At 58.9% G+C, this 95,808-nt stretch carries 93 protein-coding genes, 1 tRNA gene and 1 other RNA gene; 42 read left to right on the top strand and 53 right to left on the bottom strand.

Features of this window, described 5'->3' with window-relative positions; genetic code table 11:
• Positions 1 to 107: 107 nt before the first annotated feature.
• A complete protein-coding gene (locus GHO42_RS01315; protein ID WP_095000681.1) occupies positions 108 to 572 on the bottom strand; it encodes a TIGR02444 family protein in 465 nt (154 codons plus the stop codon).
• 50 nt (positions 573 to 622) lie between these two features.
• Between GHO42_RS01315 and GHO42_RS01320 the strand changes: the two genes are divergently transcribed.
• From GHO42_RS01320 to GHO42_RS01340, 5 genes are all read left to right on the top strand, one after another.
• Positions 623 to 2,533, top strand: coding sequence for an ATP-binding cassette domain-containing protein (locus tag GHO42_RS01320; RefSeq protein WP_095000682.1), 1,911 nt, complete (start codon positions 623 to 625; stop codon positions 2,531 to 2,533).
• Entirely contained in the window at positions 2,533 to 3,090 is a 558-nt protein-coding gene (locus GHO42_RS01325; protein WP_095000683.1) for a mechanosensitive ion channel family protein, read from the top strand. The genes GHO42_RS01320 and GHO42_RS01325 overlap by 1 nt, the downstream gene beginning before the upstream one ends.
• 100 nt (positions 3,091 to 3,190) lie before the next feature.
• Positions 3,191 to 3,823: a LysE family transporter gene (locus GHO42_RS01330; protein WP_095000684.1), complete on the top strand. Its 633-nt coding sequence runs from the start codon at positions 3,191 to 3,193 to the stop codon at positions 3,821 to 3,823.
• Positions 3,824 to 3,944: 121 nt separating this feature from the next.
• The gene (locus GHO42_RS01335) at positions 3,945 to 4,634 is read left to right on the top strand and encodes a cysteine hydrolase family protein (RefSeq protein ID WP_232527664.1); all 690 of its coding nucleotides are present in this window, start codon (positions 3,945 to 3,947) and stop codon (positions 4,632 to 4,634) included.
• 10 nt (positions 4,635 to 4,644) lie between these two features.
• Entirely contained in the window at positions 4,645 to 5,529 is an 885-nt protein-coding gene (locus tag GHO42_RS01340; protein WP_095038700.1) for a LysR family transcriptional regulator, read from the top strand.
• A 38-nt stretch (positions 5,530 to 5,567) separates the two neighbouring features.
• On the opposite strand, the gene GHO42_RS01345 is transcribed toward GHO42_RS01340, so the two are convergent.
• Genes GHO42_RS01345 through GHO42_RS01360 form a run of 4 tightly spaced genes read right to left on the bottom strand, consistent with a single transcriptional unit; the run spans position 5,568 to position 8,720 of the window.
• On the bottom strand, positions 5,568 to 6,314 hold the full coding sequence (locus tag GHO42_RS01345) for a penicillin-binding protein activator LpoB (RefSeq protein WP_095038701.1): 747 nt from the start codon (positions 6,312 to 6,314) through the stop codon (positions 5,568 to 5,570).
• A 3-nt stretch (positions 6,315 to 6,317) separates the two neighbouring features.
• Positions 6,318 to 6,905 (bottom strand): penicillin-binding protein activator LpoB, encoded by a 588-nt coding sequence (gene lpoB / locus GHO42_RS01350; RefSeq protein ID WP_153327184.1) that lies wholly within the window; start codon positions 6,903 to 6,905, stop codon positions 6,318 to 6,320.
• Between the two features lie 35 nt (positions 6,906 to 6,940).
• Positions 6,941 to 7,312 (bottom strand): YcfL family protein, encoded by a 372-nt coding sequence (locus tag GHO42_RS01355; protein ID WP_095000688.1) that lies wholly within the window; start codon positions 7,310 to 7,312, stop codon positions 6,941 to 6,943.
• A gap of 10 nt (positions 7,313 to 7,322) precedes the next feature.
• Positions 7,323 to 8,720, bottom strand: a complete 1,398-nt coding sequence (locus GHO42_RS01360) for a COG3014 family protein (protein ID WP_095024229.1) — start codon at positions 8,718 to 8,720, stop codon at positions 7,323 to 7,325.
• Between the two features lie 372 nt (positions 8,721 to 9,092).
• On the opposite strand from GHO42_RS01360, the gene GHO42_RS01365 reads away from it, so the two are divergent.
• Both GHO42_RS01365 and GHO42_RS01370 read left to right on the top strand, forming a co-directional pair.
• Positions 9,093 to 10,991, top strand: coding sequence for a cytochrome c/FTR1 family iron permease (locus GHO42_RS01365; protein WP_095020098.1), 1,899 nt, complete (start codon positions 9,093 to 9,095; stop codon positions 10,989 to 10,991).
• A gap of 53 nt (positions 10,992 to 11,044) precedes the next feature.
• Positions 11,045 to 11,497, top strand: a complete 453-nt coding sequence (locus GHO42_RS01370) for a YaiI/YqxD family protein (RefSeq protein WP_016783011.1) — start codon at positions 11,045 to 11,047, stop codon at positions 11,495 to 11,497.
• Here GHO42_RS01370 and elbB read toward each other — a convergent pair whose 3' ends face one another.
• Positions 11,498 to 12,163: an isoprenoid biosynthesis glyoxalase ElbB gene (elbB, locus tag GHO42_RS01375; protein WP_095017800.1), complete on the bottom strand. Its 666-nt coding sequence runs from the start codon at positions 12,161 to 12,163 to the stop codon at positions 11,498 to 11,500.
• A 108-nt stretch (positions 12,164 to 12,271) separates the two neighbouring features.
• Here elbB and GHO42_RS01380 point away from each other — a divergent pair, with 108 nt between their 5' ends.
• On the top strand, positions 12,272 to 13,510 hold the full coding sequence (locus tag GHO42_RS01380) for a sterol desaturase family protein (RefSeq protein WP_150628911.1): 1,239 nt from the start codon (positions 12,272 to 12,274) through the stop codon (positions 13,508 to 13,510).
• Here the strand turns inward: GHO42_RS01380 and GHO42_RS01385 are convergent.
• Positions 13,488 to 14,108, bottom strand: a complete 621-nt coding sequence (locus GHO42_RS01385; protein ID WP_086799407.1) for a DedA family protein — start codon at positions 14,106 to 14,108, stop codon at positions 13,488 to 13,490. The genes GHO42_RS01380 and GHO42_RS01385 overlap by 23 nt on opposite strands.
• A 454-nt stretch (positions 14,109 to 14,562) precedes the next feature.
• On the opposite strand from GHO42_RS01385, the gene ppk1 reads away from it, so the two are divergent.
• On the top strand, positions 14,563 to 16,800 hold the full coding sequence (ppk1, locus tag GHO42_RS01390; RefSeq protein WP_095000693.1) for a polyphosphate kinase 1: 2,238 nt from the start codon (positions 14,563 to 14,565) through the stop codon (positions 16,798 to 16,800).
• A 61-nt stretch (positions 16,801 to 16,861) separates the two neighbouring features.
• On the opposite strand, the gene ppx is transcribed toward ppk1, so the two are convergent.
• The 5 genes from ppx to GHO42_RS01415 form a co-directional block, all read right to left on the bottom strand.
• Complete coding sequence (gene ppx, locus GHO42_RS01395) at positions 16,862 to 18,364, bottom strand: exopolyphosphatase (protein ID WP_095000694.1); 1,503 nt, start codon at positions 18,362 to 18,364, stop codon at positions 16,862 to 16,864.
• Positions 18,365 to 18,536: 172 nt separating this feature from the next.
• Positions 18,537 to 19,262: an amino acid ABC transporter ATP-binding protein gene (locus tag GHO42_RS01400; RefSeq protein WP_095000695.1), complete on the bottom strand. Its 726-nt coding sequence runs from the start codon at positions 19,260 to 19,262 to the stop codon at positions 18,537 to 18,539.
• Positions 19,249 to 19,899, bottom strand: a complete 651-nt coding sequence (locus GHO42_RS01405) for an amino acid ABC transporter permease (RefSeq protein WP_169916205.1) — start codon at positions 19,897 to 19,899, stop codon at positions 19,249 to 19,251. Before GHO42_RS01405 ends, GHO42_RS01400 begins: the two co-directional genes overlap by 14 nt.
• On the bottom strand, positions 19,896 to 20,561 hold the full coding sequence (locus GHO42_RS01410; RefSeq protein ID WP_095000697.1) for an amino acid ABC transporter permease: 666 nt from the start codon (positions 20,559 to 20,561) through the stop codon (positions 19,896 to 19,898). Before GHO42_RS01410 ends, GHO42_RS01405 begins: the two co-directional genes overlap by 4 nt.
• Before the next feature lie 21 nt (positions 20,562 to 20,582).
• Positions 20,583 to 21,368 carry a transporter substrate-binding domain-containing protein gene (locus GHO42_RS01415; RefSeq protein ID WP_095000698.1) on the bottom strand — a complete coding sequence of 262 codons (786 nt, stop codon included), beginning with the start codon at positions 21,366 to 21,368 and terminating at the stop codon, positions 20,583 to 20,585.
• A gap of 257 nt (positions 21,369 to 21,625) precedes the next feature.
• Here GHO42_RS01415 and GHO42_RS01420 point away from each other — a divergent pair, with 257 nt between their 5' ends.
• The 6 genes from GHO42_RS01420 (at position 21,626) to GHO42_RS01445 (ending at position 28,896) form a co-directional block, all read left to right on the top strand.
• Positions 21,626 to 22,333, top strand: a complete 708-nt coding sequence (locus tag GHO42_RS01420) for a FadR/GntR family transcriptional regulator (RefSeq protein WP_095020102.1) — start codon at positions 21,626 to 21,628, stop codon at positions 22,331 to 22,333.
• Positions 22,334 to 22,453: 120 nt separating this feature from the next.
• Entirely contained in the window at positions 22,454 to 22,783 is a 330-nt protein-coding gene (trxA, locus tag GHO42_RS01425) for a thioredoxin TrxA (protein ID WP_016783018.1), read from the top strand.
• A 233-nt stretch (positions 22,784 to 23,016) separates the two neighbouring features.
• On the top strand, positions 23,017 to 24,276 hold the full coding sequence (rho, locus tag GHO42_RS01430) for a transcription termination factor Rho (RefSeq protein WP_016783019.1): 1,260 nt from the start codon (positions 23,017 to 23,019) through the stop codon (positions 24,274 to 24,276).
• 121 nt (positions 24,277 to 24,397) lie between these two features.
• On the top strand, positions 24,398 to 26,392 hold the full coding sequence (locus GHO42_RS01435; RefSeq protein WP_095025173.1) for an acyltransferase family protein: 1,995 nt from the start codon (positions 24,398 to 24,400) through the stop codon (positions 26,390 to 26,392).
• A gap of 69 nt (positions 26,393 to 26,461) precedes the next feature.
• Positions 26,462 to 27,928 (top strand): 4-hydroxy-3-polyprenylbenzoate decarboxylase, encoded by a 1,467-nt coding sequence (gene ubiD, locus GHO42_RS01440; protein WP_095025174.1) that lies wholly within the window; start codon positions 26,462 to 26,464, stop codon positions 27,926 to 27,928.
• Complete coding sequence (locus GHO42_RS01445; protein WP_153327182.1) at positions 27,928 to 28,896, top strand: CDP-6-deoxy-delta-3,4-glucoseen reductase; 969 nt, start codon at positions 27,928 to 27,930, stop codon at positions 28,894 to 28,896. The genes ubiD and GHO42_RS01445 overlap by 1 nt, the downstream gene beginning before the upstream one ends.
• Here GHO42_RS01445 and GHO42_RS01450 read toward each other — a convergent pair.
• Positions 28,893 to 29,375 carry a sn-glycerol-3-phosphate transporter gene (locus GHO42_RS01450; protein ID WP_095025175.1) on the bottom strand — a complete coding sequence of 161 codons (483 nt, stop codon included), beginning with the start codon at positions 29,373 to 29,375 and terminating at the stop codon, positions 28,893 to 28,895. The genes GHO42_RS01445 and GHO42_RS01450 overlap by 4 nt on opposite strands.
• Positions 29,376 to 29,689: 314 nt before the next feature.
• On the opposite strand from GHO42_RS01450, the gene GHO42_RS01455 reads away from it, so the two are divergent.
• Positions 29,690 to 30,337: a gamma-glutamylcyclotransferase gene (locus GHO42_RS01455; RefSeq protein ID WP_095000704.1), complete on the top strand. Its 648-nt coding sequence runs from the start codon at positions 29,690 to 29,692 to the stop codon at positions 30,335 to 30,337.
• On the opposite strand, the gene glpT is transcribed toward GHO42_RS01455, so the two are convergent.
• Complete coding sequence (gene glpT / locus GHO42_RS01460; RefSeq protein WP_095017794.1) at positions 30,334 to 31,689, bottom strand: glycerol-3-phosphate transporter; 1,356 nt, start codon at positions 31,687 to 31,689, stop codon at positions 30,334 to 30,336. The two genes, GHO42_RS01455 and glpT, sit on opposite strands and share 4 nt — an antisense overlap.
• A gap of 358 nt (positions 31,690 to 32,047) precedes the next feature.
• Between glpT and GHO42_RS01465 the strand changes: the two genes are divergently transcribed.
• Together GHO42_RS01465 and GHO42_RS01470 are read left to right on the top strand one after the other, a co-directional pair.
• On the top strand, positions 32,048 to 32,419 hold the full coding sequence (locus GHO42_RS01465) for a hypothetical protein (RefSeq protein ID WP_153327179.1): 372 nt from the start codon (positions 32,048 to 32,050) through the stop codon (positions 32,417 to 32,419).
• A 62-nt stretch (positions 32,420 to 32,481) separates the two neighbouring features.
• Positions 32,482 to 32,886: a flagellar basal body-associated protein FliL gene (locus GHO42_RS01470; RefSeq protein WP_095000707.1), complete on the top strand. Its 405-nt coding sequence runs from the start codon at positions 32,482 to 32,484 to the stop codon at positions 32,884 to 32,886.
• A gap of 129 nt (positions 32,887 to 33,015) precedes the next feature.
• Here GHO42_RS01470 and GHO42_RS01475 read toward each other — a convergent pair whose 3' ends face one another.
• The 4 genes from GHO42_RS01475 to GHO42_RS01490 form a co-directional block, all read right to left on the bottom strand.
• Positions 33,016 to 34,134 (bottom strand): ABC transporter permease, encoded by a 1,119-nt coding sequence (locus tag GHO42_RS01475; RefSeq protein ID WP_095000708.1) that lies wholly within the window; start codon positions 34,132 to 34,134, stop codon positions 33,016 to 33,018.
• A complete protein-coding gene (rbbA, locus tag GHO42_RS01480; protein ID WP_153327175.1) occupies positions 34,134 to 36,866 on the bottom strand; it encodes a ribosome-associated ATPase/putative transporter RbbA in 2,733 nt (910 codons plus the stop codon). Before rbbA ends, GHO42_RS01475 begins: the two co-directional genes overlap by 1 nt.
• A complete protein-coding gene (locus tag GHO42_RS01485) occupies positions 36,863 to 37,828 on the bottom strand; it encodes an HlyD family secretion protein (RefSeq protein WP_095000710.1) in 966 nt (321 codons plus the stop codon). The genes rbbA and GHO42_RS01485 overlap by 4 nt, the downstream gene beginning before the upstream one ends.
• 246 nt (positions 37,829 to 38,074) lie before the next feature.
• Positions 38,075 to 38,524 (bottom strand): EVE domain-containing protein, encoded by a 450-nt coding sequence (locus tag GHO42_RS01490; RefSeq protein WP_095000711.1) that lies wholly within the window; start codon positions 38,522 to 38,524, stop codon positions 38,075 to 38,077.
• Between the two features lie 196 nt (positions 38,525 to 38,720).
• Between GHO42_RS01490 and GHO42_RS25630 the strand changes: the two genes are divergently transcribed.
• Positions 38,721 to 38,870, top strand: coding sequence for a hypothetical protein (locus GHO42_RS25630; RefSeq protein WP_095000712.1), 150 nt, complete (start codon positions 38,721 to 38,723; stop codon positions 38,868 to 38,870).
• A gap of 43 nt (positions 38,871 to 38,913) precedes the next feature.
• Here GHO42_RS25630 and GHO42_RS01495 read toward each other — a convergent pair whose 3' ends face one another.
• The 4 genes from GHO42_RS01495 to GHO42_RS01510 form a co-directional block, all read right to left on the bottom strand.
• Entirely contained in the window at positions 38,914 to 39,519 is a 606-nt protein-coding gene (locus GHO42_RS01495; protein WP_095017791.1) for a 5-formyltetrahydrofolate cyclo-ligase, read from the bottom strand.
• An 85-nt stretch (positions 39,520 to 39,604) separates the two neighbouring features.
• A non-coding RNA gene (gene ssrS, locus GHO42_RS01500) (6S RNA) lies at positions 39,605 to 39,782 on the bottom strand.
• Positions 39,783 to 39,813: 31 nt separating this feature from the next.
• The gene (locus GHO42_RS01505; RefSeq protein ID WP_095000714.1) at positions 39,814 to 40,131 is read right to left on the bottom strand and encodes a cell division protein ZapA; all 318 of its coding nucleotides are present in this window, start codon (positions 40,129 to 40,131) and stop codon (positions 39,814 to 39,816) included.
• Positions 40,128 to 40,337 carry a TIGR02449 family protein gene (locus tag GHO42_RS01510; RefSeq protein WP_095000715.1) on the bottom strand — a complete coding sequence of 70 codons (210 nt, stop codon included), beginning with the start codon at positions 40,335 to 40,337 and terminating at the stop codon, positions 40,128 to 40,130. Before GHO42_RS01510 ends, GHO42_RS01505 begins: the two co-directional genes overlap by 4 nt.
• Positions 40,338 to 40,471: 134 nt before the next feature.
• Here GHO42_RS01510 and GHO42_RS01515 point away from each other — a divergent pair, with 134 nt between their 5' ends.
• From GHO42_RS01515 to gcvH, 8 genes are all read left to right on the top strand, one after another.
• Positions 40,472 to 41,029, top strand: a complete 558-nt coding sequence (locus GHO42_RS01515; protein WP_095017790.1) for a YecA family protein — start codon at positions 40,472 to 40,474, stop codon at positions 41,027 to 41,029.
• Positions 41,030 to 41,058: 29 nt separating this feature from the next.
• Entirely contained in the window at positions 41,059 to 42,381 is a 1,323-nt protein-coding gene (gene pepP / locus GHO42_RS01520) for a Xaa-Pro aminopeptidase (RefSeq protein WP_153327173.1), read from the top strand.
• Positions 42,378 to 43,565: a 2-octaprenyl-6-methoxyphenyl hydroxylase gene (ubiH, locus tag GHO42_RS01525; protein WP_133143920.1), complete on the top strand. Its 1,188-nt coding sequence runs from the start codon at positions 42,378 to 42,380 to the stop codon at positions 43,563 to 43,565. Before pepP ends, ubiH begins: the two co-directional genes overlap by 4 nt.
• Before the next feature lie 86 nt (positions 43,566 to 43,651).
• Positions 43,652 to 44,869, top strand: a complete 1,218-nt coding sequence (locus GHO42_RS01530) for a 2-octaprenyl-3-methyl-6-methoxy-1,4-benzoquinol hydroxylase (RefSeq protein ID WP_178114875.1) — start codon at positions 43,652 to 43,654, stop codon at positions 44,867 to 44,869.
• Positions 44,870 to 44,963: 94 nt separating this feature from the next.
• Positions 44,964 to 45,965 (top strand): extracellular solute-binding protein, encoded by a 1,002-nt coding sequence (locus GHO42_RS01535; protein ID WP_095024220.1) that lies wholly within the window; start codon positions 44,964 to 44,966, stop codon positions 45,963 to 45,965.
• Between the two features lie 146 nt (positions 45,966 to 46,111).
• Complete coding sequence (locus tag GHO42_RS01540; protein ID WP_095000721.1) at positions 46,112 to 47,728, top strand: iron ABC transporter permease; 1,617 nt, start codon at positions 46,112 to 46,114, stop codon at positions 47,726 to 47,728.
• Between the two features lie 153 nt (positions 47,729 to 47,881).
• Entirely contained in the window at positions 47,882 to 48,964 is a 1,083-nt protein-coding gene (gcvT, locus tag GHO42_RS01545; protein WP_095000722.1) for a glycine cleavage system aminomethyltransferase GcvT, read from the top strand.
• A gap of 62 nt (positions 48,965 to 49,026) precedes the next feature.
• The gene (gcvH, locus tag GHO42_RS01550; RefSeq protein WP_095000723.1) at positions 49,027 to 49,410 is read left to right on the top strand and encodes a glycine cleavage system protein GcvH; all 384 of its coding nucleotides are present in this window, start codon (positions 49,027 to 49,029) and stop codon (positions 49,408 to 49,410) included.
• 78 nt (positions 49,411 to 49,488) lie between these two features.
• Here the strand turns inward: gcvH and GHO42_RS01555 are convergent, their stop codons facing one another.
• The 6 genes from GHO42_RS01555 to GHO42_RS01580 all read right to left on the bottom strand — a co-directional run bounded on the left by GHO42_RS01555 (position 49,489) and on the right by GHO42_RS01580 (position 54,964).
• Positions 49,489 to 50,631 (bottom strand): DegT/DnrJ/EryC1/StrS aminotransferase family protein, encoded by a 1,143-nt coding sequence (locus GHO42_RS01555; RefSeq protein ID WP_153327167.1) that lies wholly within the window; start codon positions 50,629 to 50,631, stop codon positions 49,489 to 49,491.
• Between the two features lie 271 nt (positions 50,632 to 50,902).
• A complete protein-coding gene (locus GHO42_RS01560; RefSeq protein WP_095000725.1) occupies positions 50,903 to 51,217 on the bottom strand; it encodes a DUF2388 domain-containing protein in 315 nt (104 codons plus the stop codon).
• Between the two features lie 66 nt (positions 51,218 to 51,283).
• Positions 51,284 to 51,733, bottom strand: coding sequence for an NfeD family protein (locus GHO42_RS01565; protein ID WP_095017786.1), 450 nt, complete (start codon positions 51,731 to 51,733; stop codon positions 51,284 to 51,286).
• 3 nt (positions 51,734 to 51,736) lie between these two features.
• Positions 51,737 to 52,657 carry an SPFH domain-containing protein gene (locus tag GHO42_RS01570; protein WP_095000727.1) on the bottom strand — a complete coding sequence of 307 codons (921 nt, stop codon included), beginning with the start codon at positions 52,655 to 52,657 and terminating at the stop codon, positions 51,737 to 51,739.
• Positions 52,658 to 52,752: 95 nt separating this feature from the next.
• Positions 52,753 to 54,522 carry a GspE/PulE family protein gene (locus GHO42_RS01575; protein WP_153327165.1) on the bottom strand — a complete coding sequence of 590 codons (1,770 nt, stop codon included), beginning with the start codon at positions 54,520 to 54,522 and terminating at the stop codon, positions 52,753 to 52,755.
• Between the two features lie 106 nt (positions 54,523 to 54,628).
• Positions 54,629 to 54,964, bottom strand: coding sequence for a hypothetical protein (locus GHO42_RS01580; protein ID WP_095000729.1), 336 nt, complete (start codon positions 54,962 to 54,964; stop codon positions 54,629 to 54,631).
• Between the two features lie 127 nt (positions 54,965 to 55,091).
• Here GHO42_RS01580 and GHO42_RS01585 point away from each other — a divergent pair, with 127 nt between their 5' ends.
• Positions 55,092 to 55,556 carry an Lrp/AsnC family transcriptional regulator gene (locus GHO42_RS01585; protein WP_095000730.1) on the top strand — a complete coding sequence of 155 codons (465 nt, stop codon included), beginning with the start codon at positions 55,092 to 55,094 and terminating at the stop codon, positions 55,554 to 55,556.
• A 164-nt stretch (positions 55,557 to 55,720) separates the two neighbouring features.
• On the opposite strand, the gene GHO42_RS01590 is transcribed toward GHO42_RS01585, so the two are convergent.
• The 5 genes from GHO42_RS01590 to GHO42_RS01610 all read right to left on the bottom strand — a co-directional run bounded on the left by GHO42_RS01590 (position 55,721) and on the right by GHO42_RS01610 (position 61,851).
• A complete protein-coding gene (locus tag GHO42_RS01590; protein WP_095000731.1) occupies positions 55,721 to 56,644 on the bottom strand; it encodes a hypothetical protein in 924 nt (307 codons plus the stop codon).
• Between the two features lie 240 nt (positions 56,645 to 56,884).
• Positions 56,885 to 57,358: a glycine zipper domain-containing protein gene (locus tag GHO42_RS01595; protein ID WP_095000732.1), complete on the bottom strand. Its 474-nt coding sequence runs from the start codon at positions 57,356 to 57,358 to the stop codon at positions 56,885 to 56,887.
• Between the two features lie 326 nt (positions 57,359 to 57,684).
• Positions 57,685 to 60,033, bottom strand: coding sequence for an FdhF/YdeP family oxidoreductase (locus GHO42_RS01600; protein ID WP_095031419.1), 2,349 nt, complete (start codon positions 60,031 to 60,033; stop codon positions 57,685 to 57,687).
• On the bottom strand, positions 60,030 to 60,869 hold the full coding sequence (gene fdhD / locus GHO42_RS01605) for a formate dehydrogenase accessory sulfurtransferase FdhD (protein WP_095020114.1): 840 nt from the start codon (positions 60,867 to 60,869) through the stop codon (positions 60,030 to 60,032). The genes GHO42_RS01600 and fdhD overlap by 4 nt, the downstream gene beginning before the upstream one ends.
• 94 nt (positions 60,870 to 60,963) lie before the next feature.
• Positions 60,964 to 61,851 carry a LysR family transcriptional regulator gene (locus GHO42_RS01610; protein WP_095000735.1) on the bottom strand — a complete coding sequence of 296 codons (888 nt, stop codon included), beginning with the start codon at positions 61,849 to 61,851 and terminating at the stop codon, positions 60,964 to 60,966.
• 103 nt (positions 61,852 to 61,954) lie between these two features.
• Here GHO42_RS01610 and lysM point away from each other — a divergent pair, with 103 nt between their 5' ends.
• Complete coding sequence (lysM, locus tag GHO42_RS01615; protein ID WP_095000736.1) at positions 61,955 to 62,395, top strand: peptidoglycan-binding protein LysM; 441 nt, start codon at positions 61,955 to 61,957, stop codon at positions 62,393 to 62,395.
• A 76-nt stretch (positions 62,396 to 62,471) separates the two neighbouring features.
• On the opposite strand, the gene yrfG is transcribed toward lysM, so the two are convergent.
• Positions 62,472 to 63,134 (bottom strand): GMP/IMP nucleotidase, encoded by a 663-nt coding sequence (gene yrfG, locus GHO42_RS01620; RefSeq protein ID WP_095000737.1) that lies wholly within the window; start codon positions 63,132 to 63,134, stop codon positions 62,472 to 62,474.
• An 87-nt stretch (positions 63,135 to 63,221) separates the two neighbouring features.
• Between yrfG and nudE the strand changes: the two genes are divergently transcribed.
• Together nudE and cysQ are read left to right on the top strand one after the other, a co-directional pair.
• Positions 63,222 to 63,788 (top strand): ADP compounds hydrolase NudE, encoded by a 567-nt coding sequence (gene nudE / locus GHO42_RS01625; protein WP_095000738.1) that lies wholly within the window; start codon positions 63,222 to 63,224, stop codon positions 63,786 to 63,788.
• Positions 63,785 to 64,612 (top strand): 3'(2'),5'-bisphosphate nucleotidase CysQ, encoded by an 828-nt coding sequence (cysQ, locus tag GHO42_RS01630; protein ID WP_095000739.1) that lies wholly within the window; start codon positions 63,785 to 63,787, stop codon positions 64,610 to 64,612. Before nudE ends, cysQ begins: the two co-directional genes overlap by 4 nt.
• A 104-nt stretch (positions 64,613 to 64,716) precedes the next feature.
• On the opposite strand, the gene GHO42_RS01635 is transcribed toward cysQ, so the two are convergent.
• The 5 genes from GHO42_RS01635 to rfbB form a co-directional block, all read right to left on the bottom strand.
• Positions 64,717 to 65,172, bottom strand: a complete 456-nt coding sequence (locus GHO42_RS01635) for a thioesterase domain-containing protein (protein ID WP_095020115.1) — start codon at positions 65,170 to 65,172, stop codon at positions 64,717 to 64,719.
• 12 nt (positions 65,173 to 65,184) lie between these two features.
• Positions 65,185 to 66,576: a sigma-54 dependent transcriptional regulator gene (locus tag GHO42_RS01640; protein ID WP_095000741.1), complete on the bottom strand. Its 1,392-nt coding sequence runs from the start codon at positions 66,574 to 66,576 to the stop codon at positions 65,185 to 65,187.
• Complete coding sequence (locus GHO42_RS01645; RefSeq protein ID WP_095017781.1) at positions 66,573 to 68,387, bottom strand: cache domain-containing protein; 1,815 nt, start codon at positions 68,385 to 68,387, stop codon at positions 66,573 to 66,575. Before GHO42_RS01645 ends, GHO42_RS01640 begins: the two co-directional genes overlap by 4 nt.
• 146 nt (positions 68,388 to 68,533) lie before the next feature.
• Positions 68,534 to 69,406, bottom strand: a complete 873-nt coding sequence (rfbD, locus tag GHO42_RS01650) for a dTDP-4-dehydrorhamnose reductase (protein ID WP_153327188.1) — start codon at positions 69,404 to 69,406, stop codon at positions 68,534 to 68,536.
• Between the two features lie 17 nt (positions 69,407 to 69,423).
• Positions 69,424 to 70,506, bottom strand: coding sequence for a dTDP-glucose 4,6-dehydratase (gene rfbB / locus GHO42_RS01655; protein ID WP_095000743.1), 1,083 nt, complete (start codon positions 70,504 to 70,506; stop codon positions 69,424 to 69,426).
• A 284-nt stretch (positions 70,507 to 70,790) separates the two neighbouring features.
• Between rfbB and aguA the strand changes: the two genes are divergently transcribed.
• On the top strand, positions 70,791 to 71,897 hold the full coding sequence (gene aguA, locus GHO42_RS01660) for an agmatine deiminase (RefSeq protein ID WP_130872325.1): 1,107 nt from the start codon (positions 70,791 to 70,793) through the stop codon (positions 71,895 to 71,897).
• 105 nt (positions 71,898 to 72,002) lie between these two features.
• Here aguA and GHO42_RS01665 read toward each other — a convergent pair whose 3' ends face one another.
• Entirely contained in the window at positions 72,003 to 74,081 is a 2,079-nt protein-coding gene (locus tag GHO42_RS01665) for a TonB-dependent siderophore receptor (protein WP_095000745.1), read from the bottom strand.
• 257 nt (positions 74,082 to 74,338) lie between these two features.
• Here GHO42_RS01665 and GHO42_RS01670 point away from each other — a divergent pair, with 257 nt between their 5' ends.
• From GHO42_RS01670 to GHO42_RS01685, 4 genes are all read left to right on the top strand, one after another.
• A complete protein-coding gene (locus GHO42_RS01670) occupies positions 74,339 to 75,034 on the top strand; it encodes a DsbA family protein (protein WP_095000746.1) in 696 nt (231 codons plus the stop codon).
• A 250-nt stretch (positions 75,035 to 75,284) separates the two neighbouring features.
• On the top strand, positions 75,285 to 76,568 hold the full coding sequence (locus GHO42_RS01675) for an OprD family porin (RefSeq protein WP_153384084.1): 1,284 nt from the start codon (positions 75,285 to 75,287) through the stop codon (positions 76,566 to 76,568).
• A 215-nt stretch (positions 76,569 to 76,783) separates the two neighbouring features.
• Complete coding sequence (locus GHO42_RS01680) at positions 76,784 to 77,149, top strand: type II toxin-antitoxin system RelE/ParE family toxin (RefSeq protein ID WP_153327163.1); 366 nt, start codon at positions 76,784 to 76,786, stop codon at positions 77,147 to 77,149.
• Positions 77,142 to 77,450 (top strand): XRE family transcriptional regulator, encoded by a 309-nt coding sequence (locus GHO42_RS01685; RefSeq protein WP_095017778.1) that lies wholly within the window; start codon positions 77,142 to 77,144, stop codon positions 77,448 to 77,450. Before GHO42_RS01680 ends, GHO42_RS01685 begins: the two co-directional genes overlap by 8 nt.
• A gap of 6 nt (positions 77,451 to 77,456) precedes the next feature.
• On the opposite strand, the gene GHO42_RS01690 is transcribed toward GHO42_RS01685, so the two are convergent.
• From GHO42_RS01690 to GHO42_RS01705, 4 genes are read right to left on the bottom strand one after another with little or no spacing between them, the layout of a single operon-like run.
• Positions 77,457 to 77,780, bottom strand: a complete 324-nt coding sequence (locus GHO42_RS01690) for a DUF3325 domain-containing protein (protein WP_095031414.1) — start codon at positions 77,778 to 77,780, stop codon at positions 77,457 to 77,459.
• Complete coding sequence (locus tag GHO42_RS01695) at positions 77,777 to 79,387, bottom strand: PepSY domain-containing protein (protein WP_153327160.1); 1,611 nt, start codon at positions 79,385 to 79,387, stop codon at positions 77,777 to 77,779. Before GHO42_RS01695 ends, GHO42_RS01690 begins: the two co-directional genes overlap by 4 nt.
• Positions 79,384 to 79,686, bottom strand: a complete 303-nt coding sequence (locus GHO42_RS01700; protein ID WP_095000752.1) for a hypothetical protein — start codon at positions 79,684 to 79,686, stop codon at positions 79,384 to 79,386. The genes GHO42_RS01695 and GHO42_RS01700 overlap by 4 nt, the downstream gene beginning before the upstream one ends.
• A 33-nt stretch (positions 79,687 to 79,719) precedes the next feature.
• A complete protein-coding gene (locus GHO42_RS01705) occupies positions 79,720 to 81,822 on the bottom strand; it encodes a TonB-dependent receptor domain-containing protein (protein WP_095020118.1) in 2,103 nt (700 codons plus the stop codon).
• 177 nt (positions 81,823 to 81,999) lie between these two features.
• On the opposite strand from GHO42_RS01705, the gene GHO42_RS01710 reads away from it, so the two are divergent.
• Both GHO42_RS01710 and GHO42_RS01715 read left to right on the top strand, forming a co-directional pair.
• The gene (locus tag GHO42_RS01710; protein WP_095000754.1) at positions 82,000 to 82,692 is read left to right on the top strand and encodes a response regulator transcription factor; all 693 of its coding nucleotides are present in this window, start codon (positions 82,000 to 82,002) and stop codon (positions 82,690 to 82,692) included.
• On the top strand, positions 82,689 to 84,032 hold the full coding sequence (locus tag GHO42_RS01715; protein WP_153327158.1) for a HAMP domain-containing sensor histidine kinase: 1,344 nt from the start codon (positions 82,689 to 82,691) through the stop codon (positions 84,030 to 84,032). Before GHO42_RS01710 ends, GHO42_RS01715 begins: the two co-directional genes overlap by 4 nt.
• Here GHO42_RS01715 and dsdC read toward each other — a convergent pair.
• From dsdC to GHO42_RS01730, 3 genes are all read right to left on the bottom strand, one after another.
• The gene (gene dsdC, locus GHO42_RS01720; protein WP_095000756.1) at positions 83,974 to 84,933 is read right to left on the bottom strand and encodes a DNA-binding transcriptional regulator DsdC; all 960 of its coding nucleotides are present in this window, start codon (positions 84,931 to 84,933) and stop codon (positions 83,974 to 83,976) included. The two genes, GHO42_RS01715 and dsdC, sit on opposite strands and share 59 nt — an antisense overlap.
• A gap of 83 nt (positions 84,934 to 85,016) precedes the next feature.
• Positions 85,017 to 86,363 (bottom strand): D-serine ammonia-lyase, encoded by a 1,347-nt coding sequence (gene dsdA, locus GHO42_RS01725; RefSeq protein ID WP_095031412.1) that lies wholly within the window; start codon positions 86,361 to 86,363, stop codon positions 85,017 to 85,019.
• 42 nt (positions 86,364 to 86,405) lie between these two features.
• Entirely contained in the window at positions 86,406 to 87,746 is a 1,341-nt protein-coding gene (locus GHO42_RS01730; protein WP_095000758.1) for a gluconate:H+ symporter, read from the bottom strand.
• Positions 87,747 to 87,979: 233 nt separating this feature from the next.
• Between GHO42_RS01730 and GHO42_RS01735 the strand changes: the two genes are divergently transcribed.
• Together GHO42_RS01735 and GHO42_RS01740 are read left to right on the top strand one after the other, a co-directional pair.
• Positions 87,980 to 88,159: a type II toxin-antitoxin system HicA family toxin gene (locus GHO42_RS01735; protein ID WP_095001085.1), complete on the top strand. Its 180-nt coding sequence runs from the start codon at positions 87,980 to 87,982 to the stop codon at positions 88,157 to 88,159.
• Between the two features lie 40 nt (positions 88,160 to 88,199).
• Positions 88,200 to 88,607 carry a type II toxin-antitoxin system HicB family antitoxin gene (locus GHO42_RS01740; RefSeq protein ID WP_095000759.1) on the top strand — a complete coding sequence of 136 codons (408 nt, stop codon included), beginning with the start codon at positions 88,200 to 88,202 and terminating at the stop codon, positions 88,605 to 88,607.
• 109 nt (positions 88,608 to 88,716) lie between these two features.
• Here GHO42_RS01740 and GHO42_RS01745 read toward each other — a convergent pair whose 3' ends face one another.
• From GHO42_RS01745 to GHO42_RS01755, 3 genes are all read right to left on the bottom strand, one after another.
• A complete protein-coding gene (locus GHO42_RS01745) occupies positions 88,717 to 91,155 on the bottom strand; it encodes a TonB-dependent siderophore receptor (RefSeq protein ID WP_095031411.1) in 2,439 nt (812 codons plus the stop codon).
• Positions 91,156 to 91,267: 112 nt separating this feature from the next.
• Positions 91,268 to 92,215, bottom strand: a complete 948-nt coding sequence (locus GHO42_RS01750) for a FecR domain-containing protein (RefSeq protein WP_095025193.1) — start codon at positions 92,213 to 92,215, stop codon at positions 91,268 to 91,270.
• Positions 92,215 to 92,715, bottom strand: coding sequence for a sigma-70 family RNA polymerase sigma factor (locus GHO42_RS01755; RefSeq protein WP_095000762.1), 501 nt, complete (start codon positions 92,713 to 92,715; stop codon positions 92,215 to 92,217). Before GHO42_RS01755 ends, GHO42_RS01750 begins: the two co-directional genes overlap by 1 nt.
• Positions 92,716 to 92,958: 243 nt before the next feature.
• Here GHO42_RS01755 and GHO42_RS01760 point away from each other — a divergent pair, with 243 nt between their 5' ends.
• Both GHO42_RS01760 and GHO42_RS01765 read left to right on the top strand, forming a co-directional pair.
• Positions 92,959 to 93,156, top strand: a complete 198-nt coding sequence (locus tag GHO42_RS01760) for a type II toxin-antitoxin system HicA family toxin (RefSeq protein WP_095001086.1) — start codon at positions 92,959 to 92,961, stop codon at positions 93,154 to 93,156.
• Positions 93,153 to 93,563, top strand: coding sequence for a type II toxin-antitoxin system HicB family antitoxin (locus GHO42_RS01765; RefSeq protein WP_153327156.1), 411 nt, complete (start codon positions 93,153 to 93,155; stop codon positions 93,561 to 93,563). The genes GHO42_RS01760 and GHO42_RS01765 overlap by 4 nt, the downstream gene beginning before the upstream one ends.
• Positions 93,564 to 93,662: 99 nt before the next feature.
• Here GHO42_RS01765 and GHO42_RS01770 read toward each other — a convergent pair.
• The 3 genes from GHO42_RS01770 to GHO42_RS01780 form a co-directional block, all read right to left on the bottom strand.
• A tRNA-Thr gene (locus GHO42_RS01770) sits at positions 93,663 to 93,738 on the bottom strand.
• Between the two features lie 186 nt (positions 93,739 to 93,924).
• The gene (locus GHO42_RS01775) at positions 93,925 to 95,289 is read right to left on the bottom strand and encodes a heavy metal sensor histidine kinase (protein ID WP_153327154.1); all 1,365 of its coding nucleotides are present in this window, start codon (positions 95,287 to 95,289) and stop codon (positions 93,925 to 93,927) included.
• Positions 95,282 to 95,808, bottom strand: a 527-nt coding sequence (locus GHO42_RS01780; RefSeq protein WP_153384085.1) for a winged helix-turn-helix domain-containing protein, incomplete at its 5' end; no start/stop codon positions are given. The genes GHO42_RS01780 and GHO42_RS01775, both read right to left, overlap by 8 nt.

The raw sequence follows: 95,808 nt of genomic DNA on the forward strand, positions 1-95,808 counted from the left end.
GCTCCGGCCAAGCCCGCCGTGACGTCCGCCGCCGCGGCACCCGCTACAACCCCGGCGTCAACTCCGGTAACCGCTACAAACTCGGCTACGACCCCAGCCAGCGCTTCTTAAGCGCGATTGATTGCGACGCGCAGCGTATGCAGCGCGTCGCAATCAGGGTGACCGGCATCGACCGTCATCTTCTGCAGCCAGGCGCAGGTATCCTGCGATTGCGTTTTCGACCAGCCCTGAGTCACGGATTCCAGGCGCCGCAACAACATCCGTTCGGCCTCCAGCTCCAATGCCTTGACCTGCACGCGCAGCGTCGCCAGTGCATCGTCGTGCGCGGCTGCTTCGCGCCAGCGTGTTCGCAGTTGTCGCAACGGCTGAACCACTTCGTGCTGCCAGGGTCCGGCACAGGCATTCAGTTGCCCAAGGCGCGCCTTGTCGAAGGCCACGCCGCGCTCCTCAAGCCAGGCTGCACACAGCAGCACACACACATCCACACCCTGGTCCTGCAATTGCAGGCAGGCCTGCTCCACCCCAGGTCGGGCATAGAGGTTCAAACAGTAATTCCACAGGTCAGTCTGCATAGTGCAATTCGCGCCAGTTGAGAGGGAAGCTGGTAGACTCCGCCGCCATTATGATCCGACTTCAGAACCTGACTTTACAGCGTGGCCCGCAACGTCTGCTAGAAGACGCCGAGCTGACCCTGCACGCCGGCCACAAAGCCGGTCTGGTCGGCGCCAATGGCGCCGGTAAATCCACTTTGTTCGCCTTGCTGCTGGGTGAGTTGACGCCTGATTCCGGGGATTGTCTGCTCCCGGCCGACTGGCGGATCGCCCATATGCGCCAGGAAATCGACACCCTCGACCGCATTGCGATCGACTATGTGCTCGATGGCGACCAGCGATTGCGCCAGGTGCAGGCCGATCTGGCCAGGGCCGAAGCTGACGAGGACGGTGCTGCGCAAGCGCGCCTGCACTCCGAGCTGGACAGCGCCGACGGCTACACCGCCGATGCACGGGCGCGCAAAATGCTCGCCGGACTGGGCTTTACCAACGAACAGATGGATCGCCCGGTTGCCGATTTCTCCGGTGGCTGGCGGATGCGCCTGAACCTGGCTCAGGCCCTGATGTGCCCGTCGGATCTTTTGTTGCTCGATGAACCGACCAACCACCTGGATCTCGACGCCATTCTCTGGCTTGAAGACTTCCTCAAGAATTACCCTGGCACCTTGCTGCTGATCTCTCACGATCGGGACTTCCTGGATGCCGTGGTCGACAACATTGCCCACGTCGATCAGCGCAAAATCACCCTGTATCGCGGTGGTTACAGCGCATTTGAGCGTGCCCGTGCCGAACGTCTGGCCCAGCAGCAACAGGCCTACGAAAAGCAACAGGCGCAACGTGCGCACATGGAAAGCTATATCGCCCGCTTCAAGGCCCAGGCCACCAAGGCCCGTCAGGCGCAGAGCCGGATCAAGGCCCTTGAGCGTATGGAAGAGCTGAGCGCGGCCCATGTGGATTCGCCGTTCGACTTCGTGTTCCGCGAAGCGGTCAAGCTCTCCAGCCCGTTGCTCGACTTGTCCGATGCGCGCCTGGGTTATGGCGACAAAACCATCCTCGAGAAGGTCAAGCTGCAACTGGTTCCGGGCGCCCGTATTGGCTTGCTCGGGCCAAACGGCGCGGGTAAGTCGACCCTGATCAAAAACCTCGCAGGCGAGTTGGAGCCACTGTCGGGTCGGTTGGCCCGTGGCGAGAATCTGGTGGTTGGCTATTTTGCCCAACATCAGCTCGACTCACTGGATTCCAAGGCCAGCCCGTTGCTGCATATGCAGCGTCTGGCGCCGACCGAGCGCGAACAGACCCTGCGCGACTTCCTCGGTGGTTTCGACTTCCGGGGTGCGCGGATCGACGAGCCGGTACTGAACTTCTCCGGTGGCGAAAAAGCCCGCCTGGCGCTGGCATTGATAGCCTGGGGCCGCCCGAATCTGTTGTTGCTCGACGAACCGACCAACCACCTCGATCTGGAAATGCGTCTGGCGCTGACCATGGCTCTGCAAGAGTTCAGCGGCGCGGTGCTGGTGGTGTCCCACGATCGCCATCTGCTCAAGAGCACTACGGATGAGTTCCTGCTGGTTGCCGATGGCAAGGTTCAGGAGTTTGACGGCGACCTCGAAGACTACGCGCGCTGGCTGGCCGACTACCGTTTGCGCAATGCGCCGGTCAGCACCACGCTGGTCAACCCTGACAAGACCGATAAAAAGGCTCAACGTCAGGCCGCTGCAGCGTTGCGTCAGCAGCTGGCACCGCATAAACGCGAAGCTGACAAGCTTGAGAGCGAGCTGGGCAAGGTCAACGAAAAGCTGGCGAAAATCGAAACCAGCCTGGGCGACAGTGCCGTTTACGAAGCTGCGCGCAAAGATGAATTGCGTGATCTGCTGGCGGAACAGGCCAAGCTCAAAGTGCTCGAAAGCCAGCTGGAAGAGCGGTGGATGGAAGCGCTGGAATTGCTTGAGTCCATGCAAGCAGAACTGGAAGCCCTGTCCTGATGGAAGCCCTGCACTTGCCAGTGCCCGCCGAACTGATCGCACCGCTGTGGATCGGTGTGCAGATTTTGCTGATTCTGTTGGCGGGTTACTTCTCCCAACGTGTCGTGGCGCGCTTCCTGACGCGGCTGGGCGAGCGTTATCCGTTCCCGCCACAGCTGATGATGCCGCTGCGCGGCGGCTTGCGCTGGTTCATCATGGGCAGCGCAGTGATCGTCGTGCTGGAGCGTCTGGGGGTTTCGGCCACCGTGTTGTGGACGGCGCTGTCGGGCTTTGTGGCGGTGGCGGCGATTGCCTTCTTCGCCATGTGGAGCGTGCTTTCCAATCTGCTGTGTGCAGTGTTGATCTTTACTGTGGGGCCGTTTCGCATTGGCGACGTGGTGGAGTTGCTCGACACGCTGGACAAGCCCGGCGTCAAAGGTCGTGTGGTGGCCATCAATCTGCTTTACACCACGCTGATCGAGCCCGCTGAATCGGGCAGTGGTAGCAGCATGGTGCAAGTCCCCAACAGTCTGTTCTTCCAGCGCTCGGTACGCCGCTGGCGAGAAAGCGACCTGTAACGCTCCCGCAGAGTCAAAACTACCCTCAGAAATTTGTGGTCAATTTTCAACCAACGCATTAGCTTAAGGGACTTGTTACAGATCTTGTCCGAGGTGTGCGATGTCGTTGGAAACGTGGTTGGCCTTTTTTGCTGCCTGTTGGGTGATCAGCCTGTCCCCCGGCGCTGGCGCGATTGCTTCGATGTCGTGCGGTCTGCAGTATGGTTTCTGGCGCGGTTACTGGAATGCCCTGGGCCTGCAACTGGGCCTGGCGTTGCAAATCGCCATTGTCGCAGCCGGTGTCGGCGCCATCCTTGCAGCCTCGTCTACCGCTTTCTATGCCATCAAATGGTTCGGCGTGGCTTACCTTGTTTACCTCGCCGTCAAACAGTGGCGTGCCCTGCCGGCTGATCTGAGCGATGACGCCGCCGTGCGTCCCATCGGCAAGCCGCTGGCTCTCGTATTTCGCGGCTTTCTGGTCAACGTCAGCAACCCCAAGGCGCTGGTGTTCATGCTCGCGGTGCTGCCGCAGTTCGTAAACCCGGCAGCGCCGCTGGTGTCCCAATACCTGACGTTGGGCGTGACCATGATCTGCGTCGACCTGATCGTCATGGCCGGTTACACAGGGTTGGCGTCCAAGGTCCTGCGTCTGCTGCGTACGCCGCAACAACAGCGCCGGATGAACCGCACCTTTGCCGGTCTGTTTGTTGGCGCGGCGGGTTTTCTGGCGACGTTGCATCGCGCTACAAACTGAAATCTGTGCAAAAAGCGCATAAGTCATATGCGCGCCCTGGCGTTGTTGCGAGGTATCGGTCTTTTTAGACTTTTACCCTCCGTTGCATCATTCCAAACCAGAGGTTCATATGACTTTTACAATGCCCAAACTACTGTCCTCATTGCTCGCCTGTCTGAGTCTGGCGGCAACTTCAGCCATCGCGGCTGAGCCTGCCGTCAATCCCAACCCCACTATCCGTGCCATGTCTGGCGCTGTTCCGATTGATCGTCTTGACCCGGCCTCTACGGCTTTACTGGTGATTGATTTTCAGCAGGAGTACTTCACCGGCCGGTTGCCGATCCCGGACGGCCAGAAGGCACTCAACAAGGCTCGCGAGCTTATTGCATTCGCGGACAAGGCCAGGATTCCGGTTTATCAGATTCAGCATATCGCCCCGGCGGGCTCAGCGGTTTTTGCGCTGGACGGCGAAGGTGTGAAATTCCACCCGCAGATGCTGCCTCGCGCGGGTGATACGGTGTTGCAAAAAACCACCGTGAGCGTTTTTGGCAGCACTGAACTGGACCGCCTGCTGAAGGAAAAAGGCATCAAGACGGTAATTATTGCCGGCCTGATGACCCATGCCTGCGTGGCCGGCGGCGCTCGGGACGCTGCGCCGCTGGGGTACCAGGTCGTGGTAGCATCTGATGCTTCCGCTACCCGCAGTATTACCCGGGCAGACGGCTCGAGCATTGATGCAAATAGCCTGCACCGCGCAGCCCTGGCTTCAGTCGAAGACACCTTTGGCGACGTCATGACTACGGCGCAGATCGTTAAATTGCCTCTAAAGTGAAGCTCAATCGATGAATCAGTTGCTGGCCATGCGGGCGTTTTGCTGCATCGTCGAGAATCGTGGATTTTCGGCAGCAGCCGAGCAATGGGAAACCACGTCTTCGACATTGTCCCGGCATTTACAGCATCTGGAGGCACAACTCGGTGTGCGGTTGATCAACCGCACAACCCGGCACTTGAGCCTGACTGAGGCAGGGGAGCGCTATCACGCGGCCTGCCTCGACATTTTGCAGCGGCTCGACCAAGCGGCGTTGGCTGTTGCCGACGATGGCAGCGAACCGTCAGGGACTCTGCGTATCAGCGTGCCTTTGGTGATCGGGACGCTGGAGTTGGGCAATTGGTTGCCCGGGTTCCAGCAACGCTACCCCAAGATCCGGGTAGACCTGTCCTGCGAGGACCGTTTTGTTGATCTGGTGGCTGAGCGCTTCGACCTTGCACTGCGCATCAGCGGCCCCCTGGAAGACTCCTCGCTGGTGGCCAAGAAACTGACCGTATCCGATCTGATTCTGGTGGCTGCACCCGGTTATGTCAGTCGCCAAGGCTTGCCACGCCAGGTCGACGAGCTGGCCACCCATCAGTTACTCGGTTTTACGGGGAGCAATGAGTGGCGGTTGAATTCGGCGCGGGCTGATACCGTGGTGGTGGCGCTCAACGGACGTTTCAAAACCGACACCATTACCTCCCTCCACAGCGCCGCATTGGCCGGTCTGGGCATTGCCGCGTTCACACGGGCGACGGTGCAACAGAACTTGCAAAGCGGCCAGTTGGTACAGATTCTTCCCGACTACAACGCAGGCCAGCGTCATTACTTTGCCCTCTATCCGCACGCCCGCCTTCTGGCCCCCAAAGTGCGTGTTTTTGTCGAGTTCATGGCTCAGCATTACATGTCGGTCTGATCTCGGCTGTTGAGCGACAACTGGCTTGTGCTCAGGGCTCAGCGCAGAATCACCGCAGCTTCATCCTCGGGTAGTCTGTTGAGTGGTGCTGGCGCGCTCTTTGGCGGCTGAGGTGCAATGCCTGTCAGTTGCTCTTGTAGTTGCCGTACCACGTCCTCGCCAAGGGTTGCGGCTACGTCGCGTATAACCTGGGGCCGGTTAAGGGACACTCTGAGATCGTGGCGGTTTGTCAGTTTGATGTCCTCCCCTTTACCCATGGCAGTGAATGCTGAGGTGACCTCAAGGGTACGGGTGTTGATCAGGCTGAAGTCAGCAACCAGCGTCAACCCCAGTATCGCCGAATAACTCCTGGTATTGGCCAGTGCGTTGAGGTCCCGGGTGAAATCAATGTCAGACACCGTGCCAAACAGAACGTAGTCGGCGCCTTTGAAATGACCGGCCTTTATGCGCTTGATGACGTCATAAACATCCGTTTTGTCGCTGGCTTTGTAAGGCTTGGCCTGCACCAGTCGGAACAACCCGGATTTGAGAATCTTTCCTTTGATATCGCCACTGAAATTGCGCAACTCGTTTTGCTGGATGTAGCTGTTGCGGCTCTCGTACGTCTGGTAGCTCGCCGAGCCATTGGCGTGGTACGGGCCGGACTGAAAACGGTTACGTGCAGTGGTTGACTGGACGTATTGCTGTACGCGGGTCTCATAAGCCAGGTCGGTCACGGCTATTTTGGGGGCAGCTTGAACTTCCCAGATACAGAGCAGGCTGATAACGCATATCCAGATACGCATCGCTTAGCGCTCCGTTGTTTTGCGGATTTCTTTTTCGTCCATCCATTCCGCCAGGCCGCTTTCGAGATCGACCAGTTGCAGGTTGAATGTGTAGAAAACATCTTTGAAGTCCTTGCTGCGCTTCACAATCGAGGTGATGGAGCCTTCGAGGCGGTATTTGGCTGCGATCATGTTGCCGGTCTTGCTGATCGTCGTTTTTTTGTACAGGCCGCTTTGGTTTTGCAACTGAAGTTGGTCGACCTGGCTTTGCATGTCGGTGTTGTCGCTCGCAAAACGAACGGTGCCGGTTTTCATCAGTTGGGTTTTTATCGACGTGGTTATCTGGCGGGTATCGATGTACTCGCTGGTTTTGTTTTTCACATCGTAGACCTGTACCACCGGCATTCCCTGAAGAATGCCGGACTGAGCAAGGGAACGTGTCATGCTTTCGGCGATCATCTGCAGGTCAGTCGAGCCAAACTCATTGGTGATCAGTTCCACAGCCTTGGTGTCGCCATAAGTTATGTTTTTGCCGCCGATGACTGGCGAAGTGTTGGAACACCCGCTGATCAGAATCAGCATAAGGGCGAGTAATGAAGTGCGTGCAAGCATGGAATAGCTCTCCAGGTGTGACAAAGGCTACAGGCTCAGGGGGTTTTCACTTCCAAGCGGAAATCCCTGGCTTGAGGCACTGGTGCAATAGCAGGAATAAAAGTGTTTTGTTTGGCGTACAGGGTGATGGTTTTCCAGCCTTCTTCATTGGCAACGGGAAAACCGTCCTTGCCCAGCCAGGTAAATCGGTAATAAACCATTCGGTTGTGGCGGCTGGTGTTGGTCATCTGGGCGTTTACGGTCATGAAGCCATTTACACGCGCTACGCGGATCGCTCCGGCAGAGATATGTTTGAACTTGCCCATGACCGTAATCTTGCTTGCTGCACTGTTGGGTTGTGGAGGTGACGGTGTGGCGCAGCCGATCAGTAAAAACAGCGCCAGAGCGCCCGAGAGCAAATATCGCATCGTGGGTTCCTCAGGGTTTTTGTCGGCTTATGAAAGCCAGCGGGGGGGTGACGGGTGTAGTACTGCCAGCGGCGGCATGGTGGAAAACGCGATTACCGATCGTGCGTATCGTGATGACCTGATAGCCGCGTTCGGCCCTTATGCGTATCGGCGTACTGCCCGGGATGTCGGGCAGACTAATTTGATGCTCACCACGGTTGAGGCGTAAACGCACCACATATGTGTTGTCTGCCAGGGTGCGCCAGGTGCGCGTATCCGCGTCTTCCAGAACAGTCGAAGCAACTCCCAGAAGCAGGCCGGCCAGCGGGTTATCGTCATTGAGTTGTTTTTGTGCGACGCCTCGAGTGACAGCCCGCGCGCTGCTACGCAGGAGGATCCACGGCAGTTCATCGCGCAGGGCGCGACGCGACATGGTCGTGGTGGTGTTAAGCAAGGTGAGGGGATGAAGCTGGCCGTTGACGACGACATGGGTGAGGGGCGTATTGGGGGTGTAAGGCCTGATCACCGGAAATGACAGCGGCGTAATGACGAGGTTGTTGCTGATGGTTAATGGCAGTGGGAGACGTATTGAGTCTCGCGCCGGTGCAAAGCCATTTTGCAGCACTATCAGAACTTCGCTTTCATCGCTGCTGGTCTCTGGTTTGTCCAGGTTCAGCAGGTTTTGCTCGATCAGAGGTGTGTTGGGTCGCAGTTCTGCGGCCTTTCGATAGCCTGGTGCGGCAAGGCTTCGTTCTCCCAAAGCCTCGTAAACAAAGCCCGCCAAATAATGACTAAAGGCGCTCTGATAACTATTTTTCAGCTCCAGTACGTCGGGTGCATCAAGACTTTCCAGCGGGTAGCCACGCAGATCCTTGAGCCGGGCCCGTACTCCCCTGCGTTCTGCTTCCTGCTCACGTTTCAAGTATTCCTTGTCCCGAAGTTCAGTGATCAGGGCTTCGCGTTCATGGGTTTTTTTGATTTCCGTGCGGGCACCTTCGAAATCGTTAAGGTTCAACAGATTCAGAGCCATTTGCGTACTCAACCAGACTTTCTCGTAGTCATGGCCTTCATAGCGGCGGACTTTGTCGTTGACCAGAAAACTGGAGAACTGTGCGAGGTACCTGGCGGTATCGAGCCTGACCGACTCCTCCCAGGCATATATCAATTTGTCAGCGTTGCGCCATGCCTTCTGGCTTGCAGCAAGGTCGCCCTTTGCGCGCAATAACTCGCCTTTTTCCAGGTAGTAGAGAAGGTCTTTGTTCTGGCTGCTGTTGTTTTGTTCGAGCAGGACCAGTGCGCCATCGACATTGCCAGCCGACAACTGCTGGTTGGTGGCTTGCAGTTCGCTGTCATAACTACGAAATACCGAGCATCCAGTCAGTAAGGTGAGCACGCTCAAAATGAGAGCGTTAAGGGCGCGAGCGGTCATGGGTATGAGTGTCCCCGGGCGTATAAACCATAAATACTTGTCGATACCGCAGAGACCGGGCCCGAGTACGGGTGATCAGTTGTGGTGAAGGATCGGTATTTTTAGCAGCGTCGGCGGAGGGGAAATAGCCTTAATCAGGGCGTGATGGCTCTGTTTAATCACTTTGGGAAAATGCCTACATTTGTGGCGATAGTTAACCCACAAGCACTTGCAATAAAGGGGCGATCAATCTCCAAGGCTCGCTATGTTTAGCCAGTTCAATCGCAGAATTGCAATTCGCTGATTTACGGCGCGATCGCATACGAGGGCCTTGAGTCGGCAGCCAGTAACGGTAAACAATATGTTACTTCTCATTTCCATCCGGATTGATCGATGACCTCCCGCTCGCGTTTTTTGGCATGGCTATTGTTGCCCGTGCTCGCGTTGTGCAGCCTTGTTGCCTCTGCCAACACCCCGGAAGGCGCCTCACAAGCGCTGCACCTGATTGACTACATTGGTGCTGACTATCCGCCCACAGTTGAAAACGGCAAGGTTATTGATGAGACCGAATACCGCGAGCAACTCGAGTTTCTGGCCGTGCTCAAAGGCCTGCTCGCGGACTTGCCGCAACGCCCTGAGCGTGAGGAGCTGCTGCAAGGCGTGAACGCCCTGCAAAGCGCCATCGAACAGCGTGTAGACGGCACCGCCGTTGCGCATGAGGCACGTCAGTTGGGTGCCAAACTGGCGGTGGCCTACGAGGTCAGCCAGGCCCCCGCCATTACCCCTGACCCTACCCGTGGCGCACCCTTGTATGCCCAGCATTGCTCGGTGTGCCACGGTGAAACCGGCGCCGGTGACGGCCCTGCCAGTGTCGGTATGACGCCGCCGCCTGCGAACCTGCGTGACGCGCAGCGCCTGGACCGGCTGAGCCTCTACGCGATCTATAACACCCTTGGCCTGGGGGTTGAAGGCACCGATATGCCTTCGTTTGCTGATCAGCTGGACGAGCGTCAGCGCTGGGACCTGGCCACCTACATCGCCGGGCTGAGTGCCGACCCGAGTGCCAGCAAGGCAGACAAAACCTACAACCTGGCGGACCTTGCCCGTCAAACCCCGAATGAAGTGCTGGCGGCTGAAGGCCCCGAGGCGACCGCAACGTTCCGTGCCCAACGGGCGCAGCCGCCGCAAGTCAAACGCGGCCCGGCGCAGCTGCTCGACTACACCAGCGCCACCCTGGATAAAAGCCTTGCGGCTTACCGCACCGGTGACCGTGAGCAAGCCTACGACCTGTCGGTGGCGGCTTATCTGGAAGGTTTTGAACTCGTTGAAAGCTCGCTGGATAACGTTGACGCCAATGTGCGCAAAAACACTGAAAAAGCCCTGATGGCCTATCGGCAATCGCTGCAGGACGGCTTGCCGATCGAGCAGGTCGAGCAGCGACTGGAGGCTGCCAAAGTCTTGCTCAAGGAATCTGCCGGGCTGTTGGGCAGCGATGGCCTGAGCTGGACTTTGAGCTATATCTCCGGCCTGCTGATTTTGCTGCGTGAAGGCCTGGAAGCAATTCTGGTGCTGGCCGCGATTCTGGCTTTCCTGCGCAATACCGGCCAGCAATCGGCGGTGCGCAGTGTCAACGTCGGCTGGGGTCTGGCCCTGGTGGCCGGGCTGGCGACCTGGGCGCTGGCGGCCTATGTGATTGACGTCAGCGGTGCCCAGCGTGAACTGCTGGAAGGTTGTACTGCGCTGTTCGCCAGCGTCATGGTGCTGTGGCTGGGCGTATGGATGCACGACCGTCGTCACGCCGCCGCGTGGCAGGATTACATCAAGAGCAGCCTGGTCAGCGGTGGCGGTCGTTTTGGCTTCGCGATACTGGCGTTCTTTTCGGTGTACCGCGAACTGTTCGAAGTGATCCTGTTCTACGAAACCCTGTGGCTGCAAGCCGGTCCGGCGGGCCACAACGCGGTACTGGCGGGCGGCGCCACGGCACTGGTCTTGCTGATGGGCCTGGCGTGGATCATCCTGCGTGGCTCGGCCAAATTGCCATTGGCGCTGTTTTTCAGCATCAACGCGGCTTTGCTCTGCGCCCTGTCGGTGGTATTCGCCGGGCATGGCGTGAAAGCGCTGCAAGAGGCGGGCATCTTTGGCACGCGGCCTGTCGCGTTCTTCGACTTCGACTGGCTGGGTATTCATGCAGATGCGTACTCGCTGAGTGCGCAGGCCGTAGCCATTTTGGCAATTATCGTGTTGTACGGCCGAAGCAAACTGGCGGAAAAGCGTCGGGTGCAGGCTTCTTAAATCCTTATACACCTCCCCTCAGTGGGAGCGGCAACACTCAGGAGCAATTCTCTATGCGTGTCTGGATCGACGCAGACGCCTGCCCCAAGGCGGCAAAGGATCAGGTCATCAAGTTCGCTCTCAAGCGTCAGTTTGAGGTGGTGCTGGTGGCAGGGCAGAGCCAGATCAAACCGACCTACGCCCTGGTCAAACTGATTGTGGTGCCCAGCGGCCCGGATGCGGCGGATGATTATCTGGTGGAGCACGCCGTGCCCGGCGAACTGGTGATTTGCAGCGATGTGCCGTTGGCCGACCGGCTGGTCAAAAAGGGCGTTGCCGCGCTGGACCCGCGCGGCAAGGAGTTTGACCCGCAAAACATGGGCGAGCGCCTGGCGGTGCGTAATCTGTTTACCGATCTGCGCGAGCAAGGCCAGGTCAGCGGCGGGCAGGGTGCCTATGGCGAACGCGACAAGCAGGCGTTCGCCAATGCCCTGGACCGTATCCTGACCCGGCTGGCACGGGGTTGATCAGTTTTTTTGCGTCAGCTCAAGCACGCGGTCAACCATCTTGTTGATCCCTGACGCTGCTTCGCTGATGGATTTGGCGAGCATATAGGCCGGGGTGCTGACCAGCTTGCGGGCCTTGTCCTCGACAATTTCCGACACTTCACACTCTTGGTGGGTGCCACCCATTTTGGTGACGGCTGCAGCGGTATCTGCGTCGGTGCCGATGGTGCAGATCACGCCTGGGCCATAAATCTTGGCGGCAATGGCAGGTGAGATGCACATCAGGCCAATCGGTTTGCCAGCTTCGGCAAAGGCTTCGGCCAGGCTCAGCACATCAGCCTGAACCGAGCACGCAGCACCATCGGTGGCAAAGCTGGAGAGGTTTTTGGCGGCACCAAACCCGCCCGGTATGATCAGGGCGTCAAAATCCTCGACCTTGGCCTCACGAACATCCTTGATCTCGCCCCGGGCAATCCGCGCTGACTCCACCAGTACGTTGCGTGACTCGGGCATTGGCTCGCCGGTCAGGTGGTTGATGACATGCAGTTGTGCAATGTCGGGGGCAAAGCACTGTACTTTGGCGCCGCGCTGGTCCAGGCGTAGCAGGGTGATCACGCTTTCGTGGATCTCGGCGCCGTCATAGACGCCGCAGCCGGAAAGAATCACGGCAACTTTTTTAGTGGTCATGTCGATCTCCTTGTTCATGGCATTAATGTCGCCTGATTTGGCGCTTGATGCCATAGGGTTTCGCAGCAAGTGCGCCTACGCTTGATGGAATACCGCTCGGGGTGTGCCATGAAGCTGATTCTGTATGCCGTACCGTTTTTCTTTGTGCTGATTGCTGTCGAGCTGCTGGCCGACCGCTGGCGCGCAATGCACACCTATCGCCTGGCTGACACTATCAGCAGCCTGAGCGCCGGTGTGCTGTCGACCACCACCGGTTTGCTGACCAAAGGCGTGGGGCTGATCACCTACGCGCTGGCACTGAAATATCTGGCGCTGCTGCAATTGCCCGAAGACAGCCTGTGGGTGTGGCTGTTTGCGTTTGTCTTCTACGATTTTTGCTACTACTGGCACCACCGCCTGGGGCATGAGCGCAACGTGCTCTGGGCCGCGCATTCGGTGCATCATCAGAGCGAAGACTACAACCTGTCCACCGCCCTGCGCCAAACCAGCACCGGGTTTGTGCTTGGTTGGGTCTTTTACCTGCCAATGGCGGTGCTGGGTGTGCCGCTGCCGGTATTTGTCACCGTGGCCACCGTCAACCTGCTCTATCAGTTCTGGGTCCATACCCGCCATGTGCCCAAGCTGGGCTGGTTCGAGTGGTTGTTTGTGACACCTTCCAATCATCGGGCTCACCATGCGCAGAATGCTCTGTATATGGATCGCAATTACGGTGGAGTGTTCATTGTCTGGGACCGTTTGTTCGGCACTTTTCAGGAAGAAGACGACGCCGAACCGGTGATTTTCGGCGTGACCACGCCGCTGCAAAGCTGGAATCCGCTGTGGGCCAACTGGCAGTTCTATGGCCAGTTGCTGGCTGATGCGCAGCGCACCGAGCGCTGGCGGGACAAGCTGAGGATCTGGTTTATGCCCACGGGCTGGCGTCCGGCGGATGTAGCGGCGAAGTACCCGATAAACAAGCCGGACCTGAGCCGGTTTGTAAAATTCGAGGTGCCACTGGCACGGCGCCAACAGGTGTATATCGCGGCGCAATTTGCAGTTTATCTGGCGCTGGGCAGTTATTTGCTGAATCTGGGCGAGACGTTGTCGCCCCAGGCGCTGATGCTGGGCTGGGGGTATATGGCGTTGGGGCTGTTTGTGCTGGGGGCAGGTCTGGAGAACCGGCCCTGGGCGCTGAAACTTGAGTGGCTGCGCCTGGCGCTCAACCTGCCACTGGTCTGGCTGGCCCCTGTGGCCGGTCTGTGGCCGGCCAGCGCATTGGGCTGGGTCGGCCTGTCCAGTTACACCCTGTTGAGCGTGATGGGGCTCTACGTGTGCAGAAACCGTATCACTCGGCTGGCGGGTTGCTGACTTCGGCGTTGCTCTTGTTTTTCTCTTCAAGAGCGGTCTGTCTGGCCAGGCGTGCATTCTTGAAGCGGCGGCGGGCCCACAGGCACAGGCCGATCAGGAGCAGGGCACCGAGCACCCACAGCTCATATTTCTTGACGTTGCCCAGCAAGCCTTCGAGCACGGCGCCAAAGTGATAGGCGGCGGTAGCCAGGGCAATGGCCCAGATGGCCGCACCAATGCCGTTGAGCAGCAAATAGCGGCCCGGAGGGTAGCCTGACAGGCCGATTGCCACGGGCATGACGGTACGCAGGCCGTAGACGAAGCGGAAACTCAGGACCCAGATATCCGGGTGCCTGCGAATGTGCTCCAGCGCCTTGTCGCCCATAAGTTGCCAGCGCGGTTTGCGCGCCAACAGTTTGCGGCCGTGCTTGCGCCCCAGGAAGTACCACAGCTGATCTCCGGCATAACTGCCGAGGAATGCCACGATCATGACCAGTTTGAGGTCCATGTATCCGCGGAACGCCAAGAAGCCTGCGAGAACCAGAATGGTCTCACCTTCAAAGAACGTCCCTAGAAACAGGGCGAAGTAGCCGAATTCTTGAAGAAATTGTTGGAGCATTGTCTGGATGCTGGCGAAATGAACGCGCAGCCTACGCCTTAAGGGACGTTCGGGAAAGTATCGAAATGTGACTTTGCGTTAACAAGTCCTACAAATCATGTGTATTTGACCTACATCATTAGCGTTGTCATCTAGTGTTCATGGCGAAGCGTTATAACCATGCGCGCAGGTGATTATTGCTTCGAACCTGTGGGAGCTGGCATGACTGCGATGGGGTTGACTCAGTCAATCTGAAACTCTGCGGTGTTTGAATCGCGAGCAAGCCCGCTCCCGCAGTGTCTGCGTCGGTTGCCCAGGAAACAATTTCGACAAATCGGCCTCTAACCAGTCTCTGGCCCGCATAAAGCGCCCGGGAGCGGTTTAAACCCACAGGCGTTGATGGCATTCTGACAACTTGACTGCTGGTGTCGCTTAACTGTTACGAGAGTCAAACCCGCTCTTACAGGAACATTCAATGAATACCGAAGGACTTGCTGAAATCGTTGCCACTGAAGCTCAGCCGATTGTTGAGCCAGTCCCTGAAACCCCGCCTGAACAGCAAGCCCATGCGCCTGCTGCGGCCGAGTCGCACGCGGCGGTGCATCCGGCGATTGCCGTTCCTGGCCTTGATGACAGCAGCCTGTACATCCATCGTGAGTTGTCGCAATTACAGTTCAACATTCGCGTATTGGAACAAGCGCTGGATGAGTCCTATCCGCTGCTTGAACGCTTGAAGTTTCTGCTGATTTTTTCCAGCAACCTGGATGAGTTTTTCGAAATTCGTGTCGCAGGCCTGAAAAAACAAATCACCTTCGCCCGTGAGCAGGCCGGTGCCGATGGCTTGCAGCCGCATCAGGCGCTGGCCCGCATCAGCGAACTGGTCCACGGCCATGTGGATCGCCAGTACGCGATCCTCAACGACATTCTGTTGCCCGAGCTTGAAAAGCATCAGGTGCGCTTTATCCGTCGCCGGCACTGGAACACCAAGATCAAGGCGTGGGTACGCAAGTTCTTCCGCGACGAAATCGCGCCGATCATCACGCCGATTGGCCTGGACCCGACGCACCCGTTCCCGTTGCTGGTGAACAAGAGCCTGAACTTTATCGTCGAGCTGGAAGGCATCGATGCCTTTGGTCGTGATTCAGGCCTGGCGATCATCCCGGCACCGCGTCTGTTGCCACGCGTGATCAAATTGCCTGAAGACGTGGGTGGGGCAGGCGACAACTATGTGTTCCTGTCGTCGATGATTCACGCCCACGCCGATGACCTGTTTCAAGGCATGAAGGTGAAAGGCTGCTACCAGTTCCGCCTGACCCGTAACGCCGATCTGGCGGTTGATACCGAAGATGTTGAAGACCTGGCCCGTGCGCTGCGTGGCGAGTTGTTCTCGCGTCGATACGGCGATGCCGTACGCCTGGAAGTGGCCGACACATGCCCCAAGCACCTATCCGACTACCTGCTCAAGCAGTTCAGCCTGCATGAGACCGAGTTGTATCAGGTCAATGGTCCGGTCAACCTGACACGCCTTTTCAGCATCACCAGCCTCGACAGCCACCCTGAGCTGCAATACACGCCGTTTACCCCGGCGATTCCCAAGCTGTTGCAGAACAGCGAGAACATTTTTAGCGTGGTCAGCAAACAGGACATCTTGCTGCTGCACCCGTTTGAGTCGTTTACTCCGGTCGTCGACTTGCTTCGCCAGGCTGCCAAGGATCCGCATGTGCTGGCCGTACGCCAGACCCTGTACCGCAGCGGCGCCAACTCGGAAATCGTTGATGCGCTGGTTGATGCGGCGCGTAACGGTAAAGAAGTAACCGCGGTGATCGAGCTGCGTGCGCGCTTTGACGAAGAGTCCAACCTGCAACTGGCCAGTCGCCTGCAAGCTGCCGGTGCGGTAGTGATCTATGGCGTAGTCGGTTTCAAGACCCACGCCAAGATGATGCTGATTCTGCGCCGTGAGGCGGGGGAGATCGTGCGTTACGCGCATCTGGGTACCGGCAACTACCACGCCGGCAACGCCAAGCTTTACACCGACTACAGCTTGCTGACCTCCGACGACGCGCTGTGTGAAGACGTCGGCAAGTTGTTCAGCCAGTTGATCGGCATGGGCAAGACGCTGCGCATGAAAAAACTGCTGCATGCGCCTTTCACTTTGAAAAAGGGCATGCTGGACATGATTGCCCGTGAGACCCAGTTCGCTGTTGAAGGCAAACCGGCGCATATCATCGCCAAGTTCAACTCGCTGACCGATCCGAAAATCATCCGTGCGCTGTACAAGGCCAGTCAGTCCGGCGTGCGTATTGATCTGGTGGTACGCGGGATGTGCTGCCTGCGTCCCGGGATTGCCGGCGTTTCGCACAATATTCATGTGCGTTCGATCATCGGGCGCTTCCTGGAGCACACACGGGTGTTCTACTTCCTCAATGGCGGCGAGGAGCAGATGTTCCTGTCGAGTGCCGATTGGATGGAGCGCAATCTCGATAAGCGTGTTGAGACGTGCTTCCCGGTCGAGGGTAAAAAGCTGATTCTGCGGGTCAAGAAGGAGCTTGAGTGCTATCTGACGGACAACACCCACAGCTGGAGCCTTCAGTCGGACGGGCGGTATATCCGCAATACGCCAACGGGCAACCAGAACCCGCGCAGTGCGCAAGCCACGCTGCTTGAGCGTCTGAGCCTGCCGGTACTGGCCGTGAGTACCGGGCCATCGGTATAACGCTGTAACGACTGTGGGAGCGAGCCTGCTCGCTCCCACAGTTGGTTTGAGTTGTGCCCGGTCAGGAAACCGTCAGCACAATTCCGACCCGGGTCAGCCATTGCGCTTCTTGTTCGAAGTCAGCCTGGGTCAGCGGGTTCTGTTCCAGCCAGCCGTCGGGGAAGATGACGTCCAGGTGATCGCCCTCGGCGCGCAGCTTCACCTGCGAGGCTTCCTGGTTGCCACGGATGTGGTAGAACAGGATCGCAAAGCGCAACAGCACGCACAGGCGAATCAGCTTGATGCCGTCTTCGCCAAATTCGGCGAACTTGTCTTTAGGAATGTTGCGACGATGGCCGCGCACCAGCAGCGCGAGCATTTGCTGGTCTTCGCGTGAGAAACCAGCCAGGTCGGAGTGCTCTATCAAGTAGGCGCCGTGCTTGTGGTAATGATAGTGGGCAATGTCCAGCCCGACTTCATGCACCTTGGCCGCCCAGCTCAGCAGTTCACGCCATACACCGTCCTTGAGGCCCCACGACTTGGCCACTTGATCGAAGGCGCGCAGCGCCTTGCGTTCAACCCGTGCCGCTTGCTCGCGATCGACATGGTAACGGTCCATCAGCGAGCTGAGGGTGCGCTCACGCACGTCTTCGTGGTGATGGCGGCCCAGAAGGTCGTACAGCACGCCTTCGCGCAGGGCGCCGTCACAGTGATCCATACGTTGCAGTTCAAGGGCGTCGAAGATTGCTTCAAGAATCGCCAGCCCGGCCGGGAAGATGGCGCGACGGTCGGGCTTGATGCCTTCGAAGTCGATCTTGTCCGCGTCGCCCAGCTTGAACAGCTTGCGCTTGAGCCAGGACAGGCCTTCGGCGTTTACTTCGCCGTTACCATGACCGCCCGCCTTGAGCGCCAGGCCAATGGCCCGAATGGTACCCGAAGAGCCGATGGCCTCATCCCAGGTCAGGCGGTGCAGGGCGTGCTCGATGCTCATGATTTCGAGACGCGCAGCCGTGTAGGCCTGGGCGTAGCGTGCCGGGGTGATCTTGCCGTCGCGGAAATAGCGCTGGGTAAAGCTGACGCAGCCCATTTGCAGGCTTTCGCGTAGCAGGGGCTCAAAACGCTGGCCAATGATGAACTCGGTACTGCCGCCGCCGATGTCGGCCACCAGGCGTTTGCCCGGCGTGTCGGCGAGGGTGTGGGACACACCCAGGTAGATCAGGCGCGCTTCTTCACGACCGGAAATCACTTCAACGGTGTGACCCAGGATCTCTTCGGCACGCACGATAAACTCGTTGCGGTTGCGCGCCTCGCGCAATGCGTTGGTTCCCACAATACGCACGGCACCCAACGGCATACCGTTGATCAGTTGGGCGAAACGCTTGAGGCAATCGAGCCCGCGCTGCATGGATTCTTCGCTGAGCTTGCGTTCTTCGTCGATGCCGGCAGCTAACTGCACCTTGTCACCAAGACGCTCAAGTATGCGGATTTCGCCGTTCTGGGCCTTGGCCACCACCATGTGAAAGCTGTTAGAACCCAGATCAATGGCGGCGATCAGGGACGGATTCCTTGCTTGGGATTGGGGCATGGTTGAGGGGTCTCGGTCGATAACCCGGCCATCGTGCCACGATCAAAGGCTCGCGCCAACGCGTGATATCACCTGCCTTGATGTGGAGCACGAAAGCAATGAGGTTAGCTGTTATCCGAGGCCTCGTGTTTTCAGGCTCTACGATTCCCGTAGCCTCGTACCTCGTCAGTGACTACAACGTTCCGATGAAATTCGCCAGTTCCGGGGTTTGCGGGTTGGCGAACAGCACTTTGGGGTCACCCACTTCATGCACCTTGCCCTGGTGCATAAACACCAGTTTGTCGCCAACTTCACGGGCAAAACGCATCTCGTGGGTGACCATGATCAGCGTCATGCCTTCACGGGCCAGCTGACGCACCACGCTGAGCACTTCATTGACCAGCTCCGGGTCGAGGGCCGAGGTGATCTCATCACACAACAGCACCTTGGGTGACATGGCCAAAGCCCGGGCAATCGCCACCCGCTGCTGTTGACCGCCCGACAGGCGCTCCGGGAAGGCGTCGAACTTGTCGCCCAGCCCCACCCGTTCCAGCATCTGGCGCGCCAGTTCGGCGGCCTTGGCTTTGGGCACCTTTTGCACCACTTGCGGGGCCAGCATGACGTTTTCGCCCACGCTCAGGTGCGGGAACAGATTGAACTGCTGAAACACCATGCCGACCTTCTGGCGCAGGCTTCGCAAGTCTGCGCGGGCGGCATCCAGGTATTCGTCATCGACCTCAATCACCCCGTCGTTAATGGACTCCAGCCCGTTCAGGGTTCTGAGCAAGGTACTCTTGCCCGAGCCGCTGCGGCCAATGATAGCGACCACCTGGCCCTGTTCGACCGTCAGGTCGATGCCTTTGAGCACGTGGTGGTCGCCGTAGTATTTATGCAGGGCGGTAACTCTAAGCAGAGGCATGCAGTCTCCTTTCCAGATAGCGCGCACTGAGCGACAGGGGGTAGCACAAGAGGAAGTAACCCAGAGCCACCAGGCCATAGACCATGAAAGGCTCGAAGGTGGCATTGGCCAGCATGCTGCCGGTCTTGGTCAATTCGGTGAATCCAATAATCGAGGTCACGGCAGTGCCTTTGATGACCTGCACCGAAAAGCCGACGGTCGGCGCGATGGCGACCCGCAAGGCTTGCGGCAGGATCACGTAGCGCAATTGCTCCAGCGGGCTGAGTGCCAGGCTGGCCGAGGCCTCCCACTGGCCGTGGGCAATCGACTCGACGCAGCCGCGCCAGATCTCGGCCAGGTAGGCACTGGTGAACAATGTCAGCGCCAGGGCCGCGGCCATCCACGGCGAAATATCGATGCCCAGCAGGGCAATGCCAAAGAAGATCAAAAACAGCTGCATCAGCAGGGGCGTACCCTGGAACAGCTCTATATAACCGCGCGCCAGAGTGCGGGCGAAGCGGCTTTTGGAAATGCGCATCAGCAACACCAGCAAGCCGATAAAGCCGCCGCCGATAAACGCAACAAGAGACAGGGCGACTGTCCACTGCAAACCCGTCAGCAAGTTACGCACGATGTCCCAGAACGTGAAATCCATCAGCGACTCCTGCTCAGGTAGCGGCGGCCGAACCAGTTCAGTAACTGGCGGATCAACAAGGCCATGCACAGGTAAATCAGAGTGGTCAGGACGTAGGTTTCGAAGCTGCGAAAATTGCGTGACTGAATGAAATTGGCAAAAAAGCTCAGCTCTTCAGTGGCAATTTGCGAGCAGACCGCCGAGCCGAGCATCACGATGATGATCTGGCTGCTCAGGGCTGGCCAAACCTTGGCCAGCGCCGGTTGCAGGACCACATGGCGGAACGCCTCGAATCGGCTCATGGCCAGTGCAGATGCTGCTTCCAGCTGGCCTTTGGGGATCGCCTGAATACCTGCGCGGATAATTTCCGTGGAATAGGCACCCAGGTTGATCACCATCGCCAGCACCGCGGCCTGCCACTCGCTGATATGCACACCCAGGCCCGGCAAGCCGAAAAAGATAAAAAATAGCTGCACCAGAAACGGCGTGTTGCGGATCAACTCGACATACAACCCGAACAACGCAGCGAAAGGTCGAATATTCCACGCCCGGACCACGGCGCCGACAATCCCCAGGCTGACGCCGAATACTGTGCCGATCGCTGTCAGTTCAAGGGTAAACAGGGCGCCGCGTAATAACAGGTCGCTGTTTTGCAGCACCGGTAAAAAGTCGAACTGATAAGCCATGATTGACCCCGTCGCAAAGTGTCAGAGGTCAGCTGGCAGCGGCTCTTTAAGCCATTGCAGCGCGTTTTTTTCCAGGCTGCCGTCAGCCTTGGCCGTGGCCAGAATCTGGTTCACCTTGTCCAGCAACTCGGGCTGGCCCTTGTTCACGCCGACGTAGACCGGTGAATCCTTGAGCTTGAGTTTCATGGCCGGGATGCGCTTGGGGTTGCGTTCGCTGATGGCGACCATCACCACGTTGCCGCTGGCGATCAGGTCCACCTGGCCTGCCAGATACGCGGCGATGGTCGAGTTGTTGTCTTCGAAGCGTTTGATGGTCACGCCGGCTGGCGCCACGTTGGTCAGTTCGATGTCTTCGATGGCGCCACGGGTCACGCTGATGGTTTTACCCTTGAGGTCATCCAGGGTCTTGATCTGCGCGTCTGGCGGGCCAAATACGCCAAGGTAGAACGGCGCATAAGCGTGGGAAAAATCGATGACTTTTTCACGATCCGGGTTTTTGCCCAAGCTGGAAATCACTACATCGACTTTGCCGGTGGTCAGATAGGGCACACGGTTGGTGCTGTTTACGGGCGTCAGTTCAAGTTTGACCTTGAGCTGATCGGCCAGCAATTTGGCGGTGTCGATATCCAGCCCGCGAGGCTGCATGTCCGGGCCGACCGAGCCGAAGGGCGGAAAATCCTGGGGGACTGCGACCTTGAGGGTGCCGCGTGCCATCACCTCATCGAGGTCACTGGCGTGGGCCGGGGCCTGGCTCAGCATCAGGCTGGCGAACAAGGCGCAAATCAAGGCGCTGTAACGCTGGGTCATGGCAATTCTCCGGAAAGGGCGCGCGGTGGTGTGCGCCGTTGAGCCAGAGCACAGGCCATGCCAACAGGGCTTTTATGACCGCCAGGGCTGATTTCAAAAGGCATGCGGCGGTCTGACTGGTCTGAACAGTGATGACGTTTTTTGCACCTCTATCGGGCGTTTCTCACAGGGCTTGAACCGGCTTGGGGCGTGACTTGCCGAGCGTTGGCAATAGCTTTACAACTACGCCTTTCCTGAGCCGATCAAGCCGAGTTGTGATGAATTCAAGCGCACGGGCCGTACCCGAAGTGGCATTGCTGGCCATTCGTAAATTGATCGTCGAAAACGCTTTTGCGCCGGGAGATGCCTTGCCGTCGCAGCGCGAGCTGGCGGTGCAGTTGGGGGTCAGCCGGGCATCGCTGCGCGAGGCGTTATCTTCGCTCAGTGCCCTGGGCGTGATCAGTGTGCAGCCGGGTAAAGGCGTGTATGTGCAGGCCGCGCAAGCAGATGACCCGGTTGTTCCGGTTACGGACTGGCCCTATGCAGCCCAGGCCTGCCCGCAGGATATTTTCCAGCTGCGATACGCACTGGAAGGTTTCGCTGCGGGGCTGGCGGCGGTGCGCTTGACCCGCGACCAACTGGATGTGTTGCAGGACAATGTCGAGGCAATGCGCCATGAGTTACGCGCCGGGGATTTTGAGCGTGCCGCGCAGCTGGACTTCGAGTTCCATCAACTGATCCTGCGTGCCAGTGGCAATCAGGCAATGGCCACTATGCTGATCACCCGTGGCGATATTTTTCTGGAAAGCCAGAAGCTGCCGTTTATCCGCCCGGAGCGGGCCATGGAAACCTGGCAGGAGCACCGCAAAATCCTCCGGGCCCTGGCCCGTCATGCCAGCGGCCCTGCACAAAAGGCCATGAGCGAGCACATTCGCCAGGCTGCCTCGCGAACCGGGATTGCCTTCGTCACCCCCGACGGCTCCTGAAACGGGCGATATCTGCACTCATGCACCACTATAGTGAGAGTCAATCGTCCCTCACCTTCCTGAACGCGGTGATGACAGCTATGATGTGCTACGTTTTTGCTTACAACCACGGAGACTTCCATGAGCAGCGATCTTATTAAACACGTCACCGACGCTAGCTTTGAGGCCGATGTTCTCAAGGCTGAAGGCGCTGTACTGGTCGACTACTGGGCTGAATGGTGTGGCCCTTGCAAAATGATCGCGCCGGTTCTGGACGAGATCGCAGAGACTTACAAAGGCAAGCTGACTGTTGCCAAGCTGAACATTGATGAAAACCAGGAAACCCCGGCCAAGCACGGCGTACGCGGTATTCCTACGCTGATGCTGTTCAAGAACGGCAACGTTGAAGCCACCAAGGTCGGTGCGCTGTCGAAGTCGCAGTTGGCTGCATTCCTCGACGCCAATATCTAAGCGTCGATAAAAGCCCCGCTAAATGCGGGGCTTTTTCATGGCTCAAGGACTAGACGCTATGAAACTCAAGTGGTACATTCGGCCCCGCACTGGTTTCTCCATTGCCCCCTGCAAGCCGTCGCCGACGCACTCCTTATCGAATTAGTACGCGATCCTGTCGCCTTCTCTGCGGCGCGGCCTCATTAAGCCCAAAGCTTAATTTCCCTCCCCATAAATGATTACGTCATTCCTATATGAACCTGACTGAACTCAAGCAAAAGCCGATTACCGAACTGCTCGAATTGGCCGAACAGATGGGCATAGAAAATATGGCCCGTTCGCGCAAGCAGGACGTGATTTTCTCCCTGCTCAAAAAGCACGCGAAAAGCGGCGAGGAAATCTCCGGTGATGGCGTGCTGGAGATTCTCCAGGACGGCTTCGGCTTCCTTCGCTCCGCTGACGCCTCGTACCTGGCAGGCCCTGACGATATCTACGTCTCGCCTAGCCAGATTCGACGCTTCAACTTGCGCACCGGCGACACCATCGTCGGTAAAATCCGCCCGCCAAAAGAAGGCGAGCGTTACTTCGCACTGCTGAAAGTCGACACGATCAACTACGATCGTCCCGAGAACGCGAAAAACAAGATTCTCTTCGAGAACTTGACCCCGTTGTTCCCGACCGTACGCATGAAGATGGAAATCGGTAACGGTTCCACCGAAGATCTGACCGGTCGCGTGATCGACCTCTGTGCTCCGATCGGTAAAGGTCAGCGTGGTCTGATCGTTGCTCCGCCAAAAGCGGGCAAGACCATCATGCTGCAGAACATCGCGTCGAACATTTCGCGTAACAATCCTGAAGTGCACTTGATCGTTCTGTTGATCGACGAGCGCCCTGAAGAAGTAACCGAAATGCAGCGTACCGTTCGCGGCGAAGTGGTTGCTTCCACCTTCGACGAGCCACCAACCCGCCACGTGCAGGTTGCCGAAATGGTGATCGAGAAGGCCAAGCGCCTGGTCGAACACAAAAAGGACGTGGTGATCCTGCTCGACTCCATCACCCGTCTGGCCCGTGCCTACAACACCGTTATCCCGAGCTCCGGCAAGGTACTGACCGGTGGTGTCGATGCTCACGCCCTTGAGAAGCCAAAGCGTTTCTTCGGTGCTGCGCGTAACATCGAAGAAGGCGGCTCGCTGACCATCATCGCTACCGCGCTGGTTGAAACCGGCTCGAAGATGGATGAAGTGATCTACGAAGAGTTCAAAGGCACTGGCAACATGGAACTGCCTCTGGACCGCAAGATCGCTGAAAAACGCGTCTTCCCTGCGATCAACATCAACCGCTCCGGTACCCGCCGTGAAGAGTTGCTGACTGCAGACGACGAGTTGCAACGCATGTGGATCCTGCGCAAGCTGTTGCACCCGATGGACGAAGTGGCAGCCATCGAGTTCCTGGTCGACAAGCTTAAGCAGACCAAGACCAACGATGAGTTCTTCTTGTCGATGAAACGCAAGTAACACGGTTTCTCGCACAAAAATCAGGCGCCCCGCGAGGGCGCCTTTTTTATGCCAAAAAAAAAGGAAGGTTTGTGCTTAACTTCGGTCAATAAAAACAATGTATTAGCGAAATTGAGCGTATATGACTTCTCTTGTTTATCGCAGGGACATTGATGGCCTGCGAGCTGTTGCCGTGATTGCCGTAGTACTGTTCCACTTTGGTGTGCCGGGTTTTTCAGGCGGATTCGTTGGCGTCGATGTGTTCTTCGTCATTTCCGGTTATTTGATTACCTCGATCATCTGGCGCCAGCGTGAGGCGGCACGCTTCAGTTTTGTCGAGTTTTGGGCCCGTCGCGCGCGGCGAATCCTGCCGGCCTTGTTCGTGATGATGGCCGCCGTGCTGGCTGTGGGCTGGTTCCTGATGGCACCCAAGGACTACGAAGAGCTGGGGCGTTCGGTGCGCTACCAGGTGATGTTCGTTTCCAACCTGCTGTTTATGCGCCAGGAGGGCTATTTCGATGCGGCCAGCGATCTAAAACCGCTGCTGCATACCTGGTCGCTGGCGGTTGAGGAACAGTTCTATATTGTCTTTCCCTTGCTGCTGACCCTGCTGTCCAGCCGATTCAAGCACTGGCGGCTGGCTTTGTTCAGCCTGTTGCTGGTGTCGTTCGGGCTCAGCGTCTGGGCCGTGGCCCAGCATCCCGAGAAAGCGTTTTTCCTGTTGCCGATGCGGGCATGGGAACTGCTGGCCGGTGCCATGCTGGCGATTGCGCCTGCCAGCCAGAAGCGCCTGACCCCGGCGGCAGCGCAAGCTATCAGCCTGTTGGGCATGGGGCTGATTCTTGTTGCCGTGTTCGGCTATGACAACAGCACACCGTTCCCGGGTGCCGCGGCGTTGCTGCCCGTGCTGGGCGTGGTGGCCCTGATCTGGGCCAATGAGCATCAGAGCACCTGGGTCGGGCGTGTGTTGAGCACGCGGCTAATGGTCGGGCTCGGGCTGATTTCCTATTCCTGGTATTTGTGGCACTGGCCGGTTTTCGTGTTTGGCAGTTATGCCGGCGCGGAGGAGTTTGGTCCCGTGCTGACGGGCGGGTTGATTGCGCTGACGTTGATCCTCGGCTATCTGTCCTGGCGTTTTGTCGAAACGCCGTTTCGTGAGCGTCGAATATTGGCTGGCCGTCGTCAGATTCTCGTCGCGGCGGGCTTGGGCATTCTGGTGTTGGGTATCGCCGGCCAGGCGCTGCGCTGGACCGATGGCCTGCCGTCGCGTTTGTCCGAGCAGGCGTTGCAATATGCGCGGGCCAGCGAATGGCGACCTGAGCTGATGGCCTGCATCACCGATGACAAGAGCCCGGCCGACACGCCGTTCTGCCGTTACGGACTATCGCCCGCCGCGCCGGCTCAGTTGCTGGTGTGGGGCGACAGCCACGCCACGGCCCTGATCCCGGCACTGGAAGAAAGCGCCCGCCAGCATGGCGTCAATGTGATGCTGGCCAGTTCGGCCGGTTGCCTGCCGCTTGAGGGGCTGGAGCACGGTACGCGGTGCGCCGATTACAACCGTCGTGTCGAGCGCACCCTGGCGACCGAGCCAGTGCGCGACATCCTGTTGGTAGCCCGCTGGAGCCTGTACTTGTATGGCGATGCCAAGGGCGATCACGGCCATGCGTTGCGCGATGGCAATGGCCACTATGACCGCGCGGTCGCCGAACAACGGTTGGCCGATGGCTTGCGGGCGAAGGTCGAGCAATTGCGCAAGGCCGGGTACCGCGTATGGCTGATGAAGGAGGCGCCGTTGCAACCGTTCAATCCGCCGTACCGCCTGAGCCGCCTGGCGATGCTGCACCAGCCAACCGCCGAAGTCGGCATGCCGGTTGAAGACCACCTCAGGCAAAAAGCGTTTATCAACCGGCTGTTTGCCGATATCGCGGCTGCTGATTCCAATGTGCAGGTACTGGACCCGACCCCGCAGTTGTGTGATGCCTCGGGGTTGTGCCGGGCCGAACAGGACGGTCATTCGTTGTATACCGATGACAATCACTTATCCGAAATCGGCGCTCGCCTGGTTCTCCCGGCATTGGCCCCGCTGTTCGATGATCTGGCGTTGCGTGCCCCGGAGCAGGCCAATACCGCCCGCTGAGCAGCGATAAGCTGCCAGCGGCCGGCATAGCAGGTAGGATGTACGCCTATTTTAGGGGTGCCACCGTCAATGAAATTCAAGGATCTTCGGGATTTCGTGCAGCAGCTAGAGCAGCGCGGAGAATTGAAACGCATCCAGATTCCCGTTTCTCCAGTCCTGGAGATGACTGAAATCTGCGACCGCACGCTGCGTGCCAAAGGCCCGGCTTTGCTGTTCGAAAACCCGACTGGCCACACGATTCCGGTGCTCGGCAATTTGTTCGGCACGCCAGAGCGCGTGGCAATGGGCATGGGCGCCGAGTCTGTCAGCGAGCTGCGGGAAATCGGCAAGCTGCTGGCGTTCCTCAAGGAGCCCGAGCCGCCTAAAGGTCTGAAGGATGCGTGGTCCAAGTTGCCGATCTTCCGCAAGATCATTGCCATGGCGCCGAAAGTCGTCAAGGACGCGGTGTGCCAGGAAGTGGTCCTTGAGGGGGATGACGTAGACCTCGCCATGCTGCCGGTGCAGCATTGCTGGCCTGGCGACGTGGCGCCCCTGATTACCTGGGGCCTGACCGTGACCAAAGGCCCTAACAAGGACCGGCAGAATCTCGGTATCTATCGTCAGCAGGTGATTGGCCGCAACAAGGTCATCATGCGCTGGTTGAGCCACCGAGGCGGTGCACTGGACTACCGTGACTGGTGCGAAAAACACCCCGGCCAGCCATTCCCGGTATCCGTGGCCCTGGGCGCAGACCCGGCGACCATTCTTGGCGCCGTGACCCCGGTGCCCGACAGCCTGTCGGAATACGCTTTTGCCGGCTTGCTGCGGGGCAATCGTACCGAACTGGTGAAGTGCCGCGGCAACGACCTGCAAGTGCCGGCCACTGCCGAGATCATCCTTGAAGGCGTGATCCACCCTGGCGAGATGGCGCCCGAAGGCCCGTACGGCGACCACACCGGTTACTACAACGAAGTGGACAGCTTCCCGGTGTTTACTGTCGAGCGCATCACTCATCGGGTCAAACCGATCTATCACAGCACCTACACCGGCCGTCCACCGGATGAGCCGGCAATTTTGGGCGTGGCGCTCAACGAAGTGTTTGTACCGATCCTGCAAAAGCAGTTCCCTGAAATCACCGACTTCTACTTGCCGCCCGAAGGCTGCTCGTACCGCATGGCCATCGTGACCATGAAAAAGCAGTATCCGGGGCACGCCAAGCGCGTAATGCTGGGTGTGTGGTCGTTTTTGCGCCAGTTCATGTACACCAAATTCGTTATCGTGACTGACGACGACATCAATGCCCGCGACTGGAACGACGTCATCTGGGCCATTACCACGCGTATGGACCCCAAGCGCGACACGGTAATGATCGACAACACGCCAATCGACTATCTCGACTTTGCCTCACCGGTTTCCGGCCTGGGTTCGAAGATGGGCCTGGATGCAACCAACAAATGGCCGGGTGAAACCACCCGTGAATGGGGTCGGGTCATCGTCAAGGATGAGGCGGTCACTCGCCGGATCGATGACATCTGGAATCAATTAGGAATAGATTGATGCGTGTAACCTTGCAGCCTTCAGGTGCGGTACTGGAAACCTTGCCTGGCGAGCGAATTCTGGATGCGGCGCAGCGTCTGGGCTATGAATGCCCGCAGAGCTGTCGCAATGGTAATTGCCACGTGTGTGCGGCCTTGCTGGTTGAAGGCCAGGTCGAGCAGGCGGGAGACGTGCGTGATCATGGCGAGTTTTATACCTGCCTGGCGGCCCCGCTTGAAGACTGTGTGGTGTTGTGGGATGGCGTGCTTGCGTTGGGAGAATTACCGGTGCGTAGCCTGGCGTGTCAGTTGACCGAGTGTGTCGATATGGGTGGCGATGTGTGGCGGGTGCGCTTGCGCGCACCTGCGGGCAAGCCGCCGCGTTATCACGCCGGGCAATACGTGATGCTGGAGCGTGAAAACGGTGACAAGTCGGCATTCTCGCTGGCCAGCGCACCGCACTCGGGGCGCGACCTGGAGTTGCATGTACTGGTGCGTGAAGACAGCGCCCGCAAGCTGATCGAGCAGTTGCAGCGCAACAGGATGGTTCGCCTGGAGCTGCCGTTTGGTGACACGCACTTGTCTGAATTGCCGGACGGGCCGTTGGTGCTGATCGCTGCGGGCACCGGCATGGCGCAAATGCACAGCCTGATCGAACATTGCCGTGCCAAGGGTTTCAAGCATCCGGTGCATTTGTACTGGGGCGTGCGTCGCCCGGAAGACTTCTACACCCTGGATGAATGGGCCGAATGGGAGAAAACCCCCAACCTGTTCCTGCATAAGGTAGTGAGTGATATGTGTGGTTGGGAAGGGCGCTGCGGCATGCTGCATGAAGCCGTGTGCGAAGACATCAGCGATCTGGCCAGTGTGCATGTATATGCCAGCGGTTCGCCGGCGATGATCTACGGTACTCTCGACGCGTTGGTAGCTGCCGGCATGGACGCGCACCAGATGCGTGCCGACGTGTTTGCCTACTGCCCACGACCTTAAAACCGCACGCCAGTGGTAATCATGGCGGCATTGAAGCCGAGCAACACCAGCTCGGCGGCTACCGGGCCGTAGTGGGCGCCGACTGAGGGAATGATCACCGGCGCAATGCCGAAGCGATTGAGGGGAATCTTGTTCTTGTACTCGCCGCGGTAACCTTGCAGCAGGCCGCCCGTCAACTTCAAGTAAACAGGATAAGTGTCGCTATCAAAGCGTTTGCCCGCGTAGGTGTAAAACGATCGCTGGCTGAATGAGTTGCGAAAGGTGGCCACTCCATAGACCAGCCCCGAATCTTCATTGCGTTCAATGCCAATCAAGTCCTGATTGTTATTGTGCTTGGAGTCAGGTGAAAAGTGCCGGGTATACACGCTGGTTTGCAGATACCAGAACCCTTTGTCGTCCTGTGTTGTATTGTCTTGCGCCAGGGTTGTGCTGGCGTATGCAAGTATTGGTAAACAGTAGCAGAGAACTTTTTTTCGCATTTTGCACCTTCTGGTGGTTATTTGAAGTGTGCGTAGGGTGCACAGCTATCCAGAGGTACCTATCCTGTTTTAATTGGTGTAGGCAGTACCTAAGCAATGTCATATATGCTTGTAGGAATTTTCTTTTTCTTATTGGGTGTTTGTGCTTATTTGGCGCGTAACCGATTCTCGCCTGGTTTGAGTCGCTGGCTTGATTATCCTGTTTCGCGCCTGTCAGCAGCCTGTCCGGTTGGTCAGATCATTGAGTGTGCAGTGATATAAGATTGGTGGATTAGTTTCTGTTACGTCATGTTTGCAGGATCCATTTCCCCGTTATGACTGTTATTGAATCTGCTGGTTTAAACTCGATCTACCCCCCGCAGCTTGATCTCGGGGCACCGTTGACTCCAGAGCAACTGCTCAACTCCGTGCACAGCACCATGGCGCGCCATCAGGGCGGGCCGGTCTGGTTATTTGCTTATGGTTCATTGATCTGGCGCCCTGAGTGCACGGCGGTCGAGCGCGTGCGTGGGCGGGTGCATGGCTACCATCGCGGGCTGTATCTGTGGTCTCACGAGCATCGCGGCACACCGCAGTGGCCAGGTCTGGTTTTTGGTCTGGATCGAGGGGGGTCGTGCAGTGGCTTTGCCTATCGCTTGCCAGAAGAAAACCTGGACGCCTCACTGCATGCCTTGTGGCTTCGCGAAATGCCGGTGCCCTCGTATCGCCCGCACTGGCTGACGTGCAGACTGGACGATGGCAGTCAGGTGCAGGCCCTGGGCTTTGTGCTGGAGCGGCATTTACCCAGCTATGCGGGCAACCTGCCGGATGACGTGTTGAGCCAGGTGTTGGCCAACGCCAGCGGGCGCTACGGCACTACTCGCGATTATGTCGAGCAGACCGTAAGTGCCCTGCGCAGCCACGCCATGCCAGATCGAAACCTGGAGGCGCGGCTCAAGCGCTGCGTACCGATTGCGCCTTAAGCGGGAGCGGTTACCGCACGTTCTTCGCTGGCCTGGTTCTTGTGGCGCAGCGTCGGGATCATGAATGCGATGGCCAGCAGGCACGCGCTGATCAGCAGCACAAAGCCGCCATCCCAACCGAAGTGGTCAACCAGATAGCCCATGGCCGCACTGGCCGCCACCGAGCCACCCAGGTAGCCGAACAGCCCTGTAAAGCCTGCGGCAGTACCTGCGGCTTTCTTCGGTGCCAGTTCCAGTGCCTGCAAACCGATCAGCATTACCGGCCCGTAAATCAGAAAGCCGATTGAAAACAGCGCGATCATGTCCACGGTCGGGTTGCCTGGCGGGTTAAGCCAGTAAACCAGGGTTGCGACGGTCACCAGCGACATAAAGACAATGCCGGTCAGCCCGCGATTGCCGCGGAAAATCTTGTCCGACATCCAGCCGCACAGCAGCGTGCCCGGAATTCCCGCCCACTCGTAGAAGAAGTAAGCCCACGACGTGGTGTCCACCGTAAAGTGCTTGGCTTCCTTCAGATAGGTCGGCGCCCAGTCCAGCACGCCGTAGCGCAGCAGGTAGACGAACACGTTGGCCAGGGCGATATACCAGAGCATTTTGTTACGCAGCACGTATTTGACGAAGATCTCTTTGGCGCTGAATTCGTCTTCATGGCTGGCATCGTAACCCGCCGGGTAATCATTCTTGTACTGCTCGATCGGCGGCAAACCAACGGACTGTGGGGTGTCGCGCATGGTGACAAACGCAAACAGCGCCACCAGCAGCGCCACCGTGGCAGGTACATAGAAGGCCGCGTGCCAGTCGTTGAACCAGGCCATACCCAGTAAAAACAGCGGGCCGATCAGACCACCGCCCACGTTGTGGGCCACGTTCCACACCGATACCACACCGCCGCGTTCCTTCTGCGACCACCAGTGCACCATGGTACGGCCACTGGGCGGCCAACCCATGCCCTGCGCCCAGCCGTTGATAAACAGCAAAATGAACATCATGGTCACACTGGATGTTGCCCAAGGTGCGAAACCGAAAATGAACATCACTCCCGCTGAGATCATCAAGCCAAAGGGTAAAAAGAAGCGCGGGTTAGAGCGGTCGGACACCAGCCCCATGAGGAACTTGGATAAGCCGTAGGCAATGGCAATCGCTGACATTGCGACACCCAGTTGACCTCGGGTGTAGCCCTCATCGATCAAGTAGGGCATGGCCAGAGAGAAGTTTTTGCGCAGCAGGTAGTAACCCGCATAGCCAAAAAAGATACCGGCAAAGATTTGCCAGCGCAGTCGTCGGTAAGTGCTGTCTATTTTTTCTTCAGGCAGAGGCGCCTGGTGTACGGCAGGTCGGAAAAAAGCAAACATTCAAGAGCTCCAAATTTCTTGTTATATCGGCGGTGCCGAACGTTACATTTTCGTTACTGAAAATGACAGGCCTTGCCCTTTAGAGCTGAAGGAAAAATCCCACATGCGATTTTCGCTTATGAACATGTCGCCTGGGTATAAAACCCCATACAGGCTGGCTTCGCTGCTCGGGTCTATCTGAAAACTATCCACAGGCTCGGCGAACTCAGTAGTAAGGAATGTTTGAGTGGGATTTGAGCGCAGGGTCAATCGGAACTATCCCACACTGGGATCGGAGCTCGTGAGCTGAGCTATTGGCCAGCACCTCAATAGAATTTCCCCTGTGCAGCCATATGGGGTGCGGCGCGGGGGGAAGGCTATGAAGCTTGTGCTGGGGTTTGTGGCGTTTACTGCGTGGGCTGGCGAACCTGCGCCAGATATCAACAGTTTCACCTGCCTGAAGTTAAACCGGGAAATCAGGGGCTATATTCGTCGCGGGGTCGACCTGCCTCTGGCTGAGTTGACGCTGTTCAGGCAAACCCGCAACCGGTTGATTGAAGGGTTTGAGGACGGGCTGTATTCACGCGACCAGCTATCGACTGCCATGTACGAGCTATCGAGGGATGTGGAAAAGGTGGTCAAGACCTGCCGGCGCATAGGCAGTCGTCCATTTGTGGACATGTTGCCCGCGAGCGTTCAGAAACTGCTGATGGCAACCAGAGGCACAAGTAAGTCACCCGCTGGCCGATAACGCTAGATAGGCCCTCAAGCAGCCCCGTATGCTTGCCTCCACACCGAATGAAGGAGCGAATTGTGAAAGCGTGGATCATGTTGATGCTGGCCCTGGCTTTGCCGATGGCGGCGGTCGGGGAAGAGGCGCAGGAAGGTGGCGACAAGGTCAGCTACATCAGTCTTAGCCCGCCATTTGTGGGTAACTACGGTCTGGATGGCAGTTCCAGGCTCAAGGTGTACAAGGCTGATATTTCCTTGCGCGTGACGGGTGCCGATGCAGCCAGGGCGGTCAAAGCCAATGACCCGTTGATTCGTAATCAACTGGTGGGGTTGTTTACCCAGCAGACCAGCGAAACCCTGGGCAGTGTCGAGGCCAAGGAGAAGCTGCGCCAGGAAGCCTTGAAGCAGATCCGGCAGGTGATGAGCGATGAAACCGGCAAGCCGATGGTGGACGATCTGTTGTTCAACAATTTGATCGTTCAGTAAAGGCGCAGCTACGGGCTTGGCTTTTGTGTGGGAGCAGGCCTGCTCGCGATGCAAGCGCCTCGGTACTTCAGATACGTCGAGGTGAAGCTGTCGCGAGCAAGCCCGCTCCCACATAACCCGTGCCCGTGGTTACGACGCCAGACTCTTGCGAAACCGCGCCAGGGCAATGGCGAAGAACACCAGGCCGATGCCGGCCAGGGCCAGCAAGTCCGGCCACACTACGTTCACACCCGCACCGCGAAACAGTATCGCTGCGCTCAGGCTTACAAAGTGGGTCGACGGCGAGCACTGCATCACCCATTGCAACCACACAGGCATGCTGTCCAGCGGCGTACTGCCGCCCGAGAGCAAGAGCATCGGGATGATCACCGGGATGGCCAGCAAACCGAACTGCGGTGTTGAGCGGGCCAGGGTCGCAAGGAATATCCCCAGTGCGGTACTGGCAAACAGGTACAGCGCGGTAACCAGCAAAAACAGGGTCAGCGACCCCGACAGTGGCACGCCCAGCGCCCATTTCACGATGACTTCCAGCGACACCCAGGTGCACAGCACCACCACCAGCATGTTGCTCCAGATTTTTGCCAGCATGATTTCCAGCGCCGTCAGCGGCAGTACCAGCAAATGGTCGAGGGTGCCGTGTTCGCGCTCGCGCAGCAACGCGGTGCCCGTCAGCACAATGGCCAGGATGGTAATGTTGTTAACGATCTGGATCACCGCCAAAAACCATCCGCCTTCCAGATTGGCGTTGAACAATGCCCGGCTGGAGATCAACGCCGGGGCTTTCGCCGCTGCGTCACCCTGGCCGGCATAGTTGAGCAGCTCACGCTGGAAAATCTGCCCGATATACCCTGCGCCCATAAAGGCCTGACTCATGGCGGTGGCATCGACGTTGACCTGCAGGCCGGGTTGGCGGCCTGCCAGCAAGTCGGCCTGGAAGTTGGCCGGTACATTGATCACAAAGGTGTATTGGCCGTTATCCATGGCCTGATCGAGCTGGTCATAAGGCAAGGCTTGTGGGGTTTTGAACTCCGGGGGCAGCAGCGACTCACTGAGCTTGCGTGACAGAGGGCTATGGTCTTCATCAATGATAGCAACGCTGGCGTTGTGCACGCCGATGATCGAGCTCGATGCTGGCATATAAATCGCCACGGTAAAGGCATAGAGCAAGAACATCAGCAGCACGCTGTCATGGCGCAGGCTGGTCAGTTCTTTAAGGCCAAGGCGCAGGATGTGCGAGAACTTGTGCATCAAACCTCCTGCTTCTTGAGCATGATCAGGCTCAACCCGGTAAACGCCACAAAAAAGCCGAACAATGCCAGGCATTGCGGCCACAGTTGGCGCAGGTCGAGCGCTTTGGTGAAGGTGCCTACTGCGATATCAAGGAAATGCCCGGCCGGGAACAGCATGCCCATTACCGCCGAGGCTCCTTCGAGTGAGGAGCGCGGCACCAGCAACCCGGAAAACTGAATGGTCGGCAGGCTGGTGATGATCATGGTGCCCAGGATCGCGGCGATCTGGGTGCGGGTGAAGGCGGAAATCAGCAGGCCCATGCTGGTGGTCGACAGTACATACAGCAGCCCGCCCAGCGCCAGGGTCAAGCCGCTGCCCTTGAACGGTACGCCAAACAGCCAGCGGTTCATGGCCACCAGCAACGCCAGGTTGACCAGGCTCACCGCCAGATAAGGCGCCTGTTTGCCCAGCAGGAATTCAAGGCGTGTCAGGGGTGTGGCGTAGAAGTTGGTGATGGAGCCCAGCTCTTTTTCTCGCACAATGCCCAGCGCGGTCAGCATGGCCGGGATAAACGCCAGGATTAGCGCCATGACGCCGGGGCCGATGGCATTGACGCTGATCACATCCTGGTTGTAGCGAAAACGGGTTTCCAGTTTGACTGAGGCTTGCCGGTTTTGTGCCTGGCTACTCAATGTGGCCAATTGTTCCAGGTTGGCCTGATGCACGGCCTGCACATAACTGCGGCTGGTTTCGGCGCGAAATGGCATGCCGCCATCAAGCCATGCGGCAACCGTAGGCTGGCGCCCGGCATACAAATCCCGGCCAAACCCCGGGGGGATTTCCAGGGCAATTTTTATTTCCGAGCGTTGCAGGCGTTTGTGCAACTCATCTGCACTGCGGATCGGCGTGTGTTCTTCGAAATACCGGGAGCCGCGGAATGCCTCGAGATAGGCGCGGCTTTGCGGGCTCTGATCCTGGTCGTAGACGGCGAAGGCGAGGTTTTCCACGTCCAGCGAAATGCCGTAGCCAAAAATCACCATCATGAACAGCGCGCCCAGCAAGGCAAAGGCCATGCGCACCTTGTCGCGCAGCAACTCTTTGGATTCGCGACTGGCCACGGCAATCAGCCGGGTCAGGCTGAAACCCCTTTTGCTGACCGGTGGCGGCGAATTGACCGCAGGCGTGGCGACAGGCTCGGGAGAAGAGGCCGCGCTGGCGTCCTGGTCGTTCTGGGCCTGTTCCAGGCAGGTGACAAACGCCGCTTCCAGCGTATCGCCGTGGAACTGGTGTTGTAGCGCATCGGGCGTGTCGCAGGCCAGCACCTTGCCGGCGTGCATCAACGAGATACGGTCGCAGCGCTGGGCTTCGTTCATAAAGTGTGTGGACAGGAAGATGGTCACCCCTTGCTCGCGGGACAACTCGATCAGCAAGCGCCAGAAATCATCGCGGGCGGCCGGGTCCACGCCCGAAGTGGGTTCGTCGAGGATCAACACTTCCGGGCGATGCAGCACAGCCACCGCCAGAGACAGGCGCTGGCGCAAACCCAGGGGCAACTCGCCGGACTGTTGTGTGGCCACGTCGCCGAGATCGAAACGCTCGATCAATTCTTCGATACGCGGCTCGCTTTCGGCCTTGGGCAAGTCAAACAGTTGTGCGTGCAGCACCAGGTTTTGGCGCACGCTCAACTCGCCGTACAGCGAGAAGCTTTGCGACATGAAACCCACGCGCTTGCGGGTGGCCAGATCCTTGGCGTTTACCGGGTTGCCCAGCAATTTGGCGCTGCCTTCGGTGGCCGGCATCAACCCGGTGAGGACCTTCATGGTGGTGGTTTTGCCGCAACCGTTAGAGCCCAAAAAGCCAAAAATTTCGCCCCGGCCAATGGCAAAGCTGACGTTGTTCACTGCGGTGAAATCGCCGAATTTCAGGGTCAGGTCGTGGGCTTCAATGGCGATATCACTGTTGTCGCTGGTGCGCGGTGGAATCACCAGTGGCTCGCTGCTGTGGCCGCTGTCACCCTGATAGTGGGTGAAGGCCTCGTCGAGCTTGCCGGTTGTGGTGACTGCCGCCAGTTCCTGGCTCAGACCGGTGGCAATCAACTTGCCGCGATCAAGCATCAGGCAGTGTTCGAACTGCTCGGCCTCTTCCATGTAGGCCGTCGCCACCAGCAGCGTCAGTTGCGGGCGCTGGCGGCGCACATCTTCCACCAGCTCCCAGAAGCGTCGGCGTGACAGCGGGTCGACACCTGTGGTGGGCTCGTCGAGGATCAGCAGGTCGGGCTCGTGAATCAATGCGCAGCACAGCCCAAGTTTTTGTTTCATGCCGCCCGAGAGCTTGCCCGCCGGGCGCTCGGCAAAACGCTCAAGGTCGGTGGCCTTGAGCAGTTCGGCCATGCGTTGCTCGCAGTCGTCTTTCGACAGGCCAAACAGGGTGCCGAAAAAGCGGATGTTTTCGCTGATCGACAGTTCCGGGTAAAGGTTGCCACCCAGGCCCTGGGGCATAAACGCGATCAGCGGGTACAGGGTGTTGCGATGCCGGCGGTTATCAATCGGGCCGCCGAGCACCTCAAGGGTGCCCTCCTGGAGCTTCTTGACCCCGGCAATCAGCCCCAGCAGGCTCGACTTGCCCGCGCCATCAGGGCCGATCAACCCGCAGCGCGTGCCTTTGGGCAGGCTGAACGTGATGTCCAGCAGCGCCTGCTGGCTGCCGTACCTGTGGCTGATGCCACTGGCGTTTAGCGCCAGATCACTCATTGCAGATTAGCCGGCCATGGTACATCGGCGGTTCGCACATAACCGGCACCCGGCATGCCCGGTTTGGCCTGGGGCACGGCACCCGGGTCGGTGAGGCGCAGCTTTACCCGGAATACCAGTTTTTGCCGCTCGTCGCGGGTTTCAACTTCTTTGGGGGTGAACTGGGATTTCGCTGCGACAAAAGTGATTTTGGCCGGCAGCGCCCGGTCGGGCAGGGCGTCGAGCACGATGCGTGCCTCAGAACCCACAGTCAATTTGCCGACCACCGAAGCGGGCATGTACAGGTTCATGTACTGGTCGCCGGGGTCGATCATCATAAATACCCGGCCGCCCGAGCCGAGGACTTCGCCAGGTTCGGCCAGGCGCAGCTGGATCACGCCGTTGATCGGTGCGCGCAGGCTGCTGTCGTCAATTTCGCTGGTCAGCTGTGCGACCTGAGCCTGGGATGAACCAATCGCGGCCTTGGCAGCCGCTACCTGGGCCTGGGCGGCGACTACTGCTGCGTTGCTGGTGTCGAATCGGGCTTGTTGCTGATCCAGTTGCTGACCGCTGGCAAAACCGCGCTGGGACAGTTGGCGAAAGCGCTTGAGTTCCTGGCTGGCCAGCAGTTTTTCGCTCTGGCGCAGTTGCACGTTGGCTTCGTTGGCGGCCAGGGTCTGGCGGGCGCGCAGCACTTCGGCTTCAGCTTGCGCACGACTGGCTTCCAGGGTGCGGGTGTCCATGCGGGCCAGCAGTTGGCCCTGGGTTACCCGGTCGCCTTCGTCAACCAGCACTTCAGCCAGACGCCCGGGGATTTTTGCTGCGATTTGCACTTCTGTGGCTTCGAGGCGGCCGTTGCCCATGCTGATGCCTTCGGGGAGGCGGTCGTGCTGGGATTTCCAATAACCGAACCCGCCTGCTGCGATCAGCAAGACAGCCAAAGGGATAACGAAATAATGGGAAATACGGTGATTGCTAGACATGCCGACATCCTGTGTCACAGAGCGCTCTAGTTTGACGGTTTCAAGCCGATTGCGACTTGATGCCAGTCAAAGGAAGTCCAGAGCGTAGACGCTAAAATCGGATGCTGCTTGTCAGGTGCAGAGCCGGAGTGTTGTAGGAGCGGGCTTGCTCGCGATGGGATCGCTGCGGATCACCTTATAAACCACACCGTCTGAATCGAGAGCAAGCCCGCTCCCACACCAAGCCCTCTCCCACAGCGATTCGCTTTACAGCAACCCCATCACCACAGCCCATTGCTCGCCCGTCACTGGCATCACTGAAAGGCGGCTGCCTTTTTGCACCAGCGGCATTTCGGCCAGAGCGCTTTGCTGTTTGAGGTAGTCGAGTTTGATCACCCGGGGAAAGGTCTGCTCATGGGCGACCTGCAGTGCGCTCCACGGGTTTTTCTCGACGCTGGCCTTGGGGTCGAAGTAATGACTTTCAGGGTCCAGGGCCGTCGGGTCCGGATAAGCGGCCTGGACGATTCGGCCTACTCCGGCAATCCCTGGCTCGGGGCAACTGGAGTGGTAGAAAAAGAACAGGTCACCCACCGCCATGGCTCGCATGAAATTGCGCGCCTGATAGTTGCGCACACCGTCCCAGCGAGCTTCGCCGAGCTTTTGCAAATCCTTGATCGAAAATTCGTCAGGCTCGGATTTCATCAGCCAATAAGCCATCTTCTATACTCCAGAAACATGCTGTGATTATTTTGTCCGGCAACATTTTGCTAAACCGACAGTCGGTTGACGTCAGCGTTTGCTTGCGTGTGCGTGTTGCCGCAAAATGCCCGCCTTTTAAGCTTGACGCTGCTGCACGGCCTATAACAAAAACCGTTGCTGTCATCGTGTTGATTTGCCTGAAGGAGGGCAATCGATGAAACGCAAACCGGATTTACTGTGGATGCTGGTTATTTTGTTCGGTTTGGGTGTGGTTACAACAGGCTACGCGCAAAGTCTCTGGTCAAATTCGACAGACGCGCCGATTGAGCTGGCGCAACAGCAAGTACAACCCTTCAAACGCTAAAAACTGATTCCTGGGCATCGCTTTGTCAGTGATGCCTTGATTGTCAGTGGGCGACGTACCACTGCCTGTCCGAGACCGTGCCCTGCAAAGGGACATCCCAACTGGCCTGGTCCAGGCACGCCACTTTCTGACATTCGTGGGCCAGCCCCAACAGTGTCGGCTTGCGCCAGCTTTGGCGTCTTGCCTGATAGGCCAGGCTGCGGTCATAAAAACCGCCGCCCATGCCCAGCCGTCCCCCCGTCGCATCAAACCCCACCAGTGGTAGTAGCACCAGGTCCAGCGCCCAGACCTTGCGTTGGCGTGCGCGGTTGATGCGGGGTTCAAGAATGCGGAAACGGTTGGGGATCAGCTTTTCGCCGGGGGCGACCCGCTGAAAGACCATTTTAGTTTTCGGCCAGGCACTGAGAACCGGCAGGTAGGTGATTTTGCCCCGACGCTGAGCTTCGCGCAGCAGCAGGCGCGGATCGATTTCACCGTCAGTGGGCAGGTACAGCGAAATGTGTTTGGCGCGGCGAAACAGCGGGTGTTGCGCCAGTTGCCGGTACAGGCCACGGGCTGCCTGGCGTTGCTCGCAGGGCGACAGGTCGCGGCGGGCTTTGCGCAGGATTCGGCGAAGTTGCGGGCGGGAAGGCGGCGCAGGTTCGTTCATATGGCGTGCTGTTCAGGATCGAGACACCGGGTGGTGGCTCGTGCAAGCCAATGCCAGCAGTTGGCTGGCATTGCGCTAGGAAATCAGGCTCCCCGACGTACCGCTGTCGGCTTGGCCCTTGAACCCGAAAGTTCAAGGTGGAAGTTGCAGTAGACCTTAAGGCTTTCCGTCTAGCGGACATGCACACCGGCCCAACGTGCAAGCTCCAGGGTAGTGCGAATCGGCTCAGGGACATCGCTAACTGGCGAATACTCCAGGGAGTGGCGCGAGTATACCCCAAAGTAACGATTTGAATCAGCTTTGGCGTTCGTTCGGATCAGTGGCCAGCACCAGATCAACGCGATCGAGCAGGTCGCGTACCTGTTCTCGGGTAGTGCTGCTGGTCTGAACTTCGGCGACTTCCTGCTTGTGCAGCAGATCATGGGTAATATTCAGTGCAGCCATTACGGCGATACGGTCGGCGCCAATGACTTTGCCGCTGCTGCGAATTTCGCGCATTTTGCCGTCCAGGTAGCGGGCGGCGCTCACCAGGTTGCTGCGTTCTTCCTGGGGGCACATGATCGAATACTCTTTATCGAGGATGTGCACGGTGACGCTACTGCTTGAACTCATGAGTCTTGCTCCAGGGCTTTGAGGCGCGAAATCATCGATTCCACCTTGTTTCTGGCGATTTCGTTTTTTTCAATGAGGTGCGCGCGTTCCTCGCGCCAAGTCTTTTCCTGAGCAGTTAAGAGTGCGTTTTGACGGTTAAGTTGCTCGACTCGGCTAATCAGCAACTCGAGTCTAGCCATCAGTGCATGCAGGTCGGTGTCTTCCATTGTGTCCTACTGTGTATTTTCTGATGGGCGGTGACTGTCAAACGAGTTGACGCCTCGATGGTCTGGCACGGCTGCCGATGCTAGGATACAAGCCCTCCATTCTAGACATAGCGCCGCTTGGCGCCTAGCTGACCATGCCTATTCAGAATTCCCCGTATCAAGCCTTTGTAACCCTGCTGACCGCCAACGGCCACTCCGTCTCGCCTGCCGAACTGCATGGCCACCTGCTGGGTCGCAGCTGTGCCGGTGCCGGTTTCGATGCCGACGCCTGGCTGGTCGAAGCTGCCGAACTGTTGGCTGGTGAGCCACAAGACAACGTACGCAATGCCTTGATCGGATTGCAAGAGATGGTCAAGGGCGAGCTGACCAGTGACGACATGACCGTCGTGCTGTTGCTGCCGACCGACGACGCACCATTGACCGAGCGCGCTGCTGCCCTGGGCCAGTGGTGCCAGGGTTTCCTGTCCGGTTTCGGTCTGACCCGCCGCGCCTATTCGCTGAGCGATGAAGCCAACGAAGTGCTGCGCGACCTGGCCGCCATCGCTCAGGTGCAAGATGCCCTGGAAGAGTCTGAAGACGGCGAAAGCGACTATATGGAAGTGATGGAATACCTGCGCGTCGCGCCGCTGTTGCTGTTCACCGAAACCAAAAAAACTGCTGACGCCGCGCCAGCCAAGCCTTCGTTGCACTGATTGATCGACAAGAGGGAAACCGTCTGCCCATGATCCATATCCCGAAATCGGAATACGCACGTCGCCGCAAGGCACTCATGGCGCAGATGGAGCCCAACAGCATTGCGATCCTGCCCGCTGCGGCGGTGGCCATTCGCAATCGCGATGTCGAACATGTTTACCGCCAGGACAGCAATTTCCAGTACCTGAGCGGCTTTCCCGAGCCTGCGGCCGTGATCGTCCTGATTCCGGGCCGGGCACATGGCGAGTACGTGCTGTTTTGTCGCGAGCGCAACGCCGAGCGTGAATTGTGGGACGGCCTGCGGGCCGGGCAGGAAGGCGCAATTCGCGTCTTCGGTGCTGACGACGCGTTCCCGATTACCGATATCGACGACATCCTGCCGGGGCTGATCGAAGGCCGCGACCGGGTGTATTCGGCGATGGGCGGCAATCCCGAATTCGATCGCAATCTGATGGAGTGGATCAACGCGATCCGCTCCAAGGCCAGCCTCGGTGCCCAGCCGCCCAACGAATTCGTTGCTCTGGATCATCTGCTGCATGACATGCGCCTGTATAAATCGGCGGCAGAGCTCAAGGTCATGCGCCATGCGGCGCAAATTTCGGCTCGCGCCCATGTGCGTGCAATGCAGGCCAGCCGCGCCGGTTTGCATGAGTACAGCCTGGAGGCAGAGCTGGATTACGAATTTCGTAAAAGCGGGGCAAAAATGCCAGCCTATGGCTCGATCGTCGCCTCTGGCGATAACAGCTGCATCCTGCATTACCAGGAGAATGATGCACTGCTCAAAAGCGGCGATCTGGTGTTGATTGATGCTGGCTGCGAGATCGACTGCTACGCCAGCGATATAAGCCGTACGTTCCCGGTCAACGGCCGTTTTTCAGCGGAACAGAAAGCGATCTACGAGCTGGTTCTGGCTGCACAAGAGGCGGCATTTACCGAAATTGCCCCTGATAAACACTGGAATCAGGCCCATGAAGCCACAGTCCGGGTAATTACCGCCGGGCTGGTGGAGTTGGGGCTATTGCAGGGTGACGTTGACGAACTGATCGCCAGCGAGGCCTACAAGCCGTTTTACATGCACCGTGCTGGCCACTGGCTTGGGCTCGATGTGCATGACGTGGGTGAATACAAGGTCGAGGGTGAGTGGCGCGTGCTGGAGGCGGGCATGACCCTGACCGTCGAGCCGGGTATCTATATCAGCCCCGGCAACCTCGATGTCGCGAAAAAATGGCGCGGCATCGGCGTGCGAATCGAGGACGACGTAGTGGTCACCAAACATGGCTGTGAAATCCTGACGGGCGACGTGCCAAAAACTGTCGCCGAGATCGAAGCGTTGATGGCAGGCGCGGCATGAGCCGCGTCAATCTGGCCATCATCGGTGGCGGTCTGGTGGGGGCGAGCCTGGCGCTGGCGTTGCAGGCCGGGGCCAGGGCCCGTGGCTGGAAAATCGTATTGATCGAGCCGTTCGCCCCCGGCAACGCCTATCAGCCAAGCTACGATGCCCGCTCTTCGGCGCTCAGCTATGGTGCCCGGCTGATCTATGAACACTTGGGCCTGTGGCAGGCTATTGCTGAACGCGGTGAGCCGATCAAGGATATTCATGTATCCGATCGCGGGCGCTTCTCGACGGCTCGCTTGTCGGCCAGTGAAGAAGGCGTTCCGGCGCTGGGGTATGTGGTCGAAAACGCCTGGCTGGGCCAGTGCCTGTGGAAAAGCCTGGACCCGGACGTGATCAGCTGGCGTTGCCCGGCTGAAGTTATCCACATGCAACCGCTGGATGATGGCTATCGCCTGACCCTCAACGACGAAACCACGCTGGACTGCGATCTCGCCGTCCTGGCTGATGGCGGGCGTTCGGGCTTGCGCGAGAAACTGGGCATCCATGTGCGTCAGCAGCCCTACAACCAGAGCGCGCTGATAGCCAATATCACGCCGAGCCAGCCCCATGCTGGCATGGCGTTCGAACGTTTTACAGAAGAAGGCCCGATGGCTCTGCTGCCATTGCCTGACAACCGCTGCGCGCTGGTGTGGACGCGTTTGGGGATGGACGCGCAGCGTCTGGCAGCCCTGGATGAGCGCAGCTTTCTCAGCGAGTTGCAGGGCGTATTTGGCTATCGTCTGGGCACCCTCAAACGAGTGGGCGCGCGGCACCTGTATCCTTTGACGCTGATTGAAGCGCAGGAGCAGGTACGTCCTCATCTGGCGGTGCTGGGCAATGCGGCCCACAGCCTGCACCCGATTGCCGGACAGGGTTTCAACCTGTCCCTGCGCGATGCCCGGGCGCTGGCCGATGCCTTGTTGGGCAGTGACAAGCAACCCGGGGATTTCGCCACCCTGCTGAGTTATCAACAGGCGCAGCAACTCGACCAGCAACTGACCATCGGCTTCTCCGACAAGGTGACGCGGGTGTTTGGCAGTGAGCAGCCACTGGTGTCCTTTGGTCGCAACCTGGGCCTTCTAGGCCTTGACCTGTTGCCACCGGCCAAGCGCTGGTTTGCCCGTCAGGCAATGGGCCTGGGCACCCGCGCAGACAGTTGATGACGACCGGGGCGAGCTTGCCCCGTGTCGATCCATTTTTTCAGGTGCGGCGTACGCCGCTAGCGAGACAGGCTTAAAGCATGGAAATGCGCGCAGATCTGCTGATTGTTGGGGCCGGAATGGTCGGAAGCGCACTGGCGCTGGCGCTCAAGGACAGCGGGCTGAAAATCCTGCTGCTCGACGGTGGCCCGCTGAGCGTCAAGCCGTTTGCCAGCGAAGCGCCGTTCGAGCCTCGGGTCAGTGCCCTGTCGGCGGCCAGCCAGCGCATTTTGCAGCGTCTGGGCGCCTGGGACGGCATCATCCACCGCCGTGCCAGCCCGTACTCGCATATGCACGTGTGGGATGGCAGCGGCACCGGGCAGATCCACTTTTCGGCAGCCAGCGTGCATGCGGACGTGCTGGGCCATATCGTCGAGAACCGTGTGGTGCAGGACGCACTGCTGGAGTGCCTGCAGGGCAGTTGTATTGAAATGCTGGCCAATTCACGCCTGGAGCAGATGCGCCGTTCCGGCGACGACTGGCTGCTGACCCTGGCCGATGGCCGCACCTTGCGGGCGCCGCTGGTGATTGCCGCTGATGGCGCCAACTCGGCCGTACGTCGCCTCACCGGCTGTGAAACCCGTGAGTGGGATTACCAGCACCACGCTATCGTCACCAGCGTACGGTGTGCAGAACCGCACCAGCAGACCGCCTGGCAGCGTTTTACCGACCAAGGGCCGCTGGCATTCTTGCCGCTCGAGCGTGACGGTCAGCAGGAGTGGTGCTCGATCGTATGGTCGACCACCCCCGAACAAGCCCATTACCTGATGACGCTGGATGACGCAGCGTTCAGTCGTGAGCTGGAGCTGGCTTTTGAAGGTCGTCTTGGCAGTGTGCTGAGTGCCGATCCACGGGTATGCGTGCCACTGCGCCAGCGCCATGCCAAACGCTATGTCGCCGAAGGCCTGGCGTTGATCGGTGATGCGGCGCACACCATCCACCCGCTGGCCGGGCAGGGCGTGAACCTGGGCTTCCTGGATGCAGCGGTGCTGGCCGATGTGCTGATGCACGCTGTGGACCGTGGCGAACGTTTGGCGGATGTGCGTGTGCTGAGCCGTTTCGAGCGGCGGCGCATGCCCCACAACCTGGCGCTGATGGCGGCGATGGAGGGCTTTGAACGCTTGTTCCAGGCCGACTCCCTGACCGCCCGCCTGTTGCGCAACACCGGTTTGAAATGGGTGGATAAAATGCCCGAGGCCAAGGCCTTGTTTGTGCGTCAGGCACTGGGCCTGAGTGGCGACCTGCCGCCGCTGGCCAGGCCGTAACATCTGGTAACTCCTCCGGGGCGAGTTAGGTTGAGATGGCAAATGTGATTCACTACCATTTACGCCCGATTCGCATTAAGAGAGACCGCCCCTCATGTTGGCACGCAAGCGTCTACTGACTGCCCTGGCCCTGACCGTTTTTGCGAGCGGTGTTTCTGCTGCCGATGAGGTGGTGGTTTACTCCTCGCGTATCGACGAACTGATCAAACCGGTATTTGATGCCTACACCGCGAAAACCGGGGTCAAGGTCAAGTTCATCACCGACAAGGAAGCGCCGCTGATGCAGCGCATCAAGGCCGAGGGGCAAAACGCCACAGCCGATCTGTTGCTAACCGTGGATGCCGGTAACCTTTGGCAAGCTGAGCAAATGGGCATCCTGCAACCGTTCACCTCCGAGGTGATCGACAAAAATATCCCGCCGCAATATCGCTCTTCTTCTCACGAGTGGACTGGTCTGAGCCTGCGCGCACGGACTATCGCCTATTCGACGGACCGGGTTAAACCAGAAGAACTGTCGACCTATGAGGCTTTGGCCGACAAGAACTGGGAAGGTCGCTTGTGTCTGCGCACTGCCAAGAAGGTTTACAACCAGTCGCTGACCGCCACCATGATCGAAGTGAATGGCGCCGATAAAACCGAAGAAATCCTCAAGGGCTGGGTCAACAACCTGTCCACAGACGTGTTCTCGGATGACATCGCCGTGCTTGAAGCCATCAACGCCGGGCAATGTGACGTGGGCATCGTCAACACTTACTACTACGGTCGCCTGCACAAGCAGAAGCCCGATCTGGCGGTGAAGCTGTTCTGGCCCAACCAGGCGGATCGTGGCGTTCACGTCAACTTGTCGGGTATTGGCCTGACCAAGTACGCGCCGCATCCTGAAGCGGCCAAGGCATTGGTGGAGTGGATGACCACCCCTGAAGCCCAATCGATTTTCGCTGGCGTAAACCAGGAATTTCCGGCCAACCCAAGCGTTCCACCTTCGGCGGAAGTGGCGAGCTGGGGTAGCTTCAAGGCCGATGCACTGCCGGTTGAAGTGGCAGGCAAGCGCCAGGCTGAAGCGATCCGCATGATGGACCGTGCTGGCTGGAACTGATCAAAATCTGAAGTAATACCTGTGGGAGCGGGCTTGCTCGCGATAGCATCGCCGGGGTTTCATTGGAAACTGCGGTGTTTGCATCGCGAGCAAGCCCGCTCCCACATTTGTTTTCACGTCGTCCCATCCACCTCCGAGAGTTTTTCGTGGCCCATCCTGCCCAACGTCGCTGGTACCCGCTGGTTTTTGTCATTGCTGCCCTGGTGCTGCTGCCGCTGAGCGTGTTGCTGCTGTCCTGGCAAAGCATTGATGCCCAGATCTGGAGCCACTTGTGGGACACGCAGATGCCGCGCCTGCTGGGCAACACCCTTACACTGATCGTCGGTGTGGGCATCGGCGTCACGCTGTTGGGCGTAAGCCTGGCCTGGTTGACCAGCCTCTGTGAGTTCCCTGGCAGGCGCTGGCTGGACTGGGCGTTGATGCTGCCGTTTGCGATTCCCGCCTATGTGCTGGCGTTTGTGTTTGTGGGCTTGCTGGACTTCGCCGGGCCCATACAGACCCTGCTGCGCGAGTGGTTCGGCATGGGCTTGCGGCTGCCTCGGGTGCGCTCAACCGGGGGGGTGATCACCGTGCTGATTCTGGTGTTCTACCCCTATGTCTACCTGCTGGCGCGCACGGCGTTTCTGGCCCAGGGCAAAGGCCTGATGGAAGCGGCACGGGTGCTGGGGCAAAGCCCGTGGCAGGCATTCTGGCGCGTGGCATTGCCGATGGCGCGCCCGGCAATTGGTGCCGGCGTAGCGCTGGCCTTGATGGAAACCCTGGCTGATTTCGGTGCTGTGTCGGTGTTCAACTTCGACACCTTCACCACGGCTATTTACAAGACCTGGTACGGTTTTTTCAGTCTGTCGACGGCAGCACAACTGGCCAGTTTGCTGTTGCTGGTGGTCATGCTGGTGCTCTACGGCGAGCGCCGCGCCAGGGGGGCCAGCCGTGCCAGCAACGAGCGACCACGGGTCACTGCCCTTTACCACCTGAGCGGGCCCAAGGCATGGCTGGCCAGTGGCTGGTGTCTGCTGGTGTTTGCCTGTGCATTCGTGATCCCGATGTTGCAACTGGTGGTGTGGTTCTGGCAGCGCGGGCGCTTTGATCTGGACGAGCGTTATGTCGGTTTGATCGTGCATACCCTGTATCTGGGGGCAATGGCGGCGCTGATTACCGTCAGCGTGGCGCTGGTGCTGGCCTTTGCCCGACGCCAGGCGCCAACCCCGGCTATCCGTGCCGGGGTCAGCCTGGCGAACCTGGGCTATGCCTTGCCGGGTTCGGTGCTGGCGGTGTCGATCATGCTGGCGTTCAGTTATCTGGACCGCGAACTGGTGATCCCTGTTTCGGGGTGGCTGGGCGGTGCGGGCAAACCGTTGCTGCTGGGCAGCCTGTCGGCCCTGTTGCTGGCGTATCTGGTGCGATTTATTGCCGTGGCCTATGGGCCGCTGGAAAACAGCCTGGCGCGGATTCGTCCGTCTTTGCCCGAAGCCGCCCGCAGTTTGGGCGTCAGTGGCCCGCGACTGTTTTTCAAGGTGTATCTGCCATTACTGCTGCCGGGCACCTTGAGCGCTGCGCTGCTGGTGTTTGTTGATGTGCTCAAGGAGATGCCGGCGACCTTGCTGATGCGCCCGTTTGGCTGGGATACGCTGGCCGTACGCATCTTCGAGATGACCAGCGAGGGTGAGTGGGCGCGGGCTTCGCTGCCGGCCTTGACCCTGGTACTGGTCGGTTTGTTACCGGTCATCGGTTTGATTCGACGCTCGGCCCATCGCATCGGTTAGGTGTCAGTCCTCCTGCATGCGGCTACAATGCGCGGCATTCGGTGCGGTCTGTCTGTCAGGCCAGGTTTCTGCGTGATGTAAAAAAGCCGCTTGTTTGGCTTGAAATGCTCCGCAGCCTGTCCGCACCTTCGCCAAGCCCGGAAGGAGAAACCCATGGGACAGCGTACGCCTCTGTATGACCTGCATCTCGCCCTAGGCGCGAAGATGGTCGATTTTGGCGGTTGGGATATGCCTTTGCATTACGGCTCGCAGGTTGAGGAGCACCATGAGGTGCGCCGCGACTGTGGGGTTTTTGATGTCTCGCATATGACCGTGATCGACATCACCGGGCTTCAGGCCAAGCAATGGTTGCAGTATTTGCTGGCCAACGATGTCGAACGACTGAACACCCCCGGTCGCGCCTTGTACAGCGCCATGCTCAACGAGCAGGGCGGCGTGGTCGACGACATGATCGTCTACCTGATGCCTGGCGGTTATCGGCTTATCGTCAACGCCGCCACTCGCGATCAGGATCTGGCCTGGATGCAGGCTCAGCTTAAGGGCTATGACGTGCAACTGCAGGAGCGTCCAGAGTTGGCCCTGCTGGCCATTCAGGGGCCACAGGCGCGACATAAGGTCGCCGAACTGGTGAGCCAGGCCCGTGCCCAACTGATCCAGCAGCTCAAGCCCTTTGAAGGGCAGAGCTGTGGCGACTGGTTTATTGCCCGCACCGGCTACACCGGCGAAGACGGCCTTGAAATCGTGCTTCCGGCCGATCAGGCCCCGGCTTTTTTCAACGATCTGGTCGGCGCCGGTATTTCACCGATCGGCCTTGGCGCCCGCGACACCTTGCGCCTGGAAGCCGGCATGAACCTCTACGGGCAGGATATCCACCTGTCGGTGTCCCCCCTTTGCGCCAATATGGCCTGGACCATTGCCTGGGAGCCTGCTTCACGCAAGTTCGTGGGGCGCGAAGCGCTGGAGGCCGAAAAGGCCGGTGGCGTGCAGCTCAAACTGGTGGGTTTGGTGCTTGAAGAGCGGGGTGTTTTGCGCGCCCATCAGGTGGTTCGCATCGCCAATGTTGGCGAAGGAGAGATCACCAGTGGTAGTTTCTCTCCCACGCTAAGCAAATCGATCGCTCTGGCGCGAGTTCCGATGGCAACGGCTGACCGTGCCGAGGTTGAGATTCGTGGCAAGTGGTACCCGGTTCGCGTAGTCAAACCGACTTTTGTTCGTCTTGGCAAAGCCTTGATCTAACGTTTACTGGCGGGCGTGCACAGAGTGCATGCCGCTGACATTTATACTTGAGGACACTGAATATGAGCCTGATCCCTGCCGAGTTGCGCTTTGCTGAAAGTCACGAGTGGGCCCGTCTGGAAGCAGATGGCACGGTTACCGTAGGCATCAGCGATCACGCTCAGGAAGCCTTGGGGGATGTGGTGTTTGTTGAGCTGGCTGAAGTTGGCAAAGTATTCGCTGCTGGCGATACCGCGGGTGTTGTGGAGTCGGTAAAAGCCGCTTCCGACATCTACTCGCCGGTGTCGGGCGAAGTGATTGCCGTCAATGAAGCGCTGGCTGACAGCCCTGAGTCGCTGAACAGCGAGCCGTACACCAGCTGGATTTTCAAGCTCAAGCCAAGCAACACCGCCGAGCTGGAAAAACTGCTGGACGCTGCCGGCTACAAGGCTGCCATCGGCGAGTAACGAGCAAAAGATTCTCAACTGTGGGAGCGAGCCTGCTCGCGAACAAGCTTCGCGAGCAGGCTCGCTCCCACAGGGAGGTCAGGCGTTATGCAGAACTGCTTTCACCGCTGCCACCGAACGCTCTACATCGGCCTTGGTCATCGCCGTAAACATCGGCAATGATACGATCAGGCGCCCGACACGTTCGGCCACCGGGAACATCCCTTCTTTAAAGCCCTGCGCGCGGTACAGGCTGAGCAAGTGAATTGGCGGGTAGTGGTAACCGATGCCCACGCCCAATGCCTGCATTTCTTTCATAAAGGTCGCCCGCGCCGGTTGACCATCCTTGCGCTCAGGCAGCACGAGCTGGAACAGATGCCAGTTGGTGTTGTTGAAATCCGCCACCGGCAGTTGCGCGCCGTATTCCGCTTCAAAATCCGACCCGAAGCACTCAAAGTAATGCTTGGCCAGCGCCCGACGATGGGCGGTGATGGTTTCGATATGGGCGAACTGGCCCAGACCAATCGCAGCCGCAATGTCGGTCATATTGAACTTGCCACCCAGCACGTCGACATCCAGGCCGTCGAAACCGGTACGGGTAACGCCTTGCAGGCGGTATTTTTCGGCCAGCCGCGCTTCTTCTTCATTGTTCAGTACCAGGCAACCACCTTCGGATGAGGTGATGTTCTTGTTGGCCTGAAAACTGAAAGAAACGAAATCGCCGCGTGCGCCAATGCACTCACCTTGCCAGCTGGAGCCCAGGGCCTGGGCCGCATCTTCAACCACGCGCAGGTTATGTTTTTTGGCAATTGCGTAGAGCGCGTCCATGTCCACTGGCAGGCCCGACAGGTACACCGGAATGATGGCCTTGGTGCGTGGGGTAATGGCTGCTTCGAGCTTGTTAAGATCGATATTGCGGGTTACCGGGTCGATATCGGCAAACACCGGCGTGGCACCGACTTCGATAATCACATTGGCAGTAGCGACCCATGAAATAGGCGTGGTGATGACTTCATCGCCAGCACCGATTCCGGCAATGCGCAGAGCGATTTCCATGGTGCAAGTGCCGGAGTTGAAAGTGCGCACCGGGCGCCCGCCAAAATACTCGGACAATTGTGCTTCGAATGCCTGCACCTTGGGCCCGCTGGTGATCCAGCCCGAGCGCAACACGTCGCCCACGGCAGCAATGGTGGCTTCATCAATGGTGGGTTTGGAAAACGGCAGGAAAGGCAGCGAGCTCATAGAGGCATGACGTCCGATGTGAGTGAATTTGAGTAACCAAAGAGCAACAGCATAGTGCTCAAGATCATACCCGCAGGATCACTCACAGCTGGTGAAAATTCTGTATGGCGGCTGAATGAGCAAGGGCCGTATTGCGTAGCAGCTGCTTTCGGCAGCTGCTACAGGAAAACTGCAACTGTGGGAGCGAGCCTGCTCGCGAAGGTCGTTCGCGAGCAGGCTCGCTCCCACAATAAGGCTTGACCTGCAACAGAGAATCCACAGATGGAGGTGTTTACTCAGCCGTGGCGTTTTTAACCAGAATCGCGTTAGCCAGGTCCATATCGCTGACTTTCAGGTTCGGGTTATCGGCGCGCACTTGTTGCATGGCCGACTCCAGGTACGGGCCACGAATTGATCCGTTACTGGCGACAAAGCTGCCGGCGTCATCTTGAGCTGCGATGACTTTGCGGTCTTTTTTGAAGGTCAGGTAAGTGGACCCGGTGGTTGCGCCGGAAGACAGCACATTACGCCAGAAGCTGTCGGCCATGGCCGAACCAACAGGCAGGGACAGCAAGGCGATAGCGGCAACAGCATATTTGAGACGCATGACGGTGACTCCGGATAGATTAGCTATAGCATTTGATTGCCAATAGTGCGCAGGAGTTCCGTAACCTTACGGCACAATTTCTACGCTCAACACGGCTCCGTTTTGTTCGGTTACGCGTACCGATGTTCCCACCGGAGCGTCAGGCCCTACTGCCATCCATACGCTGTCCCCTACCTTGATTTTGCCCCGCCCTTCGACAATCGCCTGTTGCACGATAAAAGTACGGCCGATCAGCTCATGACCGCGGCGGTTCAGGTTCGGCTGGTCGCCACTCTCCCCAGTGCCACGTTGGCGCCGCCACCAGAATACCGCCGTGAGGATCGCCAGCACGCCAAACAGCGGCAATTGCAGTGTCCAGGGCAGCTCCGGGGCCAGGAACGTCAAGCCGCCCACAATCAGGGCGGCAAGGCCCACCCACAGCAGATAACCACCGGCGCCGAATACCTCCAGAATCAGCAGCACCGTGCCAAGAGCCAGCCAGTCCCAGAAGTTCAGGTCTTGCAGAAACTCCCACATGTATCAGGCCTTCCTGGTATCAAAGGTGGCTTTGACGATTTCGCTGATGCCTCCCACGGCGCCGATCACCTGGCTGGCTTCCAGCGGCATGAGGATGACCTTGCTGTTGTTGGCAGAAGCCAGTTTGCCCAGCGCATCGATATATTTTTGTGCAACAAAATAGTTGATCGCCTGCACGTTGCCTGAGGCAATGGCTTCCGACACCACTTGTGTGGCGCGGGCTTCGGCTTCGGCCTGGCGTTCGCGGGCTTCGGCTTCGAGGAACGCTGCCTGGCGGCCCCCTTCGGCTTCGAGGATCTGTGCCTGTTTTTTGCCTTCGGCGGTGAGGATTGCTGCGGCCCTTAGCCCTTCAGCTTCAAGAATTTGCGCACGCTTGATACGTTCGGCTTTCATTTGCCCGGACATGGCGGCCATCAGGTCGGCCGGCGGGCTGATGTCCTTGATCTCGATACGGGTGATTTTGATGCCCCACGGTGCCGTTGCTTCATCAACGGTGCGCAACAGTTTTTCGTTGATGCCGTCACGCTGGCTGAGCATGGCATCCAGCTCCATGGAACCCAGCACGGTACGGATGTTGGTTTGCAGCAGGTTGCGAATGGCATGCTCGAGGTTGTTGACCTCATAGGCGGCTTGCGCCGTGTTGACCACCTGGAAGAAACACACGGCATCGATTTGTACTGTGGCGTTATCGGCGGTAATCACTTCTTGTGGGGGGATATCCAGCACGCTTTCCATGACGTTGATCTTGCGTCCGATACGATCCATCACCGGGATGATGATGTTCAGGCCCGGCTTGAGGGTATTGGTGTATCGCCCGAAGCGTTCCACCGTCCATTGATAACCTTGCGGCACCACCTTGAAGCCCATAAAGAGCACGGCAATGGCCAGGGCGACAAATAACAGGATCACAGTACCCACTTGCATAACCATTCCTTGTTTTTGAGGTGTAAGAAACAAACGAGCGTGAAGCGTAGCGATCTAGAAAATTGTCCAACTCCCTGGATTTTAGTCAAAACAACTCAAGCATGCGGGGTGACTCGCAGTGCTTCTTGCAGTGAGGTCACCCCGTCTGCAACTTTTAGGGCCGCAGCAAGCCTGAGGCTGAGCATTCCTTGTGCACCCGCCTGGCGACGAATGGCGTTGAGGTCGGTTTCGCGGCCAATCAGCCCCCTGAGTTTTTCGCTTATGACCATGACTTCGTAAACACCGACCCTCCCGGTGTAACCGGTTTCGCGGCACTGCGCACAACCAACGGCCCGGCAGATTGTGTCCGGTGCTGCCCCGGCCCAGGCCGGGGCAAAATCCTGCCATTCGTCGGGAGCCGGCGGATGTTCGGTCTTGCACTCCGGGCACAAGGTTCTGACCAGTCGCTGGGCCATGACACCCAGCAATGTGGCCTTTATCAGATAGGGGGCAACCCCGAGTTCTTGCAGGCGGCTGATGGCGCCGGGAGCGTCGTTGGTATGCAGGGTCGAGAGCACCAGATGCCCGGTGAGTGCAGCCTGAACAGCCACTTCGGCGGTTTCCAGATCACGTATCTCACCGAGCATGATGATGTCCGGGTCCTGGCGCAGCAGCGCCCGCACACCGTTGGCGAAGGTCAGGTCAATGTTGGTCTGAACCTGCATTTGATTGAACGCCGGCTCGATCATTTCGATGGGGTCTTCGAGGGTGCACAGGTTGATTTTGGGGGTGGCCAGTTGCTTGAGCGTTGCATACAGGGTGCTGGTTTTGCCCGAGCCGGTGGGGCCGGTAATCAAAATAATGCCGTTGGGCCGGGTGGTCATGTGCTGCCAGCGTTGCAAGTCGTTCGGGGAGAGGCCCAACTGGTCGAAATCTTTGAGCAGGACCTGCGGGTCAAAAATACGCATCACCATTTTTTCGCCAAAGGCCGTGGGCAGGGTGGCGAGCCTCAGTTCCACTTCAGCACCCTGGGGCAGGCGGGTTTTTATCCGGCCGTCCTGGGGTTTGCGTTTTTCGGCAACATTCATCCGGCCCAGGCTCTTGAGGCGACTGACAACGGCCATCGTTACCTGTGGCGGGAAGTGGTAAACATCATGCAGCACGCCGTCGATCCGAAAGCGCACGCAACCCTGCTCACGGCGGGGCTCCAGGTGGACATCGCTGGCGCGTTGTTCAAAGGCGTACTGAAACAGCCAGTCGACGATATTGACGATGTGAGCATCGTTGGCATCCGGTTCCCGCTCGCCTGCGCCCAAGGTCAGCAGTTGTTCGAAATTGGCCGGCGGGCTGGTCTTCTGATCGTTGAGTACAGCCCCAGTGACCGATTTGGCCAGCTGGAAAAACTCTACGTTGAGGCGCTGGATTTCCAGGGGGTTGGCAATGACACGTCTGATAGGGCGCTTGAGCGACTGGCGCAAATCGGCCTCCCAACTGCTGACCCAGGGCTGGGTGTTGGCAACTGTGATGGCTGAGGCATCGGCCGCCACCGCGATGATTCCATGCCGCTGGGCGAAGGCAAAGGACATTGCTCCGGTCACGGTGGCGACATCGACCTTGAGCGGATCAAGGCGCAGGTAGGGTTGCCCTGCATGGTTGGCGAGCCAGGCAGTGAGGGTTTCAAGATCGAGAATCCTGCCTCCCCGATCGGGATCGCAGAATTGTTGCTGCGCAAGAAATACCAGGGGGTGGAGGGTGGCACTGGACGCTTCGCGACTGCGTACCATTGCCTGCGTGGCGCAGCTTTGCTGGATACGATTTTGCGCCAACAGCGCGGATAACAGATTGTTGAGGTTCAGCCACCGGTCATGGGACGGGGTGATGCGCATAACGGCTCCTTGAGGCATCGGCGCAGACAGGTCCTTGTCTGGCCATGTACCTGATAAAGCCTAGTTGCGCCGTGTTGGCCCGCCTGCCACCAATGGTTGCGAACTATTACCCGCAAGCTTGCATTGCCGGGTCCTTGGCGGCCTGCACGGGTTGCAGCTGCATGTCGAAGACGCTGATCAGGCTGCGCAGTTTTTCGCCGATGATCCGGGCACGGTGCCAGCTCTGTTCGTGACTGCGGATGTCAATGCTCAAGGTGTCCCCGTCACGTACCACATCCACTTGCTGCGGGATCAGTTGCTGCAGGGCAAACAGATTGAGCACCCGGCACAGCACGTCGGCATCGGCTTCGGCCTGGATACGGAAAAGCACCTGGCAAGGGGCTGCATTGCTGGCCCATACGTCGGGGCGAGGGGCGTGGGTAATGACTTCAAGATGCGGCATGCAATGGCTCCTGTTCAGACTGGAGAAATATTTACACGTCGCGGGAGAATTTTTTTATCTAAGATGTTTTGAATTGACGATAAATAGACTCGAACAAGTCTCAGCTTATTCATTAATGGGTATTTTTATGCAAAGCGAGCTGGATGCTTACGACCGACGCATATTGGCGCTGCTGCAAGAGGACGCTTCGCTGTCCAGCGCGCAGATCGCGGAGAAGGTGGGGCTTTCGCAATCGCCCTGCTGGCGGCGGATCCAGAAGATGAAGGACGAGGGCATCATTCGTGGCCAGGTCACCTTGCTCGATCGCAAGAAAATCGGCCTCAATACGCAAATTTTTGCCGAGATCAAACTCAATGCACACGGTCGCTCAAACTTCACCGAGTTTACTGACGCGATCCGCGGTTTCCCCGAAGTGCTGGAATGCTATGTGCTGATGGGAGCGGTAGATTTTCTGCTGCGTATCGTGACGGCTGATATCGAAGCCTACGAGCGGTTTTTCTTTGAGAAACTGTCGATGGTGCCGGGCATTCAAGAGGTGAATTCGATTGTGGCGTTGTCCGAGATCAAGTCCACCACCTGCCTGCCGGTCTGAATCCCGGAAAACAAAACGGCCTTCTCAAGGAAGGCCGTCGGCTGGGTTTGCGCACTGTTATCAGTGAACAAACAACGCAATCAGAATAATGATCGGAATTGGAATACCGAGGAAAAACAGCAGAAGTGAGCGCATTTTATTCTCCAGTCAACGAATAGCCCGGGTTAAACCAGCGGGGTTGTGGTGGTGGGGGTCAGATACGTCACGGCATCCCGGCGACGGCCGCCAAAGGTGGCGCACAGGCTGGCAAAGAAAGCGCCGATCAGCAGTGTGATAAACATCCACAAGGTGGACCAGGCGGCGACCTTGGCAGCGGTATCAGCGGCTTCCTTGGCTTTTACCTTGGCCTCTTCAACAGCCTGATGGGCCTTGGCGTAGACCTGGTCGACCCGTTGCTCGGCTTCAGGTTGGCTGAGGTTGGTGCGCTGGGCGATGATTTGGGCCAGGTAGGTACGGTCTTCACTGCTCAATTGGCCGTCATTGGCCAGGCTGTGGGCGAAGATGCGGGCCACGGTGCCATGGGCTGCGTCTTCGCTGACAGCGGTGCCGCGGTCATCGCGAAACAGGCTGTCGATAAAATAGTCCGAACCTTTGTCGCCATTGTTGGCTGCGGCACTGCCGGCTGCACTGCTGATCGCCGTTGCGGCGCCTGAAGCTACGCTGGCCCCGGCTTGAACGCCGCTGCCGATCACGCTGCTGACCGAGCCTGCAACCAGGGTAGCGGTTACCAGCGTGGCCACGGCCCATGCCAGAAAACCATGGGCGGTGTCGCGAAAGTAGGCTTCATCGCCATGCAGGTTGGTCCATTTGACCCGCAAACGACCGGCCAGATAACCGCCCATGCCGGAAGCAATGATCTGGGTAACGGCCAGCCAGACGATGGCGGTAATACCCAGGCCTTTGGCGCCCACCCCTTCATTGGCCCACGGTGAAACCGCAGAAAACCCAAGCCCCGCCCCCAGCATCAGCAGCAGCAGGGAGAGGACGGCAGCAGTGGCGGCGCCGGCAAAGATGGCGGCCCAGGAAACACCGGATTGACCGGAGGAATCTTGCAGGGCTGCGGGATAGTGTTCAGTTGTCCCGATCATTGTTGTTGTGCTCCTGAATGGTAGGAAGTGCAGCGTTCATTCAGGTAATTGCAGGGGATGTGCCAACCCTGTGTTGCAGGTAATTCCATATCTTTCAATGGCTTGCAAATGGTTGGTTTTTTCGGTGCATGCAGATTGCATGATCAGGGGCAAAACAGGCGGGCGTAATGCATTGAAACAATTTGCCCGGAGCAGGCGCAGGTAAAAAAAACGGGAGCCTTTCGGCTCCCGTTGTACGCATCAGTCGTGACGATGCTTGTTTTTGCGATGGCCATACGCGTGGCCACGGCCGCGATGATCGTCGCGGTAGTAGCGACGGTTATCGCGGTCACGATAGCGGCGATCGTCGCTGTCGCTTTTATTGCCCATATAGTTGCCCAGCGCGCCACCGGCACCACCGCCAGCGGCCGAGCCCACCAGTGCGCCTGTGCTGCCGCCGACACTGCGGCCCAGCACGTTACCGCCTGCAGCACCCAGTGCGCCGCCAATGGCGGCTTCACCACGGCTGCGTTTGTCGGCACCTACGGCACTACCTGCCGCACCACCCACACCTGCACCAATCGCAGAACCGGTCGAGCCGCCGAGCTGTTGGCCAACAACGGCGCCAAGAACCCCGCCTAATGCGCCGCCTACACCGGCTTCGGTGGTGCCACCGGCCGAGGCTACGCCACTGACCAGGCCAAGGGACAACAAGAGAATCGAGGTGAGCTTCATGGATGAGCCTCAAAGAGATGACGGCGCGATCCTGAGGCTGCAAGCGGTTGGTGACAATCGAAATCCGACGAGTAGCACGAGTTGTACACAATTCTATAAGTTGTTGTTTTTACTAGGGAACTTAATCTGTTTTCGAGGGTCTGTTAGCTAGTTCGGTTAGGTCGTTTTCGTAGGAAAACGGCCTTTTTTGTGGCCGCAGTTCAGAGGCGCGCTGCTTGAATGTGGGAGCGGGCTTGCCCGCGATTCAGGCACCGCGGGATGACGGTCAAACCGCGGAGATGCCATCGCGGGCAAGCCCGCTCCCACCACAAACGAACAAAAAGTGCTCAGCTGGCCTTAGCCATGATCAGCGTTGACGGGCTGGCTGCCTCCAGGCAAATCGCCACGAACTTGGACGTAGGCGTATGGCTGCCATCGCCCGTGCTTTCCAGAGGCACCAGCGGGTTGACCTCCGGGTAGTACGCCGCAGCTTGCCCGGCAGGAATATCAAACGCCAGCAGGGTGAAATTTTTCACCCTGCGCTCGTGCCGGTCATCCCAGATCGAAACGATATCGACCTTCTGCCCCGGCTTGAAGCCCAGGCGGATGATGTCGGCTTCGTTGACGAACAGCACATCACGCTGGCCCTTGACCCCGCGATAGCGGTCATCGAGGCCATAGATAGTGGTGTTGTACTGATCGTGAGAGCGCATGGACTGCAAGATCAGGTCGGGCAGCCGGCCTGTGGCGCGGGTGCGGGCATCTACCAGGTCTTGAGGCAGTGCGTTGGGGCGGAAGTTGGCGCGCCCGGACGGCGTGTTCCACTGTCGCGCACCGGCCGAGTTGCCCAAATAGAAGCCGCCCGGGTGTTCGATGCGCGTGTTGAAGTCCTTGAAACCGGGAATGGTGTCGGCAATCAAGTCGCGAATGCGTCGGTAGTCAGCGACGACCCAGTTCCAGTCAATCGGGTGGGTGCCCAGTGTGGCCGCAGCAATGCCGGCAATGATTGCGGGCTCCGAGCGCATCTGCCTGGACAGTGGCTGCAACTGGCCATTGGAGGCGTGGACCATGCTGAACGAGTCTTCCACGGTCACCGCTTGCGGGCCTTCTGCCTGAATGTCGATATCGGTACGGCCCAGGCATGGCAGGATCAGCGCTTGTTTGCCGTGCATCAGGTGGCTGCGGTTGAGCTTGGTGCTGATCTGTACAGTCAGGGCGCAATTGCGCAGGGCCTGTGCGGTGCGCGGGCTGTCTGGAGTGGCCTGGGCGAAGTTGCCGCCCAGGCCGATAAACACCTTGGCTCGGCCTTCAAGCATGGCGTGGATGGCTTCAACCACGTTGTGGCCGTTTTCACGGGGCACCTTGAACTGGAAGCGACGCTCCAACGAATCGAGGAAGGCCACCGGCGGACGTTCGTTGATGCCCATCGTGCGGTCGCCCTGTACGTTGCTGTGGCCGCGTACCGGGCACAGGCCGGCGCCGGGGCGGCCGATATTGCCGCGCAACAGCATCAGGTTGGCGATTTCCTGGATGGTCTGCACCGAATGACGATGCTGGGTGATGCCCATCGCCCAGCACATGATTACGTTCTTGCCCTTGAGGTACATGCGTGCGGCGCGTTCGATATCAACAAGGGTCAGGCCCGATTGCTCCACGATATGGTCCCACGAGGTGTCGTCGAGGCTGGAGATGTAATCGAGAATGCCCGCAGTGTGCTCATTCAAAAATGCATGATCGAACACGGCCGGTTCGCCTGCGGCCTGGGCATCGCGCTCCCACTGCAGGAGGAACTTGGCCATGCCGCGCAACAGCGCCATGTCGCCGCCCAGTGCCGGGCGCAGGTAGGCCGTGTTGGTCGGACGGTCGCCGTTGGTGAGCATTTCCAACGGATGCTGCGGGTGCTGGAAACGTTCCAGCCCGCGCTCCTTGAGCGGGTTGACGCACACTACCTGGGCGCCGCGCTTGACCGCCTCGCGCAGTGGTTCGAGCATGCGCGGGTGGTTGGTGCCGGGGTTTTGCCCCAATACAAAAATCGCATCCGCGTGCTCGAAATCATCAAAGGTCACGGTGCCTTTACCCACGCCGATGCTTTGCGCCAGGGCCACGCCGCTGGCCTCGTGGCACATGTTCGAGCAATCCGGGAAGTTGTTGGTGCCAAACGCGCGCACAAACAGTTGGTACAAATACGCCGCTTCGTTGCTGGCCCGGCCCGAGGTGTAGAACTCGGCTTCGTTGGGGCTGGCCAGGTTGAGCAAGTGCCTGGCGATCAAGGCGAAGGCGGCATCCCAGCTGATGGGGACGTAGCGGTCGGTTTCCGGGTCATAGCTCATGGGCTCGGTCAGGCGGCCCTGATATTCGAGCCAGTAATCACTTTGCTCCAGCAGCGCGCTGACGCTGTGCTTGGCGAAAAACGCCGCATCGACCCGGCGCTTGGTAGCTTCCCAGTTCACTGCCTTGGCGCCGTTCTCGCAAAACTTGACCAGGCCGCTTTCCGGCGAATCACCCCAGGCGCAGCCCGGGCAGTCGAAGCCGCCGTTCTGGTTGGTTTTGAGCATCATGCGCAGGTTTTTCAGTGCGTTGTCGCTGGTCAACCAGGCTTGCGCCACACTGATCAGCGCGCCCCAGCCACCGGCCGGGCCTTTGTAGGGCTTGTAGCGGGGAGTTGGGGTTTTGTCGGCTTGATGGTGTGTGCTCACGGTTGTTTCTCCTGCGCGGGGCTGTAGACCCTGGGCGCGCTTTTTTGTGGCAGATGAATAAGGTTGAGGTTGTGCCGCCGCGCCCATTGCAGCGCCAGGCCCGTGGGCGAGGACAGGCTGATCAGGGTCTGGATGCCGGCGCGCAGCACTTTTTGAATCAGTTCCAGGCTGCAACGGCTGGTGACGATTGCTGTGCCACCCGTCAGATCGATTTGCTGGCGTACCAGAGCACCGATCAATTTATCGAGGGCGTTGTGCCGGCCTATGTCTTCACGACCCAGCAGCAGCTGGCCCTGGCCGTCCATATAGACTGCAGCGTGTACGGCGCCGCAGTGCTGGCCCAAGGGTTGAAAGTCGCTGATGCGCTGGCGCAGGCCTTCCAGCCACTGCGCCGGTGGCAAAGGCGCGCCGGGCAATACCTGGAGATCGGGCAAGGCCTGTTCCACCGCTTCCACCCCACACAGCCCGCACCCACTGGTGCCGGCCAGTTGGCGGCGTTGCTGCTTGAGGTTCCAGAACGCCCGGCTGGCGATTTCGACCTGAGCGTATTGGGCAGACCCTGCACCGGTCAGTTTGAGGTCGTAGATTTCGCTGGCGTCTTGAATGATGCCGCTGCCCAGGCTGAAGCCGACGATAAAGTCCTCAAGGTCAGTGGGTGTGACCAGCATCACGGCCTGACTGATGCCGTTATAGGCAATCGCCAGGGCGACCTCTTCGGCCAGTGCAGTTTGCGCACCACCACTGTGGTCCAGGTTGACGTAGTCATAGCTCTGGCTGGCAGCAGGCGCGGGCGTGACAGAAGCAGGCGCCGCGCACAGAGGGCGCTTGGCGTTCATAAGGCAGTACCGACAATCAATTGAGCTCTAAGCCTAGGCGCGACACAGTGTCGCGTCTAATCGCTAGTGCTGATCTATTGATAGATGGCGTCGATCAAGAAGAGCTTGGTGATTTCTGATAAAGCGCGAAACAGGCTTCGGCCAGCGCTGAGCGCGGTGCCTCACGACGCATGATCAAACCCAGGCGGGCCAAGGTGCGTGCATCTTCTATGGGGTGCAGGCGCAGGTGGTCGGTCAGGGCTTCCAGCCCGCCCTCAAGGGGCATCACCGCGCAACAAAGCCCGCCGTGGACAGCTTGTAACAGTTGATGAACGGCATCGGTTTGCAACAGGGGTTGTGGCGTAAGGCCCCGGCTGTGGAAGTTGTGGTCGATGGACTGGCGAAAGTGCATGCCGCTGCTGAGCAGGCCCAGCGGCAAGCTGGTCAGCGCCTCCCAGCTAAGCGGCTGGTCACCGAAGTTGAAATACCGCTGGTCGTATAGCAGGCCCATGCGGGTTTCGCCCAGGGCCAGGGAGTCAAAACGTTCCTGGTCAAGGCGTTCAAGATAAGAGACACCCACGTCCAGCCGGTTGCTGGCCAGTTGCTCAAGGATTTGTTCCGAGCTCAGTGCTGACAATTCGAAGCGCAGATCGGGATGTTCCTGATGCAGACGCTGCAACAGCGGCAGGGGGTCAAAACTCGACAGCGGCACCACGCCCAGGCGCAGAGTACCGATCAGGTTACCGCGACAGGCAGCAGCTTCGGCCTGCAAACCGTCGTAGGCGGCCAACACGGTACGGGCCCAGGCCAGCACCCGCTCGCCAGGTGCGGTAAAGCTTTCGAAGCGCTGTCCGCGATTGACCAGTTGCAAGTCCAGTTCCTGTTCAAGGCTGCGCAAACGCATGGACAGGGTGGGCTGCGTGATATGGCAACGCGCGGCGGCCTGACCGAAATGTCGGGTTTCGTCGAGGGCAATGAGGAATTTCAGCTGTTTGATGTCCATCGTCGCTCCGGGTGCAATTCAGCGGGCGATTCTAGCGCGCTTGCACATGGCGTAGATGGTCTACGCTCTTGAGTCTGGATCTTCCAACCTAGGAGCGTGATGTATGAGTATTTTCAGCTTTGTGAAAGAAGCCGGCGAAAAATTGATCGACCTGCTGACACCGGGCAACGCCAATGCGGGCGAGGAGCTCAAGAAGCACGTACAGGAAGTGGGCTTGGGCAATCCGAACATCACCGCTACCGTGGAAGGCGACAAAGTGACAGTCAGCGGTGAAGTGGCCACCCAGGAAGAGAAAGAAAAAATCATCCTGGCGGCGGGTAATATCGCAGGCGTGGCCAGTGTTGAAGACAAGATCACCGTGACCGGCCCGGCTGTTGTGGCTTCGCGTTTTGTCGTGGTGAAAAAGGGCGACACCCTGAGCGCAATTTCGCTGCAGGTGTACGGCAACGCCAATCTGTACAACAAGATTTTCGAAGCCAACAAACCGTTGCTCAAGGACCCGAACAAAATCTATCCGGGCCAGACGCTGCGTATTCCCGAGTAAACCGTTTTACCCTGTGGGAGCGAGCCTGCTCGCGAATGCACTTCGCGAGCAGGCTCGCTCCCACGGGTTCAGAGATTCACAGCCCTTCCAGCAACTCGCGATAGTCCCCCAGCGCAGCAAATTCTGCAGTGTCTTTCGGGCCTTTTTGGCTGTCGGGCTGTTTCACTGCCAGCAAGTGAGCCACCCCAAAATCACGGGCACTGCGCAAAATTGGCAGGGTATCGTCGATAAACAGGCTGCGGGCTGGGTCAAAACCGATATCTGCTTGCAGGGCATCCCAGAACGCCGGGCTTTCCTTGGGATAACCGTAGTCGTGGGAACTGATAAGTCGCTCGAAATACGGGGCCAGCTCAATGCGCTCCATTTTCAACGACAGCGAATCACGGTGCGCGTTGGTGATCATGATCACCCGCTTGCCAGCTTTGTTGATGGCTGCCAGAAAAGTATCGGCATCGGGGCGCAAGGCAATCAGATGAGCGGTTTCGAGTTTGAGTTCGCGCACCGGGATCTTCAGCTCGCGGCTCCAGAAATCCAGGCAGTACCATTTCAACTGGCCCGCGTTGCCTTCAAATAGCGGCGTCAGTTCCAGATCCGCCATCGCCCGGCTGATGCCATGCAGCTCGGCATAGCGTTGGGGCAGGTGCTCCAGCCAGAAATGGTTGTCGTAGTGCAGGTCGAGCAGCGTGCCGTCCATGTCGAGCAGCACGGTATCAATGTCGCGCCAAGGTAAAACGGTCATGCAAAACTTCTCCCACAGGTAAAAATTTCCGACACAGACAATCGGAAAAGCCGGGGTATAGTACCCCGTTCATATTGAGGAGCCGCTATGCGCCAAAAACCCACCGTACTTGCCCGTGAAATTGTTGCCAGTAGCCGATTGTTTCGGGTTGAAGAAGTGCAACTGCGCTTCTCCAATGGAGTAGAGCGCACTTACGAACGGTTGGTGGGGCGCGGCAACGGTTATGGCGCAGTGATGATTGTGGCCATGATCGATGCTGAGCACGCGATTCTGGTTGAAGAATATTGCGGCGGCACTGATGAATACGAAGTTTCGCTGCCCAAGGGCCTGATCGAGCCGGGCGAAGATGTGTTGGCTGCGGCTGAACGAGAGCTCAAGGAGGAGGCCGGTTTCGGTGCTCGCCAGCTCGAGCATTTGACCGAGCTGTCCCTGTCCCCCGGCTATATGAGTCAAAAAATTCAGGTGGTCCTGGCTACCGATCTTTACGAAGAGCATCTGGAAGGCGACGAACCTGAGCCGATGCGCGTTGATCGGGTCAACCTGCGTGAGCTGTCGAGCCTGGTGCTTAACCCGCAATTCAGCGAAGGTCGTGCCCTGGCCGCGCTGTATCTGGCCCGCGATCTGCTGACCCAGCGTGGAGCATTCCAGCCGTGAGTGTCTTGCCCCATCCTTTGCTTGAAGGCGTGATCAAACTGGCCCATGCCGCTGGCGACGCGATTTTGCCGTTCTGGCGAGCGGGCGTTGAAGTCAGTGCCAAGGCCGATGATTCGCCAGTCACGGCCGCTGATCTGGCCGCCCATCACATCCTGCTTGATGGCCTCACCGCGCTGGCCCCGAGTATTCCGGTACTGTCGGAGGAAGACGCCAATATCGCGCAAGACGTGCGCGCGGGTTGGACGCGCTGGTGGTTGGTTGACCCGCTGGATGGCACCAAGGAATTCATTTGCGGCAGTGAAGAGTTCACCGTCAACATTGCGTTGATCGAGCAGGGTCGTGTGGTGTTTGGCGTGGTATCCATGCCCACCAGCGGTCGTTGCTACTACGGCGGCGCGGGCCTGGGGGCCTGGCGGGCGGAGGGCGATGAACCTGTGCCCATCAGCGTGCGAAACACACCGCCTGCGGGTGAGGCGTTGACCGTAGTCGCCAGCCGCCGCCATTCCAGTCCTGAGCAGGAGCACTTGCTGGCCGGGCTGAGTGAGCATCTGGGCGAATTGAAGTTGGTCAGCGTGGGCAGTTCCTTGAAGTTCTGTTTGCTGGCTGAAGGAGCGGCTGATTGTTATCCACGCCTGGCGCCGACTTCGCAGTGGGACACGGCGGCGGCTCAGGGTGTGCTGGAAGGGGCTGGTGGTGTGGTGCTGCAACTGGATGGTGAACCGTTCAGTTATCCGGCCCGTGAGTCGCTGCTCAATCAGTCGTTTCTGGCGTTGCCGGCGCAGGCGCCTTGGCGCGAAAAATTGCTGGATCTGGCGCAACGCTAATCCAACCCTGTGGGAGCGGGCTTGCTCGCGATGCAAGCGCTGCGGTCTTTCAGCCAGACCGCGCTGCGGCCATCGCGAGCAAGCCCGTTCCCACAAAAATCGAGTTAGCGGTGTAACACGTACTGCCCGCTAAACCTCACCGCATCTTCCCCGCCCTGAACATTGACTACCCGCGTTTCCAGGGTCAGCCGCGCGCGGCCGTAGCGTTTGTACATGGCCAAAAACCTGTTCCATTGCGCATCATCTGGCGCATCACATACCGCAATGGCGTCCTCGGTCACGGGCAGCGGGTAGCTGATATGACCTTCCTGAATCACGATATGCCCGTCTTCGATTCCCGCTTCGCGCAGGCTCAAATGCAGCCAGCCCCAGCCCGCCAGCACTGCGCCGCAGTACAGGCTGCCGCCGAACATGGTGCTCTTGTGATTGATATTGGCTTCAAGCGGCAACTGCAGACGCAACTGCCGGTCTTGCCAGCCCAGTACCTTGAGACCCATTTCCCGGGTCAGCGGGATGTCGTGATGAAGAACTGACTCCAGATAACGACTGTCGCGGTTCATGCTGCGGCCTCTTTAATCAAGTTCATCTGGGTGTGGATGGCTGGCGCTGTCGAAGTTCAGCCCGTGCTTGCGCAGCTTGTCGTGCAGGGTCTTGCGCGGCACACCCAGTGCTTCGGCCAGGCTGCGCATGGAGCTGTGGGTGCGTTCAAGCTCGGCGGCGATCAGGCTTTTCTCGAAGTGCTCGACCTGCTCGCTCAAGCCGCCAGCTACTTCATTGCCCGCTGCTGGCTGGCCTTCAGCGGAGTTATCCAGAGCCAATTCAAGGCCCAGGGCAAAGCGCTCGGCGACGTTTTGCAGCTCGCGCACGTTGCCAGGCCAGGTGTGGCGCAACAATAAAGCCCGCTGCGCCGGTTGCAGCACGTTGGGCGTCAGGTCATGGCGCACGCTGGCTTCGCCGGCAAAATAATCGAACAACATCAGCACATCTTCACCCCGCTCACGCAGGGGGGCGATGCGCAAGGGCGCTACGTTGAGGCGGTAATACAGGTCGGCGCGGAAGCGGCCCTGATCGGCGGCCTGGCGCAGGTCTTCCTTGGTGGCGGCGATCACCCGGATATCCAGCGGGATCAGCTGGTTCCCACCCAGGCGCTCGACCACGCGCTCTTGCAGTAAACGCAGCAATTTGACCTGCACGTCCAGGCTCATGCTCTCGATTTCGTCGAGGAACAGGGTGCCGCCATTGGCGAACTCGAACTTGCCAATGCGCCGCTTCTGCGCGCCGGTAAAGGCCCCCGGCTCATGCCCGAACAGTTCGCTTTCAACCACGGATTCAGCCAGGGCCCCGGCATTGATCGCCACAAACGGGCCGTTACGCCGCGCCGATAAATCATGCAGCGCCCGTGCAACCACTTCTTTGCCCGAGCCGGTCTCGCCGAGGATCAGCACATCGGCCTTGGTGGCGGCCAGAGCGCCGATTTGCTCGCGCAAGCGCAACATGGCCGGTGATACCCCCACCAGCCGCGAGCTCAGCAACTGGCGATCGCTCAGAGCCAGGCGCAGGCTGCGGTTGTCCATAACCAGAGCGCGCAAGGCCAGAGCACGACGCACGCTGTCGAGCAGGGCGTCACTGGCAAAGGGCTTTTCGAGAAAGTCATAGGCACCTGCACGCATGGCCTGCACCGCCAGCGGCACATCGCCGTGACCGGTAATCAGCAGCACCGGCAGTTCCGGGTCCTGGCCATGCAGTTGCGCCAGCAGCTCAAGACCGTCCATGCCCGGCATGCGGATATCGCTGACTACCACACCCGGCCAGTCCCGGCCGATACGCTCGGCCAGGCCGTTGGCTTCGGCCAGTGGCAGCACCTTGAGCCCGGCCAGGTCCAGGGTCTGATACAAAGCCTGGCGCAGATGCGGGTCATCATCGATCAGGATGACCTGAACGTGCGGATCGATGGGCTGGCTCATGACCTGGAGTCCTCTGAAGCTTGCAAGCTCACACCTGGCGCACCTGCGCGCAGGCGTAAGGTAATTAATGCGCCGCCTTCTTTGTGGTTGGCGAACAACAATTCGCCACCAAAGGCGCGGATCAGTGTGTCGCAAATGGCCAGCCCCAGGCCCAGCCCCTGAGTACGGGTCTTGGTGGTATAGAAAGGCTCACCGGCGCGGCCCAGCGCTTCCATGCAAAAACCCGGGCCGTTGTCGCGAATGTACACAGTGACGCCTTCCGGCGTGGATTGGGCACTTAGCCACAAGCGCCGGGGCGGGCCTTTTTCGGTCAAGGCATCGAGGGCGTTGGCCAGCAGGTTACCCAGTACCTGACGCAGGCGTGTTTCACCGGCTTCAACCCAGAGCGTGGCGGCGGGCAAGTCACGGATCAGTTCGACTTCCATGCTGCGTCGACGCTTGGCCAGCAACGCCAGGGCATCGTCCAGCGCCGGTTGCAGGGCGACGCTTTCCGGTGCGTGGCGATCGCGGCGGGCGAAGGCGCGCAGGTGGGCAATGATGGAGGACATGCGGCCGGTCAGTTCGTTGATCAGCTTGAGGTTGCCGCGGGCATCGTCGATACGTTGGTGGTCGAGCAACACTTCGGCGTTTTCGGCATAACTGCGGATAGCCGCCAGCGGCTGGTTGAGTTCGTGGCTGATGCTGGCCGACATGGTGCCCAGCGCCGACAGCTTGCCTGCCTGCACCAGATCGTCCTGGGCGCGCACCAGTTCCTGTTGCGCATGTTCGCGCTCCAGTACCTCTTCACGCAGACGCCGGTTTAGCCCTTCAAGGTCGCTGGTGCGCTCTGCCACACGCATTTCCAGCTCGCGGCGGGCCTTGGCTTCAAATGCAATGCGATCCAGGTAATGACGCCGGCGCTGCATCATCAAACCGATCAACAGCATGACCACCAGCAAGGTGGCGCCGCCGATGGCCAGCACGGTGCGCACCGAGCGGTCGATCAATGTGCGAGGGGCAAGAATGTTCGCCTGCCAGCCGGTTTCGTCGATGGTTTGTGTCTGTACCAGCCAGGCACTGGGGTCGAGCGCCAGGGGCTTGGGGTCACTGGTGGGGTAGGGGAGAATGGCGAAAATGGCCTGACGTTCTTCCTCAGACAGATCACGGGTGGACCTGAAGCGCCATTCAGGGCGCGAAGTGAGAATGACCACACCATTGCTGTCGGTCAGCAACAGTTGTTCCGGTGTTTTGCCCCAGAGTCGCTCGGTGTGGTCGAGGTCGACCTTGACCACCAGTACGCCAAGCTTTTGGTTGTCTACCTCAACCGGTGCGGCAAAGTAGTAGCCGCGTTTTCCGGAGGTCGTGCCCTGGCCGAAAAAGCGCCCGAGCTTGCCTTGCATCGCTTCGCTGAAATAGGGGCGGAAGGCAAAGTTACGTCCGATAAAACTATCGCTTTTATTCCAGTTCGACGTCGCAATAGTGTCACCATGAGCATCCACCAGGTACATGACTTCAGCGCCGGTCTGGCTGGTGATTTCACTGAGCAACTGATTGGCTTTACTCAGGGCTTGCGGGCTTTCCGGGTCAGCCAGCAGCTCGCGCAGGTCAGGCAACTGGCCCAGAATCTGCGGCAGCACCTCATAGCGATGCAGCGTGCCCAGCAGGTTGGCCACGTACAGGTCGAGCGTCTGGCGGTTTTGCCCGGCCAGTTCGCTGCGGTAATAGCGCTCGGCCAGGTGTTGCAGCGGCCACAGCAAAGGCGCCAGGCACAGCGCCAATAAGGCCAGGCTACGCCAGCGGGGTCTGCGAGGAACTGAGGAAGAGGTGATCATCGTTGAGCTGCGCTGCAAGAATACATCGCAGTATACCCAACGAACCCTGTGGGAGCGGGCTTGCTCGCGATGCAAACGGCGCGGTTTGTCAGGCAGACCGCAGTGATGTCATCGCGAGCAAGCCCGCTCCCACAAGGGGATTGGCGTTAGCGTGGTTGCTCGGCCACGCAATCGCTCAGCGCGGCGGTCCATTCGGGTTGGGTGACTTGCCATTCGCGGGCCAGCTTGCTGCAATCCAGGCGCGAGTTTTGCGGCCGTGCTGCGGGTGTCGGGTAGGCGCTGGCAGGAATGGGTTCCAGCGTCGCGCAGGCCTTGCCCTGGGCGCTCAGGTGCGCGGCGATGGCCTGGGTAAAGCCAAACCACGAAGTTTCACCCTGAGCAGTCAGGTGGTAGGTGCCCCATGCCCCGGTTTCACCGGCTTGCCAGCGCTCGATCAATGCCCGCGTGCTTCGGGCTATGGTGCCGGCCCAGGTCGGTGCGCCAATCTGGTCAGCCACTACGCGTAATTCCGGGCGTTCTTGCAGCAAGCGCTGCATGGTCAGCAGGAAGTTTTTACCATGGGTCGAGTACACCCAACTGGTGCGCAGGATCAAGTGTCGGGCACCGCTCGCCGCGATGGCCAGTTCTCCCGCCAGCTTGCTTTTGCCGTATACGCCGAGCGGGTTGGTGGCGTCGTCTTCGGTGTAGGGCGCAGGTTTGCTGCCATCAAACACGTAGTCGGTGGAGTAGTGAATCAAGGGGATGCCCAGGGCCGCCGCTTCTTCAGCAAACACACCCGGTGCGGTGGCGTTGATGGCAAAGGCCAGTTCCGGCTCGCTTTCAGCCTGATCCACGGCAGTGTGAGCTGCGGCAATGATGATCAAGTCCGGCTTGTGCGCCCGCACCTGGGCACGGATTTGCTCGGGCTGGCTCAGATCGAGTACATCGCGGCCCAGCACAATCAGGTTGCCCAGACCGGCAAGGTACTTTTGCAACTCAACGGCAACCTGGCCGGTTTTGCCGCTGATAAGGATGTTCAACGGCGTTTTAAGGTCAGTCACGCGATCAGGTCCCTGGGCTCGGTGAAGCCCAGGCGCTGGCCCTGATAGCTGCCGTCTTGCACGCGCTGGCACCACTCCAGATGGTCCAGGTACCACTGCACGGTTTTGCGCAGGCCGGTTGCGAAAGTTTCTTCGGGCACCCAGCCCAGCTCGCGTTCAATTTTGCCGGCGTCGATCGCGTAGCGCTGGTCGTGGCCCGGGCGGTCCTGGACGAAGGTGATCAGGTCGGCAAACTGCGCGACGCCCGCCGGACGCTCGGGCGCCAGTTCTTCGAGCAGGGCGCAGATGCTGCGCACCACGTCGATGTTCTTTTGCTCGTTATGCCCGCCGATGTTGTAGGTCTCGCCTACGACACCTTCGGTCACGACTTTCAGCAGGGCGCGGGCGTGATCCTCGACGAACAGCCAGTCACGCACTTGCAGGCCATTGCCATACACCGGCAGCGGCTTGCCGGCGAGGGCGTTGAGGATCACCAGCGGGATCAGTTTTTCCGGGAAGTGGAACGGCCCGTAGTTGTTCGAGCAGTTGGTCAGCAACACCGGCAAACCGTAGGTACGGTTCCAGGCGCGGACCAGATGGTCGGACGCCGCCTTGCTGGCCGAGTACGGCGAGCTTGGCGCGTAGGGGGTAGTCTCGGTGAACAGATCGTCGACGCCGTGCAGGTCGCCATACACTTCGTCGGTGGAAATATGGTGGAAGCGAAATGCGCTTTTTTCCGGCTCAGGCAAGGTCAACCAGTAAGCGCGGGTGGCTTCCAGCAGGCTGTAGGTACCGACGATATTGGTCTGGATAAAGTCCGACGGGCCATCGATGGAGCGGTCAACGTGTGACTCGGCCGCCAGGTGCATGATCGCCTGCGGCTGGAAACGCGCAATGATCGCGCTGACCGCTGCCTGATCGACGATATCGGCCTGCACGAATTCGTAGCGGGTATCGGTGGCAATGCTTTGCAGCGATTCCAGGTTACCGGCGTAGGTCAGCTTGTCGAGGTTGAGCACTTCATGCCCGGTATTTTTGATCAGATGACGGATCAACGCTGAACCAATAAAACCGGCGCCGCCGGTGACTAAAATGCGCATGTGGTGATTCCTTATTCCCTGAAGGCACTTAAACGTATGAGGTATAGCTTGTGGGGATGCGGCGGGGGGTGCAAGTGGGAGCTGTCGGGAAAATAGCGGTAGGGATAAAAATGCAGATTAATATCTGTTTATTCACGGTTTAAATACGCGTTGAAACTTATAAAGTGTTTTTGTTGTCGATATTTATCGGCTATAAGTGTGCTCGCCGTTGACGCAAAGCTGAGCTGCGTCCACTGTCCTGTTTGTTTCGCACTCAAAACCCAAGACGTTTTCCAGGAGTCCAGATGACCACTTTGCACAGTTCGCCGCGCGCTGACGGCTTTTACATGCCTGCCGAATGGGCTGCGCAGACCCAGACGTGGATGATCTGGCCTGAACGTCCGGACAACTGGCGCCTGGGCGGCAAGCCGGCCCAGGCGGCGCACGCGGCTGTGGCCAAGGCCATTGCGCGTTTTGAACCGGTGACCGTCGGGGTGTCGGCAGCCCAGTACGAAAACGCCCGCGCTCAGCTCGATGTGCCGAATATTCGTGTGGTCGAAATATCCAGCGACGATGCCTGGGTACGCGACAGCGGTCCGACCTTCGTGATCAACCGCAGTGGCGAAGTGCGCGGCGTAAACTGGGATTTCAACGCTTGGGGCGGCTTCGACGGTGGTTTGTACTTCCCGTGGAACCGTGACCAGCAAGTGGGCAGCAAGGTACTGGAAATCGAACGTTGCCCGCGTTACTACACCGAAGGTTTTGTGCTTGAAGGCGGCTCAATCCACGTCGATGGTGAAGGCACGCTGATCACCACGGCCGAATGCCTGATGAACCGCAACCGCAACCCGCATCTGTCACGCGAAGAAATCGAAGACGTGCTGCGCTCGCATCTGGCTGTGGACAAGATCATCTGGCTGCCGGACGGCCTGTTCAACGACGAAACCGACGGCCATGTGGATAACTTCTGCTGCTACGTTGCTCCGGGTGAGGTATTGCTGGCCTGGACTGACGACGAGCGTGACCCTAACTACGTGCGCTGCCATGCGGCGATGAAGGTGTTGGCGACCAGCACTGACGCCAAGGGGCGGCCGTTTGTGGTGCACAAAATGCCGATCCCGGGGCCGATGTATGCGACCCAGGAAGAGTGTGACGGTGTTGATAAAGTGGCTGGCAGCCAGGACCGTAATCCGACTGAGCGTCTGGCCGGTTCCTATGTGAACTTTCTGATCGTCAACGGTGGCATCATCGCACCGAGCTTTAATGACCCTATGGATGCAGAGGCCAAGGCCATCTTGCAAAAGATCTTTCCACAGCACGAAGTGGTGATGGTGCCGGGTCGTGAGTTGCTGCTGGGTGGTGGCAATATCCATTGCCTGACCCAGCAGCAGCCTGCGCCGTACAAAATCTGAGGGATGTGGGAGCGGGCTTGCCCGCGATAAATGCGCTGCGGTCTGTCTGACATACCGCAGTGATTCAATCGCGAGCAAGCCCGCTCCCACAGGGTCAGTACTTATTCAGAACTTGTACGTCCCCGTCATCACCAGGCTGCGCGGCTCGCCCGGCATGATCTGCGCCGCACTGGTAGCCGACGCATAGTAGTAACGGTCGGTCAGGTTGGTCAGCGCACCGCTCACATCCCAGTCTTTTTCGCGATACCCCGCCAACGCATCCCAGCGCCCGTAGCCCGGCAATACCACGGTGTTCTGATTATCGGCATAACGCTGGCCCACCAGGGTCAGGCCCGTTTCGGCGTACCAGCCCATCTCCGGCTTCCAGGTAATAAACAGGCTGCCATTGTGCTTGGCCACGCCATTGATGCGTTTGCCCTCAAGCCCGTTGTTGTCCTTGACCACCGTTGCATCCTGCACACCCACGCCGCCGCGCATGTACCAGTTGCCGCCCAGCTTGCCGCTGGCGGTCAGTTCGATGCCGCGTGAGCGTTGCAGGCCGGAGAGCAGGGTGATGGTCGGGTCGTCCGGGTCCTTGGTGCGGCGGTTGTAGAGTTCCAGCTCATACACCGCCAGGGTGGTGCTCAGACGGTCATCCAGCCAGTCGCTTTTGACGCCGATTTCCTTTTGCTTGGTCAGCTCCGGACTCAGGTCGTTGGTGTTGCCTGCAGCACCGGGGGTGATGCCGATCAGGCCGCCGCCCACCGGTGAGAAGGTCTTGGTCCACGAGGCGTAGAACGAGTGGTTTTGCAGCGGCGTCCAGACCACGCCAAGGCGCGGGCTGGTGCTGTGGCTTTGGCGTTCTTCGGTCGGGATCAAGGGCCTGAGATGGTTGGTGGTCTCGACGTTAAAGCGGTCGTAACGCAAGCCGGCCAGTACCTGCCATTGATCGTTGAGGCGAAGCTGGTCCTGGACATACAGGCCCTGGCTCTCGACTTCGGTGTGGTTGTCGCTGGAAATTACCATCGGCCCGGTCGGGCGCAGGCTACGATCGGGGTTGTACACATCTACTGGCGGTACGCCCCCGGCTTTGTAGAGTTTGGGGTCGCGGCGCTGGCTGCCGAGTTCCAGCCCGGTCAGCAGGCGGTGCTCCAGGCCAAAGGTGTCAAAGCCGCCTTCGATTTCGAGGTTGTTGAAAATATTGCGGGTGGTCATGTCCTGCTGCCAGCTCTGGCGGTTCACCTTGTTGATTTTCGGGTCGTAGCCGGTCAGGTAGGTGTTTTCGAACTGGCTGTCGAGCTTGAACACGCCCAGGGTATGGCGCAGTTGCCAGTTGTCGCTCAGTTCATAGCTCAAGCGCGAGCGCAGGTTCTGGACTTTATCGTCGATAAAATCGTTTTGCCCGCCGTAGGTGGTGCCACGGCTGACATCCGCCGGGCGCCCGTCGATGCTCGGAATGCCGCGATCCGGGGTACGGTTGTAGCGGTTGTATTCGTATTGCACCAGCCAGTTCAGGTCGGGGGTAATTTGCCAGCTTATCGATGGCGCGAACAGCTGACGGTTACCGCTGACGTGATCGCGAAAGCTGTTTTTGTCTTCGTTGCCCATGTTCAGGCGCAGGCTCACGGTGTCACTCGGGTCAGCGCTAAGGTCGGCATACAGGCTGCGCAAATCCTCGCTGCCGCCCTGGGCCTGAATGCTCGACTGGCGGCCGGACTGGGGCATCTTGCTGACGCGGTTGATGATCCCGCCCTGGCTGCCACGGCCATACAGCACGGCCGCCGGGCCCTTGAGCACTTCAATACGCTCGATATTGTGCAGGTCGCGTACGTATTGGCTGTCGTCGCGAATACCGTCCAGATAAAAGTCGTTGCTGGCGTCAAAGCCGCGGATGCGCAGGCTGTCAAAACGGGTGTCGGCAGTGCTGCTGACGTTGGGAATCCCGCTCAGGGCTTCGCCGATGCTGTTGATGCCGTAATCGAGGACGTTGCTGGTTTTTACCGAGTCGATGGCTTGCGGCACATAACGCGCCGGAGTCGAGGTGCGAGTCGCGGTGGTGACATCCTTGACCCGTGGGTCATCGGCCTCAGCTTCGCTGGCGCTGATCGACAGCTCCGGGAGCACAGTCGTGGCGTTACTGAATCCGGCGTACAGCAAGGCACACAGCCCCAGATTCAAGGGTGTTAAACGGCAGGGGGAGAGCATGGTTGAGGGGTGTCCGGGCGGTTGAGAGGGTCGTTATATTTTTAGGGCGTGAATGGTAATGGTTCTTGTTGCCTTATGTTAAGAATTACCAATAGCGCGCCCTGCAAATATGTTTCTGTTTATTTCTCTACCCTGCACCCCTTACAGCACCTGATTCGCCCGGTTCGCGCAACACACTAAAAGGCATACCGATGTTTTTCCCCTGGCCCTGCAAGACTAGGCTGGCGTTCTGTTTTAGTGATGACCCGGAGCCCTACATGACCGCTACACCTGTCCTGCATTACATCTACGACCCCCTGTGCGGCTGGTGCTATGGCGCCAAGCCGCTGATCGACGCCGCGCGCGATATTTTGCCGGTCGTGGCCCACGGTGGCGGGATGATGGCAGGCGCACATCGCCGAGCTGTGTCGGCGCAACTGCGCGATTACGTGATGCCCCATGACCAGCGCATTGCCCAATGCACCGGGCAACCATTTGGCGAGGGGTACTTCGAAGGCTTGCTGCGCGACACCACGGCAGTATTCGATTCGGCGCCGCCGACCACCGCCGTGCTGGTTGCCGAACAATTGGCCGGGCGCGGCCTGGAGCTGTTGGGGCGCCTGCAAACGGCGCATTACGCAGAAGGGCGGCGGATTGCCGATAAAGACGTATTGCTGGCAGTGGCGACCGAAATGGGCCTGGATGTCGATGCATTCCGCGCCGCTTACGCTGCGATGAGCGGCGATGTAACGCAGGCCCACTTCAAGGCCAGCCGGGCATTGTTGTCCCGGGTTGCTGGGCAGGGCTTTCCGACTGTTGTACTGGAGCAGTCCGGCCAGTATCAGGTGATCGACCTTGGGGAGTATTTGGGCAAGCCTGAAGCTTTTGCTGCCTGGTTGCGCCAGTGCGCTGGCGTCACCGGTACAGACACAATCGTTTCAGCGCCAGCCTGTGGCCTGGATGGTTGTCAGTAACAATTTCTGACACTTCGGTCAAAGCTTTGAAAAGCCTTGGCAATTAACAAATTTTTCACGAAATTGACACCTCGCCTTCACGGCAGCTAGGATCCCTGCCAACGCCTGTGGCGATAAGCCATACACCAACTTTTCGAAAGACCTGCACACAGTCTTCGTGCGGGTCTTTTTGTTTATGTGAAGCAACCACCACTCAATGTTTCAGCTTGAACCCCACAGCGCGCTTCTATTCAGAAATAAGGAAAATAATATGTTGAACAAACGGATAGGTCTTCTCGCTCTGGGCGTACTCAGTGCTACCCAGGCTATGGCTAACGATCAAGCTGACGCAAAAGGTTTTGTAGAAGACAGCCACCTCAATGTACTGGCGCGCAACGCCTACATCAGCCGTGACTACAAAAACCACCAACAAGACAAAGCTGAATGGGGCCAGGGTTTCCTCGGCACATTCACTTCGGGCTTCACCCAGGGCACCGTAGGTGTGGGTGTGGATGCTTTCGGCATCTACGCACTGCGTCTGGATGGCGGTCGCGGCAACAGCGGCGCGGGCGGTATCGATTTCTTCAAGCAGGGCGCCAGCGGTAAAGCGGCTGACGACATCGCCAAGGCTGGCGCTGCGGTGAAGGTTCGCGTGTCCAACACTGTGCTCAAGTACGGCGATCAAATGCCTGCGCTGCCGGTGTTGATGTATGACAATTCGCGTCTGATGCCGGAAAGCTTCACCGGTACCCTGTTGACCTCCAAGGAGATCAACGGTCTGGAAATCAACGTCGGTCGTTTCACTGCAGAGTCGCGTAAAAGTGCTGAAGCACGCGACAGCGGTGACTTGAAAAGCATCAACGTGTTCGGCGGTAGCTACAAGTTCACCGACAACCTGTCGGCGTCCCTGTACGGCTCCGAGATGGAAGACGAGCTGAACAAGCAATACGTGGGCGTAACCTACGCAATCCCGCTGCAAGACAAACAGTCCCTGACGTTTGACTTCAACGGCTACCGTACTCACGTAAAAGAAGACTACGCCCGTGACGTGCTGAAGGTTGATGGCCAGGACAACAAGATCTGGAGCCTGGCAAGCACCTACGCTTTCGGCGCGCACACGGTGACCCTGGCGTACCAGAGCAGCACCGGCGAAATCGGCTACCCGTACGGCGGCTATCGCAACGCAGGCGGCGTGGGCGACGGTGGCAACACCATCCTGCTGGCCAACTCCTACTGGTCCGACTTCAATGCCAAGGACGAACGTTCGTGGCAGCTGGGTTATGGCTTCGACTTCGGTGCCGTTGGTATTCCGGGTCTGACCTACAACATCGCCTACGTGCGCGGCACCAACATCGACGACGGTTCCGACCGTGGTCGTGGTACCGAGCGCGAAATCTTCAACCAGGCCAAGTACGTCGTACAAAGCGGCCCGGTCAAAGACCTGAGCGTGCGTCTGCGTGGCTCGTGGTTGCGCGTATCGAACAACGCCAGCGGGTACAACGTGGGCGGCAACGAAGTACGTGTATTTGTTGATTACCCGATCAGCATTTTCTGATGCTACCGACCTGTTGAACAGGTTGGACATCTGAATAAAAACGCCCCGACTGGTTCGGGGCGTTTTTTTTGGCCGCGATTAACCGCGGCGTGAGGAACGCATCCGGATGAAACCATCACTCACACTTGGGTTGGACCGAGAACTAGTTGGCCATTATCGGAAGTGTTTAAGATTATTCCCTTGAGATTATATTCCTTTGGTGGCATATTTTGAGCATGACATGGAACGTTGAGTACACCGACGAATTTGGCCTATGGTGGGAAACGCTCAGTGAAAAGGAACAGGTCAGCGTGGCGGCCAGTGTCAAATTGCTAGAGCTGCTCGGTCCGGCCCTGCGCTTCCCCCATTGCAGCGATATCAAGGGGGCACGCTACGGTAACCTTCGCGAACTACGCGTGCAGCATGGAGGTCGCCCCTACCGGGTGCTTTATGCCTTTGACCCACGCCGCTGCGCCTTGCTGTTGACGGGCGGTGACAAGACCGGTCACGACCGATGGTATGAAGAGAATGTCCCTTTGGCGGAAATTCTCTACGAAGTCCATTTGCAGACACTGATTGAAGAGGGCCAGGAAAATGGCTAAAAAATTTGCCGAACTTGAAGCGCGCATGTCCCCAGAGGCGCGTGAGCAAACCCAGGCTTTATACCATCAGCATTTGCAGGAAATGCCTTTGCACGAGTTGCGCAAAGCTCAGGCGCTGAGCCAGGAGACACTGGCCAAAGCGCTGAATATCAACCAGGCGGCAGTTTCCAAAATGGAGCGGCGCACTGACATGTATATCAGTACGTTGCGTAATTACATTCAAGCCATGGGTGGCGAGCTGGAAATCATCGCGACTTTCCCGGATGGTCAGGTAAAAATAGAAAACTTCGCGCACAAATAACGCGTTCTAAAATACCCAAACCGCCAATGCCATTGAAGGCCCTGCAACGGCCAGCGGCACGATCAGGCGCGGCCGGTATGTCAGCAATATCACCAGCCCGCCAGCCGCAACGCTGAGCACTGCCGCCCACAAGGCGATACCCACTGACGGGCCCAGTTCGATAACGCCGGGGATCACCGCGCCAACCAGCAGCAGCCAGCCCAGCAGGCGCAATAGCTGGCGCTTGAACGGGCCGCCTTTGTCTGCAAACACCTGCCCATGATGGCGCTCGGTACTCAGGCTGAGTGCGCTGAAACCACTGAAACTCAACGCCAGGCATATCCAGATCATGCTGCGCTCTCTTGTCGGGTGTTGACCGTACGCGGTTGGCGCTGTGGCCGTTGCAGCGGTTGATGGCGGTTGAGTTTCCAGGCCGCGTAGCCAAGCAGCGCTGCACTGGCGAGCAAGGTCAGGTCCATGCCCGCCAGCAACCATTGGCCCTGTGCAAGGCTGGCCAGCAGATGGCTGTGTGCAAGGCCGAAACTGAACAGCGGCAAGGCTGCAAATAACCCTGCAGCTACCCAGAGCTGTTCAAGCCAGGCTCGTTTGTGGCTGCGCAGCAGTGGATGAACCAGGCACAGCAACCAGATGATAAAGAAGCTGCGAATTTCCCAGGCGCTGCGCTGGGTCATGCCCACGGGTAATAACCGATTAGCCCAAAAATAGGCGGCAATGGCCAGCGGCAGACCCGCAACAGTGCCGACATTGAGCACCTCGACCAGACGATGGCCGATGGGTGTGCGCCCCAGTTTCTGCCGTTCCGGCAGGCGTTTGACCACCCATAGCACCAGCCCGGTGGCAATCATTGCCGTACCCACGACCCCGCTGATAAAGAAAAACCAGCGCAGCGGAGCACCGGCAAAGCGGATCAGGTGCAGGCTGGACAACACGTTATAGATCGCGTTGGGCGTGCTGATCGCAGGGGCAGGTGGGCTGTTCAACAAAGCACCACTCACACCGTCAAAACGCAGCCGTTCGCTGTTGCCCCGGTCGATCAGGCTGTCGCCACCGCGTTCACGCAGCTCGATGACGGCATCCGACGTGCCGGGCCGGGTCACGCTGATGCTGCTGACTCCTCGGGGCCAGCGCTGCTCGGCCTGGGCCAGCAGGGGGGCAACGTCCGTCAGTGGCACCTGCTCGCCCAATGGCTGATCGCCTGCACCCATTGCTGGCGCAGTACGGGCACCGCGTCCGCCGCTTTCGTTGAAGAACTTTTGGGTATCACCGCGATAGGCGCTTTCAACGCCCCAGGGCATCAACATAAACATCAGCAGCAACAAACCGCTGTAAGTGATCATCAAGTGAAACGGCAGGGCCAGCACTGCAGTGGCATTGTGCGCGTCCAGCCATGAGCGTTGTCCCTTGCGTGGGCGAAAAGTGAAGAACTCCTTAAAGATTTTTTTGTGGGTGATCACCCCGCTGACAATCGCCACCAGCATCACCATGGTCGCAATACCGACGATCCAGCGCGCCAGCACTCGCGGCATGCCGTATAGCTCAAAGTGAAAACGATAAAGAAAACCGCCGCCACGGGTTTCCCGCGGGGTCACCGGTTCGGCCGTGCCCGCATCCAGGGCCACGCTTTGGCCGCCCCTTTTGACGACCGGCTGGCCGATGTCGAACCACTGTGCCTGCGCCCCGGCATTGCGTTCGCCGGGCAGGGTGAGGGTCCATTGCGCAGCGTTGGGCGCCAGGCTTTGCATGGCTTGCGCAAGACGCTGCGCGGTCTGGTTGTCGGGCACAGAGGCGTGCAGTTCAGGTTTCATCCAGAACGTGATTTCTTCCTGAAAAAAACTCAGGGTACCGGTCAGGAACACGGCATACAGCAACCAGCCGAGTAACAGCCCGACCCATGTGTGCAGCCAGGCGTTGGCCTGACGAAAACCGAGGGCCTTCATGGCATGACTTCCCGCAGCAGCAGGTGGAGGGCCGGCGGCACGCAGCAAGCCAGGGCAACAAGCCAGGCCCGGATTGCAGATGCGGCGCTAAATGCCCAGATTGCCATCGCGCAATACAGCGCAAAGGCCAGCATGGTGGCGCTCAGCACTGCCTGCGCCCGAGGCCCGGGCAGCAACAGACTGAGGCTCGCCGCCGCCAAGGCGGCAAACAGGTAACTGCCAAAAATGGCCAGTACGGTGCGTGCGGCAATGGCCAGACGGTAGGCCGTCTGCGGCGCAGGATTAAGGGCATCGCTCATATGAATACCTTGGGCGCGCAGCCCGGTTCAGGGTCAGAACGTATAGTTGGCTTTGACCCAAAAGCGTCGGCCGTCTTCGGCATAGGAATAATCGGAGTCCACATCCTGCTCCCTGACCTGATTGGTCAGGTTATAGCCGACCAGGCTCAAGGACAGATCCTGGGTAGCTTGCCAGGTGGCGCCCACATCCACGGTAGTGATGGCTTGCTCGCTTTGTGACACGGCGCCGCCCTGACCCCAGGCAATGCTGGTTTCTTCACCGCGATAGCTGACGGTGGCGAAGCTGGAAACCGAGTCGATGATTTGCCAGTCCAGCGTCGCGCTGCCAGAGTGCTTGGGCGTGGCTACCAGAGGCTGGCCCTCGGCCAGTGGGTAGCCAAAGCCTAGAATGGTTGCCTCGCCGCTCGACACTTTGGAGTGCAGGTAGGTGTACTCGCCCTTGAGCTGCACCCGGTCGTTGAAGCGATAACGGGCAGCGGTCTCGATGCCGCGCACCGTGGCACCGGTGATATTGAAATAGGTGCTGTAGATGCGCCCGGTGATCGGGTCTGCGGGTACCGGGCTGCCGTCCGGGTAGTACAGCTGGCGGGTGCCGGTGTTGGCGATCTTGTTTTCGTAGTCGGTGTCGAACAGCGTGACATTACCGCTGAATTTTCCACCGGCGTCGTAGTAAAGGCCGATTTCGCGGTTTTCGCTTTCTTCCGGTTTCAAATCCGGGTTGCCCCAGGTGTAAGCACCACCGCGTTGCGGCAGGCCGATATTGGGGTTGGTCTGGGTGATGGTCGGCGACTTGAAGCCCTTGGCCACGCCGCCTTTTAGCGTCCAGTCCGGATTGAGGCGCCATACGCCGTAAAAGCGTGGTGTCCAATGGCGACCGAAGAACTCGTTGTCGTCCATGCGAATACCGGTGGTCAGGCTGAAGCTGTCAGTCATGCTCCATTCGTTCTCGGCGAACAGCGATTTTTCTGTCATCGAAGTGCCAATCCCAGCACCCTGCGGGCTGGCGTAATAACCGTCTGCCTCCAGCTCGTCTTTTTTCCACTGGGCGCCGGCAACAAAGACGTTGCGGTCAAACGGCAGGCTGATTTTGCTTTCGAATACCGAGTTGGTGACTTCAGGCGTGACGCTCTGATTGCCGGCCTGGACATCGCTGGCGCGGGTCGCTTCTTCGCGATACAGGCTGATATCGGTAGTACCGAAATCCCAGTTGCCGGTGTGGGCCAAAACATAAGTATCGCGGGTGTACTGGTTGTTGTTTTTCGCGGCTGTAGGCGCCAGGCTTTTGCCCGGGTTGTTCCAGAACTCCTGCTCGGTGCGGCCGGCTTCGAGCATGAACTCCTGTTGCTCATCAGGGGTCAGCCACAGGCGTGCGGTGCCGCTGTGGCGGGTCGATTTGGAGAAGCCGTTGAGGATTTTGTCCTCGTCGCGTTGCTTGTCGTAGCCCCAGAGCTGAATGCCGAGACGGTCTTCGACCAGCGGACCGGACACGTACCCGTCCAGTTGCGTGCTGTCACCTGCTTTGGAGCTGTCCTGGAAGGTGTGGTCCGCGGATACCGACCCTGACCATTGCCGCGCCACTTTGCGAGTGATGACGTTGATCACCCCGCCCAGTGCTTCGGAGCCGTAGAGCGTGGACATCGGGCCGCGCACCACCTCAATACGATCAATCGCTTCGACGGGCGGTATCCAGTTCATTCCCAGGCCTTCGGAGGTGCCGCCCTTGAGCGTGACCTGGCTGGTGTTCTGGCGACGACCGTCAATCAGGATCAGGACGTGGCTGGACTCCATGCCGCGAATGGAAATCTCGCCCTTGTCACCGCCGATGATGCTCACGCCTTCAACATTGCGTACCGCATCGGCGAGCGAGCGGAACTGCTTGTTTTCCAGCTCTTCGCGGGTGATGACCGAGATACTGGCGGGGGCATCGCGCACGTCCTGGCTGAAGCCCGAAGCCGTAACCACCGTTGAGCCGACCTCCAGTGGCGCGGCATTGGCCGTTGCCCCGGAAGGTTGTTCTTCTTCATCGGCGCAAACTGCCGTCAGGGGCAGGCCAAGGCTGACCAGTGCGGTAAAAATAGCCAGAGGCTTGCGGGCAAAAGGAGAGGGGGCAACGGTGCTGCGGCGGTGGCAGTTCATAAACAGCGTTCCTGGGATTCTTGCTATTGCGCAAATGAAAATAATAAGCTGTCTCAGTTGCGTTTCTTGTTTGCGAATGTTGCCAGCTCAACCTGACCGGAACCTGACGAGCCCCTGTTGATTTCCCCCTGCGCCGTTTTTTATCGTCGTGGCTGACCTTTTTGTGGATTGAAGTAAATGAAAGTGCTGGTTGTTGAGGATCACCGGGCACTGCGCGGTTTGCTGATCGAGCATCTGGTGCAGGCCGGATTTGCCGTGGATGGCGCCGAAGATGGGCGCACGGCCCAGGCTTTGCTGGAAGTCGGCAGCTATGACGCGATGATCCTGGATCTTGGCTTGCCGGACATGGACGGCATGTCACTGCTGGCCATGCGTCAGCACAGCGCCAATGCCGATTTGCCGTGCATCATCCTGACTGCGCGGGATGCCCTGCAAAGCCGGGTCAACGGGCTGAATGCAGGCGCGGACGACTACATTCTCAAACCCTTCGACATGCAGGAACTGGAGGCGCGATTGCGCGCAGTCTTGCGTCGCCCCGGCAGTCGTGTGAGTACCCTGTTGCGTTGCAACAACCTGGCATTCGAACCTGAAACCCGGCACTTGAGCGTTGATGGCAACACCCGGATAACGGTGCTGGCCCGGCGCGAAGCCATGTTGCTGGAAGAAATGCTGCGCATTGCACCGCGTATCGTGATCAAGGAGCAACTCGAAGAGAGGCTTTATGCTTTCAATGAGCCGGTGACCCTCAACGCCATCGAAGCGCTGGTCTCGCGGTTGCGCCGCAAGCTCAGTGAGGCGGGCGCCCATAGCCGCATCGAAACGGTTCGCGGCTTAGGTTATCGCCTGCTCAGCGTCGATAACCGGGCATGATTAAACGCAGCCTGCGCTGGCGCCTGCTGACCGCGTTGCTGTTGGTCTTTGCTCTGGGTTTCGGCAACCTGGCGATTTACCTGTACGGCACCCGCGACGAACTGCGCCGCGGGGTGATGACCATTGAGGCGCAGGTGATTGCTGATGGTTTTCGGGTGGACAGCGACCCTGTCAGTCTGCCGCGCCAGTATGCCGGTGGCGAACTGTCTTATTCGTTGTACTCGGCCGATGGTCGATTGTTGTGGAAGTCCGAAAACCTCAAACATCCCCGTCGGCTCAAGCAGCCAGGTGCGGACCCGGGCTGGATGCGCTGGAGCGCTTTCAGCGGGCGGGTGGTCAGCGTGCCCGTGGAGTTGCCCGACGGTGCCATATTGATGGTGGCCAAGCAGGATAATCTTGAGCGCGAAGTGATTGGCAACCTGCTGGCGGCCCGCTTGCGCCAGAGCCTGGTGATGATGGTACCCATCGGTTTGCTGTCATTGGGCCTGATCCTTTTATTGCTGCACTGGACCTTGCGTCCGGTGCGGGTGGCGGCCAAGTTGGCGCGCAGTATCGGGCCGGCAAACCCAGAACAACGTATCCCGCTGGACAACCTGCCGAGTGAAATCCAGCCCCTGGCGGCTGCGGCCAATACGGCGCTTGATCGTTTGGCTGCGGCCTACACTGCCGAACGGCGTTTCGTGGCCGACGCAGCCCATGAACTGCGCACGCCGTTGACCGTGCTGGATTTGCGCTTGCAAGCAGCCCGGCGCACAGGGCAGGTCGAGTGGCCTGCGCTGGACATGGAAATGCGCCAGATGCGCCGTTTGGTGACTCAGCTACTGGAACTGGCGCGTCAGGAAGGCGAGGCCGCCCAAGGCCATAACGGGCAGCAGCGCACCCATCTCTCGCGTCTCACTCGCGAAGTCTGTGCCGCGCTGTTACCGCTCTTTGAGGCCAGTGGTCGGGTAATCGAGGTGGATATCACCGCAGGTTGCGAATGCCGGGGCAATCCCGATCAGTTGCGTGAAGCTTTGGGTAACCTGCTGGAAAACGCCCTGGTCCACGGCAAGGGCACTGTTCAGGTGACCCTGCGCAAGGTGGCCGGGCACTTGCAGTTGGAGGTCAGCGACCAGGGGCAGGGTATTGCGCCAGAGGAGCGCGAAGCCATGTTCCTGCGCTTTCGCAAGGGCCGGCAAAGCAGCGAAGGTACCGGGTTGGGGCTGGCGATTGTGCGTCAGATCGTGCAAAACGCAGGTGGTCATGTAGCGTTCGTACAGGCGCCAAACACCACCATCAGGGTCAGTTTGGCCGTTGCTCAATCGTCTGTTCCTGAGCGCACATGTGCAGCCAGTTCATAAACACCTGCAAGCGCTTGGGCACCACATTGAGCGGTGGGTGCACCAGATAATAATCATAGTGACCGTACTGCCTGAAACCGCCAAAAGGCAGCACCAGTTCGCCGCGATCAACACGTTTTTGCACCAGTTGCTGGCGCCCGATGGCGATCCCCGCGTGGCTCATAGCGGCCGTGACGCACAGGTCCGAACGGTCGAAGGTCAGGGTACGTTTGGGCAGTGCCGCGAGCAGGTTGTGTTGTTCGGCCCACAGGGTCCACTCGGCATCATAGGCGGCATGGTCCCAGGCCAGGGAGTCGTGCAGGGTGGTGCAGTTGCTCAGGTTTTGCGGGTTTTCGTGCAGACGGTGACGCTGCGCATATTCCGGGCTGCACACCGGCGCCATGCATTCGCGCATCAGCCGCTGGCTGGTGAGGCCGGGGAATTCGCCGTTGGCGTAGTACAAGGCCAGATCTATTTTGCGTGTGCGAAAGTCGACATTGTCATTGCCCACCCGCAGGTCCAGTGAGACCAGCGGATAGCGCTCGATAAAGTCGGCCAGCCGGGGCACCAGCCAGCATTGGGCCACCGATGGCCTGGCATAGAGCGCAATGGCTCCGGCAATTTCTGGCTGTGACGAGCGTTCAAGGGCTTCGGACAATTCCCCCATCGCACTTTGCAGAATTTCGAAAATTCGCTCGCCTTCGTCAGTCAGGCTGACCTGGCGGGTAAGGCGCTGGAACAGCTTCATATTCAACGCCGTTTCCAGCCGGCTGATGCGGTGGCTGACGGCGCTGGCGGTCAGGCAAAGTTCCTGCGCAGCGCGGGCAAAACTCAGGTGTCGGGCGGCCACCAGAAAGGTATGAAGGTTGGCGAACTGGCTGCTGTTGAGCCGTGAGCTGATGCGGGGAGGAAGATTAAGCACGGTAGTTTGCCCTCAAGCCAAAGGCCGACTTCTTGCAGAATGTGGCAATGAGTCCATCTTGCCACATCCGCTTTACGCCTGAGTCAGCCCAGTAACTCACGACCCTTGGCCAGATAGGCGTCCATCTCGGCCGCAGGCACCATATTTCCTCCCGTTGCCCACACCAGGTGGGTGGCGTTGGCCATGGCCTGCGGGCTCAGGCCAGCGCGGGCCAGATAGCCTTGCTGCTCGCCCAGTACCCGGGCAATACCTGGCACACCTGCCAGTGCGGAAGGCTCAAGGCGCAAGCCTTCACTGCGTTCCATCAGGGCCAGCAGGCTGTACATTTCCTCGTCGCTGACGGTGTAGAAGCCGTCGAGCATGCGCTGCATGGCCTTGCCGACAAAGCCGGAAGCGCGGCCCACGGCGAGGCCGTCTGCGGCGGTGACGTTATCGATGCCGAAATCCTGCACGCTGACTTCGTCGTGCATCCCGGTGTACACACCCAGCAGCATGCAGGGCGAGTGGGTCGGTTCGGCGAAGATGCAATGCACTGCATCACCAAAGGCCAGCTTGAGGCCGAAAGCCACGCCGCCGGGAGCGCCCCCCACACCGCAGGGCAGGTACACAAACAGGGGATGCTGGGCATCCACGGTGATTTGCGCCGCCGCGAACTGCTGTTTCAAACGCTCGCCGGCCACTGCGTAGCCGAGGAACAGATTGACCGAGTTTTCATCGTCGACAAAATGGCAACTCGGGTCGGACTCAGCCTGCTGGCGACCCTGGGCCACGGCCACGCTGTAATCACTTTCGTACTCCACCACCGTCACGCCATGGGAGCGCAGTTTGTCTTTCTTCCATTGCCGGGCATCGGCTGACATATGCACGGTCACTTGAAAGCCCAGCGCAGCACCCATGATGCCGATCGACATGCCGAGATTGCCGGTGGAGCCGACGGCGATTTTGTACTGGCCAAAAAAGGCCCGGGCCTTGTCGCTGTGCAGCAGCGCGTAGTCGTCGTCGAGCTTAATCAGGCCACCGGCCAGGGCCAGGTCTTCGGCATGCTTGAGCACTTCATAGATCCCGCCGCGGGCCTTGATCGAGCCGGAGATGGGCAGATGGCTGTCGCGCTTGAGCCACAGCGCGCCATTGAGGCTTTGCCCGTAACGTTCGCCGAGCAACGGCTGCAAATGCGTCAGGGGCAGGATGTCCGACTCGATAATGCCAGCACTGCTCTCTGTCTCAGGGAAGGCAACCCGCAGGTAGGCAGCAAACCGCTCAAGGCGTGCGCTGGCATCGGCCACGTCGGCACTGGTCAGGCCTGTATCGCCAAGCGCCTGCGCCACCGGTGCCACCCCGGGGTTGAACCAGGTGGTTTCTTGCAACGCGACCAGTTCGCGGATCAGCGGGAAGCTGGCGCACCAGTTTTCAAGTGTTCTGCCCAAAATCATGGCGGGGTCCTTTAAACGATAAGTCTGAATATACGGTTTGAATCAAACAAAGCGCGACAGCAGCAGGGTCAGCCCCAGCGCGATCGATGAAGCCAGCACGGTAGCGGTGGTGAAGGTTTTCAAGGCATCGGTCAGTGACACGCCCAGGTACTCCTTGACCACCCAGAAGGCCGAATCCGTGACGTGGGTCCAGCCCATGGCTCCGGCACCGATGGCGATGCAGATGATCTCCTTGCTCACGGTCGGGTGAGCTCCCAGCATAGGCAATACCATGCCTGCGGCGCTGATCATGGCCACTGTTGCCGAGCCGACCGCGAAGTGCATCAAACCGGCCACCAGCCAGGCCAGCACGATGGGGTTCATATTCAATTGGGTCAACGAGGCGGACAGCGCGCTACCCACGCCACTGTCGATCAGAATGCCATTGAATGCCCCACCGGCACCGATGATCAGCAGGATACTGGCCAGCGGCGGAAAACTTTTTTGCGTGTAAGCCAGCAGGTCGGCCATGGTCAAACCGCGGCGCAAGCCCAGTGCCCAATAAGCGAATACCACGGCAATCGACAGTGCGATCAGCGGGGTGCCCATAAACGAAATCACACTGAATGCGGTGGATTCATGGGGCAGACCGGCAGCGAAACTTTTACCGACCATCAGCAGCAACGGTAGGGCGATGGTCAGCAGGGTGACGCCAAGGCCTGGCAGGTCGCGGGTTTTGCTGTCATCGCAATGCTCGTTCAAAAAAGCTTCCTGAGTGGCTGGTGCTTCGGTCTTGCACACCAGTTTGACCCACAGCGGCCCGGCAATCATGGCGGTCGGCAGCGCGACAATCAGACCGTACATGATTACTTTGCCGACATCGGCGCCCAGCATCCCGGTGATCGCCATCGCAGCAGGGTGTGGCGGCAACATGCAATGCACCGCCATCAGCGACACCGCCAGAGGTACGCCCAAGTACAGCAGGTTGATGCGAGTCTCTTTGGCCACTACATAAATCAGCGGAATCAGAAGCACGAACCCCACCTCGAAAAACACCGGGATGCCTGCGATAAATCCGACGAGCATCATCGCCCACGAAGCGCGGTCCTTGCCCAGGGTGTTCAACAGCGCCTGAGCGATGCGCTCCGCACCGCCGGACTCCTCCAGCATCTTGCCCAGAATCCCGCCCAGGCCAATGATCGTTGCCAGAAACCCGAGGGTTCCGCCGACACCAGCTTCATACGACGAAGCAATTTTTACCAACGGCATGCCTGACCCGATTCCCACCACAAAGCTCGCAGCGGTCAAGGCCAGAAAGGCATGAACGCGGACTTTGACGATAAGGAAAATGATCAGCGCGATGGCGCAAAACAACACCAGCAAAAGAGTGGGACCGCTGTGCATGGGAGGTGCTCCGGGAAGCGCTTTTATTGTTGAAATAAGTGATCGTCGTCACTTTGCTTCCGGCAATTAGAGGTTACATCTCCGTAGGCTGACAAAGGATGGTTTTTCACGGTACAGATGATGTGGGGTCATCTGTCAGGAGGTATCCATGCGCAAAGACTACCGGAGCCATGATTGGGGATGACATTTTATGAATGCGGTGGTTATAGTAACCACTATTGGGGATGACGAATTTGAATAGCCGACAGCTGATAACCGCAATAGAAGCTGACGGTTGGTATCTGGTACGGAGCAAGGGAAGTCATCACCACTTCAAGCACCCGACGAAGCCGGGGCTGGTAACGATTCCTCATCCGAAGAAAGATTTACTGACCAAAACGATCAACAGTATTTTGAAGCAAGCTCAGCTTTGACTAGCAGGCTGCTTTAACCCGCCCTGTGGAGGTTTTGAACATGCTTTACCCAATAGCGATTCGCCCTGGCGATGAACAACATGCCTGGGGTGTAGACGTGCCGGATATCCCTGGGTGCTTCTCTGCGGGGGAGGATCTTGACGACGCGATGGCCATGGCACGCGAAGCCATTGAAGGGCATCTGGAGATTTTGGCAGAGGATTGCGCCAGAATTCCTGTTGCAACCCCTGTAAGCGCTCATGTTTCCAACCCCGAGTATGAGGGCTGCATCTGGGCATTGGTCGATATCGATATCACCAGATACCTCGGAAAGGCGGAAAAGCTGAATATCACCTTGCCCGCAATCTTGCTGAATCGGATCGATGATTATGTGAAGCATCATCCTGAGCAAAAGAGCCGTTCAGGATTTCTGGCTTCGGCAGCATTGAAGGTTCTGCAACAAGCGTAGGCCGGAGTAAAGGCCACCTCGCGAAGCCCCAAAATCGTGGGGGCTACCCTGCTTGCGAAGCTCTGCAGGCCTTCGCGAGCGGGCTCGCTCCCACAATTGGAGATGCGTGTCAGAAATCCCAGCGAGTGGTCAGCATAAAGTTGCGCGGCTCGCCATAAATCGCCGAGTTATAGAACCCGATATTGGTGTAGTAATACTTGTCGAACACGTTGTTGACGTTGAGCGTGGTCGACAGGTTTTCCGTGAATTGATAACGGGTCATCAGGTCCACCACCCAGTAGGGCTTTTGCGAGAAGTCTTCGTACCTGTCCTTGGGGCCGTTGAACATCTCTTGCCAGGCCGTGCTCTGCCAGCGTGCGCCACCGCCCACGGAGACTTTGTTGAGGTCGCCCTTCAGTTTGTAGATGGTGTAGAAGCTCAGTTGGTCTTCGGGTTCGAAGGTCGAGATCTTTTTACCGTTGTCATCGCGTACCACCTTGTGCGTGTAACCGGCCTGCAGGCTCCAGCCCGGGCTCAGCTCGCCGGATATCTCCAGCTCGTAGCCCTTGGTTTTAGCCGCAGTGCCCTTGAAGGCATAGTTGGGCGGGGTGGGTTGCAGGTTGTTCCAGGCATCGTCGGGGATGGGACGGTTGCTTTCCTTGACCTCAAAGTACGCCAGGCTGGCGTTCAGGCGGCCATCGAAGAACTCGCTCTTGAGGCCGATCTCGTAGTTTTCACCCTCGTCTGGGTCAAGCATTTTGCTGTTGCGATCCAGGTTGTAGAACTCCTGGGGCATGAATACATCGGTGTAGCTGGCATAGGCCGTCAGGTAATCGGTCAGGTCATAAGTAATGCCCGCATAGGGAATCAAGCGTCCTGTTTCGCGATAGGTATTGGTGGTACCCGTAAGGGTGTAGTCGACCACCCGCCCGCCCAGAAACACTTTCAGCTCATCTGTGACATTCAGACGCGTGGTTGCATACATGCCGGTCTGGCGCACGGTGTCATCGCTGATTTGAGATGCGTTGCCCCAGTCAGGTTTGGCCAGATGGCCGTCCCAGTTGAAGTAATCCACCAGATTGGGGGTGGAGAAGGTCACGTCCCAATAGCCTTTGCCTTTCCAGTTGGCGGTACTGATGGAGCCGCCCAACACCAAATCGTGTTCACGGCCGAGAAACTCGTAGGGGCCGCTGACATAGAGGTCGGCCGCGTCGCTGGTGGTTTCGCCCTTGTAACGTTGAGCATTGATATTGGCGGTGCCATCAGCCGCAGGCTGGTTGAACTGAATCGCCCCCAGCTGGGCATCGTAGCCATTGATCTTGTGGTCCAGTTGCAGCTTGCCCACCCAACCACTGCCCAGGTCGTGTTCCAGGGTCGCGAACACCGTGCGGGTGTATTGCTGCCAGCTGCTCCAGTCGGTGGCGTTGCTGAATGAGCGTTTGGCGCTGTTGATCTCGCCCGCGTAGTTGTACAGCGGGAAGCTCCCCGACCAGGTGGAGCCCTGGGGTTTGTTGTCCTGATAATCGGCGCCCACGGTCAGCAAGGTGTCTGGCGTCAGGTCGACTTCGAGGATGCCGTAGAACACCGAACTCTGGTTGGAGTAGCGGTCGATATACGATTGCCGGTCCTGATAGGCCGCTACCGCACGACCGCGCACATTACCGGTTTCGGTCAATGGGCCGCTGAGGTCTACTTCAGTCCGGTAGTTGTCCCACGAGCCTGCGCCTGCGGTGATATGGCCGTGAAAATCATGGGTGGGTTTTTTACGCACCAGGTTGATGGTGCCGCCCAGGGACCCTGCCCCGCTGAGCAAACCTGAAGCGCCCTTGAGTACCTCGATACGGTCATAAATAGCCATGTCGCTCAGGGTATTACCCGCTGAATAGGCAACGTTGCGTACGGCGGAGGGGATTCCGTCGTACTGGAAGTTGTTGATCGAAAAACCACGCGAGTAGTAGTTGGTGCGGTCCGTGTCGTAGGCCGAGACGGTAATGCCCGGTGTATGGCGCATCACGTCGTCGACATTGTCGAGGGCGAAGTCATCCATATGCTGGCGGGTGATTACGCTGATCGATTGCGGCGTTTCCCGCGGCGTGAGCACCAGGCGAGTGGCCGTGGCGATAGCGCCCGGCGTGTAGGAACCGGTGCCTTCGGTAACGGTACCCAACTGGTTGGTGACAACTTGAGTGGCCCCCAGCTCCAGCGCGGCTTCACTGTTGCTGGCGACCAGTACATAACCCCCGTTGCTCTGGCGCTCGGCTTGCAACCCGCTATTGGCAAGCAAGCGCTCCAGGCCTTCCTCGACGCTGTATGAACCTTCAAGCCCGCCGGTCTTGAGGTGACGGGCCTGTTCGGTATCAAACGAAATCGTAACCCCAGCCTGCACACCAAACCGGGTCAGGGCGCTGCCCAGAGGGCCAGGGGCAATCTGGTACTGCGCCTGGCTTTGCGCTGCGGCCTGGGCAGGTAGCAGCGCCAGACCGGACAGGCTGGCGAGGGACGCGCCAAATACCGCCAGGCGCACAGCGCGGGCTATTTTGGTGGTGGTATTGAGGGGGAGCGGGGGCATTCGATGATCCTTGCGTGGTCATGGCACAAACGCGCTGTAGTCGCGGCTTATGTCATTGACGGATGAGAATCTAAATCAGCAAGGTTAAAGTTCAAACCATTTGCACCTGAGCTTATGCCGGTTCGATGCTGGCCCAGTAGCGGGTGAAGAAGCGAACGTTGACTGGCAGGGTTTTACCCAGATTCTCCAGCACCGTATCGGTGTCATCGATACGAAAGGCCCCCGAGATGCGTAAATGCTGAACGGCTGTTGCACAACGCAGCACGCCCGGACGATAACGGCCCAACTCCTCGATAAAATCGCCCAGGCGCCAGTCGTCCACGCTCAACATGCCCTGTACCCAGGCGGTTGAGGCCGCAGGCAAAGGCTGAACCCTGCCGATTGCATTGCTATCGAAAGTGACTTGTTGTCCGGTCTCCAGACGCAGGGGCTGATGGATCAGCTCAAGCGGGCGAATTTCCACGGCGGATTGCAGCACCCCGACTCGCGTGTGCTCGGGCAATTGGCGCACGCTGAAACGGGTGCCAAGGGCGCGCACGCTGCCGTCCTCGGTCTGCACGATAAAAGGACGCTGCTCAGGATCCTTGGCGGTCTGAATCAAGATTTCACCCTGGTGCAGACGAATCACGCGCTGTTTGGCGTCGAAGTGGATATCCAGCGCCGTGTTGGCGTTCAGCTCCAGTTGTGAGCCATCCTCAAGGCGCAGCGAACGCCGCTCACCGACGCCGGTACGCTGCCCCGCAAGCATCGAGCGATAGGGCACCTGCTCGGCCGCCAGCCAGGTACCGCTGCCAACGGCCAGCAGCATGCCAAGGATTTTCAGCACATCACGGCGTTGGGTTTTCGCGGCGTCGAGGCTGGAGAGAGCGGCCTCCTGGGGCATCAATGCCCATTGGCGCTGGAACCTCTCAAGCCGTGCCCAGGCCGCTTCATGTTGTGGGCAGGCTCTCAACCAGGCCTGCCAGTCCCGGGTGCGAGCCTCGTCGGTGGTGCCGTCATTAAGTTGTACATACCAGGTGGCAGCAGCCTCCAGCGCCTTGAGATCCGGGGCAGGGGACATCAATTGTCGACCAGCAACAGGCAGCGGGTCATGGCGCGAATCAAATGATTTTTCACCGTGGTAACCGACACCTCGAAACGCTCGGCGACGGCAACATAACTCAAGCCTTCGAGCTGCACGGCGAGGAAAATTTCCCGCGTTCTGGGGCCCAGCTCATCGAGCAGGCTGTCGATCGAAATCAGCGTTTCGATAATCGACAGGCGTATTTCTGGCGAAATATCCACAGGCTCGGGCTTGAGTGCCAGCGCCTGCAGATAGGCTTGCTCGATGGTGCGGCGGCGCACTTTGTCGATCAACAGCGAGCGGGCAATGGCGCTCAGATAACCACGGGGCTCCCGAATGGGTGTGTCATGGCGTGCAGTCATGACCCGCAGGAACGTGTCCTGGGCCAGGTCGCAGGCATCCGCCGTATTGCCCAGGCGCACGCGCAACCAGCCCTTTAGCCAACTGTTGTGATCGCTGTACAACCGATGAAGAGCTGAAGGGTCGAGCGCCGACATAATGATGCAACCAAAATGTAATTGGTAATCGATCGCATTATTGTGATGGGACAGTATTTATGCAAGGGGGAGGTTCATTGGAGGGGGGGGACAGCGATAATACTGCTGGAGATAGAGTCGTTCGGGTGCACAGGGTGTAACACAACTCTAAGCCGATCGCGTTTTTTTGTGTGTAGTGTGTGTATTTTCCGATTGCACCATTTTTCAATGGTGTGTAGCGTACACACAGTGCGTGGTGATCAAGTGCGAAGTCGTGAGCTTATTGAATTATTGGTGGCAGATGGATGGTTTGAGATCGCAATCAAGGGAAGTCACCATCAGTTCAAGCATCCAGCCAAAGCGGGTCGGGTAACGGTTCCACATCCCAAGTCAGAAATTGCCAAAGGGACGCTGCACAACATTCTCAAATCCGCAGGTCTCAAGGGAGAGTTACGGTCATGAAATTTCCAGTGGTCATACATAAAGACGCAGATTCCGAATTCAGCGTAACGGTGCCTGATGTGCCAGGCTGTTTTTCTGCCGGGAGCACTTTTTCGCAAGCGCTGGATAACGTGCAGGAAGCATTGGCTTTGCATCTGGAAGGCATTGTTGCGGACAGCGGCGAGCTGCCGCAGGGCAAGGACGTGGATGCCCACCTGGAGAACCCGGATTTTGTCGGTGGAATATGGGCAATCGTTGACTTCGATTTGACGCCTTACCTCGGCAAGTCGGTTCGGTTCAACGCTTCTTTGCCAGAAAACCTGTTGCAGCGCATTGATGAACGAGTGAGCAGGGACCACCGCTATGCATCCCGTTCGGGGTTTCTAGCAACAGCTGCATTGCGCGAGCTGAGCGTTCAGAATTTTTAATCGGCTCAAGACCATCACCATGTGGTGCTCTTGAGTCTTCTCCAAACCCTGAAAACAAAAAAGGCCCACCTTTCGGTGAGCCTCTTCTGGTGTTGCGTATGGTGCCGGCACCAAGAGTCGAACTCGGGACCTACTGATTACAAGTCAGTTGCTCTACCAACTGAGCTATACCGGCGTTATGGGCGACGAGTATACCCGGATGTTTGGGCTTGTAAACCCCTGATAACAGACTATTTTCACGTTTCTGACCGGCGCTCGGTGAAGGAGGGGGGCAAGCGCTCCGTCGTGACCCGATTTTTCGCCGAATTGGTCAGCGCCGACACTTCGTCGCACCGCCGCGCCCACAGGAAAACTAAAAAGGTTATTGAGCAAACCCCAGTTCAAACAGCGTGCCGCTGGTATCACTGACCACCCGCACCTGGCCGCCATGCAATTGCATGATCGAATGCACAATCGCCAACCCGAGCCCGCCCGAGTCCCCCGGTTGGGCCCGTGAAGGATCGACCCGGTAAAAACGGTCAAACAACTTGCCCAGATGCTGCGCCTCAATCGGCGGGCCAGGGTTGTGCACACCGATCCAGCAAAACCCGGCATCGTCATGGCGCTGCAAGCGTACGGTAGAGCCCGGTTGAGCATGGCGCACGGCATTGGCCAGTAAATTGCCCAGTGCCCGCTGCAGCAGCTGTTGATCGGCCATCAGCGAGCCGCTGAGCTGATTGTCCAACTGCAGCTGCCGGTCCTCAGCCAGTGCTTCGAAGTAATCGCACAGCTCGTCGCCCACCTCACCAAGGTCCAGCACTTGCAGCTGCAACGGGCGCTGGCCGTGTTCGGCGCGGGCGAGAAACATCAGGTTTTCGGCCATACGGTTGAGCCGCTCGTACTCTTCGATATTCGACGCAAGTACTTCCTGGTACTCAGTCGGGCTGCGTGACTGGTTCAGTGCCAGGCTGTTGCTGCCCAGCAGGTTGTGCAACGGCGTGCGGATTTCATGGGCCAGGTCGGCGGAGAACTGTGACAGCCGCGCAAAGCTGTCTTCCAGGCGTGTCAGCATGGCGTTGAGAGCCTGTACCGGCTCCTTGAGTTCGGCAGGCACGTCATGTGTGGCCATGCGCTGGTCAAGGCTGCGCGGATCGATGCCAGCCATGGCGTGGGCCAGCTCACGCAAAGGCTCAAGGCCGCGACGCAACAGCAACAGGCCAAGGCCGAAAGCCAGCAGCGCGCCCAGACCCACAGCGCCATACAAGCGCAGGCGATAACTGGCGAGCATTTGCTCACGCTCGTCAAGACGCTTGCCTACGGTCACGCTCAGAGTTTCACCGGCGGGCCCCTGGGCCATCCCGACCAGCAATACTGTCTGGTCCAGCGTTCTGATATCTGCACGCTGCGGTGCGCGTCCCTGGGCAATGGGCTGCATATCCGGCAAGGTTTGCTGATGAGGGTTGATGGCGATCAGAGGGCTGCCATCGGCGCGCTTGACCAGTAGCACACTGTCCAGGTTGCCCAGCATGTTCTGGTAGAGGCGCGGGCGTTCTTGCAGGGCTTCGAGGCTATCGCTGTCATGCAGCAGGGCGCGCACTTGTTCAAGGCGCCCGAGCAGCGCCTGGTCATCACGAAACGCCAGTTCGGCGGCCAGCGATCGATACAGAAACACCCCGATCACACTCAGTACCAACGCGCAGGTCATGGCGATCGCCAGCGCCAGACGCCAGGCGATGGATTTACTCATCGGGTGCTTCCAGTTGATAACCAACGCCGCGCACGGTGTGGATCAACTTGGGCATGTAGGGATCGTCGACCTTGGCCCGCAGGCGACGCACGGCGACTTCGACCATATTGGTGTCGCTGTCGAAATTGAGGTTCCACACTTGGGAGGCGATCAGGGTGCGGGACAGCACCTCGCCCTGGCGGCTGGCCAGCAGTTGCAGCAGGGCGAATTCCTTGTTGGTCAGGCTGATGCGCTGGCCACCCCGGCTGACCCGGCGGCGCAGCACGTCGATTTCAAGATCGGCGATGGCATACGACTCGGCCTCGCGTAGCGGGCCGCGACGCAGCAGCGTGCGTACCCGGGCGAGCAACTCGGCAAAGGCGAAAGGCTTGAGCAGGTAATCGTCGGCGCCTAGCTCCAGACCGCGCACGCGGTCTTCGATAGCATCCCTGGCGGTCAAGAACAGCACCGGTGTGGCGCCGCGCTGGCGAATCAGTTGCAGCAGTTGCCAGCCATTGAGCCCCGGCAGCATCACATCAA

This window comes from Pseudomonas sp. FSL R10-0056, assembly GCF_009600105.1.
GTDB classification, from domain to species: domain Bacteria; phylum Pseudomonadota; class Gammaproteobacteria; order Pseudomonadales; family Pseudomonadaceae; genus Aquipseudomonas; species Aquipseudomonas bubulae.

Excerpts from the sequence above, each read along its gene's own strand:
- GHO42_RS01315 (WP_095000681.1), bottom strand. The coding sequence starts at position 572 with ATGCAGACTGACCTGTGGAATTACTGTTTGAACCTCTATGCCCGACCT.
- ppk1 (WP_095000693.1), top strand. The coding sequence starts at position 14,563 with ATGAATACCGAAGGACTTGCTGAAATCGTTGCCACTGAAGCTCAGCCG.
- lysM (WP_095000736.1), top strand. The coding sequence starts at position 61,955 with ATGAGTATTTTCAGCTTTGTGAAAGAAGCCGGCGAAAAATTGATCGAC.
- GHO42_RS01565 (WP_095017786.1), bottom strand. The coding sequence starts at position 51,733 with ATGTGGGAGTTTCTGCAAGACCTGAACTTCTGGGACTGGCTGGCTCTT.
- GHO42_RS01370 (WP_016783011.1), top strand. The coding sequence starts at position 11,045 with ATGCGTGTCTGGATCGACGCAGACGCCTGCCCCAAGGCGGCAAAGGAT.
- GHO42_RS01745 (WP_095031411.1), bottom strand. The coding sequence starts at position 91,155 with ATGCCCCCGCTCCCCCTCAATACCACCACCAAAATAGCCCGCGCTGTG.
- GHO42_RS01325 (WP_095000683.1), top strand. The coding sequence starts at position 2,533 with ATGGAAGCCCTGCACTTGCCAGTGCCCGCCGAACTGATCGCACCGCTG.
- GHO42_RS01360 (WP_095024229.1), bottom strand. The coding sequence starts at position 8,720 with ATGACCGCTCGCGCCCTTAACGCTCTCATTTTGAGCGTGCTCACCTTA.
- GHO42_RS01775 (WP_153327154.1), bottom strand. The coding sequence starts at position 95,289 with ATGAGTAAATCCATCGCCTGGCGTCTGGCGCTGGCGATCGCCATGACC.
- GHO42_RS25630 (WP_095000712.1), top strand. The coding sequence starts at position 38,721 with ATGAAACGCAAACCGGATTTACTGTGGATGCTGGTTATTTTGTTCGGT.
- ubiD (WP_095025174.1), top strand. The coding sequence starts at position 26,462 with ATGAAATTCAAGGATCTTCGGGATTTCGTGCAGCAGCTAGAGCAGCGC.
- GHO42_RS01475 (WP_095000708.1), bottom strand. The coding sequence starts at position 34,134 with ATGCACAAGTTCTCGCACATCCTGCGCCTTGGCCTTAAAGAACTGACC.
- ubiH (WP_133143920.1), top strand. The coding sequence starts at position 42,378 with ATGAGCCGCGTCAATCTGGCCATCATCGGTGGCGGTCTGGTGGGGGCG.
- GHO42_RS01420 (WP_095020102.1), top strand. The coding sequence starts at position 21,626 with ATGAATTCAAGCGCACGGGCCGTACCCGAAGTGGCATTGCTGGCCATT.
- GHO42_RS01410 (WP_095000697.1), bottom strand. The coding sequence starts at position 20,561 with ATGGCTTATCAGTTCGACTTTTTACCGGTGCTGCAAAACAGCGACCTG.
- GHO42_RS01670 (WP_095000746.1), top strand. The coding sequence starts at position 74,339 with ATGACCGCTACACCTGTCCTGCATTACATCTACGACCCCCTGTGCGGC.
- GHO42_RS01530 (WP_178114875.1), top strand. The coding sequence starts at position 43,652 with ATGCGCGCAGATCTGCTGATTGTTGGGGCCGGAATGGTCGGAAGCGCA.
- aguA (WP_130872325.1), top strand. The coding sequence starts at position 70,791 with ATGACCACTTTGCACAGTTCGCCGCGCGCTGACGGCTTTTACATGCCT.
- GHO42_RS01700 (WP_095000752.1), bottom strand. The coding sequence starts at position 79,686 with ATGAGCGATGCCCTTAATCCTGCGCCGCAGACGGCCTACCGTCTGGCC.
- GHO42_RS01590 (WP_095000731.1), bottom strand. The coding sequence starts at position 56,644 with ATGATCGGGACAACTGAACACTATCCCGCAGCCCTGCAAGATTCCTCC.
- gcvT (WP_095000722.1), top strand. The coding sequence starts at position 47,882 with ATGGGACAGCGTACGCCTCTGTATGACCTGCATCTCGCCCTAGGCGCG.
- GHO42_RS01580 (WP_095000729.1), bottom strand. The coding sequence starts at position 54,964 with ATGCCGCATCTTGAAGTCATTACCCACGCCCCTCGCCCCGACGTATGG.
- GHO42_RS01675 (WP_153384084.1), top strand. The coding sequence starts at position 75,285 with ATGTTGAACAAACGGATAGGTCTTCTCGCTCTGGGCGTACTCAGTGCT.
- GHO42_RS01560 (WP_095000725.1), bottom strand. The coding sequence starts at position 51,217 with ATGCGTCTCAAATATGCTGTTGCCGCTATCGCCTTGCTGTCCCTGCCT.
- GHO42_RS01585 (WP_095000730.1), top strand. The coding sequence starts at position 55,092 with ATGCAAAGCGAGCTGGATGCTTACGACCGACGCATATTGGCGCTGCTG.
- GHO42_RS01445 (WP_153327182.1), top strand. The coding sequence starts at position 27,928 with ATGCGTGTAACCTTGCAGCCTTCAGGTGCGGTACTGGAAACCTTGCCT.
- GHO42_RS01490 (WP_095000711.1), bottom strand. The coding sequence starts at position 38,524 with ATGGCTTATTGGCTGATGAAATCCGAGCCTGACGAATTTTCGATCAAG.
- glpT (WP_095017794.1), bottom strand. The coding sequence starts at position 31,689 with ATGTTTGCTTTTTTCCGACCTGCCGTACACCAGGCGCCTCTGCCTGAA.
- GHO42_RS01505 (WP_095000714.1), bottom strand. The coding sequence starts at position 40,131 with ATGAGTTCAAGCAGTAGCGTCACCGTGCACATCCTCGATAAAGAGTAT.
- GHO42_RS01715 (WP_153327158.1), top strand. The coding sequence starts at position 82,689 with ATGATTAAACGCAGCCTGCGCTGGCGCCTGCTGACCGCGTTGCTGTTG.
- pepP (WP_153327173.1), top strand. The coding sequence starts at position 41,059 with ATGATCCATATCCCGAAATCGGAATACGCACGTCGCCGCAAGGCACTC.
- GHO42_RS01340 (WP_095038700.1), top strand. The coding sequence starts at position 4,645 with ATGAATCAGTTGCTGGCCATGCGGGCGTTTTGCTGCATCGTCGAGAAT.
- GHO42_RS01465 (WP_153327179.1), top strand. The coding sequence starts at position 32,048 with ATGAAGCTTGTGCTGGGGTTTGTGGCGTTTACTGCGTGGGCTGGCGAA.
- GHO42_RS01385 (WP_086799407.1), bottom strand. The coding sequence starts at position 14,108 with ATGCTCCAACAATTTCTTCAAGAATTCGGCTACTTCGCCCTGTTTCTA.
- GHO42_RS01535 (WP_095024220.1), top strand. The coding sequence starts at position 44,964 with ATGTTGGCACGCAAGCGTCTACTGACTGCCCTGGCCCTGACCGTTTTT.
- GHO42_RS01355 (WP_095000688.1), bottom strand. The coding sequence starts at position 7,312 with ATGCGATATTTGCTCTCGGGCGCTCTGGCGCTGTTTTTACTGATCGGC.
- GHO42_RS01455 (WP_095000704.1), top strand. The coding sequence starts at position 29,690 with ATGACTGTTATTGAATCTGCTGGTTTAAACTCGATCTACCCCCCGCAG.
- GHO42_RS01570 (WP_095000727.1), bottom strand. The coding sequence starts at position 52,657 with ATGCAAGTGGGTACTGTGATCCTGTTATTTGTCGCCCTGGCCATTGCC.
- rho (WP_016783019.1), top strand. The coding sequence starts at position 23,017 with ATGAACCTGACTGAACTCAAGCAAAAGCCGATTACCGAACTGCTCGAA.
- GHO42_RS01320 (WP_095000682.1), top strand. The coding sequence starts at position 623 with ATGATCCGACTTCAGAACCTGACTTTACAGCGTGGCCCGCAACGTCTG.
- GHO42_RS01415 (WP_095000698.1), bottom strand. The coding sequence starts at position 21,368 with ATGACCCAGCGTTACAGCGCCTTGATTTGCGCCTTGTTCGCCAGCCTG.
- rbbA (WP_153327175.1), bottom strand. The coding sequence starts at position 36,866 with ATGAGTGATCTGGCGCTAAACGCCAGTGGCATCAGCCACAGGTACGGC.
- rfbB (WP_095000743.1), bottom strand. The coding sequence starts at position 70,506 with ATGCGCATTTTAGTCACCGGCGGCGCCGGTTTTATTGGTTCAGCGTTG.
- GHO42_RS01750 (WP_095025193.1), bottom strand. The coding sequence starts at position 92,215 with ATGTCCCCTGCCCCGGATCTCAAGGCGCTGGAGGCTGCTGCCACCTGG.
- GHO42_RS01680 (WP_153327163.1), top strand. The coding sequence starts at position 76,784 with ATGACATGGAACGTTGAGTACACCGACGAATTTGGCCTATGGTGGGAA.
- GHO42_RS01485 (WP_095000710.1), bottom strand. The coding sequence starts at position 37,828 with ATGTCTAGCAATCACCGTATTTCCCATTATTTCGTTATCCCTTTGGCT.
- GHO42_RS01515 (WP_095017790.1), top strand. The coding sequence starts at position 40,472 with ATGCCTATTCAGAATTCCCCGTATCAAGCCTTTGTAACCCTGCTGACC.
- GHO42_RS01695 (WP_153327160.1), bottom strand. The coding sequence starts at position 79,387 with ATGAAGGCCCTCGGTTTTCGTCAGGCCAACGCCTGGCTGCACACATGG.
- dsdA (WP_095031412.1), bottom strand. The coding sequence starts at position 86,363 with ATGATTTTGGGCAGAACACTTGAAAACTGGTGCGCCAGCTTCCCGCTG.
- GHO42_RS01755 (WP_095000762.1), bottom strand. The coding sequence starts at position 92,715 with ATGTCGGCGCTCGACCCTTCAGCTCTTCATCGGTTGTACAGCGATCAC.
- GHO42_RS01640 (WP_095000741.1), bottom strand. The coding sequence starts at position 66,576 with ATGAGCCAGCCCATCGATCCGCACGTTCAGGTCATCCTGATCGATGAT.
- GHO42_RS01710 (WP_095000754.1), top strand. The coding sequence starts at position 82,000 with ATGAAAGTGCTGGTTGTTGAGGATCACCGGGCACTGCGCGGTTTGCTG.
- GHO42_RS01685 (WP_095017778.1), top strand. The coding sequence starts at position 77,142 with ATGGCTAAAAAATTTGCCGAACTTGAAGCGCGCATGTCCCCAGAGGCG.
- trxA (WP_016783018.1), top strand. The coding sequence starts at position 22,454 with ATGAGCAGCGATCTTATTAAACACGTCACCGACGCTAGCTTTGAGGCC.
- GHO42_RS01365 (WP_095020098.1), top strand. The coding sequence starts at position 9,093 with ATGACCTCCCGCTCGCGTTTTTTGGCATGGCTATTGTTGCCCGTGCTC.
- GHO42_RS01730 (WP_095000758.1), bottom strand. The coding sequence starts at position 87,746 with ATGCACAGCGGTCCCACTCTTTTGCTGGTGTTGTTTTGCGCCATCGCG.
- GHO42_RS01665 (WP_095000745.1), bottom strand. The coding sequence starts at position 74,081 with ATGCTCTCCCCCTGCCGTTTAACACCCTTGAATCTGGGGCTGTGTGCC.
- yrfG (WP_095000737.1), bottom strand. The coding sequence starts at position 63,134 with ATGACCGTTTTACCTTGGCGCGACATTGATACCGTGCTGCTCGACATG.
- GHO42_RS01575 (WP_153327165.1), bottom strand. The coding sequence starts at position 54,522 with ATGCGCATCACCCCGTCCCATGACCGGTGGCTGAACCTCAACAATCTG.
- GHO42_RS01400 (WP_095000695.1), bottom strand. The coding sequence starts at position 19,262 with ATGCCTCTGCTTAGAGTTACCGCCCTGCATAAATACTACGGCGACCAC.
- GHO42_RS01495 (WP_095017791.1), bottom strand. The coding sequence starts at position 39,519 with ATGAACGAACCTGCGCCGCCTTCCCGCCCGCAACTTCGCCGAATCCTG.
- GHO42_RS01765 (WP_153327156.1), top strand. The coding sequence starts at position 93,153 with ATGAAATTTCCAGTGGTCATACATAAAGACGCAGATTCCGAATTCAGC.
- GHO42_RS01595 (WP_095000732.1), bottom strand. The coding sequence starts at position 57,358 with ATGAAGCTCACCTCGATTCTCTTGTTGTCCCTTGGCCTGGTCAGTGGC.
- elbB (WP_095017800.1), bottom strand. The coding sequence starts at position 12,163 with ATGACCACTAAAAAAGTTGCCGTGATTCTTTCCGGCTGCGGCGTCTAT.
- gcvH (WP_095000723.1), top strand. The coding sequence starts at position 49,027 with ATGAGCCTGATCCCTGCCGAGTTGCGCTTTGCTGAAAGTCACGAGTGG.
- GHO42_RS01555 (WP_153327167.1), bottom strand. The coding sequence starts at position 50,631 with ATGAGCTCGCTGCCTTTCCTGCCGTTTTCCAAACCCACCATTGATGAA.
- nudE (WP_095000738.1), top strand. The coding sequence starts at position 63,222 with ATGCGCCAAAAACCCACCGTACTTGCCCGTGAAATTGTTGCCAGTAGC.
- GHO42_RS01330 (WP_095000684.1), top strand. The coding sequence starts at position 3,191 with ATGTCGTTGGAAACGTGGTTGGCCTTTTTTGCTGCCTGTTGGGTGATC.
- GHO42_RS01335 (WP_232527664.1), top strand. The coding sequence starts at position 3,945 with ATGCCCAAACTACTGTCCTCATTGCTCGCCTGTCTGAGTCTGGCGGCA.
- GHO42_RS01435 (WP_095025173.1), top strand. The coding sequence starts at position 24,398 with ATGACTTCTCTTGTTTATCGCAGGGACATTGATGGCCTGCGAGCTGTT.
- fdhD (WP_095020114.1), bottom strand. The coding sequence starts at position 60,869 with ATGAACGCCAAGCGCCCTCTGTGCGCGGCGCCTGCTTCTGTCACGCCC.
- lpoB (WP_153327184.1), bottom strand. The coding sequence starts at position 6,905 with ATGCTTGCACGCACTTCATTACTCGCCCTTATGCTGATTCTGATCAGC.
- GHO42_RS01635 (WP_095020115.1), bottom strand. The coding sequence starts at position 65,172 with ATGAACCGCGACAGTCGTTATCTGGAGTCAGTTCTTCATCACGACATC.
- GHO42_RS01345 (WP_095038701.1), bottom strand. The coding sequence starts at position 6,314 with ATGCGTATCTGGATATGCGTTATCAGCCTGCTCTGTATCTGGGAAGTT.
- GHO42_RS01645 (WP_095017781.1), bottom strand. The coding sequence starts at position 68,387 with ATGATCACCTCTTCCTCAGTTCCTCGCAGACCCCGCTGGCGTAGCCTG.
- GHO42_RS01705 (WP_095020118.1), bottom strand. The coding sequence starts at position 81,822 with ATGAACTGCCACCGCCGCAGCACCGTTGCCCCCTCTCCTTTTGCCCGC.
- GHO42_RS01510 (WP_095000715.1), bottom strand. The coding sequence starts at position 40,337 with ATGGAAGACACCGACCTGCATGCACTGATGGCTAGACTCGAGTTGCTG.
- GHO42_RS01610 (WP_095000735.1), bottom strand. The coding sequence starts at position 61,851 with ATGGACATCAAACAGCTGAAATTCCTCATTGCCCTCGACGAAACCCGA.
- GHO42_RS01450 (WP_095025175.1), bottom strand. The coding sequence starts at position 29,375 with ATGCGAAAAAAAGTTCTCTGCTACTGTTTACCAATACTTGCATACGCC.
- GHO42_RS01690 (WP_095031414.1), bottom strand. The coding sequence starts at position 77,780 with ATGATCTGGATATGCCTGGCGTTGAGTTTCAGTGGTTTCAGCGCACTC.
- GHO42_RS01380 (WP_150628911.1), top strand. The coding sequence starts at position 12,272 with ATGAAGCTGATTCTGTATGCCGTACCGTTTTTCTTTGTGCTGATTGCT.
- ppx (WP_095000694.1), bottom strand. The coding sequence starts at position 18,364 with ATGCCCCAATCCCAAGCAAGGAATCCGTCCCTGATCGCCGCCATTGAT.
- GHO42_RS01740 (WP_095000759.1), top strand. The coding sequence starts at position 88,200 with ATGCTTTACCCAATAGCGATTCGCCCTGGCGATGAACAACATGCCTGG.